Raw genomic sequence first — 115343 nt, 5'->3', positions numbered from 1 at the left:
GCTGTGGATTAACCGTTCCATCGGCAAGCTGACACGCTATGCGGATGCCGTGAGCGAAAAAAATCCTTTACCTCTTCCTGACCTGGGAAGTAGCGAGCTGCGTAAGCTGGCGCAGGCGCTGGAGAGTATGCGCCTTAAGCTCGAAGGAAAAAATTATATTGAGCAGTATGTCTACGCGCTTACCCATGAACTTAAAAGCCCGCTGGCGGCCATACGCGGCGCGGCAGAAATTCTCCATGAGAACCCGCCACCGGATATCGCCACCCGTTTTACTAACAATATCCTGGCGCAAAATGCGCGGATGCAGATGCTGGTTGAGAAGCTGCTACAGCAGGCGAAGCTCGAAAATCGCCAGGAAGTAGTGACAACATCCATCCTTGTTGACGCTCTGTTCCGACAGCTTGAGGATGAACGCAGCGTGGTGCTGTCCGCCAAAAATCTGACCCTGGAATGCGATGCGGGGCAGCTTGTCGTCGAAGCGGATGCCGGGCTGCTTAGCCAGGCATTGGGCAATCTGCTCGACAATGCGATCGATTTTACCCCTCGCGACGGGCATATTTCGCTGCGCGCTCACGAACACGCTGAACATGTCGTCTTCACCGTATGCGATAACGGGCCGGGTATTCCGGATTACGCCCTTGAGCGGATCTTTGAACGGTTTTACTCATTGCCCCGAGAGAATGGACAAAAGAGCAGTGGCCTTGGGCTGGCCCTGGTGCAGGAGGTTGCGCGTTTGCACCAGGGAACTATTCAGGTATGTAACCTGCCGCAGGGTGGCGCAGAGGCGCGACTGACACTTCACCGTCACTTCACATAACTTCAAATTCTCCTCTTATAGCCCCGTTACTCTGCGCGCAACACAAAGGAGGGGCTATGTTGAAATCACCGTTATTCTGGAAAATTACCACCCTGGCAGGGTGCATTTGTCTGTTGCTGATCCCACTGATAATGGTTGGCAATTTAATCAAAGAGAGAGGCGACTACCGTAATGAGGTCGCCGATACGCTGCGGCAAAGTAGCGCCGGGCCGCAAAAGTTGATTGGTCCGCTGATTGCGATTCCGGTGACGGACGTTGTGACTTCGCTGGAGTCGACGGGAGATGAACCGCCCAAGGAGGTTCGCCGTACAAAAAGCTATATCCGTTTCTGGCTACCTGAGTCGCTCATGGTCGAGGGGAAACAGCAAGTCGAAAACCGCCAGGTGGGTATCTACGAAGGGCAAGTCTGGCATGGGGATATCAGTATAAACGCAGAATTTGACCCAAAACGAGCCGGGCTGGAGGCGAGTGATACCAGGGAACTGGGCGAGCCGTTTGTCGTGTTTGCCCTGAGTGATGCCCGAGGGATTGGGCAAATACGGGCGATGAAGGTGAACGGTGAATCGCTCAGCGTAGAGCCGGGATCGGGGCTGATGAGCGACTTACAGGGTATCCATGTTCCACTGACTGCGCCGGGTATTACGCAAAAAAATATCAAACTAAACGCTTCATTTAGTCTCAATGGTACCGGCGCATTTTCCGTGGTCCCACTTGGCAGAAACAGCGAAATGGCGCTGATGGGGGACTGGCCTCACCCCGGCTTCACCGGTGACTTTCTACCTGCGAAACGCGAAGTTACCCCTGCGGGTTACCAGGCGCGCTGGCAAAGTACGTGGTTTGCCAATAACCTGGATAGCAAAATCCGTGATGTCCTGAGTCTGAGCAGTGACAATGAGTGGCGCCTGCCCGCATTCAGCGTCAATATCGCCACGCCAGCGGATCAGTACCAACTGACGGACAGAGCGGTAAAATATGCGATTTTGCTTATTGCCCTCATTTTTGCCGCGTTTTTCGTCTTTGAAAGTCTTACCGGGCGGCAAATGCACCCCATGGAGTATCTGCTGGTGGGGTTATCGCTGGTGATGTTCTATCTGGTCCTGCTGGCGTTGTCAGAGCATGTCGGCTTTACCTGGGCGTGGATTATTGCCAGTGGACTGGGGGCGACGATCAACGGTATCTATTTGCAAGGCGTGATGAAAAGCTGGCGTGCCAGCCTGCCGTTTAGCGGTGCGCTATTGGTGCTCTATGGCGTAATGTGGAGTTTGTTGAATTCCGAAGACAGCGCGTTGTTACTGGGAACAGGCGTACTGTTTGCGGCACTGAGTACCGTGATGATACTGACACGGCGCTTCGACTGGTACTCCCTTTCACGGGCGGTGAAAAAGCCCGTAGAAAGCCAGGTTCCTGTCGATGAAGAACTACGGATATGGAAATAAAAAAAGCGGCGCCAGGCGCCGCTTTTTTTTTTGAAGGAGGATTATTCCTGCAGATCACCGCAGAAACGGTAACCTTCACCGTGGATCGTCGCGATGATTTCCGGTGTGTCCGGCGTGGATTCAAAATGCTTACGGATGCGACGGATGGTGACGTCAACCGTACGGTCGTGTGGTTTCAGCTCACGCCCGGTCATTTTTTTCAGCAATTCGGCGCGGGATTGGATCTTGCCCGGGTTTTCGCAGAAATGCAGCATCGCACGGAATTCGCTACGCGGCAGCTTATACTGTTCGCCATTAGGGCTGATCAGTGAGCGGCTGTTAATATCCAGTTCCCAGCCATTAAACTTATAGCTGTCGACACTGCGGCGCTCTTCGCTGATGGTGCCCAAATTCATGGTACGGGACAGCAGGTTACGCGCACGGATAGTCAGTTCACGCGGGTTAAACGGTTTGGTGATGTAGTCATCCGCACCGATTTCGAGGCCCAGGATTTTGTCTACTTCGTTGTCACGACCGGTCAGGAACATCAGTGCGACATTCGCTTGCTCGCGTAATTCACGGGCAAGTAAAAGGCCATTTTTACCTGGCAGATTGATATCCATAATCACCAGGTTGATATCATTTTCGGAGAGGATCTGATGCATTTCAGCGCCATCTGTCGCTTCAAAGACATCGTAACCTTCCGCTTCGAAGATGCTTTTCAACGTGTTGCGTGTTACCAACTCGTCTTCAACGATAAGAATGTGCGGGGTCTGCATGTTTGCTACCTAAATTGCCAACTAAATCGAAACAGGAAGTACAAAAGTCCCTGACCAGCCTGGTACATGTCGCAAATTAACATGAACGGCGTAACATGACTAAAGTACGTAATTGCGTTCTTGATGCACTTTCCATCAACGTCAACAACATCATTAGCTTGGTCGTGGGCACTTTCCCTTTGAACCCGACAGTGTCAAAAACGGCTGTCATCCTAACCATTTTAACAGCAACATAACAGGCTAAGACGCAAGGGACACCCAATAAAACTACGCTTCGTTGACATATATCAAGTTCAATTGTAGCACGTTAACAGTTTGGTGAAATCTTGATATCTAAATGCTAGCGATTATCACAATTTTTCAATAAACCAACTAGTTGCGGATATTAATTGATAAATAAGTTGAATCCAATAGGAGATTCAGATTCATAATTAAAATGCCATGAAGAAACATAGGGATAAGCACTTTCTGTTAACATTTCAGCGGTTAATACCGCCAGTCAACAGTTTAGCTTTTTTTAACCGTTGGCAAGACGAAATTCAGTGATTGCTGTTACAAAATTGTAAATTCGCGAAGCGAAATATGCTGACATTACCCTTCGCTCGCGCGTCGGTATGATAAAAAAGAGAGTAAAAATGCACCTGGCCATTGTATTGGTTTCTCCCGCCAGAGCGGAGAATGTTGGCGCTGCCGCGCGCGCGATGAAAACGATGGGTTTCACAGATCTGCGCATTGTCGACAGCGATGCCCATTTACAGGAAGGCGCTCGCCGTGTCGCACATGGTGCCGGGGATGTGCTTGATAATATTAAAACTTATTCTGCATTATCCGATGCGCTGGCCGATATTTCATTCACCGTCGCCACGACGGCGCGAAGTCGCGCTAAATTCCATTACTACGCAACGCCTGCGGAACTGGTACCGCTTCTGGCGGAAAAAAGCGCGTGGCTCCCCGCCGCCGCACTGGTGTTTGGCCGGGAAGATTCGGGCCTGACAAATGACGAACTGGCGCTTGCAGACATTTTGACGGGTGTGCCGATGGTGGCCGATTATCCTTCACTCAATCTGGGGCAGGCCGTCATGGTTTATTGTTATCAATTAGCATCTTTAATACAAAATGCTCCCAAAGTGGTAACGCAACGTGATGATAACCAGCTTCGTGCTTTACGTCTGCGGGCGCGCGCGTTGCTCGAAAAACTCGATGTGGCGGATGACATGAAAATGGCCGACTGGCTGGATCAGCGTGTGGGGATGCTGGAGCAGCGAGACACCGCAATGTTGCACCGTTTGCTCCACGACATTGAAAAAAAACTCGCCGAGTAAATCACTGCCATAATAATGTTTTATGGATTAAGTCACTGCAATGGTGCGGTTTGTATGGTCTTTACCTATGATAAGTTAATAAGTCGCGGGCGTAGCGGAAGGTTGCGCAAAATAGCTGAAAACTAAAAATTCGTTGACTTAAGGCGGCAGATACTTTAACCAATATAGGCAGAGCACAGACAGAATAAAATTACAGAGCACACAACATCCATGAAACGCACCAGCACCGTCACCATTATTATTACCACCACCATTACCACAGGTAACGGTGCGGGCTGACGCGTACAGGAAACACAGAAAAAAGCCCGCACCTGAACAGTGCGGGCTTTTTTTTCGAGCAAAGATCAAGGGGTAATACCATGCGAGTGTTGAAGTTCGGCGGTACATCAGTGGCAAATGCGGAAAGGTTTCTGCGTGTTGCCGACATCCTGGAGAGCAATGCCAGGCAGGGGCAGGTGGCAACTGTGTTATCTGCCCCGGCGAAAATCACCAATCACCTGGTCGCCATGATCGAAAAAACGATCGGAGGTCAGGATGCCGTACCAAATATTAGCGATGCCGAACGTATTTTTTCTGAGCTACTGCAAGGATTGGCGGATGCACAGCCTGGTTTTCCCCTCGCACAGTTAAAAACCTTTGTCGAACAAGAATTTGCGCAGATCAAACACGTCTTGCATGGGATAAGCCTGCTGGGGCAGTGCCCTGACAGCATCAATGCGGCGCTGATCTGCCGTGGCGAAAAGCTCTCCATCGCCATTATGGCGGGGTTGCTTGAAGCGCGCGGTCATAAGGTGAGTGTGATTGATCCGGTCGAGAAACTGCTGGCTATTGGGCACTATCTTGAGTCTACGGTGGATATTGCGGAGTCAACGCGCCGCATCGCCGCCAGCCGTATCCCGTCCGACCATATGGTGTTGATGGCAGGGTTCACTGCCGGAAACGAAAAAGGTGAGCTGGTTGTTCTGGGGCGTAATGGTTCTGATTACTCCGCTGCGGTTCTGGCTGCTTGCCTGCGTGCGGATTGTTGTGAAATCTGGACCGATGTTGACGGTGTCTACACCTGTGATCCACGCCAGGTACCGGATGCCCGTCTGCTGAAATCCATGTCGTACCAGGAAGCGATGGAACTCTCCTACTTCGGTGCGAAAGTGCTCCACCCGCGTACCATTACCCCTATCGCTCAGTTCCAGATCCCTTGCCTCATTAAAAATACCGGTAACCCGCAGGCTCCCGGTACTCTGATTGGCGCCACCTCTGACGAGGATGGCCTGCCGGTCAAAGGTATTTCCAACCTGAATAATATGGCGATGTTCAGTGTTTCAGGTCCGGGGATGAAAGGCATGGTTGGCATGGCGGCGCGCGTGTTTGCCGCGATGTCGCGTGCGGGTATTTCTGTCGTGCTGATTACCCAGTCCTCCTCTGAATACAGCATCAGCTTCTGTGTACCGCAATCCGATTGCGTCCGCGCGCAGCGTGCAATGGGCGATGAATTTTATCTGGAACTGAAAGAAGGGTTGCTGGAGCCACTGGCCGTGATGGAGCGTCTGGCTATCATCTCTGTCGTGGGTGACGGCATGCGTACTCTGCGTGGCATTTCCGCGAAATTCTTTGCTGCACTGGCGCGCGCCAATATCAACATCGTGGCGATCGCGCAAGGATCTTCCGAGCGTTCGATTTCTGTCGTGGTGAGCAACGATGATGCCACTACGGGTGTGCGCGTCACGCACCAGATGCTGTTCAACACCGATCAGGTTATTGAAGTGTTTGTGATTGGCGTGGGCGGTGTTGGTGGTGCGCTGCTCGAACAGCTTAAGCGTCAGCAGGCATGGCTCAAAAGTAAGCATATCGATTTGCGCGTCTGCGGCGTGGCAAACTCGAAAGCGTTGCTTACCAACGTACACGGGTTAAATCTGGAAAACTGGCAGTCTGAGCTTGCCGAGGCCAAAGAGCCTTTCAACCTGGGCCGTTTGATTCGTCTGGTGAAGGAATATCACCTGCTGAACCCGGTTATTGTAGATTGTACGTCACACCAGGCAGTGGCCGATCAGTATGCCGACTTCCTGCGTGAAGGTTTTCATGTGGTGACGCCCAACAAAAAGGCCAACACCTCATCGATGGCTTACTACCATCAGTTGCGCCATGCGGCGGCGAAATCACGCCGTAAGTTCCTCTATGACACCAACGTGGGCGCGGGCTTGCCGGTTATCGAAAACCTGCAAAACCTGCTCAATGCGGGTGATGAGTTACAACGTTTCTCCGGCATTCTTTCTGGCTCGCTATCGTTTATTTTCGGTAAACTCGATGAAGGGATGAGCCTGTCAGATGCGACTAAGATCGCACGTGAAATGGGTTACACCGAACCTGATCCTCGTGACGATCTTTCCGGTATGGACGTGGCGCGTAAGCTCCTGATCCTGGCTCGTGAAACCGGGCGTGAGCTGGAGCTTTCCGATATTGTGATTGAACCTGTGCTGCCAGCTACATTCGACGACAGCGGTGACGTTGAAAGTTTTATGGCGCGTCTGCCGCAGCTTGATGATCACTTCGCCGATCGTGTGGCGAAAGCGCGCGACGAAGGCAAAGTGCTGCGCTACGTCGGCAACATCGAAGAGGATGGCACCTGTCGGGTGAAAATTGCCGAAGTGGACGGTAACGATCCGCTGTTCAAGGTGAAAAACGGCGAAAACGCCCTTGCGTTTTATAGCCACTATTACCAACCGCTGCCGCTGGTCCTGCGTGGCTATGGTGCGGGCAATGATGTTACTGCGGCAGGGGTGTTTGCAGACTTGCTGCGTACGCTGTCCTGGAAGTTGGGAGTTTAAGATGGTGAAAGTATATGCTCCGGCCTCCAGCGCCAATATGAGCGTGGGTTTTGATGTGTTGGGCGCCGCGGTGACGCCGATAGATGGCACGCTGTTGGGTGATAATGTCTCAGTTGAGGCGGCGGACAGTTTTAGCCTGAAAAATCTGGGGCGTTTTGCCAGCAAACTGCCGACAGAGCCTCGTGAAAATATTGTCTACCAGTGCTGGGAGCGTTTCTGCCAGGAGATTGGCAAAACGGTTCCTGTGGCAATGACACTGGAAAAAAACATGCCGATTGGCTCAGGGCTGGGCTCCAGTGCCTGTTCTGTTGTCGCGGCGCTGGTGGCAATGAACGAGTATTGCGGTAAACCGTTAAATGAGACGCGAATGCTGGCGCTGATGGGCGAGCTGGAAGGGCGCATTTCCGGCAGCGTGCATTACGACAACGTTGCGCCTTGCTACCTTGGCGGCATGCAATTGATGATCGAGGAAAACGGCATTATCAGCCAGCAGGTGCCAGGCTTTGATGAATGGCTGTGGGTGCTGGCCTATCCGGGCATCAAAGTTTCTACCGCGGAGGCCCGCGCTATCCTGCCTGCGCAGTATCGTCGTCAGGACTGTATTGCTCATGGTCGGCATCTGGCGGGCTTTATTCACGCCTGCTATTCCCGTCAGCCCCAGCTTGCGGCGAAGCTGATGAAAGATGTTATTGCTGAGCCGTATCGCATGAAATTATTGCCTGGGTTTAATGAGGCACGTCAGGCGGTCGCCGAAATGGGTGCGCTCTCCTGTGGTATTTCTGGTTCCGGCCCAACGCTTTTTGCGTTGTGCGATAAAACGGAAACCGCGCAACGTGTGGCAGACTGGCTGAGCAAACACTATTTGCAAAATCAGGAAGGCTTTGTTCATATTTGCCGTCTGGACACGACGGGTGCACGAGTAGTGGGATAACCAATGAAACTCTATAACTTAAAAGATCACAACGAACAGGTCAGCTTCGCGCAGGCCGTCACGCAAGGGCTTGGCAAGAACCAGGGGCTGTTTTTCCCGCATGACCTGCCGGAATTCAGCCTGACTGAAATTGATGACATGCTGACCATGGATTTCGTTGCGCGCAGCGCCAAAATCCTCGGGGCGTTCATCGGTGATGAAATTCCGCAGGACATTCTGGAAGCACGCGTTCGGGATGCGTTTGCGTTCCCGGCGCCCGTACAGCCGGTTGAGAGCGATGTTGGTTGCCTGGAGCTGTTTCATGGCCCGACGCTGGCGTTTAAAGACTTCGGTGGGCGCTTTATGGCGCAAATGCTGACCACCATCAGCGGCGACAAGCCGGTGACGATCCTGACTGCGACCTCTGGTGATACCGGGGCGGCAGTGGCGCATGCCTTCTACGGCCTGAAAAACGTTCGTGTCGTGATCCTTTACCCGAACGGAAAAATCAGTCCGCTACAGGAAAAACTGTTCTGTACGCTGGGTGGCAATATCGAAACCGTCGCCATTGATGCGGATTTCGACGCCTGTCAGGCACTGGTAAAACAGGCTTTTGATGATGAAGAACTGAAAGTGGCGCTGGGCCTGAACTCAGCGAACTCAATCAACATTAGCCGCCTGCTGGCGCAGATTTGCTACTACTTTGAAGCGGTGGCGCAACTGCCACAAGAGGCGCGTAATCAGCTGGTTGTTTCCGTGCCAAGCGGCAACTTTGGCGACTTAACGGCGGGCCTGTTGGCGAAATCGCTTGGGCTGCCCATTAAGCGTTTTATCGCGGCGACCAATGCAAATGACACCGTACCGCGCTTCCTGCAGGACGGTGAGTGGAAGCCAAAAGCGACACAGGCAACCCTGTCGAACGCGATGGACGTCAGCCAGCCGAACAACTGGCCGCGCGTGGAAGAGCTGTTCCGCCGTAAAATCTGGCGCCTGAACGAACTGGGCTATGCCGCAGTGGACGACGAAACGACCAAAGAGACGATGCGTGAACTGAAAGGTAAGGGCTATCTCTCTGAACCGCATGCGGCCATTGCTTACCGTGCGCTGCGCGATCAACTGCATCCGGGCGAGTACGGCCTGTTCCTGGGGACCGCGCATCCGGCGAAATTCAAAGAGAGCGTCGAAGAGATTCTCGGCGAAACACTGCCATTGCCGAAAGAACTGGCAGAGCGTGCAGATCTGGAACTGCTGTCGCACCATCTGCCTGCTGACTTCGCTGAACTGCGTAAACTGATGATGAGCAAAGCGTAATCCGCTTCGTCTCAAACCAGAACCGGGTGAGCGTAATCGCTGCCCGGTTTTTTTACGCCTGAATACGGAGAAATTAAGGAGGAATATGGCAGGAAAAACGGAGGAATTCCCATAAAATGCGGGCGCTTAGAGATTAGGATTGCAGAGAATAACAAGCCGCCATCACTTTGCTTAAGCTCCTCACATCGGCCCACTACGGGCAAGATGAACAAAGGAGTAACCCATGTTGAAACCTGTATTCTTCGCGCTTTCGTTGTTGATGGTGGCTCCGCTGGCGGCACAGGCTGCTGAAATTACCCTTGTGCCAGCAGTAAAACTGCAAATCGGCGATCAGGATCGTCACGGCAACTACTGGGATGGCGGCCACTGGCGCGACCATGACTGGTGGCACAGACACTACGAATGGCGCGAAAACCACTGGCGCCCGCACGGTGACGACCGTCGCGACTTCCGTGGCGACTATCATGATGATCGCCACGATGACCATCGTCCTGGGCCGGACTGGCGCCGCGATTAATCTCGCTTATCCTGCCCCCTCCTCAGAGAGGGGGCCACAGCCTTACTGTTCGTGACGTTTAAAGACCAATTCGCCCTTGCCGGACAGTTCTTCATCAAAGAAATAGCCTTCGCTATCAAACGCGGTTAACTGCTCTGGTTTTGTCAGGCGGTTTTCAATGATGTAACGACTCATCAGGCCGCGTGCTTTTTTGGCGTAAAAACTAATGACCTTAAACTTGCCATTTTTCTCGTCCAGAAAGACGGGTTTGATAATTTGCGCGTTCAGTTTTTGCGTTTTGACTGACTTAAAGTACTCATCGGATGCCAGATTCACCACGATGTCATCGCCCTGCGCCTTAATGGCGTCGTTCAGCGTATTGGTGATGACCTCGCCCCAGAACTGATAAAGATCCTTCCCCTTCGCATTTTCCAGGCGGATCCCCATCTCCAGACGGTAAGGCTGCATCAGGTCCAGTGGACGCAAAACGCCATACAAACCAGAGAGCATACGCAAATGCTGCTGTGCAAAATCGAAATCAGCCTCGGTGAAGGTTTCCGCCTGCAGGCCGGTATAGACATCGCCTTTAAAGGCCAGAATGGCCTGGCGGGCGTTTTTCGGCGTAAAGTCCGGCTGCCAGTCATGAAAGCGGGTGGTGTTCAGGTCGGCAAGCTTATCGCTGATACCCATCAGGGCTTTGATTTGCTGCGCGCTAAGCTTACGCGCAACCTTAATCAACTGCTGCGAATAATCCAGCAATTCAGGCTGTGTGTAGCGCGTAGTGGCCAGCTCACTTTGATAATCCAGCGTTTTCGCGGGCGAGATGAGAATCAGCATAGTCAGTCCTTGCAGGAAAATTTCCGCTGACTGTAACAAAAAACGGCCTGCAATTGATCAATAGTTGCGATTGTCATTTACGATCCCGTTTTATCATCCCATGCGCCGGGCGCGAGCTGCTGGTTAATATCCGGATAACGCTTCGGATCGAACACTGGCATCACTCCCATCTTGCGCTGGCGTAGATAATCGGCGGCGATAAGGGTGACGACGGGAGACAGTAGCAGAATCGCCGTCATGTTAGTGATAGCCATAAACGCCATCATTACATCTGCCACATGCCAGAGTAACGGGATGCGCAATTGAGAGCCGATCAACACCATCAGTAAGATCCCGATACGCAACAGCCAAATATTACGCCTGCTGTTCATACGCAGGAAAATGAGATTATTTTCGGCGTAAACGTAATTGGCGATAATGGAATTAAACGCAAACATGATGATGATGACGGCGACAAAGCTGGCTCCCCATGAACCCGTCAGGGCTACCATCGCTTCCTGAACTATCTGGACGCCAATGATTGGGTTATCTGTTGGCGTATCCTTTGCCAGGAGAAGAATAAACGCGCTGGCGGTGCACACCAAAAACGTGTCGACAATTACGCCGACCATCTGCACGAAGCCCTGAGCGGCAGGATGAGGGGGAGATGAAGCCGCGGCTGCGGCGGCATTCGGCGTTGAGCCCATCCCTGCCTCGTTGGAGTACATACTGCGTTGAAAACCGCTGGTGAGCGCCTGGCTAAGCGTGTAACCCATGGTACCTGCCGCCGCTTCCTGCCAGCCAAAGGCACTTTTCACAATATTGGCGAACATCTCCGGCAGTGCGGTGAAGTGCGCAATGCCAATACCGACACTGGTCATTACCCAGGCCAGGGCCATGATCGGGACCACCCACTGCATGATGCGAGCAATCTGTTTCATGCTTTTCGTGATCAATAGCAGAATCATTCCAGCAAAAATAAGACCGGTGTAAATCTCATTAAAATGCCAGGCAAAATGGACGGCATTCGCTACCGAATTGGCCTGAATGGTATTGAATAACAGCCCGTAAACCAACAGCAGGAATACGGAAAACAGCACGCCCATCCAACGCATGCCAAGGCCTCGCGCCATGTACCATGCAGGACCGCCGCGAAATTGCTGGTTGGCGTCGCGTTCTTTGTAGAGTTGCGCCAGTGTGCTTTCGGCGAAACACGTTGCCATGCCAATCAAGGCCGATATCCACATCCAGAAAATCGCGCCGGGGCCGCCTGCCGTAATCGCTAACGCCACACCGGCTAAATTACCGGACCCCATTCGTCCGGCAAGACTGAGAAACAGCGCCTGATACGACGTCAGTCCACCCGACTGGGCGCGGCTATGTTTGAGATTATGGTAGAAGTCGCCAATCAGGCGAAACGGTACAAATTTGCTTTTAAAAGCAAACCAGATACCTGCCGCAAGCAGCAGGTAGAGCATCAATGAACCCCAAAGTATTTCACTGATAAAAGAAAAGAATTCAGGCATTAACATCCCTCTTGTCTATGCCGGTTCGCAGGTTAATAAGCAGCGCTATTATTAATAAAGCACTACTTTGCAGGCAATTAATAAATCTAGTTTACCATACCGCGCGTGCGCAATGTCTGCGGTTGCGCTGGCAGGGCGTCGTGTTATCATCAGGGCAGACCGGTTACATCCCCCTAACAAGTTCAAAGAGAAACACTATCATGACGGATAAATTGACTTCTCTGCGTCAATACACAACTGTTGTTGCTGACACCGGAGATATCGCGGCGATGAAGCTGTACCAGCCGCAGGACGCTACCACCAACCCTTCTCTGATTCTTGGCGCTGCCCAAATCCCTGAATACCGCAAACTGATTGATGACGCTATTGCCTGGGCGAAAGAACAGAGCAGCGACCGCGCGCAGCAAGTAGTAGACGCAACGGACAAACTGGCGGTGAATATCGGTCTGGAAATTCTCAAACTGATCCCTGGTCGCATTTCTACCGAAGTTGACGCACGCCTTTCCTATGACACCGACGCGTCCATCGCGAAAGCAAAACGCCTGATCAAACTGTATAACGACGCGGGTATCAGCAACGATCGCATCCTGATCAAGCTGGCTTCTACCTGGCAGGGTATTCGCGCGGCTGAACAACTGGAAAAAGAAGGCATCAACTGTAACCTGACGCTGCTGTTCTCTTTCGCCCAGGCACGTGCCTGTGCAGAAGCTGGCGTTTATCTGATTTCCCCGTTTGTGGGCCGTATCCTCGACTGGTACAAAGCCAACACGGATAAAAAAGAGTACGCACCGGCAGAAGATCCGGGTGTGGTTTCCGTAACCGAAATCTACCAGTACTACAAACAGCACGGCTATGAAACCGTCGTGATGGGCGCAAGCTTCCGTAACGTCGGTGAAATTCTGGAACTGGCAGGCTGTGACCGTCTGACTATCGCTCCGGGCCTGCTGAAAGAGCTGGCGGAAAGCGAAGGCGCTATCGAACGTAAACTGTCCTATGCTGGCGAAGTGAAAGCACGCCCGGAACGTATTACCGAAGCGCAATTCTTCTGGCAGCACAACCAGGATCCGATGGCAGTAGACAAACTGGCGGATGGTATCCGTAAGTTTGCTGTTGACCAGGAAAAACTGGAAAAAATGATCGGCGATCTGTTGTAATCATTCAGGTGTGGCCGGAGACCCGGCCACACTTTCCCCTCTGTCTGCATTTCCCCTCAGCGTGTATCATTTCCGTTAGTCATTATTTTTTTGAACGGAATGAATATGGATACATTACGCATTGGCTTAGTTTCTGTTTCCGATCGCGCCTCCAGCGGTGTTTACCAGGATAAAGGCCTCCCGGCACTGGAAGAGTGGCTGGCGCAGGCGCTGACCACCCTTTTTACCATCGAAAAGCGGCTTATTCCGGACGAACAGAGCATCATTGAACAGACACTGTGTGAGCTAGTGGACGAGATGAGCTGCCATCTGGTCCTGACGACGGGCGGCACCGGTCCTGCGCGCCGTGATGTCACTCCTGATGCAACACTTGCCATTGCTGACCGCGAAATGCCGGGGTTTGGCGAACAGATGCGTCAAATCAGCCTCAACTTTGTACCTACCGCCATTCTCTCCCGCCAGGTGGGGGTGATTCGCAAGCAGGCGCTGATCCTCAATTTACCGGGGCAGCCAAAATCCATCAAAGAGACGCTTGAAGGGGTGAAGCAGGCAGACGGGCAGGTAACCGTGCCGGGTATTTTTGCCAGTGTACCGTATTGTGTACAGCTTCTCGATGGGCCTTATATCGAGACCGATCCCAAAATCGTAGCGGCTTTTCGCCCAAAAAGTGCAAGACGCGAGACAATATCCTAAAAATAGTGGTTTTTTAAATTAAGTCATGCGGGCACTGGAGTGTTGATTTATTTACGGTATAGTAATTTTTAATTTACAGTTTGCGTAAAAACGAAATCAACACTTCCTCTTTACAAATGGTCCGCTATGTCAAACTACACACGTCCCCTCAATAAGCAGGATTACAAAACCCTCACGCTTGCCGCCTTAGGCGGTGCGCTTGAGTTCTATGACTTCATCATTTTTGTCTTCTTTGCCGCCGTTGTCGGTGAGCTGTTTTTCCCGGCGGATATCCCGGAGTGGCTGCGTCAGGTGCAGACGTTCGGCATCTTTGCCGCAGGTTATCTGGCGCGCCCGCTGGGCGGTATCGTGATGGCCCATTTTGGCGATCTGGTGGGGCGTAAGAAGATGTTCACCCTGAGCATCTTGCTGATGGCGGTGCCTACGCTGGCGATTGGCTTGCTGCCAACGTATGCCTCTATGGGTATCGTTGCGCCGTTGCTGCTGCTATTGATGCGTGTCTTGCAGGGGGCGGCGATTGGCGGCGAAGTGCCGGGTGCGTGGGTGTTTGTGGCGGAACATGTGCCGGAACGCCGTATCGGGATTGCCTGCGGAACATTAACCGCCGGGCTGACGGTGGGGATCCTGCTTGGCTCTGTGGTCGCTACCCTGATCAATACCAGCATGACGCAGCAGGCGATTCACGATGGTGGATGGCGTATACCTTTTCTGCTGGGCGGTGCGTTTGGCCTGGTGGCAATGTATTTGCGCCGTTGGTTGCAAGAGACGCCGATTTTCCTCGAAATGCAGCAGCGTAAAGCACTGGCGCAAGAGCTACCGGTGAAAGCCGTCGTCATGAAGCATAAGAAAGCGGTAGTGATCTCGATGCTGCTGACCTGGTTACTGTCGGCCGGGATCGTAGTGGTGATTCTGATGTCGCCCGTCTGGCTGCAAAAACAGTATGGTTTCGCGCCAGCCTTAACCCTGCAGGCGAACAGTATCGCGACCATTATGCTCTGTTTCGGCTGTTTGACCGCCGGGCTGGTGGTGGATCGCGTTGGCCCCAGCAAAACTTTTATTGTCGGCAGCATTATGCTGGCCTGCTCAAGCTGGTTCTTCTATCACCTGACGGGCAGCCACCCGGAGCAGCTTTTTGCCTTGTATGGGCTGGTCGGGTTCTGCGTTGGGGTTGTCGGGGCCGTACCCTATGTGATGGTTCGCGCTTTCCCGGCGGAAGTGCGTTTTACCGGGATCTCCTTCTCTTATAACGTCTCTTACGCCATTTTTGGCGGGCTGACGCCGATTGCGGTGACGATGCTGATGGGGGTTTCGCCAATGGCACCCGCCTGGTATGTGCTGGCGCTGTCGCTGATTGGTCTGGGGCTGGGGTTATGGCTGCGCCAGGACCTGGTCGCTACCGAGAGCCCGGCGTTGGCGAAATCCACGCGCTAAGTGCGCGTTTGGAAAGAAAGCGCCATCGGACGATGGCGCTGAGAAAGATTAGTGCGAAGGCGTGTAGCTCAGGACGATATTGTCATCGGGGATCTGGGTGAAGTCCTTGATGATAGTGTGATAATCCGCCAGCGGATCGATGTCTTTAAACAGCTCCGGGTAGAAAATCTTACTTAACGTTTCAATCGCGATAATGTTGTACGGATTATTGTAGAAGTGGTGATAGAGCGCGCCGGTATGGCCCTGAGTAACGGCAGGAATACTGCTGACCCCCTGGCGTGCCAGTAAGGCATTGAAGGCGGCAGCCACTTCTTTTTCGTCCACGTTGTAGCCGAACGGAATGATCGCCGTTCCTTTGCCCGGGCGTTTTGAACCGGTCATCAGGTAGTAGTCCGGGTTCATGGAGATGATTTTTTCCACTGACACATTACCGGTTGCCCCTGGCAGCAGTTGTGAACCAATGTTCACACCGCCCGCCGCTTCGACCAGACCACCCCAGCCATTACGGGCATGGGTAAAGCAGCAACCATTATCCAGCCCTGCGACACCCGCGATCGGTTCGATAAACACCAGCGGTTTTTTGTGAGCGTTGGCCAGACGCTGATGCAGCATATCCAGACGTTGCTGATAGAAAGTAATGTACTGTTGCGCGCGCTCATTTTGGCCGAGCACTTTACCGAGCAGCGCGATACCTGGCAGGGTGTTTTCTACCGGATGCAGTTCGTAATCGACAAACACCACCGGCACATGCAGTGCCTCCAGTTTTGCCAGCACACCACTCTGTACCAGGGACGGTTTAGCGCGGAGCTGGGCAATCATCAGATCCGGATGGCGCGAGATGATGGTCTCCAGATCGACATTCCCTTGATCCGAAAACTGCATGTCCAGGATCTTCTCGGCTTCCGGCCATTTGCGCTTAAGGACGTTCCAGGTTTCCGTATCCTGTTTTTTCGGCAGGTTGTTCCACGCCACCACTTTGGCAAAGGGATTGTCGCGCTCCAGCAGCGCCAGCGCCAGGATATCGCGGCCATCCTGCAAGATGATGCGCTGCGGCTCCTTAGGGATCGTGACGCTGCGGTTATCCAGATCCGTCACCGTGACCGGCCAGTTTTGCGCCATCGCCAGCAGGGGGGCAAAGATCAGCGCGATCCCCATGATTGTCTTTTTCAGATTCATCTCTTTCCCGTCTTATGACTGTTTTAGGTTGTTAATCCATCGACCACCACGTGTGGTAGTCCCTGCGAACAATATTCGACCCGGCCTTTTACTCCGTAGACTGCCGCCAGGTTCGCGGGCGTGACGACCTCGCCTGGAACGCCGCTGGCAACCAGCGCGCCGTTTTTTAACATCACCGCATATTCGGCATGGCGCAGCGCAATGTTGATGTCATGGATCACCACCACCGTCACGATGTTACGCAGGCGCGTTTCGCGGGCGACGATGTCCATTACGTGGAACTGGTAGTTCAGATCGAGTGCGCTCAGCGGCTCATCTAACAGCAGCAGGTCCGGTTTGCGAATCAGCGACTGGGCAAGGCCAATCAACTGTTTCTGTCCGCCGGAAAGCTGGTCTAAAAAGCTCATCGCCAGGTGCGAAATACCGAGCTTATGCAGAATGTCGTAGGCCTCCTGTTCGACGTTATCGCCGCCATAGAAGCCGCTGGCGCGTCGGGCGACGATAATCGACTCCAGCGCATGCAGATGCACGCCCTGTGGCAAGGATTGCGGCAGATAAACCACCTTTTGCGCCCGCTTTGCCGGGGAGAGGGCCATTAAATCTTCGCCATTCAGCCACAGTTGCCCCTGGGCCGGGTTGAGATCGGCAAGCGCACGTAGCAGGGTGGACTTGCCGGAGCCATTCGGCCCCAGCAGGGCGGTGATTTGCCCGCGTGGCAGCATCGGGGTGGTTAGCCCATCGATAATTTTCTTTTTGCGATAGCCGGTATGCAGGGCGTGGATGCGCAGTCCATCGGTCATATATTCCCCCTATGGCGAATGATGATGCTCAGGAAGAAGGGGACGCCGACCAGGGAGGTAACAATACCGACGGGAATGATGACGCCGGATACAATGTTCTTCGATAACACGGACGCCAGTGAGAGCACCAGTGCGCCAATCAACATGCTGCCGGGCAGGTAAAAGCGGTGGTCTTCACCAAACAGCATTCGCGAGATATGCGGCGCCACCAGGCCAATAAAGCCAACAGGCCCAACAAAGGCCACGGTCAGCGCGGAGATGATGCTGATACGCAGCAGCGTCGCCATACGCAGTTGACGCACATTGATACCAAAACTGACGGCCCGGTCTTCCCCCAGACGCAGGGCGGTAAGCTTCCAGGCATTTTTCATCGACAGCGGAACGATGAGAAGCAGGGCGATGCTCAGAATTGCGAGCTTGTCCCATGATGCGCGGGCCAGACTGCCCATGGTCCAGAAGACGAGCCCCTGCAATGTATCTTCGCTGGCCACAAATTGCAGAATGGAGATCAGCGCATTGAAGGTAAATACCAGCGCAATGCCAAACAGCACTACGCCGGAGGTCGCCACCCGTGTCCAGCGGCTAATGCCATCAAGAATAAAGCAGGCCAGCAGGGCGAAAACAAAGGCGTTAACCGAGATAACCCACTGATCGGGAATGCCCGGAATACCCAGGCCAAGAATGATAGCCAGCGCAGCACCAAATGACGCGGCGGAGGAGACCCCGAGGGTAAACGGGCTGGCGAGCGGGTTATTGAGGATGGTTTGCATCTCAGCCCCCGCCAGACCGAGCGCCATTCCGACCACGATCGCCATTAAGGCAATGGGCAGGCGTAACTCCCAGACAATAACGCGGGTGCCCGCATCGGCAGACCCGGCATCAACCAGCGCATGCCAGAGTGCGGAAAGAGAGAGCCCGGAAGGGCCAATAGTGAAATCGAGAATCAGTGAAAAGAGAATAAATGCCAGGATCGCGCCTGCCAGCGCAAAACGCCGCAGCACGACTTTTCTGTAATGTGACGACACGGCGGATTCGTCAGGCTTGATACTGGCGACAAGAGGGGAACTCATTGGCTTACCTTATGCAACACAACAGAATCGATGTATCCCCCAACGTTCCTGTTCAGGCTGTTGCATGATATCCAATATCCGGGATGCTCCCGGCGACCATATTAGAAATGATAATGCTTATCAATTAAATGGGATTTTTATTACCATCTCGTTTAGCTTCGGTTATGGTTTCGGTCGAAAAACGCGCATTCTGCCAGGTTCCCAGCGCGCGCGAGGTGGCATATGCCCCGGCGATTGAGAGTGCGGCAGGCACCAGGAAACTGTGGTCCATTCGCGTGGACTCCATCACTAAGGCGAGTGTGGTGACGGGCATATTCGCTGAGGCGGCCAGGAACCCGGCAGCCCCCAACAGGGCGAAACTTTCCATATCGCTACCGGGGAAAAGCGGCCCGACAAGCATAAACAGTAATGACCCCAGCAGGCCGCCGACGGCAAGGCCCGGTGTCAACAATCCGCCTGCCGCCCCTGCACGTAGTACGGCGCAGATAACAACCACTTTGAGTACCAGTAAAACCACCGCGAGCCAGGCCGTCATTTCGCCACTCAGCGCCAGTTGCGCAGCACCTTTACCGTTGCCCGGAAGCTGTGGGAACCAGACGGAAAAAATACCCAGCAACGTAAAGGCAATCAGACTGACAGCAGGCATTTGCCAGTTATCCCGAACTTTGCTGCTCGCATATTGGGTGAGGCGGCGAAAAAGAAAAGCGCCCACGCCCAGCAATGGGCCACAAAGCACGCTCCAGAAAATCAATGATGGGGCAGCGAACTCCGTAGTGAAGTGATACTGATGTTCGTCTCCCAGCCCCAGCGTGGCGACCCAGGCCGCCAGCGCCGACGTGACCAGCGCTGCGATAGCCGCATCCCAGCTAAAACTCACCAACAAAACTTCAAGCGTAAAGATAGCACCCGCCAGCGGCACGTTATACACCGCAGCCAGCCCTGCACCCGCACCGCAGGCGGTCATCAGTTGGATATCGGCAGGGGGAAGGTGCAATCTCCGCGCAGCGCCGCCGGCAAACAGGGCGCCCGCTTCACGTGGAGCGACTTCGCGCCCGAGCGGTGAGCCCATCGCTACGGTGATGATTTGCAGCAGAATATGAACAAGTGTGGTGAGTGGCGGCATCGGTTTGTCCGGATTGCTTACCGCCGTACTGATGCTGACACGCTTTTTGCCATAACGGGCAAGCAGCCACCATCCTCCCCCGGCAACGATGCCTGCGGCGACCAACACGATAAAGCGCCGCTGTGCACTGGCGTCGCTCACGCCCTCCAGAAAGGTCTGTGGACTTATCAATACATTCTGGCTATAGCCATACGCGAGGTGCTGAATTTCATGTAGCAACATGGCAAGCAACATACCGCTAAGCCCGGCCATGACCCCGGTGAGAAGAAGCGCAACCCAGCGTTGTAACCAGTAAGCACGGCCCTGGAAAAGCGTAGTCATTGTCAGATTCTGTCTGCGAAGAAGTGCCGTCATCATCCCATAAAGTGGATGAATGCGTAATCAACAGGAAGGCAAAAACGGGGGAATTCGTGCCCGCGGTGCAGGCACGAAGAAGGGATTAGTGCTGCCCTTGTTCGCCAATTGGCAGAACGGTACGGCCATATTGCTCGTTGAGGACTTCACCCATCGCCAGGTAGATAGCGCTTGCGCCACATACCAGACCAATCCAGCCGGCTACATGAACGATACCTTCGTTGTCTGCCAGGTGACCTACTGCCAGCAGAGCGAACAGCACGGTCAGGCTCAGGAAGACGAACTGCAGCATACGTGCGCCTTTCAGCGTGCCGAAGAACATAAACAGGGTGAACACACCCCAGATACCCAGATAGACACCCAGGAAATGGCCATTCGCTGCATCTGCCAGACCCATTTTAGGCAGCAGAAGAATCGCAACCAGGGTGAGCCAGAAAGAACCGTAAGAGGTAAATGCGGTTAAACCGAAGGTGTTGCCTTTTTTATATTCCAGCAGCCCCGCAAAAATCTGCGCGATACCACCGTAGAAAATACCCATAGCCAGGATAATACCATCCAGCGGGAACATGCCAATATTGTGCAGGTTAAGCAGAATAGTGGTCATGCCGAAGCCCATAAGGCCCAGCGGAGCCGGATTAGCCAACTTGATGTTGCCCATAATTCCTCAAAATAAATCAACATTGAAGGATGAAATGTATTCCCCGCGTCTATATAGAGGAGGCGGGGCGCGGCATCATAAATAGCGTCACTGGCTGTGTCTATGTTCTGAACAGGTGGAAATTAAAAATTTTTTTATTCCTTACCCCTTGATGAGCTTCGTTGCGACCCCATCTTGTAGTCAACCGCAATGTGTGGACCTGAAAAAAAACGAACGAGGGTAGTTGAAACCGCACGATTCGCCCTTATTACAGGTTCACAACCACATGTTGACCGAATTTTTAGTGGAGACGTTTAGATGGGTAAAATTATTGGTATCGACCTGGGTACTACCAACTCTTGTGTAGCGATTATGGATGGCACTACCGCGCGTGTGCTGGAGAATGCCGAGGGCGACCGCACCACGCCTTCTATCATTGCTTATACCCAGGATGGTGAAACTCTGGTTGGTCAGCCGGCTAAACGTCAGGCAGTGACAAACCCGCAAAACACCCTGTTTGCGATTAAACGCCTGATTGGCCGCCGCTTCCAGGACGAAGAAGTTCAGCGCGACGTTTCTATCATGCCGTACAAAATCATCGCTGCTGACAACGGTGACGCATGGCTTGATGTGAAAGGCACCAAAACAGCACCGCCGCAGATCTCTGCCGAAGTGCTGAAAAAAATGAAGAAAACGGCTGAAGATTACCTGGGTGAGCCGGTAACTGAAGCGGTTATCACCGTACCGGCATACTTCAACGATGCGCAGCGTCAGGCAACCAAAGATGCTGGCCGTATCGCGGGTCTGGAAGTCAAACGTATTATCAACGAACCGACTGCCGCTGCACTGGCTTACGGGCTGGATAAAGAAGTGGGCAACCGTACTATCGCAGTCTACGACCTCGGTGGCGGTACCTTCGATATCTCTATTATCGAAATCGACGAAGTTGATGGCGAAAAAACCTTCGAAGTTCTGGCAACCAACGGTGATACCCACCTGGGTGGTGAAGACTTCGACAGCCGTCTGATCAACTACCTGGTTGAAGAATTCAAGAAAGATCAGGGCATTGACCTGCGTAACGACCCGCTGGCGATGCAGCGTCTGAAAGAAGCAGCAGAAAAAGCGAAAATTGAGCTTTCTTCCGCTCAGCAGACCGACGTGAACCTGCCGTACATTACTGCAGACGCTACTGGTCCGAAACACATGAACATCAAAGTGACTCGCGCGAAACTGGAAAGCCTGGTCGAAGACCTGGTGAACCGTTCCATCGAGCCGCTGAAAGTTGCGCTGCAGGACGCTGGCCTGTCTGTATCCGACGTGCAGGACGTTATCCTGGTCGGCGGTCAGACCCGTATGCCGATGGTGCAGAAGAAAGTCGCTGAGTTCTTTGGTAAAGAGCCGCGTAAAGACGTTAACCCGGACGAAGCTGTTGCTATCGGTGCTGCGGTCCAGGGTGGTGTGTTGACCGGTGATGTGAAAGACGTGCTGCTGCTCGACGTTACCCCGCTGTCGCTGGGTATCGAAACCATGGGCGGCGTGATGACTGCGCTGATCAACAAGAACACCACTATCCCGACTAAGCACAGCCAGGTGTTCTCTACTGCGGAAGACAATCAGTCTGCGGTAACCATCCATGTGCTGCAGGGTGAACGTAAACGTGCGTCTGATAACAAATCTCTGGGTCAGTTCAACCTGGATGGTATCAACCCGGCACCGCGCGGCATGCCGCAGATCGAAGTGACTTTCGATATTGATGCTGACGGTATTCTGCACGTATCTGCGAAAGACAAAAACAGCGGTAAAGAGCAGAAGATCACCATCAAGGCATCTTCTGGCCTGAACGAGGAAGAAATTCAGAAAATGGTTCGCGAAGCAGAAGCGAACGCTGAATCTGACCGTAAGTTCGAAGAGCTGGTTCAGACCCGTAACCAGGGTGACCACCTGCTGCACAGCACCCGTAAGCAGGTTGAAGAAGCTGGCGACAAACTGCCAGCAGAAGATAAAACCGCTATCGAAGCTGCGCTGACCGCGCTGGAAACGTCTCTCAAAGGCGAAGACAAAGCGGACATCGAAGCGAAAATGCAGGCTCTGGCTCAGGCTTCTCAGAAACTGTTGGAAATCGCACAGCAGCAGCACGCACAGCAGCAGGCTGGTGGCGCTGACGCTTCTGCGAACAACGCGAAAGACGACGATGTTGTCGACGCTGAGTTCGAAGAAGTAAAAGATAAAAAATAATCGCCCTGATGCAGGGTAATTAATCGGCACGGGCGTAGGAGATTTCTCCACGCCCGTGCTCGCATGTTAGGGGTAGATAAAAAAAGATGGCGAAACAAGACTACTACGAGATTTTGGGCGTTTCCAAAACAGCGGAAGAGCGCGAAATCAAGAAGGCGTACAAGCGCCTGGCCATGAAATATCACCCGGACCGTAACCAGGGTGATAAAGAGGCCGAAGCCAAATTTAAAGAGATCAAAGAAGCGTACGAAGTTCTGACCGACGCGCAAAAGCGTGCTGCGTATGACCAGTATGGCCATGCGGCGTTTGAACAAGGCGGCATGGGCGGCGGTGGATTCGGCGGCGGCGGCTTTGGCGGCGGCGCTGACTTTAGCGATATCTTTGGCGATGTCTTCGGCGATATTTTTGGCGGTGGCCGTGGTCGCCAGCGTGCGGCGCGTGGCGCCGATTTACGTTACAACATGGAATTGACGCTGGAAGAAGCCGTTCGCGGCGTCAGTAAAGAGATCCGTATCCCGACGCTGGAAGAGTGTGACGTTTGCCACGGCAGCGGCGCGAAAGCCGGTACCCAGCCGCAGACCTGTCCGACCTGTCATGGTTCCGGCCAGGTGCAGATGCGCCAGGGGTTCTTCGCCGTTCAGCAAACCTGTCCGCACTGTCAGGGGCGCGGTACGCTGATTAAAGATCCGTGCAACAAATGTCACGGTCATGGTCGCGTAGAAAAAACCAAAACCCTGTCCGTTAAAATTCCGGCAGGCGTTGATACGGGCGATCGCATCCGCCTGGCGGGTGAGGGTGAAGCGGGCGAGCACGGCGCACCGGCAGGCGATCTGTACGTTCAGGTGCAGGTGAAACAGCACGCTATCTTTGAGCGTGAAGGTAACAACCTGTACTGCGAAGTCCCCATTAACTTTGCTATGGCGGCGTTGGGGGGAGAAATCGAGGTTCCGACGCTGGATGGTCGCGTCAATCTGAAGATCCCTGGCGAAACTCAGACCGGCAAGCTGTTCCGCATGCGAGGTAAAGGTGTGAAATCGGTACGCGGCGGCGCGCAGGGCGATCTGCTGTGTCGTGTGGTGGTTGAAACGCCGGTTGGCCTGAACGATAAGCAGAAACAACTGCTTAAGGATTTGCAGGAAAGCTTTGGTGGACCGACAGGTGAACACAACAGCCCGCGCTCCAAAAGCTTCTTCGACGGTGTCAAAAAGTTCTTTGATGACCTGACGCGTTAATCAGTTATAATTTTTAGAGGGTTGCTTAACGCAACCCTTTTTTATTGCATCCGCAGCCATAAACGGCTTATCACTTATCTTGTTTTATGAATCTCTCCTTGCCGCCGTGGTGTGAAAAAAATTACATCGAACGGCGTGTTATGTTATTAACGTAAACCCCCGAATTATTCCTTCTACTAAATTGAATTACCTTCCTGCTGGTCGTAAAAAACAAATTTTAGTGCAATTTCTTATTTTCATAGGTTAACGATACGAAAAACAACATTTTCTGACACCTGCATTTTAACGGCTTAGCTAATCCATCAATGTGATATCTCTATCACAAACCAATTTGTTCTTTTTAATAAACTGGCCTCGTTTTCATTCTTGCCTGAGATCGTTTTTATTATTGAAGTATTCACGTTAACTATAATAATGAGGAATGCATTATATGCCCCAAAAAAAGGGAAAGTTGCTGGCGTGTGCCCTGATATCGACGACCGCATTATGCAGTCTCCCTGCATGGTCTCTGGAGTATAAAGGGGCTTTTGGTTCTATAAATGCCGGTTATGCTGACTGGAATAGCGGTTTTGAAAATGTTCATCGTGGTGAAGTATGGAAAGCAACTGCCGATTTTGGCGTTAATTTCCGCGAAGCAGAAATTTATTCATTTTTTGAAAGTAATGTCTTAAATCACTCCGTTGAGGGACGAAACCATACCGTATCGGCGATGGCCCATGTCCGTCTCTTCGATTCTGACTACTCCTTCTTCGGAAAACTATATGGTCAGTGGGACAACTCATGGAGCGATGATTTAGATATGTTCTATGGGCTTGGCTATCTGGGCTGGCAAGGGAAATCGGGTTTTTTTAAACCCTATATTGGATTGCATAACCAGTCCGGGGATTATTACTCAAAAAAATATGGGCAAACCAGTGGCTGGAACGGTTACGTTATTGGCTGGACCGCAGCATACTTCTTCAATGCTTTTAATGAGAAGTTTGTATTGTCGAACTGGAATGAAATTGAGCTCGACAGAAATGATGCATACGCCGAACAACAGCATGGGCATACCGGAATTAATGGTGGTTTAACATTAGCATGGAAATTTTATCCCCGCTGGAAAGCATCTGTCACCTGGCGTTATTTTGATAATAAACTTGGTTATGATGGATTCGGCGATCAAATGATTTATATGTTGGGCTATGAGTTTTAATTTTTCAGAGGATCTGAAATGAAGAAAACATTTGTTGCCAGTATGATTGGTCTGGCGTTATATGCAGGAAGCACAATCTCTCCCGTTCATGCCGCAGAGGCGAAACGCCCTAATTTGGTGATAATTTTAACGGATGATTTAGGCTACGGTGATCTGGGGACTTATGGTCATCAAATTGTCAAAACGCCAAACATCGATAAATTAGCACAGGAGGGCGTCAAATTTACCGATTACTACGCCCCCGCGCCGCTCTGTTCGCCTTCACGTGCGGGCTTACTCACAGGGCGTATGCCTTTCCGCACCGGTATTCGTTCCTGGATACCGGCAGGCAAAGATGTGTCGATTGGTCGTAACGAAGTCACCATCGCGAATTTATTACGTGAGCAAGGCTACGATACGGCGTTAATGGGCAAATTACACCTTAACGCCGGGGCGGATCGCACAGACCAGCCGCAGGCTAAAGATGTTGGGTTTGATTACTCATTGGTTCACGCCGGTGGATTTATCACTAACGAACGACTGGCAAATGCAAAAGAGCGCCCTCGCTACGGCGCCGTTTATCCGGATGCCTTTATTCGCAACGGTAAGCCCATCGGCGAAGCGAAATTACTGAGCGGTGAGCTGGTCAGTACCGAAGTGGTGAACTGGCTGGACGAGCGCGAGAAGAAGAAAGAGGACAAACCGTTCTTCCTGTACGTTGCCTTCACCGAAGTACACACCCCTGTCGCGTCGCCGAAGAAATACCTCGATATATATTCGCAATATATGAGCGAATTTCAGAAGAAACACCCGGATATGTATTACGGCGATTGGGCGGATAAACCCTGGCGTGGACCGGGTGAGTACTATGCCAATATCAGCTATATGGATGAGCAGGTAGGTAAAGTCGTAGAAAAAATTAAGGCGATGGGTGAAGAAGACAATACCATCATTATCTTTACCAGTGATAACGGACCGGTAACGCGTGAAGTTCGTAAAGTCTACGAACTGAACATGGCCGGTGAGACCGACGGCCTGCGCGGACGTAAAGATAATCTCTGGGAAGGGGGCATACGTGTTCCGGCGATCATTAAATATGGCAAGCATCTGCCGCAGGGGATGGTAACCGACACGCCGGCTTCCGGGTTGGACTGGATGCCGACACTCGCACAGATGATGAAATTTGATCTGCCAAAAGATCGCACTATTGACGGTCAGTCTCTGACGCCTGTCTTCGAGAAGGCTGAACTGAAACGCGAGAAACCGCTGATTTTTGGTATTGATATGCCTTTCCAGGACGATCCGACCGACCTGTGGGCGCTTCGCGACGGAGACTGGAAAATGATCATCGACCGCGAAGGGAAGGCAAAATATCTCTACAACCTCAAACAGGATCGGGCTGAAACCATGAACCAGATCGGCAAAAATCCAGAGGTTGAAAAGCGTCTGTATGAGGAATTCCTGAAATATAAGCAGGATATTGATAACGATTCACTGATGAAAGCGCGCGGTGAAAAACCTACGCCAGTTACCTGGGGTTAAACGCATTTAATAATAAGAAGAAGTAATTATGCCACTTAGGGCACTGCCCGCCCGATCTTTCATATAGAGGGATCGGGTTATTTTTATTTCAGGGACGAACATCATGTTAAGAAAAAGCTGCCAGGTCATGGTCAAACCCACCGGTTCGGTATGCAACCTTGATTGCCAGTACTGTTTTTATCTCGAAAAAGAGAAGCTTTACCCTGAGAGAAATAAAAATTTCCGCATGAGCGAAAGCACCCTTGAGCGCTTCATTGCCCAGCATATCGCTGCGCAGGATGTTGACGAGGTGATTTTCGCCTGGCAGGGAGGCGAACCCACACTGATGGGGATAGCGTTTTATCAGCAGGCTATCGCGCTACAAAAACGTTATGCCAATGGCAAACAGATTGTGAACACCTTTCAGACCAATGGAATACTCATCGACGATCGCTGGGCTGAGTTTTTCCGTGAGAACGCCTTTCTGGTTGGCATCTCAATTGATGGTGATGCGGCGTTGCATGATGCATGGCGGGTGACGCGAGCGGGAAAACCAACGCATGAAAAAGTAGAGCGCGCGCTCCATCTTCTTGCCCGCCATGAGGTTGCATTTAATACCCTCACAGTGGTTAACGCGGCAAACGCGGCCCACCCGCTTCGGGTTTACCGCTATCTGAAATCGCTGGGTAGTCAGTACATGCAGTTTATCCCGTTGGTGGAGCGAAGAAGCAAAACGCCTGACACTGCATCACTGGCCCATCCGCAGGAACCGCAAGCGGAGATGATGCCCTGGTCAGTGGGCTCTCTGGCGTTTGGCGAATTTCTTTCGACGATTTTTGATGTGTGGATCCGGGAGGATATCGGCGACATTTCTGTGCAACTCTTTGATCAAACTCTTGCGGCGTGGTGTCGATTGCCGCCTCAGGTTTGCGTGTTTGCCCCGACATGCGGCAGTGCTTTTGCTATGGAAATGAACGGCGATGTGTATAACTGCGATCATTATGTCTATCCGCAGTACAAACTTGGCAATATCAATAACACCACCATCAGAGAGATGAACAACAGCCGGCAAAACCACACGTTTGGCGAAGCGAAAAACAAATACCTTTCTCGTGAGTGTCACTCCTGCCCATGGCTGTTTGCCTGCAATGGCGGTTGCCCGAAACATCGTTTTTTGCCTCAGGCAGAGGGATCATTCCCGCAAAATTATCTTTGCCAGGGCTATCAGCACTTCTTTTCTCATACCTCCGCGTTAATGCAAGCGATGAAAACCCTGTTTGAAAATGGATACTCGCCGGCAGATATAAGGTATGTTTTATCGGCAAACTGAGCATTTCAGGGAGGAAACGCAATGTTTGGTCATCATGATGTCGATTGCTGCAAAACTTTTGGCTGCAAAAATCTGGGTATCCTGAATAGCCCCGATTACCAACCGCAGGGGAAAGATATTCTTTGCCGCGAATGTGGTTTTACCTTTCCGCGGATTTCCAGACACGCTTTGAATGTTTTTCGTACGGCTGTCAATAAAGAGTGGAAGGGATTAATAAAACAGTGCCCTTTTTGTGGCGGGACGGCTTTTAAACGACACGGTTATTCTTCGCAAGGTAAAAGCCGACTCCTCTGCCGTCATTGCAGCAGAACCTTCCTTTTTACGCCGGTGAGTCTGGAAAAAGAGAATTTAAGCGAGTTGGGTAAAGGCATTGCGGCAGGCGCTACTTTGATAGATCTTCGCAGAGAGCTGCGTCTGGACAGTACCGCCCTGAGCCGACAATTTTCCCGACTGGCGCGACAGGTTAATAGCCTTCAATCACAATGTCTTTTCCAGGCATATGACATTGCTTTGTGTACGCGCGCTTTTGTTCTGCCTTATCTGGGTTCGGGCAATTTGCTCTATATTCTGGTGACCGCCGAGGCGGATAGCGGCAACGTTGTTGCCGTCTCCACCAATTACTCGCCAGTCTGCGTAGAAAAAGAATATCAGTACACTCACAGTTTTACCGAGCGCTCATTGAGCGGAACGTTTGCCCACATCGTTCAACGAAAAGAGAAGCTGACTGCGCAACGGGCGACGTTATTCGATATTGATTACGGCATGGCCGCATTGCGTAAAAACGATGCAGGGATGATAGTGAAGCCCGTTTTGCCTGCTTATCGTCATTTTGAGTTGGTGAAAAAATTGACGGATGACAGGTCTATCAATGTTCAGCATTTTCTTGAACACGAATGCTTTATTTATGGTGGATGCCTGATAGCCAATCACAATGACGTGGTGCGTGGACGATGCCATATATCGTTTGTCGCTGAGCGTGGGCTTGTCGCGCAGCAGCAGGCGCGGCCACCGCGATATTTTCTGGCGGGAGGTATTCGTAACAATGTCTGGCGCTATTTTTCCACGCCTGACTACGCGATGGCCGTCTCCAATTTGACCGGCAGTAAAAAACCTGGAGAATTGTGTCGTGCGACGCTGTTACCCGCGACGCGATTTATTCATTATGTCGAGTCGCATCCTTTTTACGCTCAGATGACGCGCCTTTCCCCGGCAAATCTGACAATGGTCCTTGATTTTATGAAGTATGAATACAACCAGACCCGCACGGTACTGCCGCTCGAGCCTTCTCTCTGCCACTAGAATATCCCCCTATTCAGGCGAGGTATGCAAAGCCTGAACATCTCATTGATAACCGCATTATCATATAAACTCGGTAAAACCGAGTTTATCCCCAAAATTTATCTGATTTTATCGATGATTCTGGCGGGGTAATATAAGCGCCCCAGGGAGTCGTAAATCGAGAGAAGACCATGAAATTTCTACAACGTTTTTTTAGCAGTGATATCTCAGGCGGGATTGTCCTCATCATTGCTGCCGTACTGGCGATGTTTTGCGCCAATCTGGATGTGACCAAAGCAGGTTATCAAGCTTTCCTTGATACACCGGTTGCGTTCAAGTTTGCAGCGCTGGAAATCAATAAAAATATGCTGTTATGGATAAATGATGCGCTTATGGCGGTCTTTTTCCTGATGGTCGGCCTTGAAGTGAAATATGAGCTGATGCAAGGTTCGCTTGCCAGCCGTCAACAGGCTATTTTTCCGGTGATTGCCGCCCTGGGCGGTATGGTGGCACCAGCGCTGATATTTCTGGCGTTTAACATGCACGATCCGCTGGCGCGTCACGGCTGGGCGATTCCTGCGGCGACGGATATCGCCTTTGCCCTTGGCGTTCTGGCACTGCTCGGCGATCGCATTCCCCCGGCGCTGAAAATCTTCCTGATGGCGCTGGCGATTATCGATGATCTGGGTGCGATCATTATTATCGCGCTGTTTTACACCAGCGATCTCTCGCTGGTATCGCTGGGCGTTGCGGCGGCGGCCATCGTGGCGCTGGCGGTACTGAATGCCCTTAATGTTCGCCGGATCGGCATCTATATGCTGGTGGGCATAGTGTTGTGGACGGCGGTGTTGAAATCGGGCATTCATGCCACGTTGGCCGGGGTCGTACTGGGCTTCTTCATTCCTCTGAAAGAGGAGAATGGCGTCTCTCCGGCCCGTCAGGTGATTGATGCGATCCACCCCTGGGTTGGCTGGCTGATTTTGCCCCTGTTTGCCTTTGCTAATGCGGGCGTATCGCTTGAAGGGGTCACCTTTGCCGGGCTGACGTCGCTGTTGCCAATGGGGGTGATTGCCGGTCTGTTTATCGGTAAACCCGTCGGCATAACCATTTTTTGTTGGCTGGCGCTTCGCCTCAAACTGGCAAAACTGCCGCAGGGGGCTGCGTTTAAACAAATAATGGCGGTCGGCGTGCTGTGCGGTATTGGTTTTACCATGTCGATTTTCATCGCTACCCTCGCGTTTGGTGACGTCGATACACATATGGTTGCCTGGGCGAAATTAGGTATTCTTACAGGTTCAATCCTGGCGGCGGTGGTGGGATACTGTCTGTTGCGTTCGCGTATAGTCCGCTAATTCCTGAAGGGGAAGGCGAACGATAGCCTTCCCGAAAACGTCACTCAGGGAGCGAAGACACGATGTCGAACATCAATTACAACCATCTCTACTACTTCTGGCAGGTATACCGCGCGGGGTCCGTTGTCGGTGCTGCGGAAGCGTTATATCTCACGCCACAAACCATCACCGGGCAAATAAAAGCGCTGGAAGAGCGCCTGCAGGGCAAGCTCTTTAAGCGCCGGGGAAGGGGGCTGGAACCAACGGAACTTGGTGAGCTGGTTTTTCGTTACGCCGATAAGATGTTTACGCTAAGCCAGGAAATGCTGGATATCGTTAATTATCGCAAAGAGTCACATTTGTTGTTTGACGTCGGGGTAGCGGATGCGCTGTCAAAACAACTTGTGAGCGGTATTCTTGAGGCTGCGGTTCAGGAAGGCGAGCCTATCCATTTACGCTGTTTTGAATCCACCCATGAAATGCTGCTCGAACAGTTGAGCCAGCATAAACTCGATATGATTATTTCAGATTGCCCGATTGATTCTACCCATCAGGAAGGGCTCTTTTCGGTGAAGATTGGCGAATGCAGCGTCAGCTTCTGGTGCCAGAAACCGGCACTTAAAAAGCCCTTTCCTGCCTGCCTTGAAGAACGCCGTTTGCTGATTCCAGGCCGCCGGTCGATGCTTGGGCGTAAGTTACTCAACTGGTTTAATTCGCAGGGGCTGAATGTTGAAGTGCTGGGTGAGTTTGATGATGCGGCGTTGATGAAATCGTTTGGCGCGGCGCACAATGCCATTTTTGTGGCTCCGACGCTCTATGCAAAAGACTATTTTGCCGATGAGAATATCGTCGAAATTGGCCGAGTGGATAACGTGATGGAAGAGTACCACGCCATTTTTGCCGAACGAATGATTCAGCACCCCGCCGTACAGCGTATTTGTAACCGTGATTACTCCCGGCTATTTCATGACCTCTGATGATACGCGCCATATTTCGTTAACCACCGAAGCATGACTTTTTCAGCACGGTAGATTTATCTCTCCTACCCATACAGGAGATAAATCATGATTGCTGTACTTTTCGAAGCCGACGCGGTTGCGGCAAAGCAAGAGCGCTACCTTGAGCTGGCTGCGGAACTGAAACCGCTGCTTGCCGATATCGATGGCTTTATCGCGATTGAACGTTTTCAAAGCCTGACCACACCGGGGAAGATACTTTCGTTATCCTGGTGGCGTGATGAGGAAGCCATTCAGACATGGAAAAATAATCATTTTCACCGTGAGGCGCAGACGGAGGGGCGCGAGGCAATTTTTTCGTTTTATCGCATCCGTATTGCCCGTCTGGAACGGGAATATTCATCGGAAAACCGGAGGTAAGGTGATGTACGATATTTATGTAGTACTCAAAAACCTGCCGGGTGAGCTGGCGAAACTGGGCAAAACGCTGGGCAGTAACGGTATCGGCCTTGAGGGTGGTGGTGTCTTTACCCACAATAATGAAGGGCATGCCCACTTTCTGGTGGAAGAGGGCATACGGGCGAAAGCGGTACTGGAGCAACACGGTTTTGATGTCCGCGAGCTGCGCAGGCCTGTGATCCGTAAGCTCAAACAGGAGCGGCCCGGCGAGCTGGGCGAGATAACGGCAACGCTTGCATCCCATGGCGTAAATATTCTCGTGCAGTATAGCGATCACGCAAATCAGCTCATACTGGTGACGGATAATGATCTCGTTGCCAGCGAGGCAACAGAACCCTGGGCGGTTTATGCAACTTCATCCTGAACATCTTTCTGATGACGACGCACTTGAGCTTTCGGTCGCGGCAGTTGCCGCAGCGATGGCCGATCCATCACGCGTGAAAATGCTGTGTGCGCTGATGGATGGGCGGGCATGGACGGCAACGGAATTGAGTGTGGCGGCAGGCGTTGCGGCCTCCACCGCCAGCGCACATTTGAGTAAGCTGGTTGACAGCCAACTGGTCTGTTTCCTGTCGCAGGGTCGTCATCGTTACTACCGTCTGGCAGGCCAGGAGGTTGCCCGGTTGATTGAAATGATGATGGGCATTTCCTGGCGGCAGGATAAACCTTTAACCACACGCACGCCCGTGGCGCTGCGGCATGTGCGCACCTGTTACGATCATCTGGCCGGTGAGCTGGCGGTAAACATTTATGACGCGCTGGTGGCGAAAGATTACCTGACCGCGGATGGTGCGTCGCTTACCGAAGCAGGGCTGGCATTTTTTATCCGGATGGGTTTACCGCTGGAAAATAAATCAACGCGTAAACGTAGCTGTGCCTGTCTTGACTGGAGCGAGCGGCGCTTTCATCTGGGCGGGCATGCAGGAGCGGTGTTGCTTATTTATTTTGAAACGAAGGGGTGGATCCGCCGGACGCCAGGGTTTCGTGAAGTCGCACTGACTGCGAAAGGTCGGCAGGGGTTACAGACATTACTCGGCATCGACGTCGGGTAACAGGCATAAAAAAACCCGCTTTACGCGGGTTCTTTCACAAAGTACAACAAGCGGGCGATTAAGCCAGTTTGCTGATCTGTGCAGTCAGGTTTGCTTTATGACGCGCAGCTTTGTTTTTGTGGATCAGACCTTTAGCGGCCTGGCGATCCACGATCGGTTGCATTTCGTCAAATGCTTTCTGTGCAGCAGCTTTGTCGCCAGCTTCGATCGCAGCGTACACTTTCTTGATGAAAGTACGCATCATAGAGCGACGGCTTGCGTTGTGTTTGCGAGCCTTTTCAGACTGAACGGCGCGCTTCTTAGCTGATTTGATATTAGCCAAGGTCCAACTCCCAAATATGATCTATATGGACAATTCAAAGGCCGAGGAATATGCCCTTTTAGCCTTCTTTTGTCAATGGATTTGTGCAAATAAGCGCCGTTAATGTGCGACGCTACGTTACGTATTGATGGCGCAGGATTCTACCAGCTTGTGGTCATCGAATACAGCCTTTCCACTATAAAAATCGCTTTCCGGCCCAGTTTTTCATGCGGTAAGAAGGCAGCCTGATGAAATCCTTCTCCTTTCTGGCGGGTTCGGGCAATCGTCGGTTAACGTTGCACGTTGTACAAGGTATACTTTGACGATTTTCACTGTTTTGAGCCAGACATGAAGCTGATACGCGGCATACATAATCTCAGCCAGGCACCGCACGGGTGTGTGCTGACTATTGGTAATTTCGACGGCGTGCATCGCGGCCATCAGGCACTTTTACAAGGGCTTAGCGAAGAAGGTCGTACCCGTGCTCTCCCCGTGGTGGTGATGATATTCGAGCCGCAACCTCTCGAACTTTTCGCGAGCGATAAAGCGCCTGCGCGCCTGACCCGACTGCGGGAAAAACTGCGCCTGCTGGCCGAATGTGGCGTCGATTACGTACTGTGCGTACGTTTTGACCGGCGTTTTGCCGCGTTGACGGCGCAAACCTTCGTCAGCGACCTGCTGGTTGACAAACTTGGCGTGAAATTCCTCGCCGTGGGCGATGACTTCCGCTTTGGCGCTGGTCGCCAGGGGGATTTCTTGTTATTACAGAAAGCCGGTCTGAAATACGGCTTTGATGTTACCAGCACGCAAACCTTCTGCTCTGGTGGCGCGCGCGTGAGCAGTACGGCGGTTCGCCAGGCGTTGGCTGATGACAACCTTGAGCTCGCTGAACAACTGCTGGGCCGTCCGTTCAGTATCTCCGGGCGTGTGGTTCACGGCGACGAGCTGGGGCGTACTATCGGTTTTCCGACGGCGAACATACCGCTGCGCCGCCAGGTTTCCCCGGTCAAAGGTGTCTATGCGGTAGAAGTGGCTGGCTTAGGCGATACTTTACTACCCGGCGTGGCCAATATTGGTACGCGCCCGACGGTTGCCGGGGTTCGCCAGCAGCTTGAAGTCCATCTGCTGGATGTTGTAATGGACCTCTATGGACGCCATATAGATGTAGTACTGCGTAAAAAGATACGCAACGAGCAGCGATTTACATCGCTGGATGAGCTTAAAGCGCAGATCGCGCGTGATGAGTTAACCGCCCGCGAGTTTTTTGGGCTATCAAACCCGGCTTAAATGCCTGTGTGATAAATACGGAACCGAGAATCTGATGAGTGACTATAAATCAACCCTGAATTTGCCGGAAACAGGGTTCCCGATGCGTGGCGACCTCGCCAAACGCGAACCGGGAATGCTGGCGCGTTGGACTGATGATGACCTGTACGGCATCATTCGTGCAGCCAAAAAAGGCAAAAAAACCTTCATTCTGCATGATGGCCCTCCTTATGCGAATGGCAGCATTCATATTGGTCACTCTGTTAACAAGATTCTGAAAGACATTATCGTGAAGTCCAAAGGCCTTGCGGGTTACGACTCGCCGTATGTGCCGGGCTGGGACTGTCACGGTCTGCCTATCGAACTGAAAGTAGAGCAGGAATTTGGTAAGCCGGGTGAGAAATTCACCGCCGCGGAATTCCGTGCAAAATGCCGTGAATACGCTGCGACCCAGATCGATGGCCAGCGCAAAGACTTTATCCGTCTTGGCGTACTGGGCGACTGGGAACATCCGTATCGCACCATGGACTTCAAAACCGAAGCCAACATTATCCGTGCGCTGGGTAAAATCATCGGTAACGGTCACCTGCATAAAGGCGCCAAGCCGGTGCACTGGTGCGTTGACTGCCGTTCTGCGCTGGCGGAAGCGGAGGTTGAGTATTACGACAAAACCTCTCCGTCTATCGACGTGGCGTTCCATGCCGTCGATGTCGACGCGGTAAAAGCGAAATTTGGCGTTGCCAGCGTTAACGGTCCTGTCTCTCTGGTTATCTGGACCACCACCCCGTGGACGCTGCCGGCGAACCGCGCTATCTCTCTGTCCCCGGAATTTGACTATGCGCTGGTGCAGGTTGAAGGGCAGGCGCTGATCCTCGCGAAAGATCTGCTGGAAAGCGTGATGAAACGCGCTGGTATCAGTGAGTTTACCGTGCTGGGTGTGGTGAAAGGTTCTGACCTGGAACTGATGCGTTTTAAACACCCGTTCCTCGATTTTGATGTGCCTGCGATCCTGGGCGACCACGTGACGCTGGAAGCCGGTACCGGTGCAGTGCATACCGCCGGTGGTCATGGCCCTGATGACTATACCATCAGCCAAAAATACGGTCTGGAAATCGCTAACCCGGTTGGCCCGGATGGGGCATATCTGCCGGGTACGTATCCGATTCTGGATGGCGTAAACGTCTTCAAAGCGAACGATATTATCGTCAACCTGCTGCGTGACAACGGTTCACTGCTGCATGTCGAAAAACTGCAACACAGCTATCCGTGCTGCTGGCGCCACAAGTCGCCGATCATTTTCCGTGCGACCCCGCAGTGGTTCGTCAGCATGGATCAGAAAGGCCTGCGCATTCAGTCTCTCAAAGAGATCGATCGCATTGAGCAGGAAGGTCTGGCGAAAGAGAACCTGAGCGGCTGGATCCCGGCATGGGGTAAAGCACGTATCGAATCGATGGTCGCGAACCGTCCTGACTGGTGTATCTCCCGTCAGCGTACCTGGGGCGTGCCGATGGCGCTGTTCGTGCATAAAGACACCGAAGAGCTGCATCCGCGTACCACTGAACTGATGGAAGCTGTCGCTAAATACGTTGAGAAAGACGGCATTCAGGCGTGGTGGGATCTCGATCCGCGCGAAATTCTGGGCGATGACGCTGACAACTACGTGAAAGTGCCGGATACCCTGGACGTCTGGTTTGACTCCGGTTCAACAAGCTACTCTGTGGTTGACGCGCGTCCGGAATTTGGCGGCCACGCAGCGGATATGTATCTGGAAGGTTCTGACCAACACCGTGGCTGGTTCATGTCGTCTCTGATGATCAGCGTCGCGATGAAAGGCAAAGCACCTTACCGCCAGGTACTGACCCACGGCTTCACCGTCGATGGTCAGGGCCGTAAGATGTCCAAATCTATCGGTAATACCGTTTCTCCGCAGGACGTGATGAACAAACTGGGCGCGGATATCCTGCGTCTGTGGGTGGCATCAACCGACTATACCGGTGAAATGGCGGTTTCCGATGAGATCCTCAAACGTGCCGCCGATAGCTATCGTCGTATTCGTAACACCGCGCGCTTCCTGCTGGCGAACCTCAATGGTTTCGATCCGGCAAAAGACATGGTGAAACCGGAAGAGATGGTGGTACTCGATCGTTGGGCGGTGGGCTGTGCGCAGGCAGCGCAGAAAGATATCATCAGCGCGTACGACTCCTATGATTTCCATGAAGTTGTGCAACGCCTGATGCGTTTCTGCTCCATCGAGATGGGCTCTTTCTACCTCGATATCATCAAAGATCGTCAGTACACCGCAAAGGCGGACAGCGTTGCCCGTCGTAGCTGCCAGACTGCTCTGTACCATATCGCAGAAGCGCTGGTGCGCTGGATGGCGCCGATCATGTCCTTCACCGCAGATGAAATCTGGGGCTACCTGCCAGGCGAGCGCGAAAAATATGTGTTCACCGGCGAATGGTATCAGGGGCTGTTTGGTCTGGCGGAAACCGAAGCCATGAACGACGCCTACTGGGATGAACTGCTCAAAGTGCGTGGCGAAGTGAACAAGGTTATCGAACAGGCGCGTGCCGACAAGAAAGTGGGCGGTTCGCTGGAAGCGGCAGTAACCCTGTTCGCTGAACCGGAACTGTCTGCGAAACTGACGGCGCTGGGTGACGAATTACGATTTGTCCTGTTGACCTCCGGTGCGAAAGTTGAAGATTATGCCAACGCTTGTGCTGATGCCCAACAGAGCGAGCTGCTCAAAGGTCTGAAAGTGGCGTTAAGCAAAGCCGAAGGTGAGAAATGCCCGCGTTGCTGGCATTACACTCAGGATGTCGGCAAGGTAGCGGAACACGCAGAAATCTGCGGACGCTGTGTCAGCAACGTCGCCGGTGACGGCGAAAAACGTAAGTTTGCCTGATGAGTAAACCGATCTTTTCAACAGGGCTACGCTGGTTGTGGCTGGTCGTCGTCGTGCTGATTATCGATCTGGGCAGTAAGTTCCTTATCCTCCAGCATTTTGCGCTGGGGGATACGGTGCCGCTGTTCCCGTCGCTTAATCTGCATTACGCGCGTAACTATGGCGCGGCATTTAGTTTCCTCGCGGACAGCGGTGGCTGGCAGCGCTGGTTCTTTGCCGGTATCGCTATCGGTATTTCTGTCGTGCTGGCGGTACTGATGTACCGTTCAAAAGCCTCGCAGAAGCTGAACAATATCGCCTACGCGATGATTATCGGCGGTGCGTTAGGCAATCTGTTCGATCGCCTGTGGCACGGTTTTGTCGTTGATATGATTGACTTTTATGTCGGCGACTGGCATTTCGCCACCTTCAACCTGGCCGACAGCTTCATTTGCGTCGGCGCGGCGCTGATTGTGCTGGAAGGCTTCCTGCCGAACGCGGCTGCGAAGAAACAGGCGTAACAAAACCTGCCGGGCGGCGTTACGCTTGTCCGGCCTGGGTTATCCTCAGGCCCGGTAAGCGTTATCGTCACCGGGCAAAACAAGTGAGCGTACCTGCATGTCAAAATCTGTACAGAGTAATAGCGCGGTGCTGGTGCACTTTACGCTCAAACTCGAAGATGGCTCCACCGCTGAGTCAACCCGCAACAATGGTAAACCTGCGCTGTTTCGTCTGGGGGATGGTTCGCTGTCCGAAGGGCTTGAGCAGCACTTGCTGGGGTTGAAAGCAGGCGATAAAAAAGCGTTTTCGCTGGAACCGGACGCGGCATTTGGCACGCCGGTTCCCGATCTGATTCAATATTTCTCGCGCCGTGATTTTATGGACGCGGGTGAGCCCGAAATCGGCGCGATTATGCTCTTTACCGCAATGGATGGCAGCGAAATGCCAGGCGTGATCCGTGAGATCAACGGTGATTCTATTACCGTTGACTTTAACCATCCGCTGGCAGGGCAGACCGTTCATTTTGATGTCGACGTGCTGGAAGTGGAACCGGCACTGGAGGGGATGCATGCAGATCCTGTTGGCTAACCCACGTGGTTTTTGTGCGGGCGTAGACCGCGCGATTAGCATTGTTGAAAACGCGCTGGCGATTTATGGCGCGCCCATTTATGTCCGTCACGAAGTGGTCCACAACCGTTACGTGGTAGACAGCCTGCGTGAACGCGGGGCGATTTTTATCGAGCAAATCAGCGAAGTGCCGGACGGCGCGATCCTGATTTTCTCTGCTCACGGTGTTTCACAGGCGGTACGTAACGAAGCGAAAAGCCGCGATCTGACCGTCTTTGATGCCACCTGCCCACTGGTAACCAAAGTGCATATGGAAGTCGCTCGCGCCAGTCGTCGTGGGGAAGAAGCCATCCTGATTGGCCATGCTGGTCATCCGGAAGTCGAAGGCACCATGGGGCAGTACAGCAACCCGAAAGGGGGAATGTACCTGGTGGAGTCGCCGGAAGACGTAGAGACGCTCAATATCAAAGATATCAATAAGCTCTCTTTTATGACGCAGACGACACTCTCCGTGGATGATACTTCCGACGTGATTGATGCGCTGCGTCAGCGCTTCCCGAAAATTGTCGGGCCGCGTAAAGATGATATCTGCTACGCCACGACCAACCGTCAGGAAGCCGTGCGCGCACTGGCGGAACAGGCGGAAGTGGTACTGGTTGTCGGCTCGAAGAACTCGTCGAACTCCAACCGTCTGGCGGAGCTGGCCCAGCGTATGGGGAAATCCGCTTACCTGATCGATGATGCTTCTGATATTCAGGAAGAGTGGGTGCGCGAAATCAGTTGCGTTGGCGTAACGGCCGGGGCATCGGCGCCTGACGTTCTGGTGCAAAACGTTATCTCCCGTCTGCAGGAGCTTGGCGGTGGGGAAGCCATTCCGCTTGAAGGCCGTGAAGAAAATATCGTTTTCGAAGTACCGAAAGAGCTGCGGGTCGATGTTCGCGAAGTCGAATAACTTTTTCGCTTTGAGTTTATGAGAAGATGCCAGGCCTGACGCCTGGCATTTTTTATGGAGGATGTATGCGCCTGCCGATTATTCTCGACACCGATCCTGGTATTGACGACGCGGCTGCCATTGCCGCTGCGCTTTTTGCTCCTGAGCTTGATCTCAAACTGATGACCACGGTCGCAGGTAATGTCTCGCTGGAGAAAACCACCCGTAACGCTCTGCAATTGCTTCACTTCTGGAATGCCAATATTCCGGTAGCGAAAGGGGCGGCAACGCCGTTGCTGCGCCCGCTGCGCGATGCGGCAAGTGTCCACGGTGAATCTGGCATGGAAGGCTATAACTTTGTTGAACATCAGCGCCAGCCGCTGGCAAAGCCAGCGTTTCAGGCGATCCGCGATGTGCTCATGGCCTCACCGGAGCCGGTCACACTGGTAGCGATTGGCCCGTTGACCAACATCGCCCTGCTGTTATCCCACTACCCGGAATGTCAGTTCAACATTCGTCGTCTGGTGATGATGGGTGGCTCTGCCGGACGCGGTAACTTCACGCCGAATGCCGAATTTAATATCGCCATCGACCCGGAGGCGGCTGCGCGTGTCTTTGAAAGCGGGCTGGAGATTGTGATGTGCGGTCTGGATGTGACTAACCATGCAACGCTTACCCCGGATTATCTGTCTATGCTGCCATCGGGAAATCAAACCGGGAAAATGCTGCATGCCCTGTTTAGCCACTACCGCAGCGGCAGTATGGCGACCGGGCTACGGATGCACGATCTCTGCGCGATTGCCTGGCTGGTGCGCCCGGACATTTTTACCCTGAAATCCTGCTTTGTGGCGGTGGAAACCCAGGGCACGTATACGGCGGGCACGACTGTGGTGGACATTGAAGGCCGTCTGGGGAAACCCGCGAATGCGCAGGTGGCCCTGGGTATTGATATCGATGCATTCCGCGCCTGGGTTGCAGACGTACTCAGTAAGGCGCCGTAAGCGAGACCAGCGGCATCTTTTCACTTAAATAATCAATCATTGCCCGCATTCTGGCGGGCATATGCTTTCCTGAAGACCACAGTAGCCAGAGCTGCCCGGAGTAGTCGCTAATAAATTCCCAGTCTGGCAGCACCTGAACTATCTCACCTCGCGCCAGTGCCGCACTTGCGGTAAACAGCGGCAGGCTGCCTATCCCCAGATGGTTCAGCACCGCATCAAGACGCACGCCGGTGTGGTTAGCGGCATAGCGTCCGTGGGTCTGAATGGTTTCGCTTTTGCCCCGCTTACGAAATTTCCAGCGTGAGTCTGCTGGCGTTTCGCCAAGACTGATGCAGCTATGCTGGCGTAAATCTTCCGGCTGCTCGGGTGTGCCGTGCTGGCGAAGATATTCCGGCGTGGCGCAAATCAGATGCTTAATCGGTATTAACGGCTTACCGTGCAGGCCGGGAGAAGGCGAGTCGGTAATGCGCAGCGCCAGGTCGACGCCGTCATCAATTAAATCCATATACCGATCTTCCAGACGCAGCCGTACATCAACCTGCGGATAACGGACCAGAAATTCGCGCATGAGGGGGTGGATAACAAATCGCCCAACGGCTTTGGGCACGCTGATAGTCAGGGTGCCTTGCGCAATATCCTGCACGCTGCTGCCAGCATTCATTGCCTGTCTGGCGGCGTCGAGCATCATTTGCGCATGTTCGTACACGCTACGCCCGGACTCACTCAGCCGCAGTTTGCGCGTTGTGCGGTGCAGTAATTTATTACCCAGCTCCTGCTCAAGGCGTGAAACGCAGCGGCTCATTGCAGATGGTGTCGCGCCGGAAACACGGGCGGCGGCAGAGAAGCTGCCCTGATCGACAATCAGAACAAAGGTCGCGAGATCGGGAAGTAGGGTGTTATTCATTTGTGTCTGCCAGGCAAAAGTGTGTTGAGAGCGCAACGGATTATCAAAGCCAGTGAAGATAATATACTGGTCGTGTAATCAGGAGGAAGAAGATGACAACACGAAATTACTACACCTGTGATGAGACACAGGGCCAGGCCAATGTTGTGCAATGTATTCCCGATGGGGAGGACGGTTATGTGATTGAGCTGGATGCCACGCTCTTTCATCCACAGGGAGGCGGTCAGCCTTCTGATGGCGGAACCATCGACGGCGTGCCCGTACAACGCGTTTTCGCCGACGGTGAGACGGTATGGCATCGCACCGCCACGCCGGTCGCGCCAGGCCCGGTCACGCTCAGTGTCGACGGTGAATTACGTCATCTTCATGCTCGCTGGCATTCGGCCGGACATCTGATTGGTTATGCAGGTGAAACATTCGGCTGGCAGCCTGTAAAAGCCCATCACTGGCCAGGTGAGGGGCGCATTACTTTTAGCGGTAACGGGACTCTCACTGCGGAGATGTTAACGGCAAAAATCAGTGCGTGGATGGAGGAAAATCTGCCGCGACACATCGGCTTTTCCGAAGGAAAGCGGCACGTTCGCTTCGGCGAATTGCCTGCCTATGGTTGCGGCGGCACCCATGTCAGCGCACTGCGTGAAATCGGGCTCATCACACTTACCAATGTCAAAATGAAAAAAGGTCAGCTCGTGGTCAGCTATACAGTGGACGAACGCTGACCGTTCGCTGATGTGCGGTGCGTTGTCATGCAGTAAAAGACGAGGTGGTAACGCATCGCTGTAGTGGAAAATCTTCTTAGTATACCGATGATCAGTGTCTTCTGTGGGTTTTGCTATTCAATTCGCAACATGCGAACACATGTCTTTTACTGATATTTCCCGCTGTTTATCATTTAATTCTAATTATCGGTGTTTTCGGCTGGTAGCCCCGACGCGGGCTGGTTAATCTGAGAACGATTTTCAGCATTTCATTAACAAAAGAGTACAACTATGCATGATGCACAAATCCGCGTAGCCATCGCGGGGGCCGGCGGGCGTATGGGCCGCCAGTTAATTCAGGCAACCCAGCAGATGGATGGCGTCGCGCTTGGCGCAGCGCTGGAGCGTGAAGGTTCTTCCCTGCTGGGCAGCGATGCAGGAGAGCTCGCTGGCGTGGGTACAACAGGCGTTACCGTGAGCAGCGATCTGCAGGCGGTAAAGGACGATTTTGATGTACTGATCGATTTCACCCGTCCGGAGGGAACCCTTGTTCATCTGGCGTTTTGTCGCCAGCACCGCAAAGGGATGATTATCGGTACCACCGGTTTTGATGATGCAGGCAAAGCGGCAATTCGCGAGGCATCGCAAGAGATTGCCATTGTTTTTGCGGCGAATTTCAGCGTTGGCGTGAACGTAATGCTTAAGCTGCTGGAAAAAGCGGCGAAGGTGATGGGGGATTACACCGATATAGAAATCATCGAAGCACATCACCGCTATAAAGTAGATGCGCCGTCAGGAACCGCCCTGGCTATGGGAGAGTCTATTGCCCAGGCATTGAATAAAGATTTAAAAGATTGTGCGGTTTATGCACGTGAAGGCCATACCGGCGAGCGTGTACCGGGCACAATTGGCTTTGCTACCGTTCGCGCGGGCGACATTGTCGGCGAACATACAGCGATGTTCGCTGATATCGGTGAACGCATTGAAATTAGCCATAAAGCATCAAGCCGAATGACGTTTGCTAATGGCGCTGTTCGCTCTGCTTTATGGCTAAAAAACAAAGAAGCCGGCCTTTTTGACATGCGAGATGTGCTGGATCTGAACAATTTGTAAAGTTTATTACCCATCGTGATGTGGTTGTTGCAGTCGTAATGCATTGATTGCATAGGGCAGTATTTTATTGCCCTTTTATTTTTCCCGATTTTATGTGATTTCCTCGTTTAAACCTCTATTAATGACTATCTTCCGTCTCATTATGGTTGCTGAAATGTAAATTTTGACCGTTTGGTCCACTTTCTACTAGAGCTGAGCCCATGTAACCAGTTTTATGGCGACGCAAGCGTTTTCCTTCCGCCGGTAATGTGATCTTTTTGCCCTCTAAATCGTGCTATTCTTTTCTGGGGCGCAAAAAGACATGAAAAAGATGCGCTATGAGTTGACTTTTACCCTTCATGTCTCCAGAATGCCGCCGTTTGCAAAAAATTCGCGGTTACGCAAATTTGCATTGATTCGAGGCTTATAATTGAATTAATATGCAAATAAAGTGAGTGAATATTCTCTGGAGGGTGTTTTGATTAAGTCAGCGCTATTGGTTCTGGAAGACGGAACCCAGTTTTACGGTCGGGCCATAGGGGCAACAGGTTCGGCGGTTGGGGAAGTCGTTTTCAATACTTCAATGACCGGTTATCAAGAAATCCTCACTGATCCTTCCTACTCCCGCCAAATCGTCACCCTTACTTATCCCCATATTGGTAATGTCGGCACCAATGCCGCCGATGAAGAATCCTCTCAGGTACATGCGCAAGGCCTGGTCATTCGCGACCTGCCGCTGATTGCCAGCAACTATCGTAATACCGAAGACCTCTCTTCATACCTGAAACGCCATAACATCGTGGCGATTGCCGATATCGATACCCGTAAGTTGACGCGTCTGCTGCGTGAAAAAGGCGCACAGAATGGCTGCATCATCGCCGGGGACAATCTGGATGCCGCTCTGGCGCTGGAGAAAGCGAAAAGCTTCCCGGGGCTGAACGGGATGGATTTGGCGAAAGAAGTGACGACTGCCGAGCCATATAGCTGGACGCAGGGGAGCTGGACACTGAAAGGCGAACTGCCGGAAGCGAAAAGCGAAGATGAACTGCCGCTGCATGTCGTGGCGTACGACTTCGGCGCAAAACGTAACATCCTGCGTATGCTGGTGGACAGAGGCTGCCGTCTGACGGTCGTTCCGGCGAAAACGTCGGCGGAAGATGTCCTGAAAATGAATCCGGACGGTATCTTCCTCTCTAACGGCCCTGGCGACCCGGCACCGTGCGATTATGCTATCGAGGCAATCGAAAAATTCCTTGAGACCGACATTCCGGTATTCGGTATCTGTCTTGGCCACCAGTTGCTGGCGCTGGCGAGCGGCGCGAAAACCGTGAAGATGAAGTTCGGTCACCATGGCGGCAACCACCCGGTAAAAGATATCGATAACAACACCGTGATGATTACCGCACAGAACCACGGTTTTGCAGTAGATGAAGCCTCCATGCCTGCAAACCTGCGCGTCACGCATAAGTCATTGTTTGATGGCACCCTGCAGGGGATTCATCGCACGGATAAACCGGCATTCAGCTTCCAGGGCCATCCTGAGGCAAGCCCGGGCCCGCACGACGCTGCGCCGCTGTTTGACCATTTTATCGAGTTAATTGAGATTTACCGTCAGTCTGCTAAATAATCAGGAGCGAAAAAGAGCCATGCCAAAACGTACAGACATAAAAAGCATCCTGATCCTTGGCGCCGGCCCGATTGTTATCGGTCAGGCGTGTGAGTTCGACTACTCCGGTGCGCAGGCGTGTAAAGCGCTGCGTGAAGAGGGTTATCGCGTCATTCTGGTGAACTCCAACCCGGCGACGATCATGACCGACCCGGAAATGGCGGATGCAACCTATATCGAACCGATCCACTGGGAAGTGGTACGCAAAATCATCGAAAAAGAGCGTCCGGATGCGGTGCTGCCGACCATGGGGGGCCAGACAGCGCTGAACTGTGCGCTGGAGCTGGAACGCCAGGGCGTACTGGCCGAGTTCGGCGTCACTATGATCGGTGCTACCGCTGACGCGATTGATAAAGCAGAAGACCGCCGCCGTTTCGACGTGGCGATGAAGAAAATCGGCCTGGAAACCGCGCGTTCCGGTATCGCGCACAATATGGAAGAGGCGCTCGCCGTTGCCGCTGACGTGGGCTATCCGTGCATCATTCGACCCAGCTTCACCATGGGCGGAACGGGCGGCGGTATCGCCTACAACCGCGAAGAGTTTGAAGAGATTTGTGAACGCGGTCTGGACCTTTCCCCGACAAAAGAGCTGCTGATTGATGAGTCGCTGATTGGCTGGAAAGAGTACGAAATGGAGGTGGTGCGTGATAAGAACGACAACTGTATCATCGTCTGCTCCATCGAAAACTTCGACGCCATGGGCATCCACACCGGTGACTCCATCACCGTTGCGCCTGCACAGACCCTGACCGATAAAGAGTATCAAATCATGCGTAACGCCTCGATGGCGGTATTGCGTGAAATCGGTGTGGAAACCGGCGGTTCTAACGTTCAGTTCTCGGTGAACCCGAAAAATGGCCGTCTGATTGTTATCGAAATGAACCCGCGTGTCTCTCGCTCCTCTGCACTGGCCTCGAAAGCGACCGGCTTCCCGATTGCCAAAGTGGCGGCGAAACTGGCGGTGGGTTACACCCTCGACGAATTGATGAACGATATCACCGGTGGCCGTACCCCGGCGTCCTTCGAACCGTCTATCGACTACGTTGTCACCAAGATCCCGCGCTTCAACTTTGAGAAATTCGCTGGCGCCAATGACCGCCTGACCACTCAGATGAAATCGGTCGGTGAAGTGATGGCCATTGGCCGCACGCAGCAGGAATCCCTGCAAAAAGCGCTGCGCGGCCTGGAAGTCGGCGCCACCGGCTTTGACCCGAAAGTGAGCCTGGATGACCCGGAAGCGCTGACCAAAATTCGTCGCGAGCTGAAAGACGCTGGCGCTGAGCGTATCTGGTACATCGCCGATGCCTTCCGTGCAGGCCTGTCCGTTGATGGCGTTTTCAACCTGACCAATATTGACCGCTGGTTCCTGGTGCAGATTGAAGAACTGGTGCGTCTGGAAGAGAAAGTCGCCGAAGTGGGTATTAACGGCCTCGACGCGGATTTCCTGCGTATGCTCAAGCGTAAAGGCTTTGCCGATGCGCGTCTGGCTAAACTGGCAGGCGTGCGCGAAACGGAAGTGCGTAAGCTGCGCGATCAGTACAACCTGCACCCGGTCTACAAACGTGTGGACACCTGTGCGGCAGAATTCGCGACCGACACCGCTTACATGTACTCCACGTATGAAGAAGAGTGTGAAGCGAATCCGAACCAGGACCGCGATAAAATCATGGTACTGGGTGGCGGCCCGAACCGTATCGGTCAGGGGATTGAATTTGACTACTGCTGCGTACACGCCTCACTGGCGCTGCGCGAAGACGGCTACGAGACCATCATGGTCAACTGTAACCCGGAAACCGTCTCCACCGACTATGACACCTCCGACCGTCTCTACTTCGAGCCGGTAACGCTGGAAGATGTGCTGGAAATCGTGCGTATCGAGAAGCCGAAAGGCGTTATCGTGCAGTACGGCGGTCAGACGCCGCTGAAACTGGCGCGCGCGCTGGAAGCGGCGGGTGTACCGGTTATCGGTACCAGCCCGGATGCCATTGACCGTGCCGAAGACCGTGAACGTTTCCAGCAGGCGGTTGACCGTCTGAAACTGAAACAACCGGCGAACGCCACCGTCACCGCCATTGAGCAAGCGGTTGAAAAGGCGAAAGAGATTGGTTACCCGCTGGTAGTGCGTCCGTCTTATGTACTGGGCGGCCGTGCGATGGAAATCGTCTACGACGAAGCCGACCTGCGTCGCTACTTCCAGACCGCAGTGAGCGTATCCAATGATGCGCCAGTCCTGCTGGATCGCTTCCTGGACGATGCGGTAGAAGTGGATGTTGACGCTATCTGTGACGGCGAAATGGTGCTGATTGGCGGCATCATGGAGCATATCGAGCAGGCTGGCGTGCACTCCGGCGACTCCGCCTGTTCCCTGCCAGCCTACACGCTGAGCCAGGACATCCAGGACGTGATGCGCCAGCAGGTGCAGAAACTGGCCTTCGAACTGCAGGTTCGCGGTCTGATGAACGTCCAGTTTGCGGTAAAAGATAACGAAGTGTATCTGATTGAGGTGAACCCGCGTGCGGCGCGTACCGTACCGTTTGTCTCCAAAGCCACCGGCGTACCGCTGGCGAAAGTGGCGGCGCGTGTGATGGTCGGTCAGACGCTGGCACAGCAGGGCGTCACCAAAGAAATTATCCCGCCGTACTACTCAGTGAAAGAAGTAGTGCTGCCATTCAATAAATTCCCGGGCGTTGACCCGCTGTTAGGGCCAGAAATGCGCTCTACCGGGGAAGTGATGGGTGTGGGCCGTACCTTCGCCGAAGCGTTTGCTAAAGCGCAACTGGGTAGCAACTCCACGATGAAGAAACAGGGTCGTGCGCTGCTTTCTGTACGTGAAGGGGATAAAGAGCGTGTGGTTGACCTGGCAGCGAAGCTGCTCAAGTTCGGTTTCGAGCTTGATGCAACCCACGGTACGGCGATTGTCCTGGGTGAAGCCGGTATTAATCCGCGTCTGGTGAACAAGGTGCATGAAGGTCGTCCGCACATTCAGGACCGTATTAAGAATGGCGAATACACCTACATCATCAACACCACCGCAGGCCGTCGGGCGATAGAAGACTCCAGGGTCATTCGCCGAAGCGCGCTGCAGTACAAAGTGCATTACGACACCACGCTGAACGGTGGTTTTGCTACCGCGATGGCGCTGAACGCCGATGCCACCGAGAAGGTGACCTCCGTTCAGGAAATGCACGCGCAGATTAAAGCGTAACTTGCTGCGCAGTGCTGCGCAGACCAGCGCACAGTATTACCGATTAAATAAACGGTTCCTGTTCAGGAGCCGTTTTTTTATCCATACCATTCGTGCTGAACGTGCAAATCATTGTTACGCATTTTTCTAATGCTACTAGCACGATTTTGCTCACACTAATGATCCTCAAACCTGCATACTATTTCTTGTTATCCGTATTTTTAATATGGTTAATGGTTTTGTCGATATTCAGGCAAGCCTGACCATAACAAGATTTTTAATTTGTAAAAATGGTGTGCTTATGAGTAAAGAATATGTTGAAAAACCCCTGTATTTGTTAATTGCCGATTGGATGATGGCGGAAAATCGTTGGGTGAGCGCTAAGGAAATTGCCAGGCATTTTGACATGGACCACTGTAAAGCGATCAATACGGTTTCTTATATTCTTTCTGAGGTAGAAGAAATTACCTGTGAGACCAGGACAATTCCAAATCAACTGCAAGGTAGAGGATGTCAATGTCAGCGTCTGGTGCGTGTAAAAAATATTGACGATCAAATCTATACCAGGCTGAAAAATAATGCGCAGGAAAAAATTCTCAGTACCACAAAAACATCCCATATGCCAGTAGTCCTGCCAGCAGGACTTAAGACGGAACAGAAATGGCAAATGATGTTGTCAAAAAGTTTGCGTCGTTAATGAGCGAATATCGAATGGCGCGAGTGCGCCATTCGATAAAGTCATTGCGCTGATTTCGGCTTCACCTCCGTCGTACCTTTAAGCCGCGGTCGGTTTTTTTCTGACTGGCGTAGCGGTTGTGTTTCATATAATGATGAGCGACAACGGATAGCCAGATCCTGATACTCCCGGGTATTAAGCTGCTTCCAGTGCAACTCTTCTTCGGTTACATCACGGATGAAACGGGCTGGCGATCCTACCAATAACTGTCTTGCTGCCCCGATAAATCCAGCTTTCACAAAGCTCATGGCGGCAACAATGCTCTCTTCGCCAATGACCGCGCCGTCCATAATCACGCTGTTCATACCGACCAGCGCATCCCGGCCAATCACGCAGCCATGCAAAATCGCGCCGTGTCCGATATGTCCGTTCTCACCGACGACGGTGTCGGTATCGCAGTAACCGTGCATAATGCAGCCATCCTGTAAATTCGAACCTGGTTCCAGAATCAGGCGGCCATAGTCACCACGAAGCGAAGCGTGAGGGCCGACGTAGACACCAACCCCAACAATGACGTCGCCAATCAATACCGCGCTCGGATGGATATACGCCTCTGGATGGACGACCGGGATCAAGCCTTCAAAGGCGTAATAGCTCATGAGTTATTAACGTCCTTTCCATACCGGTGAGCGTTTTTCGGCAAAGGCCTGCGGCCCTTCAATCGCATCTTCGGAATGCAGGACCGCCGGATAGTGTTTCAGCGCACCGCTGCGGAGATAACGATAGCCTTCTTCTACCGGCATTTCTCTGGTTGTTCTGGTTATCTCTTTTAATGCGGCAATAGCCAGTGGTGCGCTTTGAAGCAGTTGCTGTGCCAGTTCGCGCGCCTTCTCCATTAATGCTTCCTGACTGACAACATAATTAGCGATACCCCAACGTAGTGCTTCTTCGGCATTCATGCGCCGCCCGGTCATCACCATTTCATTAACGATAGCGGGCGGTAAGCGTTTAGGCAGACGTAAAACCCCACCGCTGTCCGGCACGATGCCGAGTTTGGCTTCAGGTAAGGCAAAGCTGGCATTTTCAGCGCAGATAATGAAATCTGCTGCCAGCGCCAGTTCAAACCCACCGCCAAAGGCATAGCCGTTTACTGCGGCAATGACCGGTTTATCGAGATCAAAAAGTTCGGTCAATCCCGCAAACCCGCCAGGCCCAAAATCTGCATCCGGTGCTTCACCTTCTGCTGCTGCTTTTAAATCCCAGCCCGCGGAAAAGAATTTCTGGCCGGCGCCGGTAATAATTGCCACGCGTAATTCAGGGTCATCGCGGAAATTCAGAAATACTTCGCCCATGGCAAAACTGGTTTTTGCATCAATGGCATTGGCAACGGGGCGATCGAGAATAATTTCCAGAATATGCCCATGGCGGTTCAGATGTAATGATTCACTCATATTTTGCTCCTTTTAAATATGTGTATGCTTTGCAGAGGCATACCGCCTCTGCAAGATATGAAGTGTTCACGTTATTTCTATTTCGGCGAACATAAATTCAGCCGAATACGTTATGTTAGATTTTTCTTGATGACTTTCCCTGAACAGTTGCGTGGCAGATCGCTCCTGAATTCAACAAGCGTCGGTACTTTAAATTTCGCCATATTACTGGCGCAAAAAGAAAAAAACTCATCAGCACTTAATGTTTCGCCTTCATGAAGAACAATAAAGGCTTTTATAGCTTCATCCCTGATAGTGTCTTTAACGCCGATAACCACCGTATCCTGAATTTTTGGATGGGTCGAAATGATATTCTCCAGTTCTACACAGGAGACATTCTCGCCACCGCGCTTAATCATATTGCAACGCCTGTCGACAAAATAAAAAAAGCCTTCTTCATCGTAGTAACCCGAATCGCCGGTATGTAACCAGCCGTTTGCATCCAGCGCCATGGCGGTTGCGTCCGGCTGTTCGTAATACTCTTTAAAAAGCGTTTTCCCCGGCATGCCTTTAATGCATATTTCACCGATTTCATGGGGAGGAAGGGGCTGATTTTGATCGTTACGAATTTCCGCTTCGTAGCAAAACCCCGCGCGGCCAATTGACGGCCAGCGCCGTTTATCACCGGGTCTGTCACCAATAATGCCGACAATCGTTTCCGTCATGCCATACGATGTCAGCAACCTGACACCGAAACGTTCAACAAAGGCGTCTTTTTCCTGCACGGAAAGATTGAGGTAGAAAAGCACTTCACGAAGGCAATGCTGATTATCCGCAGGCATTGGCGGTTGCACCATCAGGGTTCTAATCATCATGGGAATGCATTCGGTAACTGTGGCACGGTATTTTCGCACCTGGCTCCAGAACGCACGTGCACTGTATTTCTCAAGCAGCACAAAGGTGGCACCGCTGGAAAAGGCGGCCATTGCCGCCGTACACTGACAATCGATATGAAAAGCGGGCATAGCGGTCAGATAAATATCGTCATCGCGTAATGCACACTGCCAGGCGGAGTAGTAACCCGCAAAGCGTAAGTTATATTGAGTAATGACCACGCCTTTTGGTCGTGAGGTCGTGCCCGAGGTGAAAAGAATTTCTGCGGTATCGTCGGTGCTTAACGTCGGCGTAGAGTTCAGAGTAGTGGGTTGGGCGCGCTTAAGTTGATAAAAATCACTCACCGCGGTATCTGAGACACAGAACTGCCGGTCGATAAGGCAGATATGATTGAGCTGCGTTTCACCTTCCTGCAGAATCTGACGGTAAAGGGGATAGAAGTTTTCAGTGGTTACCAACAAACGAGCCCGGCAGTTTTGCAGGATCCACAGACTTTCATCATGCAATAGCCTGGCGTTAATCGGCACCATGATGGCACCGATTTTTGCCAGCCCGAACCAGCAAAAGAAAAATTCAGGGCAGTTATCCAGATGCAGGGCGACTTTATCGCCTTTTTGGATCCCCAGCCCGTTGAACAGGTTTGCTGTGCGATTGATTTCCTCATTGAGGAAGGTATAGCTGAATTGCTGTACTTCACCTTCACATGACTCAAAAATCAGCGCCGTTTTATCGCCATAGACCTCTGCCAGGTCGTCCCACATCTGACGTAAGTTTTGATCGCCAATAACATCCATCGCACTTTTATCCACTGAAATTAGGTGTAAGCGCTAACCGGGTGGCTACACGATCCCGTTAGCGCTACGTATTTAATCCTCAACCCTGGCCAGCCCCTTGCTTACCAGTTCCTTAATATCTGCTTCGCTGTAACCGATGTTCTGCAAGATGGCGGAGGTATCCATGCCGTGTGACGGCATGCCGCGCCAGATTTTCCCAGGGTTATTTTTGAATTTCGGCATAATGTTTGGCCCCTTGCAGGTACGGCCATCCATGGTTTGCCATTGGGTGATTGATTCGCGGGCGACGTACTGCGGGTTACCCTCCAGTTCAGGAATGGTCAGTACTTTTGCACAGGCAATATTCAGCTCGGCGAAGCGCGCTTGTACTTCGGCAATGGTATGCGTTAGCAGCCATGCATCCAGTTTCTCTTCCACCAGTGGGCCGTACGGGCACTCGACGCGGTGAATGAGTTGTGTACCTTCCGGAACTTCTGGCGTGCCGAGAATATGCGCCAGCCCGATATCGTTAAAACACTCGGTAATTTGCGTGATCCCGACCAGTTCCATCACGATGTAGCCATCCGAGCATTTATACAGACCACAGCCAGCGTAGTAGGGGTCTTTGCCTTTGGTCATACGCGGACAGATTTCGCCGCCATTGAAATAATCCATCATGAAGTACTGGCCCATGCGCAGCATCACTTCATACATCGCAATATCAATGCTTTCCCCTTTGCCTGTTTCACGTACTTTATGCAGCGCCGCAAGTGCTGCGGTTGTCGCCGTCATGCCGGAAAAATAGTCTGCCGTGTAGGGGAAGGCGGGCATCGGCTGGTCAACGTCGCCATTTTGAATCAGGTAACCGCTGAAGGCTTGCGCAATGGTGTTATAAGCAGGAAGGTTGGTGTACTCCTCTGTCCCAAACTGCCCAAAACCAGACAGGTGAGCGATGACCAGCTTCGGATTGTGTTCCCATAACACTTCATCGGTAATTCCCCGGCGAGCAAATGCCGGACCTTTACTGGCCTCGATAAAAATGTCGGTGGTTTCCATTAACTTAAGGAACGCTTCCCGGCCTTCATCTTTGAAGATATTCAGCGATAGCGCGTGCAGATTGCGGCGTGAGAGTTGCGGATAATTCGGCTGGACACGAATTGTGTCGGCCCAGGCGACATTTTCAATCCAGATAACTTCTGCGCCCCACTCGGCAAACATTTGTCCGGCGAAGGGCCCGGCAATTTCGATACCGGAGAAAACGACCCGCACACCCGCAAGTGGTCCAAACACGGGCATTGGTAAACGATGACTCATGACATACTCCTGTGTGGCATCCCTGGAACCCCATCACAGCGTGATGGGGTTATCACCCGATTAACGGTACTGTTTGAGCACTGCGCGACCCAAAGTCAGGATCTGCATTTCGTCGGAACCGCCGGACACCCGGTCAACGCGCAGATCGCGCCAGAAACGGGTAATACGGTGATTGCCTGCAATCCCAACGCCACCGAGTACTTGCATCGCACTGTCAACGACCTCAAATGCCGCATTGGCGCAGAAGTATTTGCACATGGCTGCATCGCCGGAGGTAATGGTGCCGTTATCGGCTTTCCAGGCGGCTTCCAACAGCATGTTTTTCATGGAGTTTAATTTGATTGCCATATGGGCAAACTTCTCCTGAATCAGTTGGAAGCGACCGATCGTTTCGCCAAACTGTACTCGCTGATTGGCGTAGCGCGCCGCATCTTCAAAGGCGCACATGGCGGTACCGTAGTTCGTCAGAGCAACGAGGAAGCGTTCGTGGTCAAACTCTTCTTTAACACGGTTAAACCCATTACCCTCACGGCCGAACATGTCTTTTTCATCCAGTTCAACATCGTCAAAGGTAATTTCGCAGCAGCTATCCATGCGCAGACCGAGTTTCTCAAGCTTGTTAACTTTGATGCCAGGTTTGCTCATATCGACAAACCATTCGGTATAAATGGGTTTATCCGCAGACGCGCCGTCACGCGCCATTACCACGATATAAGGGGTGTAAGCGCTACTGGTGATGAAGCACTTACTGCCATTAAGATAAACCTTACCATTTTTACGGGTATAAGTGGTTTTTAAACTGCCCACGTCAGACCCGGCGCCCGGTTCGGTGATCGCCGAGTTCCACATCTGTTTACCGGTACCCTGAAACGCCATGATCTTATCGATCTGTTCCGGAGTGCCTTCGCGTAACACCGTGTTGAAGCCGCCAGGAAGTTGATAGAGCACGTAGGTTGGTGCACCCAGGCGACCCAATTCCATCCACACAGCCGCCACGGTAACGAAACCGGCATCCAGACCACCGCGATCTTCCGGGAGCAGCAGGCTGTCAATGCCCATATCGGCCAGTGCTTTTACGAAACGCTCAGGATAGACGCTATCGCGATCGCATTCGGCAAAATAGGCCTCCCAATTTTCACTGGCCATTAATTCACGAATACCGGCGACGAACAGCTCCTGTTCATCATTCAAGTTAAAGTCCATCTTTTAACCTCTTGATATGGTTGATTTATCTTAGTTATCTTTCCAGTGCGCTTTGGCGTCCTTAATAAAGGACAGCGTGACCATGATATTGACGAAGAAGAGAGGGCAGCCGCCTGCGATGATCGCCGTTTGTATCGGTTTCAACCCGCCGAGAGCCAACAGCACAATACCGATGATGCCGACCAGAATGGACCAGCCGATACGTACCAGCAGAGGCGGCTCTTCACCATCGCGTATTTCACGGCAGGTCGACATGGCCAGCGTGTAAGAACACGCGTTGATAAGTGTGACGGTGGCAATAAAGCAGAGAATAAAGAATCCCCACATTGTTGCTGTACTCAGGGGTAAAGCGGCCCAGGTCTCGATAATGGCGCGTGGTACGCCATGCTCTGCGATAAGCTGCGGAATATTCAGAATATTTTTATCCATCAGCAGTAGCGTGTTACTGCCCAGCACAGTCCACAGGATCCAAGTGGAAGCCGTCAGGCCCAGCACCATTCCGAAGCACAGTTCCCGAACGGTACGGCCACGCGATATACGGGCGAGGAAGATACTCATTTGGATGGCGTAAATGACCCACCAGGCCCAGTAGAAAACGGTCCAGCCCTGCGGGAAACCGCCTTTGCCGATAGCATCGGTATAGAACAACATACGTGGCAGATGCATCAACAGCATACCGACGGAATCGGTGAAGTAGTTCATGATGAAGCTGGCGCCGCTGACAATGAATACCCAGCCGAGCATCAGGAAACTCAGGTAGCTACGCACGTCGCTGGCAATCTTCACTCCTTTCTGCAGGCCGCAGGCCACGCAGATTGCGTTCAGAATGATCCAGCAGGTAATGATGATCGCGTCCAGTTGCAGCGTATGGGGAATGCCGAATAGATACTGCATACATTCGGTGACCAGCGGCGTAGCCAGACCGAGGCTGGTACCCATCGCGAAGATCAGTGCCACAAGATAGAAGTTATCGACGATGGTCCCGAACAGCCCTTTCACATGTTTCTCACCCACTAAAGGCACAAGCGTTGAGCTGGGGCGAATCACATCCATTTTGCGAACAAAGAAAAAGTAGGCGAAAGCGACGGAAAGGAAGCTATAGGTGGCCCACGGTAGCGGTCCCCAGTGGAACAAACTGTAGGCGAGGCCGAGCTCTTTGGCGCCGGTAGAGTTGGGGGCTAATGCAAACGGTGGCGTAGAGATATAGTAATAAATCTCTATCGATCCCCAGAACAACACGGCTGCGGAGGTACAGGAGGCGAACATCATGAAAATCCAGCTCGCGGTGCTGAATTCAGGTTTCTCATTGCCCAGTTTCTTTTTGGCGTAAGGGCCAAAGACCAGCCAGAACCAGCCAAAGAGCATCACGACCATATACCACTCAAATGCCCATCCCCAGACATTCGTTACATAAGTAAATACTGCATTAATAACCACATTGGCGGCATCAAGGTCTCTAACAGTTAGCCAGCAAAGTATTCCGACGATTATTAGCGGTGGGAAAAAAACTTTTGGCTCTATACCTGACTTTCTCTTGTCATTTTTCATGTTCGAATTCCAGTGTCATAATTGATTTATATTTCGTTCCCGTTTGTTATATTTATGTTCATTTTTGTGAGTGTTTATTTAATGACTCTTTAACCTCAAGGGAGATTCGGCGAGTACTCCATGATGGGTATTCGCTACAGCGTATTCTGTTATTCTTGTCACACTTTTTTGTCGGTTTTTATTTGGTTAGGAGTGGTTAATAAGTTCTTTAAAAACAATCTCTTACTTGTTATTTTCTGTTTTTTCATCCTTGTAGCGTTCAATATTGGTGATCCCGGAAACAATATTGAAAATTTGTAAGGTGAAACCGATTTTTCAATATTGGTGAGGTCGCTAACAATATTGAAAGTCCCATTTTACAGGGTGTGACATTTTCAATATTGGTGATTAATGTTTTATCCCGTAATTAAATGGTGTGATATCTGTATTTACCATCGCCGATATGGACGACGATTCCTTCATGATTTCTGGAGAGGCAATGAAGATAATTACTTGTTACAAGTGCGTACCTGATGAACAGGATATTGCGATCAATAACGCGGATGGTTCGTTAGATATTAGTAAAGCGGATGCCAAAATTAGCCAATACGATTTGAATGCGATTGAAGCTGCCTGCCAGTTAAAACAGCAGTCCGGAGAAGCGCAAGTGATCGCCATGAGTGTTGGCGGGAAGGCGCTGACTAATGCGAAAGGACGCAAAGATGTGCTTTCGCGCGGCCCGGACGAACTGATTGTTGTGATTGATGATGCGTTTGAGAATGCGCTGCCGCAACAAACCGCAGTGGCGTTAGCGCAGGCAGCGAAAAAATCCGGCTTTGATCTGATTATTTGTGGCGACGGTTCCTCCGATCTCTATGCCCAACAGGTCAGTCTGCTGCTGGGTGAAATGCTGCACATTCCGGCAATCAACGGCGTCAGTAAAATTTTATCGCTGGTGGATAACACGCTGACCGTTGAGCGCGCTCTGGAAGACGAGATCGAAACCCTGAGCATACCGCTTCCGGCGGCCATTGCGGTCTCTACGGATATTAACTCCCCGCAAATTCCTTCCATGAAAGCCATTCTGGGCGCGGCTAAAAAACCGGTTCAGGTCTGGACGACAGCAGATATTGGTTTTACCCACGGGGAAGCGAACTCCGTGCAACAGATCGCTGCGCCAGGACAACGTGAGCGCCAGCGCATCGTTATTGAAGGTGATGGCGAAGAACAAATCGCCGTATTTGCTGACCATCTGCGCAAGATCATCAATTAAAAGGGGATGTTATGAGCAAGTTTTCCACTGTATGGGTATTCAGCGATACCGTTTCCCGGCTGGCTGATTTGGTGGGTGGCGCACGCATGTTGGGCGAACAGACCAATGTATTTGTGCTCAGTGAAACCGACAGTGCCACAGCATTCCACCTGGGGGCCGATAGCGTCTGGCATCTCAGCGGTAAACCGGAAGACCGCATGATTGAAGATTATGCGGACGCCATGGCGGCGACCATTCGCCAGCAGGGTTCGAAAGGGCTGGTACTGCTGCCCAATACACGTCGGGGCAAATTACTGGCGGCAAAATTGGGTTTCCGCCTGACGGCCGCAGTCTCTAATGATGCCAGTGCCGTCGCCATCGCGGGTGATAACGCTTTGGTAAAACATATGGTGTATGGCGGACTTGCCATTGGCGAAGAAACGCTACGTTCTTCTTTCGCCGTGATTACACTCTGCAGCGGCACATTTGAGCCGGCGCAGCCAGACACTTCGCGAAGCGGCGTGGCGCAGACTGTCGCATGGCAGTCACCGGAAATCACCGTCATTCGCACTGCAACTCAGGCTCGCCAGAACAGTAATGTTGATCTTGATAAAGCGCGGTGGGTTGTCAGCGTCGGACGCGGTATCGGTAGCAAGGAGAATATCTCGCTGGCAACAGCGTTGTGCCAGTCCATTGGCGCGGAGTTGGCCTGTTCGCGTCCGGTCGCTGAAAACGAAAAATGGATGGAACACGAACGCTATGTCGGCATTTCTAACCTGATGCTCAAACCGGAATTGTACCTGGCTGTAGGGATCTCCGGTCAGATTCAGCACATGGTGGGCGCAAACGGCGCACAGACGATTTTTGCCATTAACAAAGACAAAAACGCGCCGATTTTCCAGTATGCCGATTACGGTATCGTCGGTGATGCGCTGAAAATTTTACCCGCACTGACGGCCGCATTAACGCGCTAATTCCTTAAGCAGAGCGGTGGCCGCTCTGTTATTACAGGTAATTTCTGGAGTTTTTATGTCAGAAGATATTTTTGACGCCATCATCGTGGGGGCGGGGGTGGCGGGCTCGGTGGCAGCGCTGGTGCTTGCCAGGGAAGGTGCGCAAGTACTGGTGATTGAGAGGGGCAATTCCGCTGGAGCGAAAAATGTAACTGGCGGGCGTATTTACGCCCATAGTCTCGAACGTATTATTCCCGGTTTTGCCGGGCATGCTCCCGTCGAACGCCTGATTACACATGAAAAGCTCTCGTTTATGACCGATAAGGGAGCAATGACGGTAGATTACCTCAACGGCGATCATGGTGAACCTGAGCAAGCCTCTTATTCCGTCTTACGCAGTAAATTTGATGCCTGGCTGATGGAGCAGGCAGAAGAGGCGGGTGCGCAATTGATCACCGGGATCCGCGTTGACAATGTTGTGCAACGTGATGGCAAAGTGGTTGGCGTGGAAGCCGATGGCGACATTCTGGAAGCGAAAGTCGTGATTCTGGCGGACGGTGTGAACTCCTTGCTGGCTGAACAACTGGGCATGGCGAAACGCGTTACGGCTTCGAATGTTGCGGTTGGGGTTAAAGAACTCATCGAATTGCCAAAAACGGTCATTGAAGATCGTTTCCAGTTACGGGGCAACGAAGGAGCGGCCTGGTTGTTTGCCGGCGCACCGACAGATGGCCTGATGGGGGGCGGGTTCCTCTATACCAATCAAACGACAGTTTCGCTTGGGTTAGTATGCGGTCTGCATCATCTCAAAGAGGCCAAAAAATCAGTCCCGCAAATGCTGGAGGATTTTAAACAGCACCCTGCCGTCGCGCCGTTGATTAGCGGCGGCAAAATGGTGGAATACGCCGCTCATGTTGTTCCGGAATCCGGGATGAATATGCAGCCTGAACTGGTTGGCGACGGTGTACTGATCGCGGGTGATGCCGCCGGCATGTGTATGAATCTTGGTTTCACCATTCGTGGCATGGACCTGGCCGTGGCGGCAGGGGAAGCCGCCGCGAAAACGGTACTTTCCGCGATGCAAAGTAACAATTTCAGCCGTCAGGGGCTTTCGGCTTATCGTCAGCGCCTTGATGACGGTCCGATGCGGGATATGCGTATGTATCAGCGTTTACCTGCCTTCCTCGATAACCCGCGCATGTTTACCCGTTACCCAGAAATGGCGGTTGGCGTGGCACGCGATCTGTTTACCGTCGATGGTACCGCCCCGGTAGCAATGCGTAAGAAAATCCTTCGTCATGCCAAAAAGGTCGGTTTTATCAATTTGATAAAGGATGGTCTAAAAGGAGCGACTGTACTATGACTTCCCCCGTCAATGTGGACATCAAACTGGGTGTTAACAAATTCAATGTGGATGAAGAAAACCCACACATCATTTTAAAAACCGACCCCGATAAGCAGGTGCTGGAGGTGTTAGTTAAAGCCTGTCCTGCGGGCCTGTACAAAAAGCAGGATGACGGCAGCGTACGTTTTGATTACGCCGGATGCCTGGAGTGCGGTACCTGTCGGATTTTGGGGTTGGATACGGTCCTCGAAAAATGGGACTACCCACGCGGTACGTTTGGTGTGGAGTTTCGCTACGGCTAAAACCGGTGCCGGATAACAGAGATTTATCCGGCCTATAAAAATTACGTGAAGTATTGGCTGGAGAAGGTGCTTTTGCCGGGCCATTCGGCACTTGAGGTGACCAACCTCGTATTTTGCCGTTGAGACAGGACATAACCATGCAGCAGATCAGAAATTTTGATGATATCCAATTCTCATCTATTCACCGTCGAATCATGTTGTGGGGAAGCGGCGGACCTTTCCTGGATGGGTATGTGCTTGTCATGATTGGCGTTGCACTGGAGCAACTCACGCCAGCATTAAAGCTGGATGCACAGTGGCTGGGATTGTTGGGGGCGGGAACGCTGGCGGGTCTGTTTGTCGGCACCTCGTTGTTTGGCTACATCTCAGACAAAGTGGGGCGACGGAAAATGTTCCTCATCGATATCATTGCCATTGGGGTGATATCGGTGGCCACGATGTTTGTCTCCTCGCCCATGGAATTGCTCATTATGCGAGTGCTGATTGGCGTGGTGATTGGCGCGGATTACCCTATCGCAACCTCCATGATCACTGAATTTTCCAGTACCCGCCAACGAGCTTTCTCAATCAGTTTTATTGCTGCGATGTGGTATGTCGGCGCGACCTGTGCCGATCTGGTCGGTTATTGGTTGTACGATGTGGAAGGCGGATGGCGCTGGATGCTGGGGAGTGCGGCAATCCCTTGTATCATGATCCTCATTGGGCGTTTTGATCTTCCAGAATCTCCGCGCTGGCTCCTGCGTAAAGGGCGGGTGAAAGAGTGTGAGGAGATGATGATTAAACTGTTTGGCGAGCCGGTAGCGTTCGATGATGAACCACCACAAGAAACTCGCTTCTTACAACTGTTTAATCGTCGTCACTTCCCGTTTGTCTTGTTTGTCGCCGCTATCTGGACGTGCCAGGTTATTCCGATGTTCGCCATCTATACCTTTGGTCCGCAGATTGTTGGCCTGCTGGGGCTGGGCGTCGGGAAAAGCGCGGCGCTGGGTAATGTGGTGATCAGCTTGTTTTTTATGCTGGGCTGCATTCCACCGATGTACTGGCTGAACAGCATGGGGAGGCGACCGCTGCTGATCGGCAGCTTTATGATGATGACACTGGCGCTGGCCGTGCTGGGATTGATCCCTGAAATGGGTATCTGGCTGGTGGTTGCGGCATTCGCGGTATATGCCTTTTTCTCCGGCGGGCCAGGAAACCTCCAGTGGCTTTACCCGAATGAGCTGTTCCCGACCGATATTCGCGCCTCTGCCGTTGGCGTCATCATGTCCCTGAGCCGGATTGGTACCATTCTTTCAACCTGGGCGCTGCCGATTTTTATCACTAAATATGGGATCAGTTACGTCATGCTGATGGGGGCGGGAATATCGCTCGTTGGCCTGCTCATCTCCATCGCTTTTGCACCGGAGACGCGTGGTTTGACGCTTGCTCAGACGGGGAGTATGACGATTCGACGCAAGTCCCTGAATTAAGTCAAACCTTCAGAGTGTTCTGTATTTTCTTTTAAGGTCAGTCAGTTAGTCTAAAGTTACCCTGTATTTAACTGAAAACGACTGAAAAGCAGGGGAGAACACCATGCGAACGAAACTGTTATTAACGTCACTGTTTACGGCTGCCACGCTCTTTACCGTTGCCGGTTGTTCATCCAATCAGGCCGTAAAAACCACCGATGGTAAAACAATCGTGACTGATGGCAAACCGGAAATCGATAGCGACACTGGCCTGGTCTCTTACAAAAATGCGGAAACGGGTAAAACCGAGCAGATTAACCGCGACCAGGTGAAGAACATGAGTGAACTGGACAATTAATTTCACTCCGTGTCAGAAAGCGTCCCGCCATTAGCGCGGGACTTTTTTTATCTCACCCCTCGGTGGCGGCAGACCGGTAACGCCAGCCCCTCTCGCTGCTTTAGCCGCTATTCTGACAGGTGCTGTGCTGGTGCCTGCTAATCCCGCACAGATTGTCGCTGTTAGCACGACGATTAACTGTCTACACTCAAAGAAAAAAGTGTGCAGTGAAAACAGGTTAATCGATGATTCTGATAATTTATGCCCATCCCTATCCGCAGTATTCCCATGCGAATAAGCGGATGATTGAGCATGCAGGGACTCTGGAGGGGGTGGAAATTCGCTCTCTTTATCACCTCTACCCCGATTTCAATATTGATATCGCCGCCGAGCAGGAGGCATTGAGTCGCGCTGACCTGGTTGTCTGGCAACATCCCATGCAATGGTACAGTGTACCGCCGCTCCTCAAATTATGGATTGATAAAGTCCTGGCCCACGGCTGGGCATATGGCCATGGCGCGCGTGCGTTGCAGGGGAAAAGTCTGTTATGGGCCGTGACCACGGGCGGCGGGGATCAGCACTTTGATATTGGTTCACACCCCGGCTTTGATGTTCTGGGACAGCCATTACAGGCCACGGCGCTCTATTGCGGGATGAACTGGGTGCCGCCGTTTGCCACTCACTGCACCTTCATTTGCGACGACGAAACTCTGCAGGCGCAGGCCCGTCGCTACAAACAATTGTTGCTCGACTGGCAGGAGACCCACCATGGATAGTCATACGCTTATTCAGGCGCTGATTTACCTGGGGGCAGCCGCGCTCATCGTACCGATCGCGGTACGTCTGGGGCTGGGGTCCGTGCTGGGTTATCTGATCGCCGGTTGTATTATTGGTCCGTGGGGCTTACGCCTGGTCACTGACGCTGAATCTATCCTCCACTTCGCTGAAATCGGCGTGGTGTTGATGCTGTTTGTGATTGGCCTTGAGCTGGATCCCCAGAGACTGTGGAAGTTGCGCGTGTCCGTCTTTGGCGGCGGCGCGTTGCAAATGGCCTCCTGCGGCGTTTTGTTGGGGGCGTTTTGTATGGTGCTGGGGCTCGACTGGCCGGTGGCGCTGCTTATCGGCCTGACGCTGGCGCTCTCCTCAACCGCGATTGCCATGCAGGCGATGAATGAGCGTAACCTGACCGTTTCGCAAATGGGGCGTAGTGCCTTTTCCGTGCTGCTTTTCCAGGATATCGCGGCCATTCCACTGGTGGCGATGATTCCGCTACTGGCCAGCAGTGGCGCATCCACAACGGTGGGGGCGTTCGCCCTGTCGGCGTTGAAAGTGGTTGGCGCGCTGGCGCTGGTGGTCGTGCTGGGGCGCTATGTCGCGCGTCCGGCACTGCGTTTTGTTGCCCGCTCCGGATTACGTGAAGTGTTCAGCGCCGTGGCGCTGTTTCTGGTATTCGGCTTCGGTTTGTTGCTGGAAGAGGCTGGCCTTTCCATGGCGATGGGGGCGTTCCTGGCTGGCGTGCTGCTGGCAAGCTCGGAATACCGTCATGCGCTGGAAAGCGATATTGAACCCTTTAAAGGTCTGCTGCTGGGGCTCTTTTTTATCGGTGTCGGTATGTCGATAGACTTTGGCACCCTGGTCACTCATCCGCTGCGTATCCTGCTTTTGCTGGTCGGTTTCCTGGTGATTAAAACTCTCGTTCTGTGGCTGATTGCTCGTCCGCTGAGTGTGCCAGGCAAACAGCGGCGCTGGTTTGCGGCACTGCTGGGGCAGGGCAGTGAGTTCGCGTTTGTGGTTTTTGGTGCAGCACAAATGGCAGGTGTGCTCGACCCGGAGTGGGTCAAAGCCTTGACGCTGGCGGTGGCGTTGTCCATGGCGGCGACGCCTGTGCTGTTAGTCCTGCTGACGCGTCTGGAAAGCGCTGCCACCGGGCAAGCGCGTGAAGCCGATGAGATTGACGAAGATGAACCGCGGGTCATTGTGGCCGGATTCGGCCGCTTCGGCCAAATTGCCGGGCGTCTGCTACTCTCTAGTGGAGTCAAAATGGTTGTTCTCGATCACGACCCGGACCACATTGAAACGCTGCGCAAATTCGGCATGAAGGTCTTTTATGGCGATGCGACGCGCGTGGATCTGCTGGAGTCAGCCGGTGCCGGAAAAGCCGAAGTGCTGATCAACGCGATTGACGATCCGCAGGCCAATCTCCAGCTTACTGAACTGGCGAAAACCCATTTCCCGGCGCTGCGTATTATTGCCCGTGCCCGCGACGTCGATCATTACATTCGTCTGCGCCAGGCGGGTGTTGAGAAGCCGGAGCGTGAAACATTTGAAGCGGCGTTGAAAGCCGGGCGAATGGCGCTCGAAGGGTTAGGTCTGGGGCCTTATGAGGCGCGTGAGCGTGCCGACCTTTTCCGCCAGTTCAACACCCAGATGGTTGAGGAGATGGCCGGAGTGGATAACACCGCTCAGGCCAGAGCGGACGTCTTTAAACGCACCAGTGCGATGTTGACGGAGATTATCAGCGAAGACCGGGCGCATCTGTCCGTGGTCCAGCGCCATGGCTGGCAGGGGACCAAAGAGGGCCGTCACACGGGGGATGTCGCCGATGAACCTGAGGCGAAACCACAGCCATAGCGCGTGTTACGGCTGATTGACGGTTAAGGGTTTGCTTCGCGAAAAAGTGGAAAGCAAGGTATGCGATCGTGCAGCGCGGGTTTGCTTACAGATTACGAAAATTTTCTGTCTCTTTACCCTGTCGCCAGTCGACGAAAGAATGCGCTTTCCGTATAGTGGCGACAATTTTTTGCATCCGGGAAATTATCAATGATCAGTCTGATTGCGGCGTTAGCGGTGGATCGCGTCATTGGCATGGAGAATGCTATGCCATGGAACCTACCTGCCGATCTCGCCTGGTTCAAACGTAATACGCTAAACAAACCTGTGGTTATGGGACGCCTGACATGGGAGTCGATTGGGCGCCCGCTGCCAGGTCGTAAAAACATTGTCATCAGCAGCAAGCCAGGCACTGACGATCGCGTACAGTGGGTCACCTCGGTTGACGCGGCGATTGCCGAGTGCGGTGACGCGGAAGAGATCATGGTGATCGGCGGTGGCCGTGTTTATGAGCAGTTCCTGCCGAAGGCACAAAAGCTCTATCTGACGCATATTGATGCCGAAGTCGAAGGGGATACCCATTTTCCGGATTACGATCCGGATGACTGGGAGTCGGTATTTAGCGAGTTTAACGATGCGGATGAGCAGAATTCTCACAGCTATTGCTTCGAGATTCTGGAACGTCGGTAAAATGAATATACCCGGTGGTGTGCATCCGCCGGGAAAAATGTACGCAGGCCAAATTGAGGCTGGAATGAATACATTTTATCAACTCAAAGTCACCCTCAAAGACATAGACCCGGTTGTTTGGCGCCGATTTGTTGTTCCTTCCAACATTACACTCGATCGTTTGCATGATGTGGTACAAATTGTCATGGGCTGGCAAGACTACCATCTGCATCAGTTTATGTTCAAAAAGCAAATTTTCACCGAACATCCAGAATCGATTAACGATGAAGATGAATCAGTGATTCGTCTGAATACATTGCTCAAACGCAGCGGCAATAAATTAACGTATCTTTATGATTTTGGTGACTGCTGGGAGCACGAAATTGTTCTCGAAGATAAAAATTTCTCTTTAGATGAAATGCAACCTATTGAGTGTATAGAAGGGATTATGGCCTGCCCGCCAGAGGACTGTGGTGGTGCACATGCTTATATGCATCTGCTTCGGGCAGTTTTCGACCCGCAAAATAATGAAGAAGACTATGAAGCTTTTTTGGAAATTATTGGTCTGGATGAGAATATTCAGGTTAGTGATGTCCAAAGCCTTATATTTCAATATGATATTAACGCCATCAACTTACTTTTAAATATATACTTGCGCTGGTCGCGGGATCGGGCTTTACCATTGATGGACGAATTTGAATAAAATGGTACAGCGCGGTGGGCAAACTTCGCGCTGTATATTATGAGTTTTTAGCAAAACGGTGAAGATTCAGCTTAAAGCAGACGTTTGCCACTAAGAGGCGACCGCCTCGTCTTCACCTAAATCCATCTGACGGTTCGACGGTTGCACAAACCAGGCTTGATCTTCCCAGCGCAGGCAGGTTAGTGTGCCGCCCCAGCAACAGCCGGTATCCAGTGCGTAAATGCCTTCTGGCGTGCCTTTCCCTTCCAGTGATGCCCAGTGACCAAACACGATGCTGTACGCCTGCGAGACAGGTCCGGGAATGGTAAACCAGGGCTTCAACGGTGCCGGTGCGTATTCCGGAACATCTTTGCAATACATATCCAGCTCCCCGTTCGGGAAACAGTAGCGCATCCGCGTAAAGGCATTGCTGATAAAACGCAGCCGTGCCATTCCGCTCAGTTCCGTTGACCAACTGTTCGGATAGTCGCCATACATCCCGTCAAGGAAGAATGGGTAGGAGTCGCTGGAGAGAATGGCTTCAACGTCGCGTGCGCATTGCTGAGCCGTCTCCAGATCCCACTGCGGCGTGATACCCGCATGGGCCATCACCAGCTTTTTCTCCTCATCGACCTGCAACAGCGGCTGACGACGCAGCCAGTTGATGAGGTCGTCGGCATCGGGCGCTTCCAGAAGCAAATTAAGCCGATCTTTGGGTTTATTGCGGCTGATGCCGGCAAACACCGCCAGCAGGTGCAGATCGTGGTTGCCGAGGACCAGGCGAACGCTGTCGCCCAGCGATTTAACGTAGCGCAATACATCCAGCGAGCCGGGGCCGCGCGCGACTAAATCACCCGTTAACCATAAGGTGTCCTGCCCAGGTACAAACTGCACCTGATTTAACAATGCGAGCAGTTCATCATAGCAACCATGAACGTCGCCAATAAGATATGTAGACATTGTCTCAGTGGATTAGTGTTTGAACGGCAAGTCGGAAGACCGGGATAGCGATGCGGAACGCCTTCCCTTGCGCATCGATCATTTCATAATGGCCTTCCATGGTACCAAACGGCGTTTCAATTACCGCACCGCTGGTATACTGATATTCTCCGCCGGGTTCAATGTGCGGCTGAACGCCGACCACACCTTCACCCTGAACCTCAGTTTCACGGCCATTCCCGTTGGTGATAAGCCAGTATCGTTTAAGCAACTGGACCGGCGCTCGCCCCAGATTCCGAATAGTGATGGTGTAAGCGAAAACATAGCGTTCTTCATCGGGTGAAGATTGCGATTCAATATAGACACTTTGCACCTGAACAGAAACTCGGGGCGAATTGATCATGACTTAACTCTCCTTCGGCGGCGCATTATCAGTCAGATAGTTCGCCATCTTGCAATACTGCGCAACAGAGATGTTTTCCGCACGCATCGCCGGATCAACGCCCAGCTCCGTCAATACCTCAACGGAGAAGAGGTTGCCAAGGCTGTTGCGGATCGTTTTACGGCGCTGGTTAAAGGCTTCCGTCGTGATCCGACTCAGCACCCGGACTTCTTTGACCGGATGTGGCAACGTGCGATATGGTACCAGGCGCACGACAGCGGAATCCACCTTAGGCGGTGGGGTGAAGGCTGTTGGCGGCACTTCCAGCACCGGAATAATCTGGCAATAGTATTGCGCCATGACGCTTAAACGACCATACGCCTTACTGTTTGGCCCTGCAACCAGACGATTGACGACCTCTTTTTGCAACATAAAGTGCATGTCGGCAATGGCATCAGTATAGCTAAACAGATGGAACATTAGCGGTGTTGAGATGTTATAAGGCAGGTTGCCAAATACGCGCAGCGGCTGACCCATAGTCTGCGACAGCTCGCCGAAATTCATGGTCATCGCATCTTGCTGAAAAATCGTCAGCTTTGGCCCGAGAAACGGGTGAGTTTGCAGACGCGCAGCCAGATCGCGATCCAGCTCGATAACGGTGAGCTTATCCAGACGTTCACCTACCGGCTCGGTCAGCGCGGCAAGGCCCGGGCCGATTTCGACCATCGCCTGGCCTTTTTGCGGATTGATAGCTGATACAATACTGTCGATCACAAACTGATCGTTGAGGAAGTTTTGCCCGAAGCGTTTACGGGCTAAGTGGCCCTGATGGACTCGATTAGTCATTGAGTATTAACAATCATGGTGATGGCGAGATTAAGCGCCGTGATAAAACTGCCGACATCGGCTTTTCCCTGGCCCGCCAGTTCCAGCGCGGTGCCATGATCAACAGATGTACGAATAAAAGGTAAACCGAGCGTAATGTTCACGCCACGGCCAAAGCCCTGGTATTTTAGCACGGGCAGGCCCTGATCGTGGTACATCGCCAGTACGGCGTCGGCATTATCAAGATATTTAGGCTGAAAAAGCGTATCAGCAGGCAGTGGACCACTAAGATTCATACCTTTTGCGCGCATTTCATCAAGAACCGGAATGATCGTATCGATCTCTTCGGTGCCCATATGTCCGCCTTCCCCGGCGTGTGGGTTCAGGCCGCACACCAGAACATGTGGCTGGCGGATACCAAACTTTTGCTGCAAATCGGTATACAAAATGGTGATGACGTCGCGCAGCAAATCTGGCGTGATGGCCTCGGCAACCGCTTTGATGGGCAGATGGGTCGTGGCCAGCGCAACGCGGAGTTCCTCTGTTGCCAGCATCATCACGACTTTGCTGACGCGCGAACGCTCTTCGAAGAACTCGGTGTGTCCGGTAAACGGCGTACCCGCGTCGTTGATCACCCCTTTATGCACGGGGCCGGTGATCAGCGCAGCAAACTCGCCGCTCAGGCAACCATCGCAGGCACGGGCCAGCGTGTCGACCACGTATGGTCCATTGTTGACGTCCAGCTCGCCTGGCACAACTGGCGTTTTGAGTGCAACGGGTAATACGGTGAGGCTGCCTGCCTGTTGTGCACGGGCCGCTTGTCCGGCGTGGTACTCGCGCAGGACGAGGGGCAAACCCAGCAGCGCCGCACGCTCGGTGAGCAGCGTTGGATCTGCACACACCACTAACTCTACGGGCCAGTCACGCTGGGCGAGTTGTACGACTAAATCAGGACCAATCCCGGCGGGTTCGCCGGGAGTGATAACGACACGATGTGCGTTCATTAGTTGCTCAGGATTTTAACGTAAGCGCTGGCGCGCTGTTCCTGCATCCAGGTTGCCGCTTCTTCGGAGAATTTGCGGTTCATCAGCATGCGGTAAGCACGATCTTTTTGCGCAGCATCGGTTTTATCGACGTTACGGGTATCCAGTAGCTCAATCAGATGCCAGCCAAAGGAGGAGTGTACCGGGCCGCTCATCTGACCACGGTTAAGCTTCATCAACGCATCACGGAATGCCGGATCGTAGATATCCGCTGCCGCCCAGCCCATATCGCCGCCCTGATTGGCAGAACCTGGATCCTGAGAGAACTCTTTTGCCGCTGCAGCAAAGGTGGTTTTACCGCTCTTGATGTCAGCCGCGATCTGTTCCAGTTTCACGCGAGCCTGGTCGTCACTCATGATTGGCGACGGTTTCAGCAGAATGTGGCGCGCGTGAACTTCGGTCACGGATATGCTCTGGCTTTGGCCACGCAGATCGTTCACTTTCAGAATATGGAAACCAACGCCTGAACGGATGGGGCCAATGATGTCGCCTTTTTTCGCCGTGCTAAGCGCCTGAGCGAAGATTGACGGCAGTTCCTGAATACGCCCCCAACCCATCTGGCCGCCTTTCAGCGCCTGCTGGTCGGCAGAGTAGGTAATCGCCAGTTTCCCGAAATCACCGCCTTTACGCGCTTCGTCAACGATAGAACGTGCCTGGCTTTCTGCTTCATTTACCTGGTCAGAGGTTGGGTTTTCCGGTAACGGAACCAGAATGTGGCTCAGGTTCAGTTCGGTACTGGCGTCGTTTTGGTTACCTACTTGTTTCGCGAGCGCTTCAACTTCCTGCGGCAGCACGGTAATGCGGCGGCGAACTTCGTTGTTGCGGACTTCGGAAATGATCATCTCTTTGCGGATTTGGCTACGGTAGGTGTTGAAATTCACACCGTCGTAAGCCAGACGGCTGCGCATCTGATCCATGGAGATATTGTTTTGTTTGGCGATATTGGCGATGGCCTGATCGAGTTGATCATCGGTCACCTTGATGTTCATTTTCGTCGCCATTTGCAGAATGATTTGATCCATGATCAGACGTTCAAGAATCTGATGACGCAGCGTAGCGTCATCAGGCAATTGTTGACCCGCCTGGCCCGCGTTAAGTTTCACGGATTGCATCAAACCATCAACGTCGCTTTCGAGCACCACGCCGTTATTCACGACGGCAGCTACTTTATCGACAACTTGCGGTGCAGCGAAACTGGTATTCGCAACCATAGCGATACCGAGAAGCAGCGTTTTCCAGTTCTTCATACTTTTTCCATTTCAATTAACCGATAACTTTGCAAATCAACCACATCATAATGAGCTACGGTACGGCAGAATGTTCGAGCGCAACATTTGTTGCGTGCCCAGACCGTAATTTGAGCTCAAACCGCGCAACTCAATGTTAAAACCGATGACGTTGTCATACTTGCTTTGGTTGTTTTCCCAGCCGTTGATTTTGCGTTCATACCCAACGCGAATCGCATAACAGCAGGAGTTATACTGCAGACCTAACATCTGGTCGGCAGGCTTGTTTGTATTGGTATCGTAGTAGTAAGCCCCGACGACAGACCAGCGGTCGACGATCGGCCAGCTTGCTGCCGCACCAACTTGCGAAATACCGTTTTTGTATTGTTCTACGGTCGAGTAGTCCGGCAGTGTTGCCTGGATGTATTCCGGGCTGGCATAGCGATAGCTGAGCTGTACCATACGGTCTTCATCGCGGCGATATTCAATTGATGTGGAACCGTTAGCGATATTGTCCAGACGCGTGTCATACTGCACGCCGCCACGCAAGCCCCAGCGATCCGAAATGCGCCAGTAGGTATCTCCCGCCCATACCAGTGAACCCGTTTTGTTGTCTTTCTCCCAGTTTATGTTGTCATCACCAGTGCGTGACTGTGTGAAATAGTAGATTTGACCAACAGAAACGTTAAAACGTTCAACAGAAGCGTCATCATAAATACGGGATGTGACGCCGGTGGTAACCTGGTTTGCCGATGCGATACGATCCAGACCGCCGTAGGTACGGTCGCGGAACAGGCCGCTGAAGTCGGATTGCAACAAAGATGAGTCGTAGTTTTTGATAGTGCTCTGGTTGCGATATGGTATGTAAAGGTACTGTGCGCGCGGCTCCAGCGTCTGGCTATACCCCTCCGCCAGAGTCATATCACGCTCGAAAATCAGCTTCCCATCGACCTTAAACTGCGGCAACACACGGTTAACGGAATCTTTATAATCAGTATCGTTAGCCGCGTTGTAGGCATCAAGATTGGTTTGCTGATAGTGAGTCGCCATCAGCTTCGTCTCAGTATCGAGGCTGCCCCAGTTATTCGACAGCGGCAGATTTAACGTTGGTTCAAGATGAACACGCGTGGCTTCCGGGTAACTTCCGTTGGTGTTAACAAAATGCACCGCCTGACCATAGATATGTGCATCAAACGGACCCAGGTCGTTTTTGTAGTAATTCACATCTAGCTGTGGTTCTGCGGCGTAGGAATTACTGTTCTGCCGGTTAAACACCTGGAACTGTTTGGTCGATACGGTGGCATTAAAATTCTCCAGCCAATAACCCATGCTGAATTTCTGGGTGGCGTAACCGTCAGTACTGGTACCGTATTTCGACGAAAAATCGTTAAAATAGTATGGATCGCTGACTTTGGTGTAATCAACGTTGAAACGCCAAACCTGGTCCATCACGCCAAAGTGATTCCAGTAGAATAACCAGCGATGACGATTCGACTCGGCAGGATAGTCGTCCTGATAGACATTATCCGACGGTAGATAGTCGAATTCGATGAGCCCTGTTCCCGCTCGCGTCAGGTAGCGGAATTCGTTCTGCCACTGAGTATTGCCGCGTTTTTGAATGTAATGCGGTGTGATGGTCGCATCGAAGTTGGGGGCGATATTCCAGTAGTACGGTAAATAAAACTCAAAGCCGTTGTTCGTGCCGTACTTGGCATTCGGAATCAAGAAACCAGAACGGCGCTTATCACCCACCGGCAATTGCAGGTACGGGCTGTAGAAAACCGGCACCGGGCCGAGTTTAAAGCGCGCGTTCCAGATCTCTGCAACCTGTTCTTCACGGTCATGGATGACTTCGCTACCCACGACGCTCCAGGTATTTGAACCCGGTAAGCAGGAGGTGAATGAACCGTTTTCAAGGATGGTGTAACGGTTTTCGCCACGCTGTTTCATCAGGTCTGCATCACCACGTCCCTGGCGTCCCACCATCTGGTAGTCGCCTTGCCAGACGTTGGTGTCTTTCGTATTTAAATTTGACCAGGCTTTCGGACCTTTCAGGATGACCTGATTGTCGTCGTAGTGCACATTACCCAGTGCATCCACTGTACGCACCGGGTCAGCCTGGCCTTCCACCTGTTTCTGGTGAAGTTGAACTTCATCAGCACGCAGGCGGCTATTACCCTGATTAATATCCACATTGCCTTTAAAATTGGCGTCGTCAGGGTAGTTACCTTTGGCGTCATCGGCATTGATGGTCACAGGCAGATTATTAGTATCGCCTGTTACCAATGGACGGTTATAGCTCGGAACGCCAAGCATACATTGCGAGGCGAGACTGGCTGTCATCCCTTGTTGACTATAAAGGGCTGTGCCGATCATTGTGGCCAGGAGGGTGGGAATACGTTTTTTCATACGTTGTATTTGTTGTTCCGTCATCTGTGGCTTTACGCTGGCAAACGGTCAGAGACTAACGTACTCATCTTCGCAGCGCTAGTTAATCCTGCCCGTTTTCGAGCCAGGTCAGAGAAGACTGTGCCTGTGCACGGCATAGAATGACGGGTATGATAAAGCAAATTTTAGCCGACGGCATGACGATTTGGGGAGTATATGCAGTATTGGGGAAAAGTGGTTGGTGTGGTTTTCGCTCTGATCATGGGCGGAGGCTTTTGGGGCGCGGTTCTCGGGCTGTTAATCGGCCATATGTTTGATAAGGCTCGCAGCCGAAAAATGGCGTGGTTTGCCAATCAACGGGAACGTCAGACGCTCTTTTTTGCCACCACCTTCGAGGTGATGGGCCATTTAACAAAGTCCAAAGGTCGCGTGACGCAGGCCGATATTCAGGTTGCCAGTCTGTTTATGGACCGGATGAACCTGCACGGTGACTCACGCGCGGCGGCGCAGCAGGCGTTTCGCGTAGGCAAAGCGGATAACTACCCATTACGTGAAAAAATGCGTCAGTTTCGCAGTGTTTGCTTCGGACGCTTTGATTTAATCAGAATGTTCCTGGAAATCCAGATTCAGGCGGCATTCGCTGATGGCTCGCTGCATCCTAATGAGCGCGAAGTGCTGTACGTCATTGCCGAAGAACTGGGGATCTCTCGTGGTCAGTTCGATCAGTTTTTACGTATGATGCAGGGTGGGGCGCAGTTTGGCGGTGGCTATCAGCAGCAAGCGGGCGGCGGCTGGCAGCAGCAGGCGCAACGCGGCCCTACGCTTGAAGATGCCTGCAATGTGCTGGGTGTGAAGCCAACGGATGATGCCACCACCATTAAGCGCGCCTACCGTAAGCTGATGGGCGAACATCATCCGGATAAGTTGGTGGCGAAAGGGCTGCCGCCGGAGATGATGGAGATGGCGAAGCAGAAAGCGCAGGAGATTCAGAAGGCTTATGAGCTCATTAAAGAGCAGAAAGGGTTTAAGTAAGTTGCGGGCTAGCTTACTTGCCATATTATCCCCGGGCTGTGCTCGCAATCCTCACGTACTTTGAGTCCGCTCCGGTTGCTGTGCGCAGGCCGTGAATAATCTGCCTGCGCCGCTGACGCCCGCCGTCGATGGCCTGGTAACCCCGGGGAGTCGGCGTAAAACGCCTCGCCCGGGCTACCTGCTGGTTTTGACGGTAACCCGGATAAGGCGCAGCCGCCATCCGGGACCGTAAGCCGCGTTAAGTCAAAAATCCACCGGCGCCCTGAACGTCATGCTGTTGCCATACGCCGGGTGGGTTATCGTCAACGTTTCCGCATGCAGCAACAGGCGTGGCGCCAGAGCAAGAGCCTCTGGCGTCGCGTAAAACCTGTCGCCCAGAATCGGATGCCCCAACGCCAGCATATGCACACGCAATTGGTGCGAGCGACCGGTAATCGGCTTAAGCCGCACGCGCGTGGTATTGTCGGCGGCGAATTCCAGCACTTCATACCCGGTCTGCGCGGGTTTACCGGTCTCGTAGCAGACTTTCTGCTTCGGACGATTCGGCCAGTCGCAAATCAGAGGCAGATCGACAAGCCCCTCTTCGTGCTCCAGGTGTCCCCAAACGCGCGCCACATACTGCTTTTTCGGTTCGCGCTCGCGGAACTGGCGCTTGAGCTCGCGCTCCGCCGCTTTGGTCAGAGCCACCACAATCACGCCGCTGGTCGCCATGTCCAGACGATGCACGGATTCCGCCTGCGGGAAATCGCGCTGAATGCGCGTCATCACGCTGTCTTTATGCTCTTCAAGACGCCCTGGCACAGACAACAGGCCGCTCGGCTTGTTGACCACCATAATGTGCTCATCCTGATAGAGGATGGTCAGCCAGGGATCCTGAGGCGGATTGTAGGACTCCATTACCATAGCCTGCTCCGTTACTGATGCGTCACAACGATAAGACGCAGCGCGTCAAGACGCCAGCCTGCCTGAGAAAGGCTTTCCAGCACCTGCAGGCGGTTGCTCTCAATAGCGCTCAGCTCGTCATCACGAATATTCGGGTTAACGGCTTTGAGGGCTTCGAGGCGCGACAGCTCCGCTGACAGTTTTTCATCCGCTTCTCGCTTCGCGGCGTCGATCAATGCCTGCGCGGCTTTTTCGACCTGCGCTTCACCTTTTTGCAGAATGGTGTGTACATCCTGCTGTACGGCGTTCACCAGCTTACTGCCGGTGTGGCGGTTAACCGCGCTGAGCTGACGGTTGAAACTCTCGAACTCGACTTGTGTCGCAAGGTTAGTGCCGTTTTTATCCACCAGCAGACGAATCGGCGTCGGCGGCAGGAAGCGGTTAAGCTGCAGTTGTTTCGGCGCCTGTGCCTCAACGACATAAATCAGTTCCAGCAGCAGTGTACCGACAGGCAGCGCCTTATTTTTCAACAATGAAATGGTGCTGCTACCGGTATCGCCAGAGAGGATCAGATCCAGCCCGTTGCGAATCAGCGGATGTTCCCAGGTAATAAACTGCGCATCTTCGCGGGACAGTGCCACCTCACGCTCAAAGGTGATGGTGCAGCCATCTTCCGGCAGGCCCGGAAAATCCGGTACCAGCATATGGTCGGATGGCGTCAGCACAATCATGTTCTCGCCGCGATCGTCCTGGTTGATACCGACGATATCGAATAGGTTCATGGCGAAATTGATAAGCCCGGTATCATCGTCCTGCTCTTCAATGCTTTCTGCCAGAGCCAGCGCTTTTTCACCGCCGTTGGAGTGAATTTCCAGCAGACGGTCCCGACCTTGCTCAAGCTGCGCTTTCAGCGCGTCATGCTGCTCGCGGCAGGCCTTGATAAGGTCATCAAAACCGTCGGTATTTTCCGGCGATGCAAGGTAATTAATCAGATCGGTGTGGACCTTGTCGTAAATCGTCCGCCCTGTCGGGCAGGTGTGTTCGAACGCGTCCAGACCTTCGTGGTACCAACGCACCAGCACGGATTGCGCCGTTTTTTCCAGATAAGGCACGTGAATCTGAATATCATGCGCCTGGCCGATACGATCCAGACGACCGATACGCTGTTCGAGCAGATCCGGGTTGAACGGCAGATCGAACATCACCAGATGGCTGGCAAACTGGAAGTTACGTCCTTCGGAACCGATTTCAGAGCACAGCAATACCTGCGCGCCGCTGTCTTCTTCGCTAAACCAGGCCGCCGCGCGGTCACGTTCTACTATCGACATGCCTTCATGGAACACTGCGGCACGGATACCTTCACGCTCGCGCAAGACCTGCTCCAGTTGCAGCGCGGTGGCCGCTTTGGCGCAGATCACCAGAACCTTCTGTGAACGATGGCTGGTCAGATAGCCCATCAGCCATTCGACGCGCGGATCGAAGTTCCACCAGGTACCGCTGTCGCCTTCGAATTCCTGATAGATCTGTTCCGGGTAGAGCATATCGCGGGCGCGGTCTTCAGCACTTTTACGCGCGCCCATGATGCCGGAGACTTTAATTGCCGTCTGATACTGGGTCGGTAGCGGCAGCTTGATGGTGTGCAGTTCGCGTTTCGGGAAGCCTTTCACGCCGTTACGGGTGTTACGGAACAGTACGCGGCTGGTGCCGTGGCGGTCCATTAGCATCGAAATCAGCTCCTGACGCGCTGCCTCAGCGTCGTCACGGTCACTGTTGGCGGCCTGCAGCAGCGGCTCGATGTCCTGTTCGCCAATCAGGTCGCTAAGCGTATTGAGCTCGGTATCATTCAGGCGTTTGCCTGCCAGTAACAAGGCAACCGCATCAGCAACCGGGCGATAGTTCTGTTGTTCATCAACGAACTGAGCGAAATCGTGGAAACGGTTTGGATCCAACAAGCGCAGGCGCGCAAAGTGGCTCTCAAGGCCGAGTTGCTCCGGTGTCGCGGTAAGCAGCAAAATGCCCGGCACGCGCTCAGCAAGCTGTTCAATGGCCTGGTATTCACGGCTTGGAGCCTCTTCGCTCCACACCAGGTGATGAGCTTCATCCACCACCATTAAATCCCATTCGGCGTCACACAGGTGCTCCAGGCGCTGTTTATTACGGCGCACGAAGTCCAGTGAGCAAATCACCAGTTGTTCCGTTTCAAATGGGTTGTCGGCATCGTGCTGCGCTTCGGCATAGCGTTCGTCATCAAACAGCGCAAAGCGCAGGTTGAAGCGACGCAGCATTTCGACCAGCCACTGGTGCTGCAGCGTTTCCGGCACGATGATCAGCACACGTTCCGCGGCGCCGGACAACAACTGCTGGTGGAGGATCATCCCGGCTTCAATGGTTTTACCTAAGCCAACTTCGTCCGCCAGCAGCACACGTGGCGCATGGCGACGGCCAACATCGTGGGCGATATGCAACTGATGAGGGATCAGGCTGGTACGCTGGCCGCGCAGCCCGCTCCACGGCATACGGTACTGTTCACTTTGATATTTACGCGCGCGATAACGCAGCGCGAAACGGTCCATACGGTCGATTTGCCCGGCGAACAGGCGGTCTTGCGGTTTGCTAAAGACCAGTTTGCTGTCGAGAAAGACCTCGCGCAGCATGACGTTGGTTTCCTGCGTATCCAGGCGCGTACCGGTATAGGCGAGCAGGCCGTTTTCTTCTTTTACGTCTTCAACAGTCAGCTGCCAGCCTTCGTGGCTGGTTACCGTATCGCCAGGATTAAACATGACGCGTGTAACGGGGGAATCGCTGCGTGCATACAGACGATTTTCTCCCGTCGCGGGAAAAAGCAGAGTAACGGTTCGCGCATCCATCGCTACGACTGTACCCAGTCCGAGTTCGCTTTCCGTGTCGCTTATCCAGCGTTGACCAAGTGTAAAGGGCATAAATTGAACTCTATATCTCAAATTGCAGGCAATAGTTCGTCACCGCCTGAGAATCAGGCGGACGGCTAAGTTTGGGGCCAGGAATAGAAAGGGCGCTATGGTACTGGATGGCAATGCTTTCGTCACTCTCGTTATGCCCGTTGTTTTGCAAGTCACCGCGTTGTTGGCACGTTGATCACCTTGTTCGCTTTACACCGAAAACCAGCTCAACAATGGCCGTGAAGCAACCCGCAATCCAGAGGCTCGAAGGCTGGCCCTCTGTTACTGCGCCAGCCGGATACGAAGTCAAAACAGTCCCAGTTGCCCTGTCAGTAGTGTAGCAAAATCATCGTCGGTGAAGGGCAGTATTCCATCAGCGACCGGCTGAAGTTGTTTGGTCAGATAGTGGTCGTAATCCAGGGGCGATTGCTGATAATCCACCGGTTCCGGACCCTGTGTCGTCCAGACATATTTGATGGTGCCCCGATTTTGATACTGGGGCGGGCGGCCGCGTTTCAGGTTCTGTTCATCGGCGAGTCGTGCTGCGCGAACATGAGGCGGCACGTTACGCTCGTAATCGGCCAGCGGGCGGCGCAGGCGCTTGCGGTAGACCAGCAGCGCATCCAGTTCACCTGCCATCAGCTTATCGATTGTTTCGCGCACATAATCCTGATAGGGCTCATTGCGAAAGATACGCAAATAAAGTGTCTTTTGAAATTGCTGCGCCAGCGGCGTCCAGTCGGTTCGTACGGTCTCCAGCCCTTTGAACACCATCCGTTGTTCTTCACCTTCTTGTATCAATCCGGCGTAGCGCTTTTTACTTCCCTGTTCTGTGCCGCGAATGGTTGGCATCAAAAAACGGCAAAAGTGGGTTTCGAATTCCAGTTCCAGTGCACTGGTCAAGTGCTCAGCGGACAGATGTGCCTCCCACCAGTTGTTCACATAGGCCACCAGTTCGTGACCAATACGTGCCGCATCGGCCTCGTTATGTGCTTTTTTTAGCCAGACAAAGGTGGAATCCGTATCGCCGTAAATGACGTCATAGCCCTGAGACTCAATCAGCGCTTTGGTCTGCCGCATGATCTCGTGGCCGCGCATGGTGATCGATGAAGCAAGACGCGGATCGAAAAAACGGCAGGCGCTGGTACCCAGCACGCCGTAAAACGCATTCATGATGATCTTAAGCGCCTGCGACAGCGGTTTGTTTCCCACTCGTTTGGCTTCATCGCGGCCATGCCAGATTTGACCGACGATCCCGGGCAGGCAATGGGTCTGCCGGGAAAAGCGTGCGCCCAGAAAACCGCCTGTGCTGTGTTCAGGATCCGGATGCGCCATCCCTTCCACCAGACCGACCGGATCGATCAAGAAGGTGCGGATGATCGAGGGATACAGGCTTTTGTAGTCCAGCACCAGCACGGAATCGTACAGGCCTGGGCGTGAGTCCATCACATAGCCGCCGGGACTGGGCTGCGGTGGCACATCACCAAGGTTTGGCGCGACATACCCCGCGCGGTGCATTCGTGGAAAATAGAGATGGCTAAACGCCGCCACCGAACCGCCATGTCTGTCAATCGCCAGGCCGTTCACCGTAGCGCGTTCCAGCAAGAACGGCATGATGTCCGTTTTGTGGAAGATGCGCGTAACCAGTTCACAATCTTTCAGGTTATAGGTGGCAAGGGCGGGCTTGTTTTCGGCGAAACGGCGATCGATTTCGTCCATGCGATCCCATGGGTTATCGATCGCTTTGCCTTCACCCAGTAACTCTTGCGATACCGTTTCCAGCGAAAAAGAGGAAAAATTCCAGAAAGCGGATTTAAGCGCTTCAATCCCGTCGATAATCACCCTACCAGTTGCCTGGGCGAAGAAGACGCCGTTTTTAAACCCGTGCTCGCGCCATTCGAGCGGTTGATTGCCGCGCCCGAGCAATAAAGGCAGGCGATAACGTTCCGCGCTTTTTTGCAGCACGCGCAGGTCGAACTGCACGACGTTCCAACCGATAATCACGTCGGGATCGTGCTGCGCAAACCAGGCGTTGAGCTTTTCCAAAAGTTGCGGACGACTGGCGACATACTCAAGAGTGAAATCCAGCCCGCTGGCATCACCGTTTTCCGGACCGAGCATATAGACCGTGCGCTGGCCGCTCCCCTCCAGCCCGATACAGTAAAGTTCGCCGTTTCGGGTGGTTTCGATATCCAGCGAGACCCATTTGAGGGGCGGGCGGTAATGCGGATTGGGTTTCAGGCGCGCGTTGGTCAGTTGCTCGCCGCGCGGCTCGCCATCCACCCATACCGGCGCGGTAATAAAGCGCTCCATCAAAAAGCGTTCTGGCGGGCGGATGTCGGCTTCATAAACCGTGACGCCACCGTCGCGCAGCAGTTTTTCATAGCGCATCAACTGGCGGTGCGCCCGACAATATAGCCCGTGAACGGGCTGGCGGTGGAAATCCTTAAGTTGCAGTGGCGTGAGGCGGTACTGGTTTTCTCCGGCGAGTAAACGCTGTGCCTGGCTGACTTGCGCACTGGGGATAAACGCAACCGATTCTTGTGGCGGCAAAAAGACCTGTAGCGGCCCGTTATCCGTCGCCAGCCAGAATTCCACCTCGGTTCCCTGTGGCGTGTCCCGCCAGTGTCGGGTCAGTAAAAAGCCTTCTTGCGCTTGCGTCACACCATTCTCTCATCGCCTCATTATCGGCGAGATTATAGCCTGGTTTGCCCGGAGATACTGATTTTTTGTACAGGTGTGCGGATGCCCGCCCGCCGCTGCACTCAGCCGGGCTGGCGGTCGACTTTTTGTATCGGAATACGCGGGAGATATCGCAGTATGCGATAACCGGTGTAGTAGAACGATTCCCTGAGCAGAAAAGGCAGTTGCGTTTGCCAGGAACGATATCGGCTTGTGGTGGTGGGCGAGGACCAGCTCATAATATCGTTATCGTGTGCGATAAGCCGCATGCGCAGCATATGCAAAGGATCGCTGACCAGCAGCGCTGTCTGCATATTCTGGCGTGTCATGATTATTTTGGCGTTATGGATATTTTCACGGGTAACGGTAGATTGCTCGTCGATAAAAATGACCGACTCAGGGACACCCCGATTTAAGAGATAATTTCGGGCGATGGCGGCATCGGACTCGGTTGCGCCATTACTGAGACCGCCTGTCAGGATCAGCGAGTTCACCTTGCCTTCCTGATATAACCAAATCGCGTGGTCTAATCTGGCGGTAAAAACCGGGCTGGGGGATTTTTTATTGATACCGGCTCCGGCAACAATCGCGCAATCTGCCTTGCGTGTCTGGTCCTGTTGGCTAAAGCGGTAAATCGCGATGGCGTTATAAATGATCACGAACGCCGCCGTGACGAGCCCCAGCAGTATCCATTTTCCTGCTCCCTTTATTTTCACTGGCTTTTCTCCCGCCGGTTGCCGTATCGCATAGCATTGCCAGTTTGCCGTGAAATGGCAACGACATGCTGGATATGAGGCGGAAAATTAGGAAGTTAAAAATGACCGACCCATAGCCAGGCTACGGGTCGGGAGAGGGTAAAACTTACTGCCCGTAATAGGCTTTTGCGCCGTGTTTGCGCAGATAGTGTTTGTCCAGCAGTGTCTGTTGCATAGCCGGGAGCTCTGGCGCGAGCTGACGGCAGAAAATGCCCATATAGGCCACTTCCTCCAGCACAATGGCGTTGTGCACCGCGTCGTCGGCGTTTTTCCCCCAGGCGAACGGCCCATGTGAGTGCACCAGTACGCCGGGCATTTGCGCCGGATCGATACCCTGCTTTCTGAAGGTTTCAACGATCACATTGCCGGTTTCCCACTCGTATTCACCGTTAATTTCGGTATCCGTCATTTTGCGCGTACAGGGAATGGTGCCGTAGAAATAGTCTGCATGGGTTGTTCCGGTCGCCGGAATGGCCTGGCCGGACTGTGCCCAGATGGTAGCGTGGCGCGAATGGGTATGCACAATGCCGCCAATGGTCGGGAACGCCTGATAGAGCAGGCGATGCGTTGGGGTGTCGGAAGAGGGTTTCTTTTTCCCTTCCACTACTTCCCCGGTTTCGAGACTGACCACCACCATATCCCCGGCGGTCATGACGCTGTAATCAACGCCGGACGGTTTAATTATCAGTACGCCACGTTCGCGGTCAACGGCGCTGACATTGCCCCAGGTGAGGGTCACCAGGTTGTGTTTTGGCAGCGCCAGATTGGCTTCCAGCACTTGCTGTTTCAATGCTTCTAACATGCTTTCCTCCAGGAAAAAGCGGCCTGCCGGAGCAGGCCTAATGTTCCCCTGTTAACGTTTGGAGCCGTAATACACTTCGTTCCAGCGCAAAGCGTCTTTAAAGGCAGGCAGGCGGGTTTCGTTATCGATAGTCACAATTTCGATACCGTGTAGCTCAGCGAACTGGCGCATGTCATCAAGGTTCAGGGCGTGGCTGAACACGGTATGGTGCGCGCCGCCCGCCAGAATCCAGGCTTCGGAGGCGGTCTGTAGATCCGGTTGTGCTTTCCACAATGCGTTCGCAACCGGCAGTTTCGGCAGATCGTGCGGCGTTTTAACGGCATCAACGCAGTTCACCAGCAGGCGGAAGCGATCCCCCAGATCGATCAGGCTGGCGTTAATGGCCGGGCCGGTTTTGGTAGAGAAGATCAGGCGTGCCGGATCGGCTTTACCGCCAATGCCGAGGTATTGAACATCCAGGATCGGTTTCTCATCCAGCGCGATAGACGGGCACACTTCCAGCATGTGCGAGCCGAGTGCCAGATCGTTGTTCTCTTCGAAGTGATAGGTGTAGTCCTCCATAAAGGAGGTGCCGCCCTGCAGACCGGTCGACATCACCTTCATGATGCGAAGCAGAGCGGCAGTTTTCCAGTCGCCTTCGCCCGCAAAGCCGTAGCCCTGCTGCATCAGGCGTTGAACCGCCAGGCCCGGAAGCTGTTTCAGGCCGTGTAAATCTTCGAATGTGGTGGTAAAGGCGTGGAAGCCCCCCTGTTCCAGGAAGCGTTTCATACCCAGCTCAATGCGTGCGGCATCAATCACATTCTGACGCTTGTCGCCGTTCACCTGTGCGGCTGCGGTCAGGCGGTAGCTGCTTTCATACTCGTCGACCAGCGCGTTAACATCACCTTCACTGATGCTGTTCACTACTTGAACCAGATCGCCCACACCCCAGGTGTTGACGGAGAAACCGAACTTGATTTGTGCGGCTACTTTATCGCCGTCGGTTACCGCCACTTCACGCATGTTGTCGCCGAAACGGCACACTTTCAGATGACGGGTATCCTGTTTGGACACGGCCTGGCGCATCCAGGCACCAATACGCTGGTGCGCTTTTTTGTCCTGCCAGTGGCCGGTTACCACCGCATGCTGTTGGCGCATGCGTGCACCGATAAAGCCGAACTCACGGCCGCCGTGCGCGGTCTGGTTCAGGTTCATAAAGTCCATGTCGATGCTGTCCCACGGCAGGGCAGCGTTAAACTGAGTGTGGAATTGCAGAAGCGGTTTGTTGAGGATTGTCAGGCCGTTAATCCACATTTTTGCCGGTGAGAAGGTATGCAGCCACACCACCATACCGGCGCATTTGTCGTCATAGTTGGCGTCACGGCAGATATTCGTTATCTCATCCGGCGAGGTGCCGAGCGGTTTAAGAACCAGTTTGCAGGGCAGTTTGGCCTCAGCGTTCAGCGCGTTAACCACTTGCTCGCCATGCTGCGTCACCTGACGCAGGGCTTCGGGTCCGTAAAGGTGTTGGCTGCCAATCACAAACCAAACTTCATAATTATCAAAAATCGTCATTATTGTGTCCTTAGTGAGTGAGCGCTGCCTGCGTTGCTGGCGCAGCTACAGGGAGATAGTGAAGCTCGGCGCTTTTCGCCCATTGCTGGTAGCGGCGGTAGAGTTGTTCAAAGCGTTGAGCCTGCGCAGGTGCGGGTTGCAGCGTGTTTTCGATCTGGCTGGCCATTTGCTGCTGTGCAGCAGGAATATCGGTGTGAACCCCTGCGGCGACGGCGGCAAAAATAGCCGCACCGAGTGCACAGCACTGATCCGAGGCGACAATTTGCAGCGGGCGATTAAGCACATCGCAGCAGGCCTGCATGATGACGCGGTTTTTACGGGCGATACCCCCCAGCGCCATGACGTTGTCCACAGCGATACCTTGCTCGGTGAAACATTCCATAATGGCGCGTGCGCCAAAGGCAGTAGCGGCAATCAGCCCGCCAAAGAGCGCCGGGGCATCGGTTGCAAGATTCAGGTCGGTGATCACCCCTTTCAGGCGCTGGTTCGCGTTCGGCGTACGGCGGCCGTTGAACCAGTCGAGGACAACCGGCAGGTGTTCCAGCGATGGGTTTTGCGCCCAGGCCTCTGTCAGGGCTGGCAGCAGTTGTTTCTGGCTGGCTTTAATTTGCGTCTTCAGTTCAGGATGTTGCAGCGCCAGTTGCTCCAGCGGCCAGCCGAGGATGCGGCCAAACCAGGCGTAGATATCGCCGAACGCCGATTGACCTGCTTCCAGACCAATAAAATCGGGTACCACGCTGCCATCCACCTGACCACAGATGCCTTTCACGGCACGGTCGCCGACGCTCGGCTTATCAGCGATAAGAATGTCGCAAGTCGACGTACCAATGACTTTGACCAGCGTGTTGGGCTGTGCGCCTGCGCCTACTGCCCCCATATGGCAGTCGAACGCGCCACCGGAAATAACCACCGTTTCCGGTAAACCAAGGCGTTGCGCCCATTCCGCCGTCAGCGTGCCAACCGGGATATCGGCGGTATAAGTGTCGGTAAAGAGCGGGCAGGGCAGGTGTTTGTTGAGGATTGGATCCAGTTCATCGAAGAAGCTGGCGGGGGGTAAACCACCCCAGCTTTCATGCCACAGGGATTTATGCCCGGCGCTGCAGCGACCACGGCGGATATCCTGCGGACGGGTAGTGCCGGAGAGCAGGGCAGGCACCCAGTCGCACAGTTCAATCCACGATGCGGCAGCCTGAGCGACGTTGCTGTCGGCGCGGGTCACGTGCAGGATTTTTGCCCAGAACCATTCGCTGGAATAAATCCCGCCGATGTAGCGTGAATAGTCGACTTTACCCGTTGCGTGGCACAGGGCGGTGATCGCTTCGGCTTCTTCGACCGCCGTATGATCTTTCCACAACACAAACATCGCATTGGGGTTGTCTGCAAATTCCGGACGCAGTGCCAGAACCCGGCCTTCTGCGTCGACAGGAGCAGGCGTTGAACCGGTGCTGTCCACGCCAATGCCTTTGACCTGGGCACGCTGTTCAGGCGTCAGTTCTGCCAGCACGCTTTTAAGCGCCATTTCCATCGACTCGATATAGTCCCGGGGATGGTGGCGAAATTGATTATGTGCCGCGTCGCAGTAACGCCCTTCTTGCCAGCGAGGATACCACTCCACGCTGGTGGCGATTTCTGCCCCAGAGGTACAGTCCACCGCCAGTGCGCGAACGGAGTCGCTGCCAAAATCGAGGCCAATTGTGATTGCCATCGTGTTGCTCCATGAAGAATAACCTTATGGAGAAACATAGTGATCGGCGGGAAAAAGCGTCAGGCAGGATTCGCTAATCTTATGGACGAAAATGCTATGGGAGTGCAAAGTGTGACCGTGTGCAAAAATTCTATGTGGACATTTTAATCGCCTTTATAGACACTTTGGTTGACCCTTTTTGTCCCCTTTGCGTCATAAAAATGGCGTAATTGCTTTTATCTGGCGGGGTTAAAAGTGGCGGCGTTTTCCTTGTGCCTGGTCAAAACGCCTGATTAATGAAAAGCGTATCAATATGGACAATTGGTTTCCTTCATGATGCCCGGAGTATCGAGTTTATGGCTGAGTCACAAAATGATCCTCTGTTGCCTGGTTACTCGTTTAACGCCCATCTGGTGGCGGGGTTGACCCCTATCGAGTCCGAGGGCTATCTCGATTTTTTTATCGATCGTCCGCTGGGAATGAAGGGATACATTCTCAATTTCACCATTCGCGGTGAGGGGGTCATTAATAACCACGGGAAACAGTACGTTTGCCGCCCCGGTGACATGATTTTGTTCCCGCCGGGAGAAATTCATCACTATGGCCGCCACCCGGATGCCAAAGAGTGGTATCACCAGTGGGTCTACTTCCGTCCGCGCGCCTACTGGCATGAGTGGCTAAGCTGGCCGACCATTTTCGCGCAGACTGGTTTCTTTCGCCCGGAAGAGCCCTGGCTGGCGCAGTTTAGCGAACTCTTTGGGCAGATTATCGATGCCGGGCAGAGCGGAGGGCGTTACGCAGAATTGCTGGCGATAAATCTGCTCGAACAACTGTTATTGCGCCGTATGGATGCCATCAATGAATCACTGCATCCGCCGCTCGATAACCGCGTTCGCGACGCCTGCCAGTACATCAGCGATCATCTGGCGGACAACCATTTTGATATCGCCAGCGTCGCGCAGCATGTGTGTCTGTCGCCGTCCCGTCTCTCGCACCTGTTCCGTCAGCAATTGGGGGTAAGCGTGCTGAGCTGGCGCGAGGATCAGCGTATCAGTCAGGCGAAGCTGCTGTTGAGCACTACGCGTATGCCAATCGCCAGCGTGGGGCGCAATGTCGGCTTTGAAGATCAGCTCTATTTCTCACGCGTTTTTAAAAAATGTACCGGCGCCAGCCCCAGTGAATTTCGTGCAGGATGTGAATAGAGCGTAAAGATAGGCAAGGAGTGGCCCGGCAACCTGTCATAACCGGCAAAATATTCAGATAATTGAAGCTTGACCCTCAGGGTATGCGCCTGGAGAATTCCAGCTTCATTTTTTGACCGGAAAACATATGCAAGCACTGCTGGAACACTTTGTTACCCAATCTACGGCCTATACGCTGATTGCGATTGCGCTCGTGGCTTTTCTGGAGTCGCTGGCGCTGGTGGGGCTTATCCTACCCGGCACCGTGATGATGGCGGCACTCGGGGCGCTGATTGGCAGCGGTGAAGTGAATTTCTGGCACGCCTGGATGGCAGGGATTGTGGGCTGTCTGCTGGGGGACTGGATCTCATTCTGGCTCGGCTGGCGTTTCAAAAAACCGCTGCACCGCTGGTCATTCATTCGCAAGAACAAAGCGCTGTTGAATAAAACCGAGCATGCGCTGCATCAGCACAGCATGTTCACCATTCTGGTTGGGCGGTTTGTGGGGCCGACGCGTCCGGTTGTGCCGATGGTCGCGGGCATGCTTGATCTGCCGGTCACGAAGTTTATCCCGCCTAACATCCTTGGCTGCCTGCTGTGGCCGCCTTTCTATTTCTTGCCTGGCATCCTGGCGGGAGCGGCGATTGATATCCCGGCGGGGGAGCAGAGCGGTAACTTTAAATGGCTGCTGCTGCTGGCAGCGGTGCTGCTCTGGCTGGCGTTCTGGATGTGCTGGCGCCTGTGGCGTAGTGGTAAAGCCGGACTGGATCGTTTAACGGTATATCTGCCGCGTCGCCGATTGTTCTGGCTGGCGCCGCTGCTGACGGTGGGGGCCGTGTTTGCGGTAACAATTCTGGTTCGCCACCCTTTAATGCCCATCTACCTGTCTATTTTGCAAAAAGTGGTTACCTGATCCCAAGCAGCGAGGAGACAGGCGCGTTGCCGCTGAGCAGTTCGTCTGTTTGCCCGTCCCAGGCGATACGACCATCGGCAATCACCAGCGCGCGCGACGCGATACGGGCGGCATCTTCTACATTGTGCGACACCATCAACAGCGTTAACTGCTGGCGATGACAAACCTCTTTTACCAGTGCAAGCATCTCCTGGCGCAGGGCCGGATCGAGCGCGGAGAAGGGTTCATCCAGCAAGAGCACGGGTTGTTCACGCACCAGACAACGGGCCAGTGCCACACGCTGCCGCTGGCCGCCAGAAAGCTGATCCGGCATGCGGCCAAGCAACGTATCCAGCCCCATAGTGCTGGCAATGGCCTCAAGTTTTGTATTTTGCGCAGAAGACAATTTTAGTCCAGGGTTCAGCCCCAGACCAATATTTTGCCGCACCGTGAGATGGGTAAAGAGGTTGTTCTCCTGAAATAGCATCGACACCGGGCGCCGCGAAGGTGGCGTGCGCGTATGATCGCTATTCTCAATCATAATGACGCCGCTGGCCGGGGAGAGAAAACCGGCGATTAAATTGAGCAGCGTACTTTTCCCGGCCCCACTAGGCCCAAGCACGGCGACCTGTTCGCCCTGTTGGATCGACAGCGTAAAACGCATGGGTAAATGCTGATACAGCCAGGTTACATCAGTCAGTCTTAGCATGGCGGCCCGGAAGTTTTTCGATAAGGGTGAACAGTAAAAAGCACAGTAGCAGCAAAATCAGCGCGGTAACCGCACCATCCTGCGTGCGATAGGCGCCAATTTGCTGATAAAGATAGAAGGGCAACGTACGGAAATCGTCATTGCCAAACAACGCCACAACGCCAAAATCACCAATCGACAACACGCAGGCAAAGGCCAGCGCCTGCGTCAGCGGTGCTCTAAGGGCACGCAGTTCGATGACCTTTAGCCGGTTGAAACCTTCAATCCCCAGAGACTGACAGAGCAGGCTGTAGCGTGCCGTCACATCCCGCATGGGGTTCTCCAGTACTTTCAGGGCATAGGGAATAGCCATCAACGCATTGGTGAAAATCACGATGCCATCGGCGGACGAGGGCAGGCCGATGCTGTTATTGAGCAGCAGGAAAAAGCCGGTCGCCAGCACAATACCAGGCATCGCCAGAATCAGCATGCCGCTCATCTCCAGCGCTTGTCCGGCCAGTTGATGCTGGCGGGCGCGTAGCTCACGGCTGCTCCAGAGCAGCATCATGGTTAACGTCACACACAGCAACCCCGCTCCCAGGGCAATGCGCACAGAGGTCCAGATTGCCTGCCAGAGCACGGGCTGAGCAAGCACATGAAGAAGGCTGAGGTTCAGGCCATCGATAATGACCGCCAGCAGGGGGGGCAACAGAAGAAGAAGCGCCAGTGCGATGAGCGTGTAGTCGGCGATACGGCTGAAAAAGCGATCTTCCGGGTTGCGCCAGCCCAGAATCTGATGGCTGCCCACGGAAATGGCTTTGCTAAGGCGCTGGCTAAGCAGAACCAGCCCCAGGCAGCAGATCATCTGGATTAACGCCAGCAGCGCTGCGCGGCCTGGGTCGAAGTCGTAACTCAACGCCTGATAGATAGCCAGTTCAATCGTCGTTGCTTGCGGGCCGCCGCCCAGCGACAGCACAGTGGCAAAGCTTGCAAAGCAGAGCATGAAAATCAGGGCGGCGACAGGCGGGATCTGGCGGCGTAGCCAGGGCCACTCGACATAGCGGAAGAAAGACCAGCCGCGCATACCCAACTGCGCGGCCAGTTGTCGCTGCTCGCCGGGGATCTGCTCCAGCGTCTGGAGCAGCAGACGGGCCGCCATCGGCAGGTTAAAAAAGACGTGCGCCAGCAGAATGCCGGGCAATCCGTACGGTGAAAATGTCCACTCCAGACCTGCTGCGCGAAACGCCGAGGCAAGCCAGCCCTGGCGGCCATAAACACTCAGAATACCAAATACCCCAACCAGCACCGGGAGGATCAGCGTCATGGCGCACAGACGCAGCAGGGCAAGACGGCCAGGGAAGCGTCGCCGATAGAACGCGCGGGCGAGAAAGATAGCCGGTGCGACGGAGAGCAGCGCCGACAGAAAGGCCTGCCAGAAAGAGAAACGCACCACGTGCCACAGATAACTATCGTGCAGGAGTGCCGCCAGATCGGCCGCGGGCGCGTTTTGCCAGAGCGCGAGAAACGCGGAGAAGGCCACCGCCACCATCAGGGCGGCGGCGGCCAGTCCGGGAACCAGCCAGCCGAAGGTTAGCGGCTGACGGCGCGTTGCCATGCGTTAATCCATTCGCCGCGCTGGGTTGCGACGTCTTGCGGGGTATATTCCAGCGAGGTCTGCGGTTTCACCAATGTGTCGAATGCGGCGGGCAGCGAGACATTGCTGACCGGGTACATCCAGTTGCCGGTCGGGATGGCATTCTGGAATGCCGGAGAGACCATAAATTTCAGGAACTTCTCTGCCAGTTCCGGCTGCTTGCTGGCGGCGGTTCGGGCTGCGACTTCAACTTGCAGATAGTGGCCTTCGGTAAATGCTGCGGCTGCGTAGTTGTCTTTCTTCTCTTCAATAATGTGATAGGCCGGAGAGGTGGTATAGCTCAGCACCAGGTCGCCTTCCCCTTTCAGGAACAGACCGTACGCTTCGCTCCAACCTTTGGTGACCGTCACGGTTTTGGCCGCCAGTTTTTGCCAGGCTTCCGGGGCTTTATCGCCATACACTTTCTGCATCCACAGCAGCAGGCCGAGACCTGGCGTGCTGGTACGCGGATCTTCATAAATCACACGCCATTTCTGCGAGCTTTCTACCAGTTCTTTCAGGCTCTTTGGCGGGTTTTGCAGTTTATTTTTGTCATAAACGAACGCGAACCAGCCATAATCGAAGGGAACGAAAGTGTCGTTTTTCCAGCCGCCAGGCACGGTAACGGCGTCGGGTGAAATACCGCTTTTGGCGAACAGTTTGGTCTGCGTGGCGGCTTCAAGCAAATTGTTATCCAGCCCCAGCACCACGTCCGCTTTGCTGTTTTTACCTTCCATGCGCAGGCGGTTAAGTAGCGATACGCCATCTTCCAGCGCGACAAATTTCAGTTCGCAATTGCAGTCGGCTTCGAAGGCTTTTTTTACCGCAGGCCCCGGTCCCCATTCCGCAGAGAAGGAGTCGTAGGTGTAAACGGTCAGGGTCGGTTTCGCGAAAGCAGGCGCTGCGGCAAGCAGCAGGAATGGCAGAACTTTTTTAAGCACTTTGCACCTCAAAAATGGGTGGCAAAGAGGATTTAAGCGATAGCCTCAAATCCCTTCGCCGGCGTTATCCGGATCAGGTTCGACGGGTATTTTCTCAGCACACGCTTTTGGCGCAGCACCCCGTTGAGCACCGCGCCATTGTAATGATTTTGTAAGTTTTCTGAAAGCGCCCCTTCATCATTCAGCAGGAAGAGCCGGAATCTCCGTGATTACGGGTCCGGCGGAGCGAACCATGCGGATTTAAAGTCAAACCAGCCAAGGGTGTTCATACGCAGACCGCGCATACTGCGCTGGCCCTGAATCCGCAGCCAGTGGTGAATCAGCGGTACCATGGCTTTGCTTTCCAGTAACTGCTGGCACCAGACGGCCAGATTCATTTTACCAGCGCGCCAAAGCTCAGCATCGGCCTGCCAGTCCAGCGGAACGCAGTGTTGAATCAGCGGAACTTCATACAAATGCGTGAAGAGAGAAAAATCGAGCGGCAGCGTGAAGTTGGCGCTATTAAGCCAGATATCACTGACGATATCGCCACGGTGCCACTCTTCATAATCCACCTCTTGTATCTCCAGGCGTACATCATGTTGCGCCAGTAGCTTGCTCATGGTGTTGGCAATGGCTTTATGCTCGTTGTGATCGCGGTAGAAGGTCAGCGTGAGCGATTCCAGCCCCGCCGGTTTTTCACCACTGCCTGGTCGCGCATGGTGCCAGCGCGGCAGCAGTCCGTACGCCGGGAACCAATACTGCTGATAATGTTCTTCGGCGTGATAGAGCAGCCGGGTAGGGGAGAGCACCTGGCTTATCCAGTCGCGAACCCCCTGGTTTGCTCCCCGGTGCGAGCGTGCGTCGAAGAGCAAATAATAACAGCCCTCTTCAAGGCGGCTTTCGACCGCTTTTTCACCGTCGGTTGGCCCGTCGATAGTCAGGCCGCCGTTCGGTTCATCACCAATTTCCGGCAGTACCCAGACATTGACTTCATCAATAAGCGCGCGATACCCGAAGTAATCATCAAACGCATGGATTTTCAGTTGGTTATTGTTATTGCGGGTGACAGCGTAAGGCCCGGTGCCGACCGGATGGCTGGCGAAGTTGGCCATCGAGTTCCACTCCTGCGGCAGGATCATGGCGGGTACATGCCCCATCAGCCAGGGCAGCCAGTTGTCCGGTTGTGAAAGATGAATATCCAGCGTCCAGGGCGTCGGGGAGATAACCTGGGTGATATGCGAGTAGAGCGGCAGCGTGCAAACCCGTTCGAGGGACGCAATAACATCGCGCATTTCGAGTTCACGGCCATGGTGAAAATGGATGCCGGGGCGCAAATAAAAACGCCAGTGGAGTGGCGTGATCGCTTTCCAGTGATGCGCGATATCGGCTTCCAGTTCCCCATTTTCCTCATTTATGCGAGTCAGAGCGCTAAAAATTTGCCGCGCCATGTGAGTTTCAGAGCGCCGCAGGGCGGTGCCGGGCAGCAGGTTACGCAGCGGACGGTAGTACAAAACCCGCAGAATATGCCGCCCCTGGCGGAAGCTGCGGCCCAAATGCGAGATCAGCATCTGGCGGACGGCGCTCTTATCACCCACCAGTTGAACCAGTTGCTCGATACGATCCTGCTCCAGCAAATCCTCTGCCCGCTGTTGCTGTAAAGCGAGGCCGGTATAAAGAAAAGTCAGGCGCGAACGCTTGCCGCGACCGGCTTCAGCCTCCCACGTCAGCCAGCCGCGCTCTTGCATGGTATTGAGCAGGGTCCGCATATGGCGACGGGAACAGCTCAGCAGATCGGCCAACTCATTGAGCGTTGTCTCCTGAGATTTCCCGTCGCAACATTGCCACAGACGAATGAACTGTTGTTGCAGGCGACCTGATGGCATAAAAGGGGAACTCCTGATGAAAAGTCAGCAATTTATTAATCCCTATATTAAGCCAATAATCTTCCGTGATGAAGCGAGGAGGTGGTTATGAAGAGATCGTCTACACAGCAATTTTACTTAGCGTATTTTCGTGCTACGCAGAATGCGTCCCGGCTCTTTCGTTTGAGTACGAATCAGCGGCTGAAAATGCTCGAAGAATTAATGCAGTGGGAAGTGACAATCCCGGTCTCGAAACCCTGAAACGCGTCCATCATGTGTGACTGAGTATTGGTGCTAATCACCACGCCAGCAGTTATTATCTGCTGGCTTTTTTCGTTTCTTTCGCATGCAAGGGATCTTTATGCTCTGGTTAGTCACGATGGGACGTCGCCTGAATGGGGTCTTCATCGCTTTTATGATCGTCGCGTTTATGATTGGTGTTGCTGGCGCTTTGCAGGCCCCAACGCTGAGCCTGTTTCTGAGTCGCGAGGTGGGGGCGCAACCGTTTTGGGTTGGACTGTTTTATACCGTTAACGCCATTGCCGGGATCCTGGTCAGCCTCGGGCTGGCAAAACGCTCTGACCAACAGGGCGATCGCAAAAAACTGATTATGTTTTGCTGTCTGATGGCGGTGGGTAACGCCCTTCTGTTTGCCTTCAATCGACATTATCTGACCTTAATCACCTGTGGTGTGATGCTGGCGTCGCTGGCCAGTACTGCTATGCCGCAGCTTTTCGCGCTGGCGCGGGAATACGCGGACAGTTCGGCGCGTGAAGTGGTGATGTTCAGCTCGATCATGCGTGCGCAAATTTCGGTGGCATGGGTTATTGGCCCGCCGATGGCCTTCATGCTGGCACTCAACTATGGCTTTACCGCCATGTACTCGATTGCCGCCGGTATCTTCGTAATCAGCCTGGTACTGGTGGCGCTCTGGTTGCCCTCCGTGAAGCGAATTGAACAGCCTGCGGATATTGCCGTCACGGAAGTCAGTGGCTGGGGCAATAAGAACGTCCGTATGTTGTTTATCGCCTCGACGATGATGTGGACCTGCAACACGATGTACATCATTGATATGCCGCTGTGGATCAGCAGCGAGCTGGGGTTACCGGACAGTCTGGCGGGCGTGTTAATGGGAACGGCCGCGGGGCTTGAGATCCCGGCAATGATCCTGGCAGGTTACTACGTTAAGCGCTTTGGTAAACGCAGGATGATGGTCAGCGCAGTGGCGGCGGGCGTGGTCTTCTATGTGGGGCTTATCATGTTCCATAGCCGTGAAGCTCTGCTTGGTCTGCAGCTCTTTAACGCTATCTTTATTGGGATTATTGCCGGTATAGGCATGCTATGGTTTCAGGATCTGATGCCAGGCCGCGCCGGGTCCGCAACGACGCTGTTCACTAACAGTATCTCTACGGGGGTGATCCTCGCCGGGGTGATACAGGGCGCGCTGGCACAAAGCTTCGGCCATGCGAAGGTGTACTGGGTGATAGCGGTGCTTTCGCTGGTGACGCTTTTTCTGACCAGCCGGGTCAAAGACGTCTGAGGCGAAAAACGCTCCCGGCTGACGGTTGCCGGGAGCGGTGGGTTAAGCGGTGGGTTATTTCAGTACAATGCGTTTGATATCGCCAATGATAAAAATATAAGCGACAACGCCAATCAGCGCCGTCAGGCCAATATAGATAAGCGCGTAGAAGAAATTCCCGGTCCCGGAAATAATAAACCCTATGATCAGCGGCGTAATAATGGACGCCATATTAGCGCAGAAGTTAAAGATCCCACCTGTCAGCCCCGCCATATTTTTCGGCGCAATGTCGGAAATTAACGTCCAGCCTAGTCCGACCATGCCCTGGCCGAAAAAGGCAATCGACATAATCACAATCACCAGCGTGTTATTCGATACCCAGTTCGCTGTGATAATACAACTTGAGAGCAGCAGGCCGGAGATGATCGGCAGCTTCCTGCTGATATTTACCGATGCGGTTTTCTTCAATAATTTATCTGAAATCCATCCGCCAAAAATGATGCCTACCGCCGCCGAGAGAAACGGCCAGGTCGCAAAAAAACCGACGTGCAGCCACGGGAGATGCCGCTCGTGGGCAAGATATGTGGGAAACCATGTCAGAAAGAACACCAGCGTGGTGTTACCTGCGAATTGCCCTAAACTGGCGCCAATGACCTGTCGGCAGCACAGCAGTTTTTTGGCATCCGGCCAGTTAAAAGGAATGTTTTCACTGCCTTTTTCTTTATTACCAACCCCAATGTATTCCAGCTCTTCTTTATTTGCCGTTGTTGATTCGTGGGGCTCTTTATAAAATTTCCACCATACAAACGTAAAGGCGATGCCGAGTGCGCCGGTGATGAAAAATAATGTTCTCCAGCCGTGGTGTTCAAGGATTAAAAATAAAATCGGCGAGAAAGCGGCCAGGCCAATATATTCCCCAACGGTATATGTTGCCGTTGCCCGGGCGCGTTCATGCTGTGGAAACCATGTTCCTACGACGCGACTGTTAACCGGGAAACAGGGAGCTTCACTGATCCCAAGGCCTAAACGAAATAGCAGTAGAGATTTTAAGCCCACTGAAAAACTTTGCAGTAAGGTGAAAGCTGACCAGAAAAAGATAGAAAGGGCGTAGGTTATTTTGTTTCCGAAGCGATCTAAAAACATTCCTCCGGGGATTTGCGCCAGCGCGTAGGTCCATGCAAAGGCTGAGAACACGATACCCATCATGGCGGGATCGATATGGATCTCATTGCTGAGTGCCGGAGCGACAATACCTAATATGGTACGATCCAGATAATTGATCATCGTACCGATAGATAATAACAATAAAATTACAATTCGCGCTTTGGTTCGCTTTTGTTGGCCTGCTAAAGGCACAGCACTTTCCTGGCTGATACTTGTCCTCATAGTAGTTTCCTTTAATATTTAAAATATTTTTGCATATTCCTTAATATGCAGAAATACTTTATCTTTCCGCTCTTTATTTTCACGCTATAAACTAACGCTTAACATATTATTCACCGCATCATATGAATATTTGATATTGCCCAAGAATTCATGTTTTACCCACAGGGGACGACCTGTGCTGTGCTATATTCAATGCAATATCAATTTTATATTATACGGTCAAAAATAATGAACCTAAAGCAACTTTATTATTTTAAGCGTTTATCGGAAACGGAGCACTACACGGAGGCGGCTTCCAGTCTCTTCATCACTCAACCCTCCCTAAGCCACGCTATCTCTGAGTTAGAGAAGGAGCTTGGTGTATCCTTGTTTGCCAGAAAAGGTCGGAATGTCGAAATTACGCAAAACGGAAAACGCTTTCTTCCCTATGTCGAAGATGCGCTAACGTCGCTGGAAAATGGCCGCATGACTTTGCAGAAAAGTGGCCTGGAAAATAAGGAGAATATTCGCATTGCCTTTATATATACAATGGGTGAATATGTTGTACCGCAGCTAATTCACAAATATTCTACACTTCCTGCACGACATAACGTGACCTTCTCCTTTACTCAGGGGACGTCTCTGACTTTATTGCAGGAGTTGAAAGCTGGCAAGAGCGACTTAACGATTTGCTCATATATCCCGGATGAACCGGATATTGATTTTATCCCTATTATTCAACAGGAATTGGTCGTCGTCACCGCGAAGGATCATCCACTGGCGCGCTTGTATCAAAATGAAGTGGATCTTGTGGAGACAATCCATTACCCGTATATCTACTTTTCGGAGAACAGCGGCTTACGGCCGTTTATTGATAACGTCTTTATGCAGCAAAAACTGGTGCCTGATATCGCCTGTTATGTTGATGAGGATACGGCGATGGCGGGGCTGGTCAGTATTGATTACGGTATTGCGATCATGCCAAGAATTTCTGCACTCTCGTATTATAACGTCCATATTCTGGCGATTAAAAATAAGATCCCGCCGCGTTATATCTACCTGGCGACTATGAAAGATCGCGTGCTTTCACCAGCGATTCAATCCTTTAGAAACTTTATTATTGATGACAGCCAGCAAAAGCGCTAACAAGAACCCGGAGACAGGCTCCGGGTTTTCTTGTTTTAGTACAGAATATCCATCATTTCACGCAGTTCTTTGATGGCGATCTGCCCTGGTGCCGAGGCCTGGCCTACGGTACCGAACGTCATCGCTGAACCAAACAGGCGACCCGTTACACGGCTGACGCCACCCATTTTTGCCATCGACATGGTAATAATTGGGCGTGTCGCATATTTCTCTTTCATGGTCAGCGTGGCGGAGAGCAGTGTCAGCACATCCTGCGGCGTTTGCGGCATAACCGCGATCTTCGGCAGATCTGCGCCCAGCTCCTGCATGCGGCGAAGACGATAGATGATATCTTCCTGGGCGGGCGTTTTGTGGAAATCATGATTACTCATGATGACTTTCACACCAGCGCCATGGGCCGCATCGATTACTGCACGAATATGCGCTTCATCGTTGAACAGCTCAATATCAATAAGATCGGCCAGACCGCTGATGGCTGCCTGACGATTAAGCTCGAAATAGGCCTCATCGCTGATTTCTGTTTCACCGCCTTCTTTTTTGCTGCGGAAGGTAAACAACAGCGGAATATCAGCCAGAATCTGACGAATATCGTTCAGCGCCTGTTGCACAAGCTGCGGTTCGCGGACTTGTGTAAAATGGTCGACACGCCATTCGATAAGATCGGCACCTGCGGTGGCCAGAGTCCGTGCATTTGCTTTCAGTTCGTCGAGCGTTTTGCCGATCAGCGGCACACAGATAAGCGTGCTCCCTTCCTGAAAGGTGATGTTTTTAACCGTTACTGCTTTAGTCATGTTGGTATCCATAATATTCTCGCCGAACCGTCAGGCTGTGGCGGTTGCGCGGACCGTTTTTTGGGCAGCGCGAGCCTGAAACTGACGATAACCGATGTACAGCGCAATCACAAAGCCGATTATGGCGATAATCAAATCAAACCACATAATGCTGGCGATGCTGATTTTGGACAGTTTCGCCGTGATCAACGGGATCGTGAAGCTGGCAATACTGCCGGCAGTGTAGAAGATCCCGGTGGCTTTACCTTTCCCTTGCGGGAAACTCATTGCCATGATGGTCGCACCCAACTGCAATACCCCGCCTGCGGCTGAGAAACCGATCACGAAAGCAAAACCGGTCACAATCATCGGCGTCGGGAACATGCAAACAATCAACAACGAAATCATCGAGATGCCGGTGTAGAGGATCATCGCAACGGCCGAGTTAATGACGTTTTTCACAAAGGTCGCGGTGACAAATACACAGGTCAATGAGCCCGCCGTGTAGATACTCAGTAACTTGATTGCTGATTCGTAGGGAATACCCGCAACGAACTGGCCGTACTGCGCCAGCCACTGACTGACCAGGTAAAAGGTCGCCATACCGATATAGCCATACAGCGTGAACACCAGCATATCCATGGTACCGGCATCTGACTCCGTTGTTGTCGCTGCACCAGGTTTCTCTGCGGTCTCTTTTTTGGCCCCGTTGTCAGGGAAGGGCATTTTGATCAAATAGATGGCGCTAATAACCATCAACACAGCCGCAATGATAAATGACCAGCCAAACCACAGATTCGCCCAAATCAACAGGCTAATAATGAAGGGCAGCAGGAATTGCCCGGCCGAGACAAAGGCTTTGATTAACACGTTCGCACGGCTTGCTGAGTTCGGGAAAGATTCCATCAGCGCCGGGTAGGTCCCGGAGTCGAGGAAGCTGTTCGCCAGACCAGCCAGGATGCCAAAGAAATAGGCAACATAGATGTTTTTGGTCAGCAAAATACCTAAGAAAAACAGCAAATAGCTCAGAATACCCAGATAAATAAAAGGCTTACGTCCGTAGCGATCGGACAGAAAACCCGTCACGATGGTGGCGAGTTTGCCGATACCTAAAGACGAAATAACAATCGAAACGCCGGCTCTGTCTGTTCCCCACTGTTCCTGTAAATTCGCCATGTTGAGGGTAATTAATAGTACCCCCATGCCATGGATCAGGTAATTGAGGTACAGCCCGGCCGCAGTTGGGACATATTTATTTTTCATCATGTTTACCCTTAAAAAAGGATATTTTTGACGTAATCGACCGGCATCTCTTTACCTGTCCAGATTTCAAAGGCTTTCGCCCCTTGCCAGAGCATCATTCCCAGGCCGTTGAGTGTGCGGCAGCCTTTCTTCTCCGCCACTTGCAACAGGTGGGTTTTGCGCGGGTTATAAATCACGTCAGAGACGATGAGATCTGGTCGCAGGAAGCTGTCGTTCGGCAGCAGCATCTGGCCTTCAAACGGTTTCATACCCACACCGGTAGCGTTGGTGAGGATCACACTACTATCGATTTCCTGACGCAGTTTGTCGTGATCGGCCAGATCGTACAGATGAATTTCACAGTTGGTGTTATTGCGGATCTTGGCAACAGTTTGCTCCGCATTGGCGAAAAATTTGTCTTTCTGGTTGAAAATGGAGATCGCTTTTACGCCATCCAGTGCCGCCTGAACGCAGAGCGCCGTTGCCGCGCCACCCGCACCCAGGACCGTCATTTTCTTACCGATAATATCGATACCTTCTTCAGCCAATGCGCGCATATAACCTGTACCGTCGGTGATATGACCCGTCAGTACGCCATTGTCATTAACCACGGTATTCACCGCACCGACCAGCTCTGCCGCCGGGGAAAGTTTGTCCAGGTATTGGCAAATGGCGGTTTTGTTCGGCATGGATACGTTAAACCCGCGCAGTTTAAGCGCCCGGAAACCCTGTACAACATCTTTCAGCTCCTGGTTGTCTACTTCAAATGCCAGGTAGACATAATCCAGACCCAGATGTGCAAAGGCTTCGTTATGCATTGTCGGCGACATGCTATGGCGAATCGGTGTTGCAATCAGTCCAATCAGCTCAGTGTGACCCGTAATACGTTCAGCCATGATAAAGTCCTTAATATGTTAGAAGTGGAATTTTGGTTGATTCGCGGTTGCCCAGAGCACCCATATCCTCGAGGGTGTCCAGCACGTTGCGCCCTTCGCGCACGCCATCAATGATTCGCCGGGCCATCAGGCTGTCGCCGATGTTCATTATTTTTACGTTATTGGCTCTGGCCCATTGCTCAATTTCATTGAGACCGCTGGTGTTGGCGCGCATTCCCAAGCACACAAAGCCGTAGTCAAAAGGAATGTCGCAAGTCTGGTCGGCTTTCTTGACGCTAAAGTGTGTAGGGTGAACGGCGATGAGTTGTGTCTGCATGTGCTGTTCCACGTGGTGCTCATCCAGCATGGTCAACATGGCATTTTTGGTAATGATATCCAGATCGCGTCCTGGACCTTCCTGCATCTCAATCAGCACGGTAGTAGCACCGCGTGCAGAGAAATATTCGATAACATCCAGGCCAACAGCACCGCCGCCGACAACGGCGATGCGTTTTCCTTCAACATTCGCAAATTGCTCCAGGTGCTGAATCATGCCGATAATGGAGAAGACGCGGCCGCCCTCAACGTCAATGCACTCTTTCAGTCCGTTAATCGGCGGCAGCAGCGGTGTTGAGCCCGTGGCGTTGACAATCAGGTTCGGCCGTAGCCCGGCAATGTGCTCAACAGTGGCCTTCTGACCAACCTGCAGCATTAAATTGTCTAAACCGGCCATCCTGTTTTTCATAAATTGCGGGAAGTCGGCGATACGCTTTTTCTCCGGCAGGCGCGAGATTTCAGAGGCCAGTCCGCCGAGGCTGTTTTTCTTCTCCAGCAACCAGGTATGGCAACCGACTTCTGCGGCAGTGCATGCGGCTTCCATACCTGCGGTTCCCGCACCGATAACTACGACACGGGTGTCGCGATTTACCCTGCGCAGTTTATAAGCGTCGCCATGGATAATGTCCGGATTGATGGAGCAACGCAGCGGACGAGAGCGCGCGATACGGTGGTCGGCGCAGCCGATATTGCAGGAGATGCATTTGCGCATCAGGCGTTCATTGCCGCTCTGGACCTTTTGCACCCATTCCGGTTCGGCAATCAGGCCACGGCCGATCGCAATCAGGTCTGCATCGCCCGTTGCGATAATGTCTTCGGCCACTTTCGGTGAGCGAATATTGCCAGCAATAACAGTCGGTTTATTAAACTTATCGCGTACGGCGCGGGAGAGATAACGCTTCCAGCCATCTTCCAGTGACATCTGATCAATTTGCAGATTCAGGTTGTCGTTTTGCGCGGCGGAAACATTGAGAATGTCGACCTTATCCTGGCAAAGTGCCAGCATACGTAGCGTATCCTCCAGCGTGTTGCCGCCCTTAAGGAAATCATCGGCACTGAAACGCAGGCTAATCGGGAAGCGAGGACCGACGCTGGCGCGCACTTTATCAACCACCAGCGTTAATATTCTGGCGCGGTTTTCCGGGGAGCCGCCAAATTCATCGGTACGTTTATTAAACAGAGGCGATAAGAACTGGCTTATTAAATAAGAGTGGCCTGCGTGAATTTCCACACTATCAAAACCCGCACGTTTTACACGTTCTGCCGCTTCACCAAATTTATTAACCGCATGATATATTTCGTCATGTGTCATGGGGCGAGGAATATTACCGTTCTTTTTCGACGGTATATTCGAAGAGGAGAGCGGTTGTTCGCCATTCAGGCGATAAGCATAAGCAGAAGCACCCGCATGATTTAGCTGAATAGAGACACAGGCTCCGTGTTTATGCAGCGTCTCAGTTAATTTGAATAACCCAGGAATATATTGATCGTTATCGATACGCAGCTGCGTTGTGCCATTTGAGGCGAACGGGAAGTCGATACAAATATTCTCAATCGTAATTAAGCCTGTGCCCCCTTTTGCCCGCAGTTCATAGTACTCCAACTGTTCCTGAGAGACTTCACCGTTCAGGCTCGCCAGGTTGGTGCCCATTGGCGGCATGATGATCCGGTTTTTTATCGTCATCCCGTTAATGGTTAGCGGGGTGAAAAGGTGTTGGTAGTGGCTCATTTGCTCTCTCCACGGGAAATCCAGGAGGCCGACATGCGGAGGCCCTGATATATCCAAAGTTAAAATGTTTCTGTGGGAAAGATAACGAGGGGGGGAGAGGAAAAATAATGCTTTTTTTTGCATGAAACCATAGTGTCTTTCTATGCAATTAACCGTTTTTTCACATGCCTGTATTCTTATATTAAATAATTGAGCTGTATTTTTACTTGTGTTGCCGGGTTTATACAAAAAGAGAGAAGAAATGCACAGAATAAGAGCGATACAGTAGATAATTAAATTTTAAAAGTTCAAATATCTGTGCATATGATAGAAAGAAGTGATGGTTTTTGTGATGATAATCACAAAATAAAACGTTAAAGGCCCGGCGAAAAACCGGGCACCAGAGCAGCAGACAGGTTTAATTCATAAACGCGGGCTGCTTGTTTTCGTAGCTGGAGATGGCATCTTCATGCTGCAGAGTCAGGCCAATACTGTCGAGACCGTTCAGCATGCAGTGGCGGCGGAACGCATCAATAACAAACGGGTACGATTTCCCCCCGGCTTTCACTACCTGCGCCTCGAGGTCCACCTCGAACGAGATGCCCGGATTGGCCTGGACCAGTTTGAACAGTTCGTCCACTTCTTCATCGCTCAGTTTCACTGGCAGCAACTGATTATTGAAGCTGTTGCCGTAGAAAATGTCTGCGAAGCTTGGGGCGATAACGGTTCTAAAGCCGTAGTCGGTTAATGCCCAGGGCGCATGTTCGCGTGATGAGCCGCAACCGAAGTTTTCACGCGCCAGCAAAATAGAGGCGCCTTTATATTCCGGGAAGTTCAGGACGAATTCCGGGTTCGGAACTTCCCCTTTATCATCCAGGAACCGCCAGTCATTAAACAGATGTGCGCCAAAGCCGGTACGCGTGACCTTCTGCAAAAACTGTTTTGGAATGATGGCGTCGGTATCGACATTGGCGGCATCCAGTGGGACAACCAGGCCTGTGTGCTGTGTATATTTCTCTGCCATGATTATCTCCTTTACAAGCTGCGAATATCAGCGAAATGACCGGTTACCGCAGCCGCGGCTGCCATTGCCGGACTGACCAGGTGCGTACGACCACCGCGCCCCTGACGACCTTCAAAGTTACGGTTACTGGTGGATGCGCAACGTTCGCCCGGGTTCAGACGGTCATTGTTCATTGCCAGGCACATAGAGCAGCCTGGTAAACGCCATTCGAAACCGGCTTCAATAAAGATCTTGTCCAGCCCTTCGGCTTCGGCCTGCGCTTTCACCGGGCCAGAGCCTGGAACTACCAGCGCCTGTACGCCCGGTGCAACTTTGCGCCCTTTGGCAACCTCTGCGGCGGCGCGTAAATCTTCAATACGTGAGTTGGTGCAGGAGCCGATAAAGACTTTATCAATGGCGACGGAGGTCAGAGGTACACCTGGCTGCAGGCCCATATAGGCCAGCGCTTTCTCTGCTGAGGCACGCTCAACCGGATCGGCGAAGGAGGCCGGGTCCGGAATGATGTCATTAACGGAGATGACCTGACCCGGGTTAGTCCCCCAGGTGACCTGCGGGGCAATCTCTTCGGCTTGCAGCGTCACAACTGTATCGAAGGTCGCGCCGTCGTCGGTTTTCAGCGTCTTCCAGTACTCCACCGCATCGTCATAGTCTTTGCCTTTCGGCGCATGCAAACGACCTTTCACATAGTTGAAGGTGGTTTCATCCGGCGCGACCAGGCCCGCTTTGGCACCCATTTCGATAGCCATATTGCACAGGGTCATACGACCTTCCATGCTCAGTGCCTGAATCGCCTCGCCACAGAATTCGACTACGTGCCCGGTACCGCCGGCGCTGCCGGTTTTGCCGATAATCGCCAGTACAATATCTTTAGCAGTAATACCTGCCGACGCTTTGCCTTTCACTTCAATTTTCATGGTCTTTGCGCGACCCTGTTTCAGGGTCTGCGTCGCCAGCACGTGCTCCACTTCGGAGGTCCCGATACCGAACGCCAGAGCACCAAACGCGCCGTGAGTGGCGGTGTGGGAGTCGCCGCAGACGATGGTCATGCCCGGCAGGGTGACACCCTGTTCAGGCCCCATCACGTGCACGATACCCTGATACGGGTGGTTCAGGTCATACAATTCAACGCCGAACTCTTTGCAGTTCTTGATCAGTTCCTGCATCTGGATACGCGCCATTTCACCGGAGGCATTGATGTCTTTGGTCTGCGTGGAAACGTTATGATCCATGGTCGCAAAGGTCTTGCCCGGCTGACGCACCGGGCGATTATGCGCGCGCAGGCCGTCAAACGCCTGTGGTGAAGTGACTTCGTGCACCAGATGGCGGTCGATATACAACAATGGGGTTTCGTTTGGCGCTTCGTACACAACATGCGCATCAAACAATTTTTCGTACAACGTCCTGGCCATGATTACACCCCTTCTGCGATATAACGGGCAATGATGTCACCCATCTCATCGGTACTAACAGCTGCGGCGCCACGGGCTAAATCACCGGTACGCACACCTTCTTCTAATGCGCGGTTGATGGCGCTTTCAATGGCGGTTGCCGCGTCGTCGGCATCCAGGCTGTAACGCAACAGCAGTGCGAGAGAAAGAATTTGAGCTATCGGGTTCGCAATATTTTTGCCCGCGATATCCGGCGCGGAGCCGCCAGCCGGTTCGTACAGACCAAAACCTTGTTCGTTCAGGCTGGCAGACGGCAGCATGCCCATGGAACCTGTGATCATCGCACACTCATCAGAGAGGATGTCGCCGAACAGGTTGGAACACAACAACACGTCAAACTGGGACGGGTCTTTAATCAACTGCATTGTGGCGTTGTCGATATACATATGCGCCAGCTCGACGTCCGGGTATTCCTGTGCCACTTCGTTGACGATTTCACGCCACAGCAGAGAGGTCTGCAGCACGTTCGCTTTATCAATAGAATGCACTTTTTTACGGCGTTTGCGCGCAGATTCAAACGCGATACGCGCAATACGTTCAATCTCAAAACGGTGATAGACCTCGGTATCAAACGCTTTCTCGTGCTGCCCGCTGCCTTCACGGCCTTTTGGCTGACCGAAGTAAATACCGCCCGTCAGCTCGCGCACGCAGAGAATGTCAAAGCCGTTAGCGGAAATATCGGCACGCAGCGGGCAGAACTCTTCCAGCCCCTGGTACAGTTTAGCCGGACGCAGGTTGCTGAATAATTTGAAATGTTTGCGCAGCGGCAGCAGAGCACCACGCTCCGGTTGCTGTGCTGGCGGCAGGTTTTCCCATTTCGGACCGCCTACGGAGCCAAACAGGATAGCGTCTGCCTGCTCGCAGCCTTCCACGGTTGCCTGCGGCAGCGGATTGCCATGGCGGTCAATTGCGATGCCGCCCACATCATAGTGGCTGGTGGTAATACGCATTTCGAAACGGCTACGAACGGCGTCCAGTACTTTTAAGGCTTGCGCCATGACTTCGGGGCCAATGCCGTCACCCGGCAACACGGCAATATGGTAATTCTTCGACATCACACGGTTTCCTTGTTGTTTTCTTTATTTTGAGCTTTGCGTTGCAATTCTTTTTCGACTTCTACGGCGCGCCAGATGTTGTTCAGTACGTGTACCATCGCTTTGGCAGAGGATTCCACGATATCAGTTGCCAGACCCACACCATGGAAACGACGCCCGTTGTAAGTGACGACGATATCCACCTGACCCAGCGCGTCTTTACCCTGACCTTTGGCATTGAGATCATATTTAACCAGCTCAATGTCATAACCGGTGATGCGGTTAATCGCCTGATAAACAGCGTCTACCGGGCCGTTGCCGTTGGCGGCTTCGGCTTTCGTTTCTTCGCCACAGGCCAGCTTCACGGAGGCGGTAGCGATATCGCTGGAGCCGGACTGCACGCTAAAATAATCCAGACGGAAATGTTCCGGCTCTTCCTGCTGTTTATTGATGAACGCCAGCGCTTCCAGATCGTAATCGAAGACCTGGCCTTTTTTGTCTGCCAGTTTCAGGAACGCGTCGTACAGGTGATCCATGTTGTAGTCGGTATCTTTGTAGCCCATCTCTTCCATACGGTGTTTCACCGCCGCGCGGCCAGAGCGGGACGTCAGGTTCAACTGTACCTGGTTCAGACCGATGGATTCCGGGGTCATGATTTCGTAGTTTTCACGGTTTTTCAGCACGCCATCCTGGTGGATACCGGAGGAGTGAGCAAAGGCACCGGTGCCGACAATGGCTTTGTTCGCCGGGATTGGCATGTTGCAAATCTGGCTAACTGTCTGGCTGGTACGCCAGATTTCGTGATGATTAATGCCGGTGTGCACATTCATGATGTCTTTGCGCACTTTGATGGCCATGATGACCTCTTCCAGCGAACAGTTTCCTGCGCGCTCACCGATGCCGTTCATCGCCCCTTCAACCTGGCGTGCGCCAGCATGGACAGCAGCAATAGCGTTGCCGACAGCCAGACCTAAATCATCGTGGGTATGAACGGAGATAATGGCTTTGTCGATATTTGGCACGTGTTCATACAGGCCAGTGATGATATTGGCGAATTCGAACGGCATGGTGTAGCCAACGGTGTCCGGAATATTAATGGTTTTCGCACCCGCGTTGATGGCGGCTTCGACCACACGCGCCAGGTCAGCAATCGGAGTACGGCCTGCGTCTTCGCAAGAGAATTCAACGTCGTCGGTGTAATTACGGGCGCGCTTAATCATATAAATGGCGCGTTCAATCACTTCATCCAGCGTACTGCGCAGTTTAGTGGCGATATGCATGGGGGAGGTGGCAATAAAAGTATGGATGCGGAATGCTTCGGCAACTTTCAATGATTCAGCCGCTACATCAATATCTTTCTCGACACAGCGTGCCAGCGCACAGACACGGCTGTTTTTAACCTGACGCGCGATAGTCTGTACGGATTCGAAATCGCCCGGAGAAGAGACCGGAAAGCCGACCTCCATGACGTCAACACCCATACGTTCCAGCGCCAGAGCGATCTGCAGCTTCTCTTTCACACTCAGGCTTGCCTGTAATGCCTGTTCACCATCACGTAAGGTTGTATCAAAAATAACGACTTGCTGGCTCATGGTTTGGTCCTTATCTCTCTTCGGTCGCCTTGCTACGAGCATAAAAAAACCCGCGCCAAGGCGCGGGTTCTTAGTGTAACTGGAGGATGACTCAACGCTGAGTGTCGCCCACCGGTCTACCGCGCACATGGGATGCGTTTAGTAGTAGTAGACCGAGGAAGCGAACATTGCGAATCATTAACCATGCTCCAGATGAATGCGATTAAATGCGATATGCCATTAGTGGTACTGGATTCAGAAATCAAAGTCAACACCTGGCCCCTTAAAAGCGCATGAAAACGGATTTGGCACTGCGTTCTATTTTAGTTAATCGTGCTGTAATTCCGTTAAAAATCAAAATAAGGTATTAGTGCTATTTCATACTTGACGTTGTTTGTGCCTTTCATGAACATTTCTTTGCAGTTGGTTATATTTTTACATTTTTGAAGAGGGCTTGCTATCCTGATGATTAGTCATGATTAATTTGTTGGGGTTATTATTTTTCTTAACTAATGCGACGAAATGATAAAATTAAGTTAAATTATATTGTTCGTGCTATTGAAATATCTCTGTTGGATCGCATTTATTGCTTAATGAGGCTGTATTGTGCATTCACGCTATTTATGTTTTGATTCTGGTCTGCCGTTTCATTTGAACGGGAACATATGGTTTAGTGCTTTTTATGGGGTTGGAAAAATCCCGGCATTAAATTATCTTTATGTATTCCTATTTTGTTGAATTCCTCTTTTCCTTATCTTATATGCGTGATAAATCATATTTCTTTAGGTTATTGCTGCCGGGATAAATGGAATTTAGCATGATATCGGAGAAGGATATGTCAGAAGAACAAGTTGAAAACACCCATATTAGTGAGGTAACGAAACCGCAACTGCGCAAAGTTGATCTCAATTTGTTAACTATTTTTGATGCGGTTATGCAGGAACAAAATATCACGCGGGCAGCTCATTCTTTGGGAATGTCGCAACCGGCAGTGAGCAATGCCCTGGCCAGGCTTAAGGTCATGTTTAATGACGAACTCTTTGTGCGCTATGGTCGGGGAATACAGCCTACGGCACGCGCCTTCCAATTGTTTGGTTCGGTCAGGCAGGCGTTACAACTCGTGCAAAATGAACTGCCGGGATCGGGCTTTGAACCCGTGACCAGCGAGCGCGTTTTTAATCTTTGCGTGTGCAGTCCGCTTGATAATCTCCTCACTTCTGTCATCTACAATAGAGTGAATGAGGTTGCGCCGAATATACATCTGGCCTTTAAATCATCATTAAATCAAAATATAGAACACCAACTTCGTTACCAGGAAATAGAATTTGTCATCGGCTACGATGAATTTCGTCGACCAGAATTCTCATGCGTGCCGTTGTTTAAAGATGAGATGGTGCTGGTAGCCAGTAAAAAACATCCACGTATTAATGGGCCACTTCGTGAAAGTGATATTTATTGTGAACAGCACGCAGTAGTTGCGCTGGATCGTTATGCATCTTTTAGCCAGCCGTGGTATGACACGACGGATAAACAAACCTGTGTTGCTTATCAGGGAATGGCATTGACGAGTGTACTCAATGTGGTTTCTCAAACGCAGCTTGTGGCGATTGCCCCGCGTTGGTTAGCCGAAGAGTTTGCCGGGAAATTAGAGCTCCAGGTTTTACCTTTACCGTTAAAACTGAATAGCCGTACCTGTTATCTTTCATGGCATGAAGCGGCGGGACGGGATAAAGGCCACCAGTGGATGGAAGAGTTACTGGTCTCGGTTTGTCGCCGTTAAAAGGCATCCAATGCGTTGAATGCGCCAATGGCTGCTTTCTTCTGTTTGGCCATCCTGGCGCGAAATTTTATGCTGAGCTATTTTACTGGCGCATCAAATCGCGACGTAAAAATGCATGAATTACTGAGCAGGAAGTGATTCGAATGATGAATCATCATCGTCTTTGCTTATTACAGACAATTTCACCAATTCCCGCCTGTTAACCTTATTATTCCTCTTTTGGGGCAAGGTGAGGTGAATCGTTTGCTAATTGCCTGCCAGATTTTCAGCGGTTATGGTAACTGCCATTCATAATCAGAATGCAGGGACTTCCTGTACTGAACAGAGCGACAAGACGGACACGCGTTCTGTCTTCAGTCGCCAAACCCAAGCCTGGAGGCAAACCATGGAGATGTTGTCTGGAGCCGAGATGGTCGTCCGATCGCTTATCGATCAGGGCGTGAAGCAAGTATTCGGTTATCCTGGGGGCGCGGTCCTCGATATTTACGATGCGCTACATACGGTCGGTGGAATCGATCATGTCCTGGTGCGCCATGAGCAGGCTGCTTTGCATATGGCTGATGGTCTGGCAAGGGCGACCGGTGAAGTTGGCGTTGTGCTCGTCACCTCCGGACCGGGAGCCACGAACGCCATCACCGGGATTGCAACAGCTTATATGGACTCGATTCCGTTGGTGGTTCTTTCAGGGCAGGTTGCGACCTCCCTCATCGGCTATGATGCTTTCCAGGAATGCGACATGGTGGGGATATCCCGCCCGGTGGTAAAACATAGTTTCCTGGTAAAACAGACCGAAGACATTCCTGGCGTGCTGAAAAAAGCGTTCTGGCTTGCTTCCAGTGGTCGTCCTGGCCCGGTCGTCGTCGATTTACCGAAAGATATTCTCAATCCAGCGAATAAACTCCCTTATGTATGGCCGGATTCGGTGAGTATGCGCTCCTATAACCCGACAACTCACGGTCATAAAGGGCAAATCAAACGTGCTTTGCAAACGCTGGTAGCGGCGAAACATCCCGTTGTCTATGTGGGCGGTGGTGCGATCACGTCTGCCTGCGAACCGCAACTGCGTACGCTGGCAGAGAAATTGAATCTTCCTGTGGTCTCGTCGCTTATGGGGCTGGGGGCGTTTCCGGCATCGCATCGTCAGGCGTTGGGTATGCTGGGTATGCACGGTACCTACGAAGCCAACATGACCATGCATCACTCGGATGTGATCTTTGCCGTTGGGGTGCGCTTTGATGACCGTACAACCAACAATCTGGCGAAGTACTGCCCGAATGCCACGGTTCTGCATATTGATATTGACCCGACATCGATTTCGAAGACCGTACAGGCAGATGTGCCGATCGTTGGGGATGCCCGGCTGGTACTTGAGCAGATGCTGGAGTTATTGGGGCAAGAAGAGTTTCAGCAACCCCTGGACGATATTCGCGATTGGTGGTTGCAGATTGAGCAATGGCGTGCCCGCCAGTGCCTGAAATACGACACGCAAAGTCAGAAGATCAAACCGCAGGCGGTGATCGAAACGATCTGGCGCTTAACGAAGGGTGACGCCTACGTCACTTCGGATGTTGGCCAGCACCAGATGTTTGCGGCGCTCTATTACCGTTTTGATAAACCGCGTCGCTGGATAAACTCTGGCGGTCTGGGCACGATGGGCTTTGGTCTGCCAGCCGCGCTGGGTGTGAAAATGGCGCTCCCGGATGAAACGGTTATCTGCGTTACGGGCGACGGCAGTATCCAGATGAATATTCAGGAGTTGTCTACCGCAATGCAATATGAGCTTCCGGTGCTGGTACTGAACCTGAACAACCGTTATCTGGGGATGGTGAAGCAGTGGCAGGATATGATCTATTCGGGTCGTCATTCACAATCGTATATGCAGTCGTTACCCGATTTTGCACGCGTAGCCGAAGCTTACGGTCATGTAGGGATCAATATAACCCGTCCGGAAGAACTTGAAGCGAAGCTGATTGAGGCGCTTGAGCAGGTTAAAAATAACCGCCTGGTCTTTGTCGATGTGACCGTCGACGGAAGTGAACATGTTTATCCGATGCAGATCCGTGGCGGTGGCATGGATGAAATGTGGTTGAGCAAAACGGAGAGGACCTGATTATGCGCCGGATATTATCTGTTTTACTGGAAAATGAATCGGGCGCGTTATCGCGCGTGATCGGCCTTTTTGCCCAGCGCGGCTATAACATTGAAAGTCTGACTGTGGCACCGACAGATGATCCGACGCTTTCGCGGATGACGATCCAGACAGTCGGGGATGCCAAAGTGCTGGAGCAAATTGAAAAGCAACTGCACAAGCTGGTGGATGTGTTACGTGTGAATGAGCTTGGGCAGGGCGCTTACGTTGAGCGCGAGATCATGCTGGTGAAAATCCAGGCCAGCGGATATGGCCGCGAAGAGGTCAAACGCAACGCGGAAATCTTCCGTGGGCAGATCATTGATGTTACGCCTTCTATTTATACGGTTCAGCTCGCCGGCACCAGTGATAAGCTTGATGCTTTTCTGGCGACCATTCGCGATGTGGCGAAAATTGTTGAGGTGGCGAGGTCTGGCGTAGTTGGTTTATCTCGCGGCGACAAAATCATGCGTTAGTGTTACGCATACGTCATTTTCCTGGCCTGGCGCTATCCGCTGGGCTTTTTTTTTGCGAAATCCGCCGGAAGCAAACACAAAAGCGGTTGCCGCAGTGTCTATTCTGCGCTTAGATGTTATGGAATTTAACCTATATCCCTAAAAAGGTTATGGAGTATCTTTTATTTTTTGAGGGGCAATTGTGAAACTGGATGAAATCGCCCGGCTAGCCGGCGTCTCACGTACCACGGCAAGCTATGTCATTAATGGAAAGGCAAAGCAATATCGTGTCAGCGATAAAACCGTCGAGAAAGTTATGGCGGTCGTACGTGAGCATAATTACCACCCGAATGCGGTGGCGGCTGGGTTGCGAGCGGGACGTACTCGCTCCATTGGGCTGGTTATTCCGGATTTGGAGAACACCAGTTATACGCGGATTGCGAATTATCTGGAACGTCAGGCGCGTCAGCGCGGTTATCAACTACTTATCGCCTGCTCGGAAGATCAGCCAGATAACGAAATGCGCTGTATTGAACATCTGCTTCAGCGCCAGGTCGACGCCATAATCGTTTCAACATCGTTGCCGCCGGAGCATCCTTTCTATCAGCGTTGGGCCAATGACGCGTTTCCAATAGTCGCACTTGACCGCGCGCTGGATCGTGAACACTTCACCAGCGTTGTCGGCGCCGATCAGGACGACTCGGAAATGCTGGCGGCAGAATTACGTAAATTCCCGGCGGAAAAAGTACTGTATCTGGGCGCGTTACCTGAGCTTTCTGTCAGCTTTTTACGTGAACAGGGCTTCCGTACGGCCTGGAAGGACGATCCGCGCGAAGTGGATTATCTCTATGCCAATAGCTATGAGCGTGAAGCCGCTGCACAGTTATTTGAAAAATGGCTGGAAACGCACAGCATGCCGCAGGCGCTGTTTACTACCTCTTTTGCACTGCTACAAGGTGTGCTGGACGTTACGCTACGCCGCGATGGTAAGCTACCGTCTGACCTTGCTATTGCTACTTTTGGTGATCATGAACTGCTGGACTTCCTGCAATGCCCGGTTCTGGCGGTGGCACAGCGTCATCGTGATGTTGCTGAGCGCGTGCTGGAGATTGTACTGGCAAGTCTGGACGAGCCGCGTAAACCTAAAGCGGGTTTGAGCCGTATTCGTCGCAACCTCTACCGTCGTGGTGTATTAAGCCGCGTTTAGTAATCCAATAAAGGCAGTCATTGCTGCCTTTTTGTTGCGAATGAAAGGCGATAATTAATTTTATAGCCAATTCAGATAAATCCTTATTTTTAAGGCCGTTAATTTAATTAATTTGCCTTATTTCACCTGTGACACATTTTAAAGTAATTAAGACGTAACTGAACGTGTCCCCTGTATTACTTTGTTACATTTCCCGCTGTAATCGTTGAAATAACAACCGCTTTTTGATTATGGGCTTTAACCCTACGGTTTTTCTTATCGCTTCCGCGGCGCGCAAGCGCTATCTGGCACTGTTATCTGCCTGCAATATGTCTTAAAATGCCGCCCGCGTCGCAAACTGACACTTTATATTTGGCACGCATGAAATAACTGGTTTTTAACGCCCCAATGCATATTCAGTTTTTTTCTTACAAATATTCATGACGTTAATTTGCCTCATTAGTTGAGCGGTATTTCACCAAAGTGGAATGTAACCGCGAATAAGGGATCTTTTATTCTGGTTAGCCTTTGCACTGGCTTGACAAGCTTTTCCTCCGCTCCGTAAACTCCTTCGGTGGGGATTTGTGGGATAAAGTGGTGAAATAGGTCACTCAGGGGTGGGGCTGGTATGTTCCGTGGAGCTACATTAGTCAATCTCGACAGCAAAGGCCGGTTAGCCGTGCCGACCCGTTATCGGGATTTGCTGCTGGAGAAAGCTTCCGGTCAAATGGTTTGTACCATTGACATCCGTCACACCTGCCTGCTGCTTTACCCCTTACCCGAATGGGAAATTATTGAGCAAAAATTGTCGCGTCTGTCGAGCATGGATCCGCAAGAGCGCCGGGTACAACGCCTCTTGTTGGGGCATGCCAGCGAATGTCAGATGGATAACGCAGGGCGCTTATTAATCGCGCCCGTTTTGCGGCAACACGCCGGGCTGACGAAAGAAGTGATGCTGGTCGGACAGTTCAATAAGTTTGAACTGTGGGACGAAACGACCTGGTATCAACAGGTCAAGGAAGATATCGACGCTGAGCAAACGGGTACTGAGATACTTTCAGACCGGTTGCAGGATTTGTCTCTGTAATGATGATGGAAAATTTTAAACACACAACGGTGCTACTGGATGAGGCCGTTAATGGCCTGAACATTCGTCCGGATGGCATTTACATTGATGGCACTTTTGGCCGCGGTGGTCACTCACGCCTGATCCTCTCCCAACTGGGAGCGGAAGGACGTTTGCTGGCTATTGACCGTGATCCAGAAGCGATTGCCGTCGCAAAAACCATTGATGATCCCCGCTTTTCCATCGTACATGGTCCTTTTTCCGCGCTGGCTGAGTATGTCAGCGAGCGTGGCCTCACCGGTAAGATCGACGGAATTCTGCTCGATCTTGGTGTCTCTTCTCCGCAACTCGATGACGCTGAACGCGGTTTTTCCTTTATGCGTGACGGTCCGCTTGACATGCGTATGGACCCCACCCGCGGTCAATCTGCTGCGGAGTGGTTACGAACGGCCGATGAGGCCGATATCGCATGGGTGATAAAAACCTTTGGTGAAGAGCGCTTTGGTAAACGCATCGCGCGCGCCATCGTTGAACGTAACCGTGAAGAACCGATGACCCGCACCAAAGAGCTGGCTGCTGTGGTGGCGGCAGCGACACCGGTGAAAGATAAATTCAAACATCCTGCGACCCGTACCTTCCAGGCGGTGCGCATCTGGGTAAACAGTGAACTGGAGGAGATAGAGCTGGCGCTAAAAAGCTCGATCGACGTATTGGCCCCGGGAGGGCGGCTCTCGATCATCAGTTTCCACTCGCTGGAAGACCGCATTGTAAAACGTTTTATGCGTGAACAAAGCCGCGGTCCGCAGGTTCCGGCAGGGTTACCGATGACGGAAGAGCAACTCAGGAAACTGGGTGGACGTCAGTTACGAGCACTAGGCAAGTTGATGCCGGGCGAAGAAGAAGTGGCTGAAAATCCACGTGCCCGTAGTTCAGTTCTGCGTATTGCAGAGAGGACGAACGCATGATCGGCAGAGTGTCAGAGACCCTTAGCAAAGTTAAAGTGTCGTTAGGAAGCAACGAGCGCCATGCCTTGCCTGGCGTGATCGGCGACGACCTTTTGCGATTTGGGAAACTGCCACTCTGCCTGTTCATTTGCATCATCATGACGGCGGTGACGGTTGTCACCACTTCGCATCATACCCGTCTGTTGACGGCCCAGCGTGAACAACTCGTGCTGGAGCGCGATGCGCTGGATATCGAATGGCGCAACTTGATCCTTGAAGAGAATGCGCTCGGCGATCATAGCCGGGTTGAGCGGATCGCGACCGAGAAGCTGCAAATGCAGCATGTCGATCCGTCCCAGGAAAACATTGTTGTACAGAAATAAGGAACCACGCGACGCATGAAAGCCGCAGCGGTTAAAACGCCAAAACCGAAACGCCAGGAAGAACAGGCCAGCTTTGTGAGCTGGCGTTTTGCCTTGCTTTGCGGCTGCATTTTGCTGGCGCTGGGCTTTTTGCTGGGCCGCGTCGCGTATTTACAAATTGTAAACCCCGATATGCTGGTGCGTGAAGGGGATATGCGCTCGCTGCGCGTTCAGGAAGTCGCGACCTCGCGCGGCATGATTACCGATCGTTCCGGACGTCCGCTGGCAGTGAGTGTGCCGGTCAAAGCTATTTGGGCCGACCCGAAAGAGGTGCAGGATGCCGGTGGCGTAACGCTCGATAATCGCTGGAAAGCCCTGTCCGACGCCTTGACCATCCCGCTCGATCAGCTTTCCTCGCGCATTAATGCGAACCCGAAAGGGCGCTTTATCTACCTGGCGCGTCAGGTCAACCCCGACCTTGGCGAGTACATTAAAAAGCTTAAGCTGCCGGGCATTCACCTTCGCGAAGAGTCGCGCCGTTATTACCCTTCGGGCGAAGTAACTGCTCACCTTATCGGCTTTACTAACGTCGACAGTGAAGGCATCGAAGGGGTCGAGAAAAGCTTTGATAAGTGGCTGACCGGTCAACCGGGTGAACGTATTGTACGTAAAGACCGTTATGGCCGCGTGATTGAGGATATCTCCTCCACTGACAGCCAGGCGGCGCATAACCTTGCGCTGAGCATTGACGAACGTCTTCAGGCACTGGTCTACCGCGAACTGAATAATGCGGTGGCATTTAACAAAGCGGAATCGGGCAGTGCTGTGTTGGTGGATGTGAGCACCGGCGAAGTACTGGCGATGGCGAATAGTCCCTCTTACAACCCGAACAATTTTACCGGTACCGCGAAAGACGCCATGCGTAACCGCGCGATTACCGACGTCTTCGAACCGGGTTCGACGGTTAAACCCATGGTAGTGATGACCGCGCTCCAGCGTGGCGTCGTGACACCTAACACCGTGTTGAACACTATTCCTTATCGAATTAACGGCCACGAAATCAAAGACGTGGCGCGCTACAGCGAATTGACCCTGACCGGGGTACTACAGAAGTCGAGTAACGTTGGTGTTTCTAAACTGGCGTTAGCGATGCCGTCCTCAGCGTTAGTAGATACTTACTCACGTTTTGGACTGGGAAAGGCGACCAATTTGGGGTTGGTCGGAGAACGCAGTGGCTTATTTCCTCAAAAACAACGGTGGTCTGACATAGAGAGGGCCACCTTCTCTTTCGGCTACGGGCTAATGGTAACGCCGTTACAGTTAGCGCGAGTCTATGCAACCATCGGCAGCTACGGTGTGTACCGTCCACTGTCGATAACCAAAGTTGATCCACCTGTTCCGGGCGAACGCATCTTCAATGAGTCTATCGTACGCAATGTCGTACATATGATGGAGAGCGTGGC

At 52.7% G+C, this 115343-nt stretch carries 101 protein-coding genes, 1 pseudogene, 1 riboswitch and 1 other annotated feature (2 of these 104 cut by a window edge); of the genes and pseudogenes, 59 read left to right on the top strand and 43 right to left on the bottom strand.

Annotated elements, in window-relative coordinates; translation table 11 throughout:
* Positions 1 to 817, top strand: partial view of a two-component system sensor histidine kinase CreC gene (gene creC, locus C5523_RS23465; protein ID WP_108702067.1) — the 3' portion only. The gene continues 608 nt to the left of window position 1, outside the view; 817 of the gene's 1425 nt are visible here — the last part of the coding sequence; its start codon lies beyond the left edge, outside the window; its stop codon occupies positions 815 to 817.
* A gap of 56 nt (positions 818 to 873) precedes the next feature.
* Positions 874 to 2253: a cell envelope integrity protein CreD gene (gene creD / locus C5523_RS23460; RefSeq protein WP_108702066.1), complete on the top strand. Its 1380-nt coding sequence runs from the start codon at positions 874 to 876 to the stop codon at positions 2251 to 2253.
* Between the two features lie 41 nt (positions 2254 to 2294).
* Here creD and arcA read toward each other — a convergent pair whose 3' ends face one another.
* Complete coding sequence (gene arcA, locus C5523_RS23455) at positions 2295 to 3011, bottom strand: two-component system response regulator ArcA (protein ID WP_039078271.1); 717 nt, start codon at positions 3009 to 3011, stop codon at positions 2295 to 2297.
* A 95-nt stretch (positions 3012 to 3106) separates the two neighbouring features.
* On the opposite strand from arcA, the gene yjjY reads away from it, so the two are divergent.
* From yjjY to C5523_RS23415, 7 genes are all read left to right on the top strand, one after another.
* Positions 3107 to 3247: a protein YjjY gene (gene yjjY / locus C5523_RS23450; RefSeq protein ID WP_086870418.1), complete on the top strand. Its 141-nt coding sequence runs from the start codon at positions 3107 to 3109 to the stop codon at positions 3245 to 3247.
* A gap of 399 nt (positions 3248 to 3646) precedes the next feature.
* Positions 3647 to 4333 (top strand): tRNA/rRNA methyltransferase, encoded by a 687-nt coding sequence (locus tag C5523_RS23440; protein WP_039078272.1) that lies wholly within the window; start codon positions 3647 to 3649, stop codon positions 4331 to 4333.
* A 210-nt stretch (positions 4334 to 4543) separates the two neighbouring features.
* On the top strand, positions 4544 to 4612 hold the full coding sequence (thrL, locus tag C5523_RS23435) for a thr operon leader peptide (RefSeq protein ID WP_071846003.1): 69 nt from the start codon (positions 4544 to 4546) through the stop codon (positions 4610 to 4612).
* Positions 4551 to 4668, top strand: a sequence feature (Thr leader region). (Overlaps the previous gene by 62 nt.)
* A gap of 24 nt (positions 4669 to 4692) precedes the next feature.
* Positions 4693 to 7155 carry a bifunctional aspartate kinase/homoserine dehydrogenase I gene (thrA, locus tag C5523_RS23430; protein WP_039078273.1) on the top strand — a complete coding sequence of 821 codons (2463 nt, stop codon included), beginning with the start codon at positions 4693 to 4695 and terminating at the stop codon, positions 7153 to 7155.
* 1 nt (position 7156) lies between these two features.
* A complete protein-coding gene (gene thrB, locus C5523_RS23425) occupies positions 7157 to 8086 on the top strand; it encodes a homoserine kinase (protein WP_039078274.1) in 930 nt (309 codons plus the stop codon).
* 3 nt (positions 8087 to 8089) lie between these two features.
* Positions 8090 to 9376, top strand: coding sequence for a threonine synthase (thrC, locus tag C5523_RS23420; RefSeq protein WP_039078275.1), 1287 nt, complete (start codon positions 8090 to 8092; stop codon positions 9374 to 9376).
* A 223-nt stretch (positions 9377 to 9599) separates the two neighbouring features.
* Complete coding sequence (locus tag C5523_RS23415) at positions 9600 to 9893, top strand: DUF2502 domain-containing protein (protein WP_039078276.1); 294 nt, start codon at positions 9600 to 9602, stop codon at positions 9891 to 9893.
* A 42-nt stretch (positions 9894 to 9935) separates the two neighbouring features.
* Here the strand turns inward: C5523_RS23415 and yaaA are convergent, their stop codons facing one another.
* Both yaaA and C5523_RS23405 read right to left on the bottom strand, forming a co-directional pair.
* Positions 9936 to 10709: a peroxide stress protein YaaA gene (gene yaaA / locus C5523_RS23410; protein WP_108702065.1), complete on the bottom strand. Its 774-nt coding sequence runs from the start codon at positions 10707 to 10709 to the stop codon at positions 9936 to 9938.
* A gap of 77 nt (positions 10710 to 10786) precedes the next feature.
* Positions 10787 to 12214: a sodium:alanine symporter family protein gene (locus C5523_RS23405; protein ID WP_039078278.1), complete on the bottom strand. Its 1428-nt coding sequence runs from the start codon at positions 12212 to 12214 to the stop codon at positions 10787 to 10789.
* Between the two features lie 200 nt (positions 12215 to 12414).
* On the opposite strand from C5523_RS23405, the gene tal reads away from it, so the two are divergent.
* The 3 genes from tal (at position 12415) to C5523_RS23390 (ending at position 15492) form a co-directional block, all read left to right on the top strand.
* Positions 12415 to 13368 (top strand): transaldolase, encoded by a 954-nt coding sequence (gene tal / locus C5523_RS23400; RefSeq protein ID WP_071193601.1) that lies wholly within the window; start codon positions 12415 to 12417, stop codon positions 13366 to 13368.
* 105 nt (positions 13369 to 13473) lie between these two features.
* Positions 13474 to 14061: a molybdopterin adenylyltransferase gene (gene mog / locus C5523_RS23395; RefSeq protein ID WP_108702064.1), complete on the top strand. Its 588-nt coding sequence runs from the start codon at positions 13474 to 13476 to the stop codon at positions 14059 to 14061.
* 126 nt (positions 14062 to 14187) lie between these two features.
* Entirely contained in the window at positions 14188 to 15492 is a 1305-nt protein-coding gene (locus tag C5523_RS23390) for an MFS transporter (RefSeq protein WP_039078281.1), read from the top strand.
* 48 nt (positions 15493 to 15540) lie between these two features.
* Here the strand turns inward: C5523_RS23390 and C5523_RS23385 are convergent, their stop codons facing one another.
* The 5 genes from C5523_RS23385 to satP form a co-directional block, all read right to left on the bottom strand.
* Positions 15541 to 16668, bottom strand: coding sequence for an ABC transporter substrate-binding protein (locus tag C5523_RS23385; protein ID WP_107224030.1), 1128 nt, complete (start codon positions 16666 to 16668; stop codon positions 15541 to 15543).
* Between the two features lie 23 nt (positions 16669 to 16691).
* On the bottom strand, positions 16692 to 17468 hold the full coding sequence (locus C5523_RS23380; RefSeq protein ID WP_071193603.1) for an ABC transporter ATP-binding protein: 777 nt from the start codon (positions 17466 to 17468) through the stop codon (positions 16692 to 16694).
* Positions 17465 to 18538, bottom strand: a complete 1074-nt coding sequence (locus tag C5523_RS23375) for an iron ABC transporter permease (RefSeq protein WP_039078284.1) — start codon at positions 18536 to 18538, stop codon at positions 17465 to 17467. Before C5523_RS23375 ends, C5523_RS23380 begins: the two co-directional genes overlap by 4 nt.
* A gap of 124 nt (positions 18539 to 18662) precedes the next feature.
* Entirely contained in the window at positions 18663 to 19982 is a 1320-nt protein-coding gene (locus tag C5523_RS23370) for a chloride channel protein (protein ID WP_108702063.1), read from the bottom strand.
* Positions 19983 to 20100: 118 nt separating this feature from the next.
* The gene (gene satP, locus C5523_RS23365; RefSeq protein WP_039078285.1) at positions 20101 to 20673 is read right to left on the bottom strand and encodes an acetate uptake transporter; all 573 of its coding nucleotides are present in this window, start codon (positions 20671 to 20673) and stop codon (positions 20101 to 20103) included.
* Positions 20674 to 20970: 297 nt separating this feature from the next.
* Here satP and dnaK point away from each other — a divergent pair, with 297 nt between their 5' ends.
* The 11 genes from dnaK (at position 20971) to C5523_RS23310 (ending at position 33220) form a co-directional block, all read left to right on the top strand.
* Entirely contained in the window at positions 20971 to 22887 is a 1917-nt protein-coding gene (gene dnaK, locus C5523_RS23360; RefSeq protein ID WP_039078286.1) for a molecular chaperone DnaK, read from the top strand.
* Between the two features lie 86 nt (positions 22888 to 22973).
* On the top strand, positions 22974 to 24119 hold the full coding sequence (gene dnaJ / locus C5523_RS23355) for a molecular chaperone DnaJ (protein WP_039078287.1): 1146 nt from the start codon (positions 22974 to 22976) through the stop codon (positions 24117 to 24119).
* 430 nt (positions 24120 to 24549) lie between these two features.
* Entirely contained in the window at positions 24550 to 25314 is a 765-nt protein-coding gene (locus C5523_RS23350; protein ID WP_039078288.1) for an outer membrane protein OmpK, read from the top strand.
* Positions 25315 to 25332: 18 nt separating this feature from the next.
* On the top strand, positions 25333 to 26835 hold the full coding sequence (locus C5523_RS23345; protein WP_108702062.1) for a sulfatase: 1503 nt from the start codon (positions 25333 to 25335) through the stop codon (positions 26833 to 26835).
* A 103-nt stretch (positions 26836 to 26938) separates the two neighbouring features.
* The gene (locus tag C5523_RS23340) at positions 26939 to 28144 is read left to right on the top strand and encodes an anaerobic sulfatase maturase (RefSeq protein ID WP_039078290.1); all 1206 of its coding nucleotides are present in this window, start codon (positions 26939 to 26941) and stop codon (positions 28142 to 28144) included.
* Between the two features lie 21 nt (positions 28145 to 28165).
* Entirely contained in the window at positions 28166 to 29443 is a 1278-nt protein-coding gene (locus C5523_RS23335; protein ID WP_108702061.1) for a cytoplasmic protein, read from the top strand.
* A 170-nt stretch (positions 29444 to 29613) separates the two neighbouring features.
* Complete coding sequence (gene nhaA / locus C5523_RS23330; RefSeq protein WP_071193610.1) at positions 29614 to 30774, top strand: Na+/H+ antiporter NhaA; 1161 nt, start codon at positions 29614 to 29616, stop codon at positions 30772 to 30774.
* A gap of 62 nt (positions 30775 to 30836) precedes the next feature.
* Complete coding sequence (nhaR, locus tag C5523_RS23325; protein ID WP_039078293.1) at positions 30837 to 31730, top strand: transcriptional activator NhaR; 894 nt, start codon at positions 30837 to 30839, stop codon at positions 31728 to 31730.
* Positions 31731 to 31817: 87 nt separating this feature from the next.
* Positions 31818 to 32129 (top strand): antibiotic biosynthesis monooxygenase, encoded by a 312-nt coding sequence (locus tag C5523_RS23320; protein WP_071193611.1) that lies wholly within the window; start codon positions 31818 to 31820, stop codon positions 32127 to 32129.
* Positions 32130 to 32133: 4 nt separating this feature from the next.
* Entirely contained in the window at positions 32134 to 32532 is a 399-nt protein-coding gene (locus C5523_RS23315; protein WP_071193612.1) for an amino acid-binding protein, read from the top strand.
* The gene (locus C5523_RS23310; RefSeq protein ID WP_108702060.1) at positions 32516 to 33220 is read left to right on the top strand and encodes a helix-turn-helix transcriptional regulator; all 705 of its coding nucleotides are present in this window, start codon (positions 32516 to 32518) and stop codon (positions 33218 to 33220) included. Before C5523_RS23315 ends, C5523_RS23310 begins: the two co-directional genes overlap by 17 nt.
* A 58-nt stretch (positions 33221 to 33278) precedes the next feature.
* Here the strand turns inward: C5523_RS23310 and rpsT are convergent, their stop codons facing one another.
* Positions 33279 to 33542: a 30S ribosomal protein S20 gene (rpsT, locus tag C5523_RS23305; protein ID WP_039078297.1), complete on the bottom strand. Its 264-nt coding sequence runs from the start codon at positions 33540 to 33542 to the stop codon at positions 33279 to 33281.
* A 102-nt stretch (positions 33543 to 33644) separates the two neighbouring features.
* On the opposite strand from rpsT, the pseudogene C5523_RS28040 reads away from it, so the two are divergent.
* From C5523_RS28040 to rihC, 7 genes and pseudogenes are all read left to right on the top strand, one after another.
* Positions 33645 to 33844 (top strand): annotated as a pseudogene (locus C5523_RS28040) (DUF2575 domain-containing protein).
* 25 nt (positions 33845 to 33869) lie between these two features.
* Positions 33870 to 34808 carry a bifunctional riboflavin kinase/FAD synthetase gene (gene ribF / locus C5523_RS23290; RefSeq protein WP_039078298.1) on the top strand — a complete coding sequence of 313 codons (939 nt, stop codon included), beginning with the start codon at positions 33870 to 33872 and terminating at the stop codon, positions 34806 to 34808.
* A 34-nt stretch (positions 34809 to 34842) separates the two neighbouring features.
* Positions 34843 to 37692 carry an isoleucine--tRNA ligase gene (gene ileS, locus C5523_RS23285; protein WP_079497288.1) on the top strand — a complete coding sequence of 950 codons (2850 nt, stop codon included), beginning with the start codon at positions 34843 to 34845 and terminating at the stop codon, positions 37690 to 37692.
* Positions 37692 to 38192, top strand: coding sequence for a signal peptidase II (lspA, locus tag C5523_RS23280; RefSeq protein ID WP_071193614.1), 501 nt, complete (start codon positions 37692 to 37694; stop codon positions 38190 to 38192). The genes ileS and lspA overlap by 1 nt, the downstream gene beginning before the upstream one ends.
* A 97-nt stretch (positions 38193 to 38289) precedes the next feature.
* On the top strand, positions 38290 to 38760 hold the full coding sequence (gene fkpB / locus C5523_RS23275) for an FKBP-type peptidyl-prolyl cis-trans isomerase (RefSeq protein ID WP_039078301.1): 471 nt from the start codon (positions 38290 to 38292) through the stop codon (positions 38758 to 38760).
* Positions 38741 to 39691, top strand: a complete 951-nt coding sequence (gene ispH, locus C5523_RS23270; protein ID WP_039078302.1) for a 4-hydroxy-3-methylbut-2-enyl diphosphate reductase — start codon at positions 38741 to 38743, stop codon at positions 39689 to 39691. Before fkpB ends, ispH begins: the two co-directional genes overlap by 20 nt.
* 65 nt (positions 39692 to 39756) lie before the next feature.
* On the top strand, positions 39757 to 40671 hold the full coding sequence (rihC, locus tag C5523_RS23265; protein ID WP_108702059.1) for a ribonucleoside hydrolase RihC: 915 nt from the start codon (positions 39757 to 39759) through the stop codon (positions 40669 to 40671).
* Here the strand turns inward: rihC and C5523_RS23260 are convergent.
* Positions 40655 to 41575: a LysR family transcriptional regulator gene (locus tag C5523_RS23260; RefSeq protein WP_108702058.1), complete on the bottom strand. Its 921-nt coding sequence runs from the start codon at positions 41573 to 41575 to the stop codon at positions 40655 to 40657. The genes rihC and C5523_RS23260 overlap by 17 nt on opposite strands.
* A gap of 92 nt (positions 41576 to 41667) precedes the next feature.
* Here C5523_RS23260 and C5523_RS23255 point away from each other — a divergent pair, with 92 nt between their 5' ends.
* The 5 genes from C5523_RS23255 (at position 41668) to caiF (ending at position 48912) form a co-directional block, all read left to right on the top strand.
* The gene (locus C5523_RS23255) at positions 41668 to 42294 is read left to right on the top strand and encodes a hypothetical protein (RefSeq protein WP_108702057.1); all 627 of its coding nucleotides are present in this window, start codon (positions 41668 to 41670) and stop codon (positions 42292 to 42294) included.
* Positions 42295 to 42564: 270 nt separating this feature from the next.
* On the top strand, positions 42565 to 43386 hold the full coding sequence (dapB, locus tag C5523_RS23250) for a 4-hydroxy-tetrahydrodipicolinate reductase (protein ID WP_039078306.1): 822 nt from the start codon (positions 42565 to 42567) through the stop codon (positions 43384 to 43386).
* Positions 43387 to 43843: 457 nt separating this feature from the next.
* On the top strand, positions 43844 to 44992 hold the full coding sequence (gene carA, locus C5523_RS23245) for a glutamine-hydrolyzing carbamoyl-phosphate synthase small subunit (protein WP_039078307.1): 1149 nt from the start codon (positions 43844 to 43846) through the stop codon (positions 44990 to 44992).
* A gap of 19 nt (positions 44993 to 45011) precedes the next feature.
* Complete coding sequence (carB, locus tag C5523_RS23240; protein WP_079497285.1) at positions 45012 to 48236, top strand: carbamoyl-phosphate synthase large subunit; 3225 nt, start codon at positions 45012 to 45014, stop codon at positions 48234 to 48236.
* A 280-nt stretch (positions 48237 to 48516) separates the two neighbouring features.
* Positions 48517 to 48912, top strand: coding sequence for a carnitine metabolism transcriptional regulator CaiF (gene caiF, locus C5523_RS23235; RefSeq protein WP_039078309.1), 396 nt, complete (start codon positions 48517 to 48519; stop codon positions 48910 to 48912).
* A gap of 41 nt (positions 48913 to 48953) precedes the next feature.
* Here the strand turns inward: caiF and caiE are convergent, their stop codons facing one another.
* From caiE to caiT, 6 genes are all read right to left on the bottom strand, one after another.
* Positions 48954 to 49550: a carnitine operon protein CaiE gene (caiE, locus tag C5523_RS23230; protein WP_108702056.1), complete on the bottom strand. Its 597-nt coding sequence runs from the start codon at positions 49548 to 49550 to the stop codon at positions 48954 to 48956.
* Between the two features lie 6 nt (positions 49551 to 49556).
* Entirely contained in the window at positions 49557 to 50342 is a 786-nt protein-coding gene (gene caiD, locus C5523_RS23225; protein ID WP_039078311.1) for a crotonobetainyl-CoA hydratase, read from the bottom strand.
* A 110-nt stretch (positions 50343 to 50452) separates the two neighbouring features.
* Positions 50453 to 52009, bottom strand: a complete 1557-nt coding sequence (gene caiC / locus C5523_RS23220; RefSeq protein ID WP_108702055.1) for a crotonobetaine/carnitine-CoA ligase — start codon at positions 52007 to 52009, stop codon at positions 50453 to 50455.
* A gap of 72 nt (positions 52010 to 52081) precedes the next feature.
* Positions 52082 to 53302 carry an L-carnitine CoA-transferase gene (gene caiB, locus C5523_RS23215; protein WP_039078313.1) on the bottom strand — a complete coding sequence of 407 codons (1221 nt, stop codon included), beginning with the start codon at positions 53300 to 53302 and terminating at the stop codon, positions 52082 to 52084.
* 60 nt (positions 53303 to 53362) lie between these two features.
* A complete protein-coding gene (caiA, locus tag C5523_RS23210; protein ID WP_108702054.1) occupies positions 53363 to 54505 on the bottom strand; it encodes a crotonobetainyl-CoA dehydrogenase in 1143 nt (380 codons plus the stop codon).
* A 30-nt stretch (positions 54506 to 54535) separates the two neighbouring features.
* The gene (gene caiT / locus C5523_RS23205; protein WP_108702053.1) at positions 54536 to 56053 is read right to left on the bottom strand and encodes an L-carnitine/gamma-butyrobetaine antiporter; all 1518 of its coding nucleotides are present in this window, start codon (positions 56051 to 56053) and stop codon (positions 54536 to 54538) included.
* A 478-nt stretch (positions 56054 to 56531) separates the two neighbouring features.
* On the opposite strand from caiT, the gene C5523_RS23200 reads away from it, so the two are divergent.
* From C5523_RS23200 to C5523_RS23150, 10 genes are all read left to right on the top strand, one after another.
* A complete protein-coding gene (locus C5523_RS23200; protein WP_039078316.1) occupies positions 56532 to 57305 on the top strand; it encodes an electron transfer flavoprotein FixA in 774 nt (257 codons plus the stop codon).
* Between the two features lie 11 nt (positions 57306 to 57316).
* The gene (locus C5523_RS23195) at positions 57317 to 58258 is read left to right on the top strand and encodes an electron transfer flavoprotein subunit alpha/FixB family protein (protein WP_108702052.1); all 942 of its coding nucleotides are present in this window, start codon (positions 57317 to 57319) and stop codon (positions 58256 to 58258) included.
* A 55-nt stretch (positions 58259 to 58313) separates the two neighbouring features.
* Positions 58314 to 59600, top strand: coding sequence for an FAD-dependent oxidoreductase FixC (fixC, locus tag C5523_RS23190; protein ID WP_071193624.1), 1287 nt, complete (start codon positions 58314 to 58316; stop codon positions 59598 to 59600).
* A complete protein-coding gene (gene fixX, locus C5523_RS23185) occupies positions 59597 to 59884 on the top strand; it encodes a ferredoxin-like protein FixX (protein WP_039078319.1) in 288 nt (95 codons plus the stop codon). The genes fixC and fixX overlap by 4 nt, the downstream gene beginning before the upstream one ends.
* A gap of 137 nt (positions 59885 to 60021) precedes the next feature.
* Positions 60022 to 61353, top strand: a complete 1332-nt coding sequence (locus C5523_RS23180; RefSeq protein ID WP_108702051.1) for an MFS transporter — start codon at positions 60022 to 60024, stop codon at positions 61351 to 61353.
* A gap of 103 nt (positions 61354 to 61456) precedes the next feature.
* Positions 61457 to 61690 carry a YgdI/YgdR family lipoprotein gene (locus tag C5523_RS23175; protein WP_039078321.1) on the top strand — a complete coding sequence of 78 codons (234 nt, stop codon included), beginning with the start codon at positions 61457 to 61459 and terminating at the stop codon, positions 61688 to 61690.
* A 224-nt stretch (positions 61691 to 61914) separates the two neighbouring features.
* Positions 61915 to 62445 (top strand): glutathione-regulated potassium-efflux system oxidoreductase KefF, encoded by a 531-nt coding sequence (gene kefF, locus C5523_RS23170; RefSeq protein WP_071193626.1) that lies wholly within the window; start codon positions 61915 to 61917, stop codon positions 62443 to 62445.
* Positions 62438 to 64300 (top strand): glutathione-regulated potassium-efflux system protein KefC, encoded by a 1863-nt coding sequence (gene kefC, locus C5523_RS23165; RefSeq protein WP_071193627.1) that lies wholly within the window; start codon positions 62438 to 62440, stop codon positions 64298 to 64300. Before kefF ends, kefC begins: the two co-directional genes overlap by 8 nt.
* 189 nt (positions 64301 to 64489) lie before the next feature.
* Positions 64490 to 64969: a type 3 dihydrofolate reductase gene (gene folA, locus C5523_RS23155; RefSeq protein ID WP_039078324.1), complete on the top strand. Its 480-nt coding sequence runs from the start codon at positions 64490 to 64492 to the stop codon at positions 64967 to 64969.
* 1 nt (position 64970) lies between these two features.
* Positions 64971 to 65651 carry a plasmid pRiA4b ORF-3 family protein gene (locus C5523_RS23150; RefSeq protein ID WP_223878738.1) on the top strand — a complete coding sequence of 227 codons (681 nt, stop codon included), beginning with the start codon at positions 64971 to 64973 and terminating at the stop codon, positions 65649 to 65651.
* A 90-nt stretch (positions 65652 to 65741) separates the two neighbouring features.
* Here C5523_RS23150 and apaH read toward each other — a convergent pair whose 3' ends face one another.
* From apaH to lptD, 6 genes are read right to left on the bottom strand one after another with little or no spacing between them, the layout of a single operon-like run.
* A complete protein-coding gene (gene apaH / locus C5523_RS23145) occupies positions 65742 to 66590 on the bottom strand; it encodes a bis(5'-nucleosyl)-tetraphosphatase (symmetrical) ApaH (RefSeq protein ID WP_071193628.1) in 849 nt (282 codons plus the stop codon).
* A 4-nt stretch (positions 66591 to 66594) separates the two neighbouring features.
* Positions 66595 to 66972: a Co2+/Mg2+ efflux protein ApaG gene (gene apaG, locus C5523_RS23140; RefSeq protein ID WP_039078326.1), complete on the bottom strand. Its 378-nt coding sequence runs from the start codon at positions 66970 to 66972 to the stop codon at positions 66595 to 66597.
* Between the two features lie 3 nt (positions 66973 to 66975).
* A complete protein-coding gene (rsmA, locus tag C5523_RS23135; RefSeq protein ID WP_108702050.1) occupies positions 66976 to 67797 on the bottom strand; it encodes a 16S rRNA (adenine(1518)-N(6)/adenine(1519)-N(6))-dimethyltransferase RsmA in 822 nt (273 codons plus the stop codon).
* Positions 67794 to 68780, bottom strand: coding sequence for a 4-hydroxythreonine-4-phosphate dehydrogenase PdxA (gene pdxA, locus C5523_RS23130; protein ID WP_108702049.1), 987 nt, complete (start codon positions 68778 to 68780; stop codon positions 67794 to 67796). The genes rsmA and pdxA overlap by 4 nt, the downstream gene beginning before the upstream one ends.
* Positions 68780 to 70066 (bottom strand): peptidylprolyl isomerase SurA, encoded by a 1287-nt coding sequence (surA, locus tag C5523_RS23125; RefSeq protein WP_039078329.1) that lies wholly within the window; start codon positions 70064 to 70066, stop codon positions 68780 to 68782. Before surA ends, pdxA begins: the two co-directional genes overlap by 1 nt.
* Before the next feature lie 45 nt (positions 70067 to 70111).
* Positions 70112 to 72454: an LPS assembly protein LptD gene (gene lptD, locus C5523_RS23120; RefSeq protein ID WP_108702048.1), complete on the bottom strand. Its 2343-nt coding sequence runs from the start codon at positions 72452 to 72454 to the stop codon at positions 70112 to 70114.
* Positions 72455 to 72649: 195 nt separating this feature from the next.
* On the opposite strand from lptD, the gene djlA reads away from it, so the two are divergent.
* Positions 72650 to 73465 carry a co-chaperone DjlA gene (gene djlA / locus C5523_RS23115; protein WP_039078331.1) on the top strand — a complete coding sequence of 272 codons (816 nt, stop codon included), beginning with the start codon at positions 72650 to 72652 and terminating at the stop codon, positions 73463 to 73465.
* A gap of 243 nt (positions 73466 to 73708) precedes the next feature.
* Here the strand turns inward: djlA and rluA are convergent, their stop codons facing one another.
* From rluA to araB, 7 genes are all read right to left on the bottom strand, one after another.
* Complete coding sequence (gene rluA, locus C5523_RS23105) at positions 73709 to 74368, bottom strand: bifunctional tRNA pseudouridine(32) synthase/23S rRNA pseudouridine(746) synthase RluA (RefSeq protein ID WP_039078332.1); 660 nt, start codon at positions 74366 to 74368, stop codon at positions 73709 to 73711.
* An 11-nt stretch (positions 74369 to 74379) separates the two neighbouring features.
* A complete protein-coding gene (gene rapA / locus C5523_RS23100) occupies positions 74380 to 77286 on the bottom strand; it encodes an RNA polymerase-associated protein RapA (protein ID WP_071193632.1) in 2907 nt (968 codons plus the stop codon).
* A gap of 285 nt (positions 77287 to 77571) precedes the next feature.
* Positions 77572 to 79929 carry a DNA polymerase II gene (polB, locus tag C5523_RS23095; RefSeq protein ID WP_108702046.1) on the bottom strand — a complete coding sequence of 786 codons (2358 nt, stop codon included), beginning with the start codon at positions 79927 to 79929 and terminating at the stop codon, positions 77572 to 77574.
* A 101-nt stretch (positions 79930 to 80030) separates the two neighbouring features.
* A complete protein-coding gene (locus C5523_RS23090; RefSeq protein WP_039078335.1) occupies positions 80031 to 80663 on the bottom strand; it encodes a YdcF family protein in 633 nt (210 codons plus the stop codon).
* Between the two features lie 145 nt (positions 80664 to 80808).
* Positions 80809 to 81504 carry an L-ribulose-5-phosphate 4-epimerase gene (gene araD, locus C5523_RS23085; protein ID WP_039078336.1) on the bottom strand — a complete coding sequence of 232 codons (696 nt, stop codon included), beginning with the start codon at positions 81502 to 81504 and terminating at the stop codon, positions 80809 to 80811.
* Positions 81505 to 81555: 51 nt separating this feature from the next.
* Entirely contained in the window at positions 81556 to 83058 is a 1503-nt protein-coding gene (gene araA, locus C5523_RS23080) for an L-arabinose isomerase (RefSeq protein ID WP_039078337.1), read from the bottom strand.
* Between the two features lie 10 nt (positions 83059 to 83068).
* On the bottom strand, positions 83069 to 84763 hold the full coding sequence (gene araB, locus C5523_RS23075) for a ribulokinase (RefSeq protein ID WP_039078338.1): 1695 nt from the start codon (positions 84761 to 84763) through the stop codon (positions 83069 to 83071).
* Between the two features lie 335 nt (positions 84764 to 85098).
* Between araB and araC the strand changes: the two genes are divergently transcribed.
* Positions 85099 to 85944, top strand: coding sequence for an arabinose operon transcriptional regulator AraC (gene araC / locus C5523_RS23070; RefSeq protein ID WP_039078339.1), 846 nt, complete (start codon positions 85099 to 85101; stop codon positions 85942 to 85944).
* A gap of 127 nt (positions 85945 to 86071) precedes the next feature.
* The gene (locus C5523_RS23065; protein WP_079497263.1) at positions 86072 to 86836 is read left to right on the top strand and encodes a DedA family protein; all 765 of its coding nucleotides are present in this window, start codon (positions 86072 to 86074) and stop codon (positions 86834 to 86836) included.
* Here C5523_RS23065 and thiQ read toward each other — a convergent pair.
* The 4 genes from thiQ to sgrR form a co-directional block, all read right to left on the bottom strand.
* Positions 86829 to 87524, bottom strand: coding sequence for a thiamine ABC transporter ATP-binding protein ThiQ (gene thiQ, locus C5523_RS23060; RefSeq protein WP_039078341.1), 696 nt, complete (start codon positions 87522 to 87524; stop codon positions 86829 to 86831). The genes C5523_RS23065 and thiQ overlap by 8 nt on opposite strands.
* A complete protein-coding gene (gene thiP / locus C5523_RS23055) occupies positions 87508 to 89118 on the bottom strand; it encodes a thiamine/thiamine pyrophosphate ABC transporter permease ThiP (RefSeq protein WP_108702045.1) in 1611 nt (536 codons plus the stop codon). Before thiP ends, thiQ begins: the two co-directional genes overlap by 17 nt.
* Entirely contained in the window at positions 89094 to 90077 is a 984-nt protein-coding gene (gene thiB, locus C5523_RS23050) for a thiamine ABC transporter substrate binding subunit (protein WP_039078343.1), read from the bottom strand. The genes thiP and thiB overlap by 25 nt, the downstream gene beginning before the upstream one ends.
* 32 nt (positions 90078 to 90109) lie before the next feature.
* A riboswitch (TPP riboswitch) is annotated at positions 90110 to 90210 on the bottom strand.
* Positions 90211 to 90286: 76 nt separating this feature from the next.
* Complete coding sequence (sgrR, locus tag C5523_RS23045; protein ID WP_079497261.1) at positions 90287 to 91942, bottom strand: HTH-type transcriptional regulator SgrR; 1656 nt, start codon at positions 91940 to 91942, stop codon at positions 90287 to 90289.
* Between the two features lie 87 nt (positions 91943 to 92029).
* On the opposite strand from sgrR, the gene sgrT reads away from it, so the two are divergent.
* On the top strand, positions 92030 to 92182 hold the full coding sequence (sgrT, locus tag C5523_RS23040; protein ID WP_072039723.1) for a glucose uptake inhibitor SgrT: 153 nt from the start codon (positions 92030 to 92032) through the stop codon (positions 92180 to 92182).
* A 100-nt stretch (positions 92183 to 92282) separates the two neighbouring features.
* Positions 92283 to 93461: a sugar efflux transporter gene (locus C5523_RS23035; RefSeq protein ID WP_039078345.1), complete on the top strand. Its 1179-nt coding sequence runs from the start codon at positions 92283 to 92285 to the stop codon at positions 93459 to 93461.
* Between the two features lie 54 nt (positions 93462 to 93515).
* Here the strand turns inward: C5523_RS23035 and C5523_RS23030 are convergent, their stop codons facing one another.
* Positions 93516 to 94826 carry an MFS transporter gene (locus tag C5523_RS23030; RefSeq protein ID WP_039078346.1) on the bottom strand — a complete coding sequence of 437 codons (1311 nt, stop codon included), beginning with the start codon at positions 94824 to 94826 and terminating at the stop codon, positions 93516 to 93518.
* 228 nt (positions 94827 to 95054) lie between these two features.
* On the opposite strand from C5523_RS23030, the gene C5523_RS23025 reads away from it, so the two are divergent.
* Positions 95055 to 95951 (top strand): LysR family transcriptional regulator, encoded by an 897-nt coding sequence (locus C5523_RS23025; protein WP_039078469.1) that lies wholly within the window; start codon positions 95055 to 95057, stop codon positions 95949 to 95951.
* Between the two features lie 35 nt (positions 95952 to 95986).
* Here C5523_RS23025 and aroD read toward each other — a convergent pair whose 3' ends face one another.
* The 9 genes from aroD to leuL form a co-directional block, all read right to left on the bottom strand.
* Entirely contained in the window at positions 95987 to 96742 is a 756-nt protein-coding gene (gene aroD / locus C5523_RS23020; protein WP_108702044.1) for a type I 3-dehydroquinate dehydratase, read from the bottom strand.
* Positions 96743 to 96772: 30 nt separating this feature from the next.
* Positions 96773 to 97984, bottom strand: coding sequence for an MFS transporter (locus C5523_RS23015; protein ID WP_107224059.1), 1212 nt, complete (start codon positions 97982 to 97984; stop codon positions 96773 to 96775).
* Between the two features lie 11 nt (positions 97985 to 97995).
* Positions 97996 to 98859 carry a shikimate dehydrogenase gene (locus tag C5523_RS23010; protein ID WP_039078349.1) on the bottom strand — a complete coding sequence of 288 codons (864 nt, stop codon included), beginning with the start codon at positions 98857 to 98859 and terminating at the stop codon, positions 97996 to 97998.
* A 10-nt stretch (positions 98860 to 98869) separates the two neighbouring features.
* The gene (locus C5523_RS23005; RefSeq protein WP_108702043.1) at positions 98870 to 100903 is read right to left on the bottom strand and encodes an FAD-dependent oxidoreductase; all 2034 of its coding nucleotides are present in this window, start codon (positions 100901 to 100903) and stop codon (positions 98870 to 98872) included.
* 397 nt (positions 100904 to 101300) lie between these two features.
* Complete coding sequence (gene leuD / locus C5523_RS23000; RefSeq protein ID WP_039078351.1) at positions 101301 to 101906, bottom strand: 3-isopropylmalate dehydratase small subunit; 606 nt, start codon at positions 101904 to 101906, stop codon at positions 101301 to 101303.
* Between the two features lie 11 nt (positions 101907 to 101917).
* Complete coding sequence (gene leuC / locus C5523_RS22995) at positions 101918 to 103315, bottom strand: 3-isopropylmalate dehydratase large subunit (protein WP_039078352.1); 1398 nt, start codon at positions 103313 to 103315, stop codon at positions 101918 to 101920.
* Positions 103316 to 103317: 2 nt separating this feature from the next.
* Complete coding sequence (gene leuB, locus C5523_RS22990) at positions 103318 to 104409, bottom strand: 3-isopropylmalate dehydrogenase (RefSeq protein ID WP_039078353.1); 1092 nt, start codon at positions 104407 to 104409, stop codon at positions 103318 to 103320.
* Positions 104409 to 105980, bottom strand: coding sequence for a 2-isopropylmalate synthase (leuA, locus tag C5523_RS22985; protein ID WP_108702042.1), 1572 nt, complete (start codon positions 105978 to 105980; stop codon positions 104409 to 104411). Before leuA ends, leuB begins: the two co-directional genes overlap by 1 nt.
* A 91-nt stretch (positions 105981 to 106071) precedes the next feature.
* Complete coding sequence (gene leuL / locus C5523_RS28035) at positions 106072 to 106158, bottom strand: leu operon leader peptide (RefSeq protein ID WP_103244949.1); 87 nt, start codon at positions 106156 to 106158, stop codon at positions 106072 to 106074.
* A 636-nt stretch (positions 106159 to 106794) separates the two neighbouring features.
* On the opposite strand from leuL, the gene leuO reads away from it, so the two are divergent.
* The 8 genes from leuO to C5523_RS22935 form a co-directional block, all read left to right on the top strand.
* Positions 106795 to 107739, top strand: a complete 945-nt coding sequence (gene leuO / locus C5523_RS22975) for a transcriptional regulator LeuO (RefSeq protein WP_155525422.1) — start codon at positions 106795 to 106797, stop codon at positions 107737 to 107739.
* Positions 107740 to 108124: 385 nt separating this feature from the next.
* Positions 108125 to 109849, top strand: coding sequence for an acetolactate synthase 3 large subunit (gene ilvI / locus C5523_RS22970; RefSeq protein WP_108702040.1), 1725 nt, complete (start codon positions 108125 to 108127; stop codon positions 109847 to 109849).
* 2 nt (positions 109850 to 109851) lie between these two features.
* Positions 109852 to 110343 carry an acetolactate synthase small subunit gene (gene ilvN / locus C5523_RS22965; RefSeq protein ID WP_039078357.1) on the top strand — a complete coding sequence of 164 codons (492 nt, stop codon included), beginning with the start codon at positions 109852 to 109854 and terminating at the stop codon, positions 110341 to 110343.
* Positions 110344 to 110524: 181 nt separating this feature from the next.
* Entirely contained in the window at positions 110525 to 111529 is a 1005-nt protein-coding gene (gene cra, locus C5523_RS22960) for a catabolite repressor/activator (protein ID WP_039078358.1), read from the top strand.
* A gap of 607 nt (positions 111530 to 112136) precedes the next feature.
* Entirely contained in the window at positions 112137 to 112595 is a 459-nt protein-coding gene (gene mraZ, locus C5523_RS22950) for a division/cell wall cluster transcriptional repressor MraZ (protein ID WP_039078359.1), read from the top strand.
* 2 nt (positions 112596 to 112597) lie between these two features.
* A complete protein-coding gene (gene rsmH, locus C5523_RS22945) occupies positions 112598 to 113539 on the top strand; it encodes a 16S rRNA (cytosine(1402)-N(4))-methyltransferase RsmH (protein WP_039078470.1) in 942 nt (313 codons plus the stop codon).
* On the top strand, positions 113536 to 113901 hold the full coding sequence (ftsL, locus tag C5523_RS22940) for a cell division protein FtsL (protein WP_039078360.1): 366 nt from the start codon (positions 113536 to 113538) through the stop codon (positions 113899 to 113901). The genes rsmH and ftsL overlap by 4 nt, the downstream gene beginning before the upstream one ends.
* Positions 113902 to 113916: 15 nt before the next feature.
* A protein-coding gene (locus C5523_RS22935; protein ID WP_039078361.1) for a peptidoglycan glycosyltransferase FtsI crosses the window boundary here: on the top strand, positions 113917 to 115343 show its 5' portion. It continues 343 nt past the right edge of the window; 1427 of the gene's 1770 nt are visible here — the first part of the coding sequence; its start codon is at positions 113917 to 113919; its stop codon lies beyond the right edge, outside the window.

It is taken from the genome of Phytobacter sp. SCO41 (assembly GCF_003073275.1).
GTDB classification, from domain to species: Bacteria; Pseudomonadota; Gammaproteobacteria; order Enterobacterales; family Enterobacteriaceae; genus Phytobacter; species Phytobacter diazotrophicus.
The sequence above is the reverse complement of the archived record's forward strand: the minus strand, read 5'-3'. Positions and strand labels throughout refer to the sequence as shown.

Excerpts from the sequence above, each read along its gene's own strand:
- creD (WP_108702066.1), top strand. The coding sequence starts at position 874 with ATGTTGAAATCACCGTTATTCTGGAAAATTACCACCCTGGCAGGGTGC.
- arcA (WP_039078271.1), bottom strand. The coding sequence starts at position 3,011 with ATGCAGACCCCGCACATTCTTATCGTTGAAGACGAGTTGGTAACACGC.
- yjjY (WP_086870418.1), top strand. The coding sequence starts at position 3,107 with ATGACTAAAGTACGTAATTGCGTTCTTGATGCACTTTCCATCAACGTC.
- C5523_RS23440 (WP_039078272.1), top strand. The coding sequence starts at position 3,647 with ATGCACCTGGCCATTGTATTGGTTTCTCCCGCCAGAGCGGAGAATGTT.
- thrA (WP_039078273.1), top strand. The coding sequence starts at position 4,693 with ATGCGAGTGTTGAAGTTCGGCGGTACATCAGTGGCAAATGCGGAAAGG.
- thrB (WP_039078274.1), top strand. The coding sequence starts at position 7,157 with ATGGTGAAAGTATATGCTCCGGCCTCCAGCGCCAATATGAGCGTGGGT.
- thrC (WP_039078275.1), top strand. The coding sequence starts at position 8,090 with ATGAAACTCTATAACTTAAAAGATCACAACGAACAGGTCAGCTTCGCG.
- C5523_RS23415 (WP_039078276.1), top strand. The coding sequence starts at position 9,600 with ATGTTGAAACCTGTATTCTTCGCGCTTTCGTTGTTGATGGTGGCTCCG.
- yaaA (WP_108702065.1), bottom strand. The coding sequence starts at position 10,709 with ATGCTGATTCTCATCTCGCCCGCGAAAACGCTGGATTATCAAAGTGAG.
- C5523_RS23405 (WP_039078278.1), bottom strand. The coding sequence starts at position 12,214 with ATGCCTGAATTCTTTTCTTTTATCAGTGAAATACTTTGGGGTTCATTG.
- tal (WP_071193601.1), top strand. The coding sequence starts at position 12,415 with ATGACGGATAAATTGACTTCTCTGCGTCAATACACAACTGTTGTTGCT.
- mog (WP_108702064.1), top strand. The coding sequence starts at position 13,474 with ATGGATACATTACGCATTGGCTTAGTTTCTGTTTCCGATCGCGCCTCC.
- C5523_RS23390 (WP_039078281.1), top strand. The coding sequence starts at position 14,188 with ATGTCAAACTACACACGTCCCCTCAATAAGCAGGATTACAAAACCCTC.
- C5523_RS23385 (WP_107224030.1), bottom strand. The coding sequence starts at position 16,668 with ATGAATCTGAAAAAGACAATCATGGGGATCGCGCTGATCTTTGCCCCC.
- C5523_RS23380 (WP_071193603.1), bottom strand. The coding sequence starts at position 17,468 with ATGACCGATGGACTGCGCATCCACGCCCTGCATACCGGCTATCGCAAA.
- C5523_RS23375 (WP_039078284.1), bottom strand. The coding sequence starts at position 18,538 with ATGAGTTCCCCTCTTGTCGCCAGTATCAAGCCTGACGAATCCGCCGTG.
- C5523_RS23370 (WP_108702063.1), bottom strand. The coding sequence starts at position 19,982 with ATGACTACGCTTTTCCAGGGCCGTGCTTACTGGTTACAACGCTGGGTT.
- satP (WP_039078285.1), bottom strand. The coding sequence starts at position 20,673 with ATGGGCAACATCAAGTTGGCTAATCCGGCTCCGCTGGGCCTTATGGGC.
- dnaK (WP_039078286.1), top strand. The coding sequence starts at position 20,971 with ATGGGTAAAATTATTGGTATCGACCTGGGTACTACCAACTCTTGTGTA.
- dnaJ (WP_039078287.1), top strand. The coding sequence starts at position 22,974 with ATGGCGAAACAAGACTACTACGAGATTTTGGGCGTTTCCAAAACAGCG.
- C5523_RS23350 (WP_039078288.1), top strand. The coding sequence starts at position 24,550 with ATGCCCCAAAAAAAGGGAAAGTTGCTGGCGTGTGCCCTGATATCGACG.
- C5523_RS23345 (WP_108702062.1), top strand. The coding sequence starts at position 25,333 with ATGAAGAAAACATTTGTTGCCAGTATGATTGGTCTGGCGTTATATGCA.
- C5523_RS23340 (WP_039078290.1), top strand. The coding sequence starts at position 26,939 with ATGTTAAGAAAAAGCTGCCAGGTCATGGTCAAACCCACCGGTTCGGTA.
- C5523_RS23335 (WP_108702061.1), top strand. The coding sequence starts at position 28,166 with ATGTTTGGTCATCATGATGTCGATTGCTGCAAAACTTTTGGCTGCAAA.
- nhaA (WP_071193610.1), top strand. The coding sequence starts at position 29,614 with ATGAAATTTCTACAACGTTTTTTTAGCAGTGATATCTCAGGCGGGATT.
- nhaR (WP_039078293.1), top strand. The coding sequence starts at position 30,837 with ATGTCGAACATCAATTACAACCATCTCTACTACTTCTGGCAGGTATAC.
- C5523_RS23320 (WP_071193611.1), top strand. The coding sequence starts at position 31,818 with ATGATTGCTGTACTTTTCGAAGCCGACGCGGTTGCGGCAAAGCAAGAG.
- C5523_RS23315 (WP_071193612.1), top strand. The coding sequence starts at position 32,134 with ATGTACGATATTTATGTAGTACTCAAAAACCTGCCGGGTGAGCTGGCG.
- C5523_RS23310 (WP_108702060.1), top strand. The coding sequence starts at position 32,516 with ATGCAACTTCATCCTGAACATCTTTCTGATGACGACGCACTTGAGCTT.
- ribF (WP_039078298.1), top strand. The coding sequence starts at position 33,870 with ATGAAGCTGATACGCGGCATACATAATCTCAGCCAGGCACCGCACGGG.
- ileS (WP_079497288.1), top strand. The coding sequence starts at position 34,843 with ATGAGTGACTATAAATCAACCCTGAATTTGCCGGAAACAGGGTTCCCG.
- lspA (WP_071193614.1), top strand. The coding sequence starts at position 37,692 with ATGAGTAAACCGATCTTTTCAACAGGGCTACGCTGGTTGTGGCTGGTC.
- fkpB (WP_039078301.1), top strand. The coding sequence starts at position 38,290 with ATGTCAAAATCTGTACAGAGTAATAGCGCGGTGCTGGTGCACTTTACG.
- ispH (WP_039078302.1), top strand. The coding sequence starts at position 38,741 with ATGCAGATCCTGTTGGCTAACCCACGTGGTTTTTGTGCGGGCGTAGAC.
- rihC (WP_108702059.1), top strand. The coding sequence starts at position 39,757 with ATGCGCCTGCCGATTATTCTCGACACCGATCCTGGTATTGACGACGCG.
- C5523_RS23260 (WP_108702058.1), bottom strand. The coding sequence starts at position 41,575 with ATGAATAACACCCTACTTCCCGATCTCGCGACCTTTGTTCTGATTGTC.
- C5523_RS23255 (WP_108702057.1), top strand. The coding sequence starts at position 41,668 with ATGACAACACGAAATTACTACACCTGTGATGAGACACAGGGCCAGGCC.
- dapB (WP_039078306.1), top strand. The coding sequence starts at position 42,565 with ATGCATGATGCACAAATCCGCGTAGCCATCGCGGGGGCCGGCGGGCGT.
- carB (WP_079497285.1), top strand. The coding sequence starts at position 45,012 with ATGCCAAAACGTACAGACATAAAAAGCATCCTGATCCTTGGCGCCGGC.
- caiF (WP_039078309.1), top strand. The coding sequence starts at position 48,517 with ATGAGTAAAGAATATGTTGAAAAACCCCTGTATTTGTTAATTGCCGAT.
- caiE (WP_108702056.1), bottom strand. The coding sequence starts at position 49,550 with ATGAGCTATTACGCCTTTGAAGGCTTGATCCCGGTCGTCCATCCAGAG.
- caiD (WP_039078311.1), bottom strand. The coding sequence starts at position 50,342 with ATGAGTGAATCATTACATCTGAACCGCCATGGGCATATTCTGGAAATT.
- caiC (WP_108702055.1), bottom strand. The coding sequence starts at position 52,009 with ATGGATGTTATTGGCGATCAAAACTTACGTCAGATGTGGGACGACCTG.
- caiB (WP_039078313.1), bottom strand. The coding sequence starts at position 53,302 with ATGAGTCATCGTTTACCAATGCCCGTGTTTGGACCACTTGCGGGTGTG.
- caiA (WP_108702054.1), bottom strand. The coding sequence starts at position 54,505 with ATGGACTTTAACTTGAATGATGAACAGGAGCTGTTCGTCGCCGGTATT.
- caiT (WP_108702053.1), bottom strand. The coding sequence starts at position 56,053 with ATGAAAAATGACAAGAGAAAGTCAGGTATAGAGCCAAAAGTTTTTTTC.
- C5523_RS23200 (WP_039078316.1), top strand. The coding sequence starts at position 56,532 with ATGAAGATAATTACTTGTTACAAGTGCGTACCTGATGAACAGGATATT.
- C5523_RS23195 (WP_108702052.1), top strand. The coding sequence starts at position 57,317 with ATGAGCAAGTTTTCCACTGTATGGGTATTCAGCGATACCGTTTCCCGG.
- fixC (WP_071193624.1), top strand. The coding sequence starts at position 58,314 with ATGTCAGAAGATATTTTTGACGCCATCATCGTGGGGGCGGGGGTGGCG.
- fixX (WP_039078319.1), top strand. The coding sequence starts at position 59,597 with ATGACTTCCCCCGTCAATGTGGACATCAAACTGGGTGTTAACAAATTC.
- C5523_RS23180 (WP_108702051.1), top strand. The coding sequence starts at position 60,022 with ATGCAGCAGATCAGAAATTTTGATGATATCCAATTCTCATCTATTCAC.
- C5523_RS23175 (WP_039078321.1), top strand. The coding sequence starts at position 61,457 with ATGCGAACGAAACTGTTATTAACGTCACTGTTTACGGCTGCCACGCTC.
- kefF (WP_071193626.1), top strand. The coding sequence starts at position 61,915 with ATGATTCTGATAATTTATGCCCATCCCTATCCGCAGTATTCCCATGCG.
- kefC (WP_071193627.1), top strand. The coding sequence starts at position 62,438 with ATGGATAGTCATACGCTTATTCAGGCGCTGATTTACCTGGGGGCAGCC.
- folA (WP_039078324.1), top strand. The coding sequence starts at position 64,490 with ATGATCAGTCTGATTGCGGCGTTAGCGGTGGATCGCGTCATTGGCATG.
- C5523_RS23150 (WP_223878738.1), top strand. The coding sequence starts at position 64,971 with ATGAATATACCCGGTGGTGTGCATCCGCCGGGAAAAATGTACGCAGGC.
- apaH (WP_071193628.1), bottom strand. The coding sequence starts at position 66,590 with ATGTCTACATATCTTATTGGCGACGTTCATGGTTGCTATGATGAACTG.
- apaG (WP_039078326.1), bottom strand. The coding sequence starts at position 66,972 with ATGATCAATTCGCCCCGAGTTTCTGTTCAGGTGCAAAGTGTCTATATT.
- rsmA (WP_108702050.1), bottom strand. The coding sequence starts at position 67,797 with ATGACTAATCGAGTCCATCAGGGCCACTTAGCCCGTAAACGCTTCGGG.
- pdxA (WP_108702049.1), bottom strand. The coding sequence starts at position 68,780 with ATGAACGCACATCGTGTCGTTATCACTCCCGGCGAACCCGCCGGGATT.
- surA (WP_039078329.1), bottom strand. The coding sequence starts at position 70,066 with ATGAAGAACTGGAAAACGCTGCTTCTCGGTATCGCTATGGTTGCGAAT.
- lptD (WP_108702048.1), bottom strand. The coding sequence starts at position 72,454 with ATGAAAAAACGTATTCCCACCCTCCTGGCCACAATGATCGGCACAGCC.
- djlA (WP_039078331.1), top strand. The coding sequence starts at position 72,650 with ATGCAGTATTGGGGAAAAGTGGTTGGTGTGGTTTTCGCTCTGATCATG.
- rluA (WP_039078332.1), bottom strand. The coding sequence starts at position 74,368 with ATGGTAATGGAGTCCTACAATCCGCCTCAGGATCCCTGGCTGACCATC.
- rapA (WP_071193632.1), bottom strand. The coding sequence starts at position 77,286 with ATGCCCTTTACACTTGGTCAACGCTGGATAAGCGACACGGAAAGCGAA.
- araD (WP_039078336.1), bottom strand. The coding sequence starts at position 81,504 with ATGTTAGAAGCATTGAAACAGCAAGTGCTGGAAGCCAATCTGGCGCTG.
- araA (WP_039078337.1), bottom strand. The coding sequence starts at position 83,058 with ATGACGATTTTTGATAATTATGAAGTTTGGTTTGTGATTGGCAGCCAA.
- araB (WP_039078338.1), bottom strand. The coding sequence starts at position 84,763 with ATGGCAATCACAATTGGCCTCGATTTTGGCAGCGACTCCGTTCGCGCA.
- araC (WP_039078339.1), top strand. The coding sequence starts at position 85,099 with ATGGCTGAGTCACAAAATGATCCTCTGTTGCCTGGTTACTCGTTTAAC.
- C5523_RS23065 (WP_079497263.1), top strand. The coding sequence starts at position 86,072 with ATGCAAGCACTGCTGGAACACTTTGTTACCCAATCTACGGCCTATACG.
- thiQ (WP_039078341.1), bottom strand. The coding sequence starts at position 87,524 with ATGCTAAGACTGACTGATGTAACCTGGCTGTATCAGCATTTACCCATG.
- thiP (WP_108702045.1), bottom strand. The coding sequence starts at position 89,118 with ATGGCAACGCGCCGTCAGCCGCTAACCTTCGGCTGGCTGGTTCCCGGA.
- sgrR (WP_079497261.1), bottom strand. The coding sequence starts at position 91,942 with ATGCCATCAGGTCGCCTGCAACAACAGTTCATTCGTCTGTGGCAATGT.
- sgrT (WP_072039723.1), top strand. The coding sequence starts at position 92,030 with ATGAAGAGATCGTCTACACAGCAATTTTACTTAGCGTATTTTCGTGCT.
- C5523_RS23035 (WP_039078345.1), top strand. The coding sequence starts at position 92,283 with ATGCTCTGGTTAGTCACGATGGGACGTCGCCTGAATGGGGTCTTCATC.
- C5523_RS23030 (WP_039078346.1), bottom strand. The coding sequence starts at position 94,826 with ATGAGGACAAGTATCAGCCAGGAAAGTGCTGTGCCTTTAGCAGGCCAA.
- C5523_RS23025 (WP_039078469.1), top strand. The coding sequence starts at position 95,055 with ATGAACCTAAAGCAACTTTATTATTTTAAGCGTTTATCGGAAACGGAG.
- aroD (WP_108702044.1), bottom strand. The coding sequence starts at position 96,742 with ATGACTAAAGCAGTAACGGTTAAAAACATCACCTTTCAGGAAGGGAGC.
- C5523_RS23015 (WP_107224059.1), bottom strand. The coding sequence starts at position 97,984 with ATGAAAAATAAATATGTCCCAACTGCGGCCGGGCTGTACCTCAATTAC.
- C5523_RS23010 (WP_039078349.1), bottom strand. The coding sequence starts at position 98,859 with ATGGCTGAACGTATTACGGGTCACACTGAGCTGATTGGACTGATTGCA.
- C5523_RS23005 (WP_108702043.1), bottom strand. The coding sequence starts at position 100,903 with ATGAGCCACTACCAACACCTTTTCACCCCGCTAACCATTAACGGGATG.
- leuD (WP_039078351.1), bottom strand. The coding sequence starts at position 101,906 with ATGGCAGAGAAATATACACAGCACACAGGCCTGGTTGTCCCACTGGAT.
- leuC (WP_039078352.1), bottom strand. The coding sequence starts at position 103,315 with ATGGCCAGGACGTTGTACGAAAAATTGTTTGATGCGCATGTTGTGTAC.
- leuB (WP_039078353.1), bottom strand. The coding sequence starts at position 104,409 with ATGTCGAAGAATTACCATATTGCCGTGTTGCCGGGTGACGGCATTGGC.
- leuA (WP_108702042.1), bottom strand. The coding sequence starts at position 105,980 with ATGAGCCAGCAAGTCGTTATTTTTGATACAACCTTACGTGATGGTGAA.
- leuL (WP_103244949.1), bottom strand. The coding sequence starts at position 106,158 with ATGATTCGCAATGTTCGCTTCCTCGGTCTACTACTACTAAACGCATCC.
- leuO (WP_155525422.1), top strand. The coding sequence starts at position 106,795 with ATGTCAGAAGAACAAGTTGAAAACACCCATATTAGTGAGGTAACGAAA.
- ilvI (WP_108702040.1), top strand. The coding sequence starts at position 108,125 with ATGGAGATGTTGTCTGGAGCCGAGATGGTCGTCCGATCGCTTATCGAT.
- ilvN (WP_039078357.1), top strand. The coding sequence starts at position 109,852 with ATGCGCCGGATATTATCTGTTTTACTGGAAAATGAATCGGGCGCGTTA.
- mraZ (WP_039078359.1), top strand. The coding sequence starts at position 112,137 with ATGTTCCGTGGAGCTACATTAGTCAATCTCGACAGCAAAGGCCGGTTA.
- rsmH (WP_039078470.1), top strand. The coding sequence starts at position 112,598 with ATGATGGAAAATTTTAAACACACAACGGTGCTACTGGATGAGGCCGTT.
- ftsL (WP_039078360.1), top strand. The coding sequence starts at position 113,536 with ATGATCGGCAGAGTGTCAGAGACCCTTAGCAAAGTTAAAGTGTCGTTA.